General features: G+C 64.1%; 108 protein-coding genes, 2 tRNA genes, 2 pseudogenes and 2 riboswitches (1 of these 114 cut by a window edge). Of the genes and pseudogenes, 63 read left to right on the forward strand and 49 right to left on the reverse strand.

Going from position 1 to position 111,268, the window contains the following annotated elements; genetic code table 11:
- A partial coding sequence (locus tag ACLE20_RS08815) for a DUF982 domain-containing protein (RefSeq protein WP_410940212.1) occupies positions 1 to 153 on the forward strand: 153 nt, incomplete at its 5' end.
- Between the two features lie 61 nt (positions 154 to 214).
- On the opposite strand, the gene ACLE20_RS08820 is transcribed toward ACLE20_RS08815, so the two are convergent.
- A complete protein-coding gene (locus tag ACLE20_RS08820) occupies positions 215 to 493 on the reverse strand; it encodes a DUF6894 family protein (protein ID WP_410940213.1) in 279 nt (92 codons plus the stop codon).
- Between the two features lie 143 nt (positions 494 to 636).
- Between ACLE20_RS08820 and ACLE20_RS08825 the strand changes: the two genes are divergently transcribed.
- The 5 genes from ACLE20_RS08825 to ACLE20_RS08845 all read left to right on the forward strand — a co-directional run bounded on the left by ACLE20_RS08825 (position 637) and on the right by ACLE20_RS08845 (position 4,853).
- Complete coding sequence (locus ACLE20_RS08825; protein WP_410939915.1) at positions 637 to 897, forward strand: DUF6894 family protein; 261 nt, start codon at positions 637 to 639, stop codon at positions 895 to 897.
- A gap of 164 nt (positions 898 to 1,061) precedes the next feature.
- Complete coding sequence (locus ACLE20_RS08830; protein ID WP_410939916.1) at positions 1,062 to 2,045, forward strand: TIGR03885 family FMN-dependent LLM class oxidoreductase; 984 nt, start codon at positions 1,062 to 1,064, stop codon at positions 2,043 to 2,045.
- A gap of 116 nt (positions 2,046 to 2,161) precedes the next feature.
- Positions 2,162 to 3,079, forward strand: a complete 918-nt coding sequence (locus ACLE20_RS08835; protein WP_410939918.1) for a patatin-like phospholipase family protein — start codon at positions 2,162 to 2,164, stop codon at positions 3,077 to 3,079.
- Positions 3,080 to 3,242: 163 nt separating this feature from the next.
- A complete protein-coding gene (locus ACLE20_RS08840; RefSeq protein WP_410939919.1) occupies positions 3,243 to 4,235 on the forward strand; it encodes an NAD(P)/FAD-dependent oxidoreductase in 993 nt (330 codons plus the stop codon).
- A 120-nt stretch (positions 4,236 to 4,355) separates the two neighbouring features.
- Positions 4,356 to 4,853, forward strand: a complete 498-nt coding sequence (locus tag ACLE20_RS08845; protein WP_410939920.1) for a DUF1003 domain-containing protein — start codon at positions 4,356 to 4,358, stop codon at positions 4,851 to 4,853.
- Positions 4,854 to 5,359: 506 nt separating this feature from the next.
- On the opposite strand, the gene ACLE20_RS08850 is transcribed toward ACLE20_RS08845, so the two are convergent.
- Entirely contained in the window at positions 5,360 to 5,662 is a 303-nt protein-coding gene (locus ACLE20_RS08850) for a DUF6894 family protein (protein WP_410939921.1), read from the reverse strand.
- Positions 5,663 to 5,975: 313 nt separating this feature from the next.
- Here ACLE20_RS08850 and ACLE20_RS08855 point away from each other — a divergent pair, with 313 nt between their 5' ends.
- On the forward strand, positions 5,976 to 6,236 hold the full coding sequence (locus ACLE20_RS08855) for a hypothetical protein (RefSeq protein WP_410939922.1): 261 nt from the start codon (positions 5,976 to 5,978) through the stop codon (positions 6,234 to 6,236).
- 2,045 nt (positions 6,237 to 8,281) lie between these two features.
- On the opposite strand, the gene ACLE20_RS08860 is transcribed toward ACLE20_RS08855, so the two are convergent.
- Entirely contained in the window at positions 8,282 to 8,548 is a 267-nt protein-coding gene (locus ACLE20_RS08860) for a DUF6894 family protein (protein ID WP_410939923.1), read from the reverse strand.
- 308 nt (positions 8,549 to 8,856) lie between these two features.
- Here ACLE20_RS08860 and ACLE20_RS08865 point away from each other — a divergent pair, with 308 nt between their 5' ends.
- Positions 8,857 to 9,651 (forward strand): Crp/Fnr family transcriptional regulator, encoded by a 795-nt coding sequence (locus ACLE20_RS08865; protein WP_410939924.1) that lies wholly within the window; start codon positions 8,857 to 8,859, stop codon positions 9,649 to 9,651.
- A gap of 109 nt (positions 9,652 to 9,760) precedes the next feature.
- Here the strand turns inward: ACLE20_RS08865 and ACLE20_RS08870 are convergent, their stop codons facing one another.
- Both ACLE20_RS08870 and ACLE20_RS08875 read right to left on the reverse strand, forming a co-directional pair.
- Entirely contained in the window at positions 9,761 to 10,234 is a 474-nt protein-coding gene (locus tag ACLE20_RS08870; RefSeq protein ID WP_410940214.1) for a hypothetical protein, read from the reverse strand.
- A gap of 18 nt (positions 10,235 to 10,252) precedes the next feature.
- Positions 10,253 to 10,642 (reverse strand): LexA family protein, encoded by a 390-nt coding sequence (locus ACLE20_RS08875; RefSeq protein WP_410939925.1) that lies wholly within the window; start codon positions 10,640 to 10,642, stop codon positions 10,253 to 10,255.
- Between the two features lie 1,043 nt (positions 10,643 to 11,685).
- On the opposite strand from ACLE20_RS08875, the gene ACLE20_RS08880 reads away from it, so the two are divergent.
- The 6 genes from ACLE20_RS08880 to ACLE20_RS08905 all read left to right on the forward strand — a co-directional run bounded on the left by ACLE20_RS08880 (position 11,686) and on the right by ACLE20_RS08905 (position 18,138).
- On the forward strand, positions 11,686 to 12,828 hold the full coding sequence (locus ACLE20_RS08880; protein ID WP_410939926.1) for a hypothetical protein: 1,143 nt from the start codon (positions 11,686 to 11,688) through the stop codon (positions 12,826 to 12,828).
- Positions 12,829 to 13,326: 498 nt separating this feature from the next.
- Positions 13,327 to 14,220 (forward strand): hypothetical protein, encoded by an 894-nt coding sequence (locus tag ACLE20_RS08885; RefSeq protein WP_410939927.1) that lies wholly within the window; start codon positions 13,327 to 13,329, stop codon positions 14,218 to 14,220.
- 83 nt (positions 14,221 to 14,303) lie between these two features.
- The gene (locus tag ACLE20_RS08890; protein ID WP_410939928.1) at positions 14,304 to 14,636 is read left to right on the forward strand and encodes a hypothetical protein; all 333 of its coding nucleotides are present in this window, start codon (positions 14,304 to 14,306) and stop codon (positions 14,634 to 14,636) included.
- Positions 14,633 to 16,549: an AAA family ATPase gene (locus tag ACLE20_RS08895; RefSeq protein WP_410939929.1), complete on the forward strand. Its 1,917-nt coding sequence runs from the start codon at positions 14,633 to 14,635 to the stop codon at positions 16,547 to 16,549. The genes ACLE20_RS08890 and ACLE20_RS08895 overlap by 4 nt, the downstream gene beginning before the upstream one ends.
- Complete coding sequence (locus tag ACLE20_RS08900) at positions 16,546 to 17,313, forward strand: ATP-dependent Zn protease (protein ID WP_410939930.1); 768 nt, start codon at positions 16,546 to 16,548, stop codon at positions 17,311 to 17,313. Before ACLE20_RS08895 ends, ACLE20_RS08900 begins: the two co-directional genes overlap by 4 nt.
- A gap of 498 nt (positions 17,314 to 17,811) precedes the next feature.
- Positions 17,812 to 18,138, forward strand: coding sequence for a hypothetical protein (locus tag ACLE20_RS08905; RefSeq protein ID WP_410939931.1), 327 nt, complete (start codon positions 17,812 to 17,814; stop codon positions 18,136 to 18,138).
- Between the two features lie 576 nt (positions 18,139 to 18,714).
- Here the strand turns inward: ACLE20_RS08905 and ACLE20_RS08910 are convergent.
- From ACLE20_RS08910 to ACLE20_RS08920, 3 genes and pseudogenes are all read right to left on the reverse strand, one after another.
- Positions 18,715 to 20,175: a site-specific integrase gene (locus ACLE20_RS08910; RefSeq protein WP_410940236.1), complete on the reverse strand. Its 1,461-nt coding sequence runs from the start codon at positions 20,173 to 20,175 to the stop codon at positions 18,715 to 18,717.
- Positions 20,176 to 20,211: 36 nt separating this feature from the next.
- Positions 20,212 to 20,496, reverse strand: a pseudogene (locus ACLE20_RS08915) (DUF6538 domain-containing protein); the annotation flags it as partial.
- A tRNA-Ser gene (locus ACLE20_RS08920) sits at positions 20,452 to 20,541 on the reverse strand. The pseudogene ACLE20_RS08915 and the gene ACLE20_RS08920, both read right to left, overlap by 45 nt.
- Before the next feature lie 314 nt (positions 20,542 to 20,855).
- Here ACLE20_RS08920 and rplU point away from each other — a divergent pair.
- The 12 genes from rplU to ACLE20_RS08980 all read left to right on the forward strand — a co-directional run bounded on the left by rplU (position 20,856) and on the right by ACLE20_RS08980 (position 31,435).
- Complete coding sequence (gene rplU, locus ACLE20_RS08925) at positions 20,856 to 21,197, forward strand: 50S ribosomal protein L21 (protein ID WP_323106607.1); 342 nt, start codon at positions 20,856 to 20,858, stop codon at positions 21,195 to 21,197.
- A gap of 27 nt (positions 21,198 to 21,224) precedes the next feature.
- The gene (rpmA, locus tag ACLE20_RS08930; protein ID WP_323106606.1) at positions 21,225 to 21,494 is read left to right on the forward strand and encodes a 50S ribosomal protein L27; all 270 of its coding nucleotides are present in this window, start codon (positions 21,225 to 21,227) and stop codon (positions 21,492 to 21,494) included.
- A gap of 146 nt (positions 21,495 to 21,640) precedes the next feature.
- Entirely contained in the window at positions 21,641 to 22,348 is a 708-nt protein-coding gene (locus tag ACLE20_RS08935; protein WP_410939932.1) for a GNAT family N-acetyltransferase, read from the forward strand.
- On the forward strand, positions 22,345 to 22,953 hold the full coding sequence (locus ACLE20_RS08940; RefSeq protein ID WP_410939933.1) for a GNAT family N-acetyltransferase: 609 nt from the start codon (positions 22,345 to 22,347) through the stop codon (positions 22,951 to 22,953). The genes ACLE20_RS08935 and ACLE20_RS08940 overlap by 4 nt, the downstream gene beginning before the upstream one ends.
- Positions 22,954 to 23,106: 153 nt before the next feature.
- Complete coding sequence (gene obgE / locus ACLE20_RS08945; protein WP_410939934.1) at positions 23,107 to 24,120, forward strand: GTPase ObgE; 1,014 nt, start codon at positions 23,107 to 23,109, stop codon at positions 24,118 to 24,120.
- The gene (gene proB, locus ACLE20_RS08950) at positions 24,117 to 25,307 is read left to right on the forward strand and encodes a glutamate 5-kinase (protein ID WP_410939935.1); all 1,191 of its coding nucleotides are present in this window, start codon (positions 24,117 to 24,119) and stop codon (positions 25,305 to 25,307) included. The genes obgE and proB overlap by 4 nt, the downstream gene beginning before the upstream one ends.
- Positions 25,300 to 26,580: a glutamate-5-semialdehyde dehydrogenase gene (locus ACLE20_RS08955; protein WP_410939936.1), complete on the forward strand. Its 1,281-nt coding sequence runs from the start codon at positions 25,300 to 25,302 to the stop codon at positions 26,578 to 26,580. Before proB ends, ACLE20_RS08955 begins: the two co-directional genes overlap by 8 nt.
- Positions 26,581 to 26,621: 41 nt before the next feature.
- Complete coding sequence (locus tag ACLE20_RS08960) at positions 26,622 to 27,209, forward strand: nicotinate-nucleotide adenylyltransferase (protein ID WP_410940215.1); 588 nt, start codon at positions 26,622 to 26,624, stop codon at positions 27,207 to 27,209.
- Positions 27,210 to 27,322: 113 nt separating this feature from the next.
- Entirely contained in the window at positions 27,323 to 27,766 is a 444-nt protein-coding gene (gene rsfS, locus ACLE20_RS08965) for a ribosome silencing factor (RefSeq protein ID WP_410940216.1), read from the forward strand.
- Positions 27,767 to 28,032: 266 nt separating this feature from the next.
- Positions 28,033 to 28,515 (forward strand): 23S rRNA (pseudouridine(1915)-N(3))-methyltransferase RlmH, encoded by a 483-nt coding sequence (gene rlmH / locus ACLE20_RS08970; protein ID WP_410939937.1) that lies wholly within the window; start codon positions 28,033 to 28,035, stop codon positions 28,513 to 28,515.
- 273 nt (positions 28,516 to 28,788) lie between these two features.
- Positions 28,789 to 30,123, forward strand: a complete 1,335-nt coding sequence (locus ACLE20_RS08975) for a murein hydrolase activator EnvC family protein (protein WP_410939938.1) — start codon at positions 28,789 to 28,791, stop codon at positions 30,121 to 30,123.
- A complete protein-coding gene (locus ACLE20_RS08980; protein WP_410939939.1) occupies positions 30,113 to 31,435 on the forward strand; it encodes a S41 family peptidase in 1,323 nt (440 codons plus the stop codon). The genes ACLE20_RS08975 and ACLE20_RS08980 overlap by 11 nt, the downstream gene beginning before the upstream one ends.
- A 323-nt stretch (positions 31,436 to 31,758) precedes the next feature.
- Here ACLE20_RS08980 and ACLE20_RS08985 read toward each other — a convergent pair whose 3' ends face one another.
- Complete coding sequence (locus tag ACLE20_RS08985; protein WP_410939940.1) at positions 31,759 to 32,853, reverse strand: TraB/GumN family protein; 1,095 nt, start codon at positions 32,851 to 32,853, stop codon at positions 31,759 to 31,761.
- 93 nt (positions 32,854 to 32,946) lie between these two features.
- Positions 32,947 to 33,882, reverse strand: coding sequence for a tyrosine recombinase XerC (locus tag ACLE20_RS08990; RefSeq protein WP_410939941.1), 936 nt, complete (start codon positions 33,880 to 33,882; stop codon positions 32,947 to 32,949).
- Between the two features lie 134 nt (positions 33,883 to 34,016).
- Here ACLE20_RS08990 and ACLE20_RS08995 point away from each other — a divergent pair, with 134 nt between their 5' ends.
- Both ACLE20_RS08995 and ACLE20_RS09000 read left to right on the forward strand, forming a co-directional pair.
- Complete coding sequence (locus ACLE20_RS08995) at positions 34,017 to 34,985, forward strand: GNAT family N-acetyltransferase (protein ID WP_410939942.1); 969 nt, start codon at positions 34,017 to 34,019, stop codon at positions 34,983 to 34,985.
- 166 nt (positions 34,986 to 35,151) lie between these two features.
- Positions 35,152 to 35,898, forward strand: coding sequence for a sulfite exporter TauE/SafE family protein (locus ACLE20_RS09000; protein WP_410939943.1), 747 nt, complete (start codon positions 35,152 to 35,154; stop codon positions 35,896 to 35,898).
- On the opposite strand, the gene trmD is transcribed toward ACLE20_RS09000, so the two are convergent.
- The 5 genes from trmD to ffh all read right to left on the reverse strand — a co-directional run bounded on the left by trmD (position 35,880) and on the right by ffh (position 39,837).
- Complete coding sequence (trmD, locus tag ACLE20_RS09005) at positions 35,880 to 36,599, reverse strand: tRNA (guanosine(37)-N1)-methyltransferase TrmD (protein ID WP_410939944.1); 720 nt, start codon at positions 36,597 to 36,599, stop codon at positions 35,880 to 35,882. The two genes, ACLE20_RS09000 and trmD, sit on opposite strands and share 19 nt — an antisense overlap.
- 1 nt (position 36,600) lies before the next feature.
- Positions 36,601 to 37,215 carry a ribosome maturation factor RimM gene (gene rimM / locus ACLE20_RS09010; protein ID WP_410939945.1) on the reverse strand — a complete coding sequence of 205 codons (615 nt, stop codon included), beginning with the start codon at positions 37,213 to 37,215 and terminating at the stop codon, positions 36,601 to 36,603.
- A gap of 319 nt (positions 37,216 to 37,534) precedes the next feature.
- Positions 37,535 to 37,897 (reverse strand): 30S ribosomal protein S16, encoded by a 363-nt coding sequence (gene rpsP, locus ACLE20_RS09015; protein ID WP_410939946.1) that lies wholly within the window; start codon positions 37,895 to 37,897, stop codon positions 37,535 to 37,537.
- A gap of 66 nt (positions 37,898 to 37,963) precedes the next feature.
- Positions 37,964 to 38,266: a chorismate mutase gene (locus ACLE20_RS09020; protein WP_410939947.1), complete on the reverse strand. Its 303-nt coding sequence runs from the start codon at positions 38,264 to 38,266 to the stop codon at positions 37,964 to 37,966.
- An 11-nt stretch (positions 38,267 to 38,277) separates the two neighbouring features.
- Positions 38,278 to 39,837 carry a signal recognition particle protein gene (gene ffh, locus ACLE20_RS09025; protein WP_410939948.1) on the reverse strand — a complete coding sequence of 520 codons (1,560 nt, stop codon included), beginning with the start codon at positions 39,835 to 39,837 and terminating at the stop codon, positions 38,278 to 38,280.
- A 424-nt stretch (positions 39,838 to 40,261) separates the two neighbouring features.
- On the opposite strand from ffh, the gene ACLE20_RS09030 reads away from it, so the two are divergent.
- Positions 40,262 to 41,254, forward strand: a complete 993-nt coding sequence (locus ACLE20_RS09030; protein ID WP_410940217.1) for an MBL fold metallo-hydrolase — start codon at positions 40,262 to 40,264, stop codon at positions 41,252 to 41,254.
- Positions 41,255 to 41,257: 3 nt separating this feature from the next.
- Here the strand turns inward: ACLE20_RS09030 and ACLE20_RS09035 are convergent, their stop codons facing one another.
- Positions 41,258 to 42,106 carry an N-acyl homoserine lactonase family protein gene (locus tag ACLE20_RS09035; RefSeq protein WP_410939949.1) on the reverse strand — a complete coding sequence of 283 codons (849 nt, stop codon included), beginning with the start codon at positions 42,104 to 42,106 and terminating at the stop codon, positions 41,258 to 41,260.
- A gap of 135 nt (positions 42,107 to 42,241) precedes the next feature.
- Between ACLE20_RS09035 and ACLE20_RS09040 the strand changes: the two genes are divergently transcribed.
- The 6 genes from ACLE20_RS09040 (at position 42,242) to ACLE20_RS09065 (ending at position 48,181) form a co-directional block, all read left to right on the forward strand.
- Positions 42,242 to 43,135 (forward strand): helix-turn-helix domain-containing protein, encoded by an 894-nt coding sequence (locus ACLE20_RS09040; RefSeq protein ID WP_410939950.1) that lies wholly within the window; start codon positions 42,242 to 42,244, stop codon positions 43,133 to 43,135.
- A gap of 116 nt (positions 43,136 to 43,251) precedes the next feature.
- Positions 43,252 to 44,157, forward strand: a complete 906-nt coding sequence (gene dapF / locus ACLE20_RS09045; protein ID WP_410939951.1) for a diaminopimelate epimerase — start codon at positions 43,252 to 43,254, stop codon at positions 44,155 to 44,157.
- Between the two features lie 56 nt (positions 44,158 to 44,213).
- Positions 44,214 to 45,440, forward strand: a complete 1,227-nt coding sequence (gene mtaB / locus ACLE20_RS09050) for a tRNA (N(6)-L-threonylcarbamoyladenosine(37)-C(2))-methylthiotransferase MtaB (protein WP_410940218.1) — start codon at positions 44,214 to 44,216, stop codon at positions 45,438 to 45,440.
- A 33-nt stretch (positions 45,441 to 45,473) separates the two neighbouring features.
- Positions 45,474 to 46,922, forward strand: a complete 1,449-nt coding sequence (ftsY, locus tag ACLE20_RS09055; RefSeq protein WP_410939952.1) for a signal recognition particle-docking protein FtsY — start codon at positions 45,474 to 45,476, stop codon at positions 46,920 to 46,922.
- Positions 46,923 to 46,952: 30 nt separating this feature from the next.
- Complete coding sequence (locus tag ACLE20_RS09060) at positions 46,953 to 47,594, forward strand: septation protein A (RefSeq protein WP_410939953.1); 642 nt, start codon at positions 46,953 to 46,955, stop codon at positions 47,592 to 47,594.
- Positions 47,591 to 48,181, forward strand: a complete 591-nt coding sequence (locus ACLE20_RS09065; RefSeq protein ID WP_410939954.1) for a DUF2585 domain-containing protein — start codon at positions 47,591 to 47,593, stop codon at positions 48,179 to 48,181. Before ACLE20_RS09060 ends, ACLE20_RS09065 begins: the two co-directional genes overlap by 4 nt.
- Positions 48,182 to 48,193: 12 nt before the next feature.
- On the opposite strand, the gene ACLE20_RS09070 is transcribed toward ACLE20_RS09065, so the two are convergent.
- The 5 genes from ACLE20_RS09070 to ccmA all read right to left on the reverse strand — a co-directional run bounded on the left by ACLE20_RS09070 (position 48,194) and on the right by ccmA (position 51,467).
- On the reverse strand, positions 48,194 to 48,781 hold the full coding sequence (locus tag ACLE20_RS09070) for a DsbE family thiol:disulfide interchange protein (RefSeq protein ID WP_410939955.1): 588 nt from the start codon (positions 48,779 to 48,781) through the stop codon (positions 48,194 to 48,196).
- An 11-nt stretch (positions 48,782 to 48,792) separates the two neighbouring features.
- Positions 48,793 to 48,957, reverse strand: coding sequence for a heme exporter protein CcmD (ccmD, locus tag ACLE20_RS09075; RefSeq protein WP_410939956.1), 165 nt, complete (start codon positions 48,955 to 48,957; stop codon positions 48,793 to 48,795).
- The gene (locus ACLE20_RS09080) at positions 48,954 to 49,709 is read right to left on the reverse strand and encodes a heme ABC transporter permease (RefSeq protein WP_410939957.1); all 756 of its coding nucleotides are present in this window, start codon (positions 49,707 to 49,709) and stop codon (positions 48,954 to 48,956) included. Before ACLE20_RS09080 ends, ccmD begins: the two co-directional genes overlap by 4 nt.
- 86 nt (positions 49,710 to 49,795) lie before the next feature.
- Positions 49,796 to 50,455: a heme exporter protein CcmB gene (ccmB, locus tag ACLE20_RS09085; RefSeq protein ID WP_410940219.1), complete on the reverse strand. Its 660-nt coding sequence runs from the start codon at positions 50,453 to 50,455 to the stop codon at positions 49,796 to 49,798.
- 376 nt (positions 50,456 to 50,831) lie between these two features.
- Positions 50,832 to 51,467, reverse strand: coding sequence for a heme ABC exporter ATP-binding protein CcmA (gene ccmA / locus ACLE20_RS09090; RefSeq protein WP_410939958.1), 636 nt, complete (start codon positions 51,465 to 51,467; stop codon positions 50,832 to 50,834).
- A gap of 267 nt (positions 51,468 to 51,734) precedes the next feature.
- On the opposite strand from ccmA, the gene acnA reads away from it, so the two are divergent.
- The 3 genes from acnA to ACLE20_RS09105 all read left to right on the forward strand — a co-directional run bounded on the left by acnA (position 51,735) and on the right by ACLE20_RS09105 (position 56,473).
- Positions 51,735 to 54,425 carry an aconitate hydratase AcnA gene (gene acnA, locus ACLE20_RS09095; protein WP_410939959.1) on the forward strand — a complete coding sequence of 897 codons (2,691 nt, stop codon included), beginning with the start codon at positions 51,735 to 51,737 and terminating at the stop codon, positions 54,423 to 54,425.
- A 260-nt stretch (positions 54,426 to 54,685) separates the two neighbouring features.
- Positions 54,686 to 55,471, forward strand: a complete 786-nt coding sequence (locus tag ACLE20_RS09100) for a DUF1223 domain-containing protein (protein WP_410939960.1) — start codon at positions 54,686 to 54,688, stop codon at positions 55,469 to 55,471.
- 606 nt (positions 55,472 to 56,077) lie between these two features.
- Complete coding sequence (locus ACLE20_RS09105) at positions 56,078 to 56,473, forward strand: DUF2794 domain-containing protein (RefSeq protein ID WP_410939961.1); 396 nt, start codon at positions 56,078 to 56,080, stop codon at positions 56,471 to 56,473.
- A 189-nt stretch (positions 56,474 to 56,662) separates the two neighbouring features.
- On the opposite strand, the gene leuC is transcribed toward ACLE20_RS09105, so the two are convergent.
- The 4 genes from leuC to rplS form a co-directional block, all read right to left on the reverse strand.
- Complete coding sequence (leuC, locus tag ACLE20_RS09110; RefSeq protein WP_410939962.1) at positions 56,663 to 58,090, reverse strand: 3-isopropylmalate dehydratase large subunit; 1,428 nt, start codon at positions 58,088 to 58,090, stop codon at positions 56,663 to 56,665.
- A 317-nt stretch (positions 58,091 to 58,407) separates the two neighbouring features.
- Positions 58,408 to 59,217, reverse strand: a complete 810-nt coding sequence (locus ACLE20_RS09115) for an amino acid ABC transporter permease (RefSeq protein WP_410939963.1) — start codon at positions 59,215 to 59,217, stop codon at positions 58,408 to 58,410.
- A 12-nt stretch (positions 59,218 to 59,229) separates the two neighbouring features.
- Positions 59,230 to 60,039, reverse strand: a complete 810-nt coding sequence (locus ACLE20_RS09120) for a transporter substrate-binding domain-containing protein (protein WP_410939964.1) — start codon at positions 60,037 to 60,039, stop codon at positions 59,230 to 59,232.
- 156 nt (positions 60,040 to 60,195) lie between these two features.
- On the reverse strand, positions 60,196 to 60,702 hold the full coding sequence (gene rplS / locus ACLE20_RS09125) for a 50S ribosomal protein L19 (protein ID WP_410939965.1): 507 nt from the start codon (positions 60,700 to 60,702) through the stop codon (positions 60,196 to 60,198).
- Positions 60,703 to 61,072: 370 nt separating this feature from the next.
- Between rplS and ACLE20_RS09130 the strand changes: the two genes are divergently transcribed.
- From ACLE20_RS09130 to ACLE20_RS09165, 8 genes and pseudogenes are all read left to right on the forward strand, one after another.
- The gene (locus tag ACLE20_RS09130; protein ID WP_410940220.1) at positions 61,073 to 63,289 is read left to right on the forward strand and encodes a primosomal protein N'; all 2,217 of its coding nucleotides are present in this window, start codon (positions 61,073 to 61,075) and stop codon (positions 63,287 to 63,289) included.
- A gap of 104 nt (positions 63,290 to 63,393) precedes the next feature.
- Positions 63,394 to 63,780 (forward strand): DUF4345 domain-containing protein, encoded by a 387-nt coding sequence (locus ACLE20_RS09135; RefSeq protein ID WP_410939966.1) that lies wholly within the window; start codon positions 63,394 to 63,396, stop codon positions 63,778 to 63,780.
- A 254-nt stretch (positions 63,781 to 64,034) separates the two neighbouring features.
- Positions 64,035 to 64,595: a F0F1 ATP synthase subunit delta gene (locus tag ACLE20_RS09140; protein ID WP_410939967.1), complete on the forward strand. Its 561-nt coding sequence runs from the start codon at positions 64,035 to 64,037 to the stop codon at positions 64,593 to 64,595.
- Positions 64,595 to 66,124, forward strand: a complete 1,530-nt coding sequence (atpA, locus tag ACLE20_RS09145) for a F0F1 ATP synthase subunit alpha (protein ID WP_410939968.1) — start codon at positions 64,595 to 64,597, stop codon at positions 66,122 to 66,124. Before ACLE20_RS09140 ends, atpA begins: the two co-directional genes overlap by 1 nt.
- A 40-nt stretch (positions 66,125 to 66,164) precedes the next feature.
- Positions 66,165 to 67,046 (forward strand): F0F1 ATP synthase subunit gamma, encoded by an 882-nt coding sequence (locus ACLE20_RS09150; protein ID WP_410939969.1) that lies wholly within the window; start codon positions 66,165 to 66,167, stop codon positions 67,044 to 67,046.
- Between the two features lie 154 nt (positions 67,047 to 67,200).
- A pseudogene (gene atpD, locus ACLE20_RS09155) lies at positions 67,201 to 68,631 on the forward strand (F0F1 ATP synthase subunit beta); the annotation flags it as partial.
- Between the two features lie 118 nt (positions 68,632 to 68,749).
- Positions 68,750 to 69,157, forward strand: a complete 408-nt coding sequence (locus tag ACLE20_RS09160) for a F0F1 ATP synthase subunit epsilon (protein WP_410939970.1) — start codon at positions 68,750 to 68,752, stop codon at positions 69,155 to 69,157.
- Positions 69,158 to 69,317: 160 nt separating this feature from the next.
- The gene (locus ACLE20_RS09165) at positions 69,318 to 70,745 is read left to right on the forward strand and encodes a mannose-1-phosphate guanylyltransferase/mannose-6-phosphate isomerase (protein ID WP_410939971.1); all 1,428 of its coding nucleotides are present in this window, start codon (positions 69,318 to 69,320) and stop codon (positions 70,743 to 70,745) included.
- 64 nt (positions 70,746 to 70,809) lie between these two features.
- Here the strand turns inward: ACLE20_RS09165 and ACLE20_RS09170 are convergent, their stop codons facing one another.
- On the reverse strand, positions 70,810 to 71,928 hold the full coding sequence (locus ACLE20_RS09170) for a saccharopine dehydrogenase C-terminal domain-containing protein (RefSeq protein WP_410939972.1): 1,119 nt from the start codon (positions 71,926 to 71,928) through the stop codon (positions 70,810 to 70,812).
- Positions 71,929 to 72,049: 121 nt separating this feature from the next.
- On the opposite strand from ACLE20_RS09170, the gene ACLE20_RS09175 reads away from it, so the two are divergent.
- Positions 72,050 to 72,484, forward strand: coding sequence for an Lrp/AsnC family transcriptional regulator (locus tag ACLE20_RS09175; RefSeq protein WP_410939973.1), 435 nt, complete (start codon positions 72,050 to 72,052; stop codon positions 72,482 to 72,484).
- 112 nt (positions 72,485 to 72,596) lie between these two features.
- Here the strand turns inward: ACLE20_RS09175 and ppa are convergent, their stop codons facing one another.
- Positions 72,597 to 73,130: an inorganic diphosphatase gene (ppa, locus tag ACLE20_RS09180; protein ID WP_410939974.1), complete on the reverse strand. Its 534-nt coding sequence runs from the start codon at positions 73,128 to 73,130 to the stop codon at positions 72,597 to 72,599.
- A 134-nt stretch (positions 73,131 to 73,264) separates the two neighbouring features.
- Positions 73,265 to 73,771: a GNAT family N-acetyltransferase gene (locus tag ACLE20_RS09185; RefSeq protein ID WP_410939975.1), complete on the reverse strand. Its 507-nt coding sequence runs from the start codon at positions 73,769 to 73,771 to the stop codon at positions 73,265 to 73,267.
- A gap of 462 nt (positions 73,772 to 74,233) precedes the next feature.
- Between ACLE20_RS09185 and ACLE20_RS09190 the strand changes: the two genes are divergently transcribed.
- Positions 74,234 to 75,100: an RNA polymerase factor sigma-32 gene (locus tag ACLE20_RS09190; protein ID WP_410939976.1), complete on the forward strand. Its 867-nt coding sequence runs from the start codon at positions 74,234 to 74,236 to the stop codon at positions 75,098 to 75,100.
- Between the two features lie 72 nt (positions 75,101 to 75,172).
- Here ACLE20_RS09190 and ACLE20_RS09195 read toward each other — a convergent pair whose 3' ends face one another.
- From ACLE20_RS09195 to thiB, 4 genes are all read right to left on the reverse strand, one after another.
- Positions 75,173 to 76,714, reverse strand: coding sequence for a M48 family metalloprotease (locus ACLE20_RS09195; protein WP_410939977.1), 1,542 nt, complete (start codon positions 76,712 to 76,714; stop codon positions 75,173 to 75,175).
- A gap of 193 nt (positions 76,715 to 76,907) precedes the next feature.
- Positions 76,908 to 77,672 (reverse strand): ATP-binding cassette domain-containing protein, encoded by a 765-nt coding sequence (locus ACLE20_RS09200; protein ID WP_410939978.1) that lies wholly within the window; start codon positions 77,670 to 77,672, stop codon positions 76,908 to 76,910.
- Entirely contained in the window at positions 77,669 to 79,291 is a 1,623-nt protein-coding gene (locus tag ACLE20_RS09205) for a thiamine/thiamine pyrophosphate ABC transporter permease ThiP (protein ID WP_410940221.1), read from the reverse strand. The genes ACLE20_RS09200 and ACLE20_RS09205 overlap by 4 nt, the downstream gene beginning before the upstream one ends.
- 56 nt (positions 79,292 to 79,347) lie before the next feature.
- Positions 79,348 to 80,373, reverse strand: coding sequence for a thiamine ABC transporter substrate binding subunit (gene thiB, locus ACLE20_RS09210; protein WP_410939979.1), 1,026 nt, complete (start codon positions 80,371 to 80,373; stop codon positions 79,348 to 79,350).
- A 47-nt stretch (positions 80,374 to 80,420) separates the two neighbouring features.
- A riboswitch (TPP riboswitch) is annotated at positions 80,421 to 80,531 on the reverse strand.
- 90 nt (positions 80,532 to 80,621) lie between these two features.
- On the opposite strand from thiB, the gene ACLE20_RS09215 reads away from it, so the two are divergent.
- Together ACLE20_RS09215 and ACLE20_RS09220 are read left to right on the forward strand one after the other, a co-directional pair.
- Complete coding sequence (locus ACLE20_RS09215; protein ID WP_410939980.1) at positions 80,622 to 81,272, forward strand: thiamine diphosphokinase; 651 nt, start codon at positions 80,622 to 80,624, stop codon at positions 81,270 to 81,272.
- Between the two features lie 2 nt (positions 81,273 to 81,274).
- Entirely contained in the window at positions 81,275 to 83,101 is a 1,827-nt protein-coding gene (locus ACLE20_RS09220; protein WP_410939981.1) for an ABC-F family ATP-binding cassette domain-containing protein, read from the forward strand.
- 37 nt (positions 83,102 to 83,138) lie between these two features.
- Here ACLE20_RS09220 and ACLE20_RS09225 read toward each other — a convergent pair whose 3' ends face one another.
- Positions 83,139 to 84,353, reverse strand: coding sequence for a glycosyltransferase family 87 protein (locus ACLE20_RS09225; RefSeq protein WP_410939982.1), 1,215 nt, complete (start codon positions 84,351 to 84,353; stop codon positions 83,139 to 83,141).
- A 75-nt stretch (positions 84,354 to 84,428) separates the two neighbouring features.
- Positions 84,429 to 86,324 carry an ABC transporter ATP-binding protein/permease gene (locus tag ACLE20_RS09230; protein WP_410939983.1) on the reverse strand — a complete coding sequence of 632 codons (1,896 nt, stop codon included), beginning with the start codon at positions 86,322 to 86,324 and terminating at the stop codon, positions 84,429 to 84,431.
- A gap of 149 nt (positions 86,325 to 86,473) precedes the next feature.
- A riboswitch (SAM riboswitch) is annotated at positions 86,474 to 86,551 on the forward strand.
- 51 nt (positions 86,552 to 86,602) lie between these two features.
- Between ACLE20_RS09230 and metA the strand changes: the two genes are divergently transcribed.
- Together metA and ACLE20_RS09240 are read left to right on the forward strand one after the other, a co-directional pair.
- Positions 86,603 to 87,526 carry a homoserine O-succinyltransferase gene (gene metA / locus ACLE20_RS09235; RefSeq protein WP_410939984.1) on the forward strand — a complete coding sequence of 308 codons (924 nt, stop codon included), beginning with the start codon at positions 86,603 to 86,605 and terminating at the stop codon, positions 87,524 to 87,526.
- 101 nt (positions 87,527 to 87,627) lie between these two features.
- Positions 87,628 to 88,650 (forward strand): aldose epimerase family protein, encoded by a 1,023-nt coding sequence (locus tag ACLE20_RS09240; protein WP_410939985.1) that lies wholly within the window; start codon positions 87,628 to 87,630, stop codon positions 88,648 to 88,650.
- A gap of 56 nt (positions 88,651 to 88,706) precedes the next feature.
- Here ACLE20_RS09240 and ACLE20_RS09245 read toward each other — a convergent pair whose 3' ends face one another.
- The 3 genes from ACLE20_RS09245 to ACLE20_RS09255 form a co-directional block, all read right to left on the reverse strand.
- On the reverse strand, positions 88,707 to 89,027 hold the full coding sequence (locus ACLE20_RS09245) for a hypothetical protein (RefSeq protein WP_410939986.1): 321 nt from the start codon (positions 89,025 to 89,027) through the stop codon (positions 88,707 to 88,709).
- Between the two features lie 86 nt (positions 89,028 to 89,113).
- Positions 89,114 to 89,611, reverse strand: a complete 498-nt coding sequence (locus tag ACLE20_RS09250; RefSeq protein WP_410939987.1) for an ImmA/IrrE family metallo-endopeptidase — start codon at positions 89,609 to 89,611, stop codon at positions 89,114 to 89,116.
- Positions 89,612 to 89,783: 172 nt separating this feature from the next.
- A tRNA-Gly gene (locus ACLE20_RS09255) sits at positions 89,784 to 89,858 on the reverse strand.
- A 243-nt stretch (positions 89,859 to 90,101) separates the two neighbouring features.
- Here ACLE20_RS09255 and ACLE20_RS09260 point away from each other — a divergent pair.
- From ACLE20_RS09260 to ACLE20_RS09275, 4 genes are all read left to right on the forward strand, one after another.
- Positions 90,102 to 90,689, forward strand: a complete 588-nt coding sequence (locus tag ACLE20_RS09260; protein ID WP_410939988.1) for a prolyl-tRNA synthetase associated domain-containing protein — start codon at positions 90,102 to 90,104, stop codon at positions 90,687 to 90,689.
- Positions 90,690 to 90,758: 69 nt separating this feature from the next.
- The gene (trxA, locus tag ACLE20_RS09265) at positions 90,759 to 91,763 is read left to right on the forward strand and encodes a thioredoxin (protein WP_410939989.1); all 1,005 of its coding nucleotides are present in this window, start codon (positions 90,759 to 90,761) and stop codon (positions 91,761 to 91,763) included.
- Positions 91,764 to 91,900: 137 nt separating this feature from the next.
- Positions 91,901 to 92,581: an LON peptidase substrate-binding domain-containing protein gene (locus ACLE20_RS09270; RefSeq protein WP_410939990.1), complete on the forward strand. Its 681-nt coding sequence runs from the start codon at positions 91,901 to 91,903 to the stop codon at positions 92,579 to 92,581.
- 24 nt (positions 92,582 to 92,605) lie between these two features.
- Entirely contained in the window at positions 92,606 to 92,794 is a 189-nt protein-coding gene (locus ACLE20_RS09275; protein ID WP_323106546.1) for a Trm112 family protein, read from the forward strand.
- 23 nt (positions 92,795 to 92,817) lie between these two features.
- On the opposite strand, the gene ACLE20_RS09280 is transcribed toward ACLE20_RS09275, so the two are convergent.
- Positions 92,818 to 94,044 carry a ubiquinone biosynthesis hydroxylase gene (locus tag ACLE20_RS09280; RefSeq protein ID WP_410939991.1) on the reverse strand — a complete coding sequence of 409 codons (1,227 nt, stop codon included), beginning with the start codon at positions 94,042 to 94,044 and terminating at the stop codon, positions 92,818 to 92,820.
- Positions 94,045 to 94,157: 113 nt separating this feature from the next.
- On the opposite strand from ACLE20_RS09280, the gene tesB reads away from it, so the two are divergent.
- From tesB to ACLE20_RS09310, 6 genes are all read left to right on the forward strand, one after another.
- Entirely contained in the window at positions 94,158 to 95,045 is an 888-nt protein-coding gene (gene tesB / locus ACLE20_RS09285; RefSeq protein WP_410939992.1) for an acyl-CoA thioesterase II, read from the forward strand.
- Positions 95,046 to 95,264: 219 nt separating this feature from the next.
- On the forward strand, positions 95,265 to 95,603 hold the full coding sequence (locus ACLE20_RS09290) for a P-II family nitrogen regulator (protein ID WP_410939993.1): 339 nt from the start codon (positions 95,265 to 95,267) through the stop codon (positions 95,601 to 95,603).
- Between the two features lie 29 nt (positions 95,604 to 95,632).
- On the forward strand, positions 95,633 to 97,078 hold the full coding sequence (locus ACLE20_RS09295; RefSeq protein ID WP_410939994.1) for an ammonium transporter: 1,446 nt from the start codon (positions 95,633 to 95,635) through the stop codon (positions 97,076 to 97,078).
- 213 nt (positions 97,079 to 97,291) lie between these two features.
- Positions 97,292 to 99,874: a DNA translocase FtsK 4TM domain-containing protein gene (locus ACLE20_RS09300; protein WP_410939995.1), complete on the forward strand. Its 2,583-nt coding sequence runs from the start codon at positions 97,292 to 97,294 to the stop codon at positions 99,872 to 99,874.
- Positions 99,875 to 100,057: 183 nt separating this feature from the next.
- The gene (locus tag ACLE20_RS09305; protein ID WP_410939996.1) at positions 100,058 to 100,729 is read left to right on the forward strand and encodes an outer membrane lipoprotein carrier protein LolA; all 672 of its coding nucleotides are present in this window, start codon (positions 100,058 to 100,060) and stop codon (positions 100,727 to 100,729) included.
- A 105-nt stretch (positions 100,730 to 100,834) separates the two neighbouring features.
- A complete protein-coding gene (locus ACLE20_RS09310; RefSeq protein ID WP_410939997.1) occupies positions 100,835 to 101,641 on the forward strand; it encodes an exodeoxyribonuclease III in 807 nt (268 codons plus the stop codon).
- Between the two features lie 8 nt (positions 101,642 to 101,649).
- Here ACLE20_RS09310 and ACLE20_RS09315 read toward each other — a convergent pair whose 3' ends face one another.
- Positions 101,650 to 102,108, reverse strand: coding sequence for a cyclic nucleotide-binding domain-containing protein (locus tag ACLE20_RS09315; protein ID WP_410939998.1), 459 nt, complete (start codon positions 102,106 to 102,108; stop codon positions 101,650 to 101,652).
- A 59-nt stretch (positions 102,109 to 102,167) separates the two neighbouring features.
- Positions 102,168 to 102,851 carry a response regulator transcription factor gene (locus tag ACLE20_RS09320; RefSeq protein WP_410939999.1) on the reverse strand — a complete coding sequence of 228 codons (684 nt, stop codon included), beginning with the start codon at positions 102,849 to 102,851 and terminating at the stop codon, positions 102,168 to 102,170.
- A 214-nt stretch (positions 102,852 to 103,065) separates the two neighbouring features.
- Here ACLE20_RS09320 and ACLE20_RS09325 point away from each other — a divergent pair, with 214 nt between their 5' ends.
- Entirely contained in the window at positions 103,066 to 103,620 is a 555-nt protein-coding gene (locus ACLE20_RS09325; protein WP_410940000.1) for a L,D-transpeptidase family protein, read from the forward strand.
- 8 nt (positions 103,621 to 103,628) lie between these two features.
- Here ACLE20_RS09325 and ACLE20_RS09330 read toward each other — a convergent pair whose 3' ends face one another.
- The 9 genes from ACLE20_RS09330 to ACLE20_RS09370 all read right to left on the reverse strand — a co-directional run.
- A complete protein-coding gene (locus ACLE20_RS09330; RefSeq protein WP_410940001.1) occupies positions 103,629 to 104,105 on the reverse strand; it encodes a DUF2867 domain-containing protein in 477 nt (158 codons plus the stop codon).
- Positions 104,106 to 104,156: 51 nt separating this feature from the next.
- Entirely contained in the window at positions 104,157 to 104,657 is a 501-nt protein-coding gene (locus ACLE20_RS09335) for a cytochrome b (protein ID WP_410940002.1), read from the reverse strand.
- 104 nt (positions 104,658 to 104,761) lie between these two features.
- A complete protein-coding gene (lpdA, locus tag ACLE20_RS09340; protein WP_410940003.1) occupies positions 104,762 to 106,165 on the reverse strand; it encodes a dihydrolipoyl dehydrogenase in 1,404 nt (467 codons plus the stop codon).
- Between the two features lie 28 nt (positions 106,166 to 106,193).
- The gene (locus ACLE20_RS09345; RefSeq protein WP_410940004.1) at positions 106,194 to 106,946 is read right to left on the reverse strand and encodes a glucose 1-dehydrogenase; all 753 of its coding nucleotides are present in this window, start codon (positions 106,944 to 106,946) and stop codon (positions 106,194 to 106,196) included.
- Complete coding sequence (locus ACLE20_RS09350) at positions 106,943 to 107,437, reverse strand: hypothetical protein (RefSeq protein ID WP_410940005.1); 495 nt, start codon at positions 107,435 to 107,437, stop codon at positions 106,943 to 106,945. The genes ACLE20_RS09345 and ACLE20_RS09350 overlap by 4 nt, the downstream gene beginning before the upstream one ends.
- A 3-nt stretch (positions 107,438 to 107,440) precedes the next feature.
- Positions 107,441 to 108,088: a LysE family transporter gene (locus ACLE20_RS09355; RefSeq protein ID WP_410940222.1), complete on the reverse strand. Its 648-nt coding sequence runs from the start codon at positions 108,086 to 108,088 to the stop codon at positions 107,441 to 107,443.
- A gap of 21 nt (positions 108,089 to 108,109) precedes the next feature.
- Positions 108,110 to 108,523: an MAPEG family protein gene (locus tag ACLE20_RS09360; RefSeq protein ID WP_410940006.1), complete on the reverse strand. Its 414-nt coding sequence runs from the start codon at positions 108,521 to 108,523 to the stop codon at positions 108,110 to 108,112.
- A gap of 159 nt (positions 108,524 to 108,682) precedes the next feature.
- Positions 108,683 to 109,942 (reverse strand): 2-oxoglutarate dehydrogenase complex dihydrolipoyllysine-residue succinyltransferase, encoded by a 1,260-nt coding sequence (odhB, locus tag ACLE20_RS09365; protein ID WP_410940007.1) that lies wholly within the window; start codon positions 109,940 to 109,942, stop codon positions 108,683 to 108,685.
- A gap of 46 nt (positions 109,943 to 109,988) precedes the next feature.
- Positions 109,989 to 111,268, reverse strand: partial view of a 2-oxoglutarate dehydrogenase E1 component gene (locus tag ACLE20_RS09370; RefSeq protein WP_410940008.1) — the final stretch only. Its footprint extends 1,717 nt past the window's final position; 1,280 of the gene's 2,997 nt are visible here — the last part of the coding sequence; its start codon lies off the right edge, out of view — the gene reads right to left on this strand; it ends in the stop codon at positions 109,989 to 109,991.

Below are 111,268 nucleotides of genomic sequence, written 5' to 3' on the forward strand. Positions count from 1 at the left end.
AACGAATGGCCTCAAACGGGGAGCCGGTACAATCATCAAGCAGCTGTCGCGATGTGCACTGCTGCACTAAGTGGCGAAGCACAGCCAGAGGCCAGCCGGGAAATCTTCCTAATGGCTGCCAGCGAGGCGAACATTCCTATTGTTAGCCGGTGACCGTAGAGAGTAGTTGACCGCCGGGCTATTATGTACGCGAGGGATCGACACTGCAACGCGGTTAGGCCAGTAGAGCGGCTGCCTTGAAAGGCACGATATCGACAACCTCCCCATACTCACTCGTGATCTCGAAACGGGACTCGTCGATGATTTGGCCGATCAAAATCTTCTCCGCGAGAATCTCTCGAGCCACGCGAATGGCATCTTGATGAGCATGACAGAGTGTCTCGAAGTCAGCCCCTTCTGGGTCCGACCTGACAATCCCATGGTTTCGGACATGAAAAAAGTATCTCGGCATATCGTCCCCCGATGTAACAGTCACCAAACTGTTCGCGCCCATATCAGTTGCGTACGTCACCGCACCAATATCCACTTTTGAGCTTGAAGCGTTGGAGAAGGGTCGTGCACCGTACCGAACCTTTCTCTCTGGCGAGGGGTTGGGCGCCTCATCCAGCACCAAAGCTGGTACTTGGGGAGGTGCCAATGCCGCGTTACTACTTTCATCTGCACCTCAAGGATCGGGTGATTAAGGATCTCGAAGGGGATGAGCAGCTTGCTTCGATCGTCGCCGCACGGGACTGCGCGCAGTTGACGATGATGGCGATCCTGGATGAGTGCCATCGGAACGGCGAACCGGTGGAAATCGTCAAGATCGAGGTTTGTGACAGTTCTGGTCCTCTATTCGACGTGCGACTGCAGGAAGCCGTATCGTTGGCCCACGGTGATGATCATGCATCGCCGTGATGCCGGCGCTCCTCAGGAGGGCTTCGAGCGCCCTCCGGCTGTAACGCGCCAGAGCCATGGCTGAGACAGAGGCTGTAGATTAAGATCGGCGTATGAAGTGGAGGCAGCAAGCTGCAACAGCATCGTGTCTCGCGCGGATCTTGTGAACTTTTGAAAGGTGTACGGTGCTTATTGGTTACCACGCTTCGCATGAGCAGTTCCCCCCGAGCGAGTTGCTCGCCTTCGTCCAAGCCGCCGAACAGGGCGGCTTTCAGGCGGTGATGACGTCGGACCACATTGCGCCGTGGATCAGGCAGCAGGGAAACTCTGGCAACAACTGGGCCTGGCTGGGGGCGGCCTTGGCAACCACCACAATCCCGTTTGGCACTCTCTCCATTCCGGGAGGGTGGCGCTACCACCCGGTCACGCTCGCTCACCTGATTGCGACGCTGGCCGAGATGTTTCCGCGTCGTCTTCCCTGGATCGCGGTGGGGAGCGGCGAGGCCTTGAATGAAGCTGTGACGGGCGAGACCTGGCCGTCGAAGGCCGAGCGGAACGAGCGCCTGCAGGCGGGTGCCGGCATCATGCGGAAGCTGCTCGATGGGCAAACGGTGAGCGAGACCCATCCCTGGTTCAGGGCGCAGGAGGCAAAGCTCTGGTCGCGGCCGGCCGAACCGCCGGGCATTCTTGGCGCGGCACTCTCAGAAGACACCGCTGGCTGGCTGGGGCTGTGGGCAGACGGTCTGATCACAGTCCGGAAGCCTAAGCCAGAGCTGGATGCCATGGTTTCGCGCTTTCGGGAGAATGGTGGTGCTGGGAAGAGGCTGGCCCTTCAGCTGCAGGTGTCATGGGCGCCGACGCGGTATGAGGCGCGACAAATTGCCCTCGACCAGTGGCGCAATGCGGCCATTCCTCCAGCCCAGCTGGCAGAGCTTCGTCGTCCGGAGGACTTCGAGGACGCCACAAGGCAAGTGGCGTTGGATGACATGGAGGATCTTGTTCCCGCGGTGACGCATGCGCAGGACATTCTGCAGCTGATCGAGAGCGCTCGATCGAGTGACTTCGACGAGATCTATATTCACAGCGTGTCGCGGGACCAGAAAGGGTTTATCGACTTCATGGCGCGCGAAGTTTTTCCGGCTCTGCATGGCGATCGTATAGAAGGGTAGGCCGCATCCTGCGGTGTACTCCAACCATCCAAGCGTTCTGCGCCTGAACGGTCTACCAAGGGAACTATGGACGACATGCCCGGTTCGCAGAGGAACGAAAAGAGCGAGACTGCGCATTGATCAACCAGGGAAACGGCCGCACGCTTGAGGAAGCAGATCCTTCGCTTTGGCTCTGCCTTTCCGGCGGCAACGCGTTGGGGGCGTTTCACGCCGGCGCATGGGAAGAGCTCCAGGCGCGCGCCCTTGTTCCGAGCCGCATCGCCGGAGCCTCCATCGGCGCCATCGTGGCCACGCTGCTCGCTGGAAATACGCCAGACGTCCGGATGCAAAAGCTGCGGGCGTTCTGGGAGCGCGCGGAACAGCCGCTTGGGCTCCTGCAAGCCTTCGCCCCGATGGACACGAGGCGGCTGTCTGCGCTCGACACGCTGCTCACTGGTCGCCCGGGTCTGTTCCATGCGCGTCCCACGTCCATGCTTCAAGTTCTTTCAGGAAGCCACGCGCCGCCGATGCTCTTCGACACGGCACCTCTGCGCGAGACGCTCATGAGCTTGATCGACTTTGCCTATCTCAATGAAGGGCCGATCCGCGTCATTCTCGCTGCGGTCGATGTCGAGACTGGTGAAGACGCCATTTTCGACAGCGCAAGGGAGCCGCTGACCGTGGATCACGTCATGGCAAGCGCTGCGTTTCCCCTCGCTTTCCCGCCGGTCGAGATTGCGGGTCGTCTGTATGTGGATTCTGGGGTCTCTCAGAACTTGCCCGTCAGGGCTCTCTTTTCGGATGCGCCGTCAACGGATGTGACCTGCTTATGCTTCGATGTTGCACCGCCTCAAGGCAGACGCCCGACAACCATGGCCATGGCGGCGGCCCGCGCACAGGATCTCGTGTTCGCCAGCCAGAGCCGCCATGCGATCCGGGATGTCGCGTTCCGCTTTCGCGACACCGCACTGGCTCTCCGTCTTCTGCATCTAGTCTATGAGGGGGCGGACGGGAAAGCGCGCTCAAGATGCTCGACTACTCCTCTCGCTCCCTAGCCGAACGCTGGAGAGCCGGGCGAATGGCCGCAGCCCGAGCCCTTGATCGGCTCAACCAGACACCGCCCGAGCGGGGCTTCATCCTCCTTCAGCCTTCGCCTGAAGAGCGTCCGGTCACCCTTTGACCTGATGGAAATGATCGCGAGCCAGTCGGGAGTCAGTATTGTTCTCGCCGGGTTCGGTGTCTGACGTCAACCGCCACGATGGCGTAGTCATGAGGCTCTTTATGACGTCGAGGAAGGGAGAGAACGAAGCGGATTGCGTCGTGATCGGCGGTGGTCCAGCCGGCCTGACGGCCGCGCTCTATCTGGCCCGGTTTCATATCTCCGTCACGGTGTTGCACGATGGCAGCAGCCGTGCGCACAGCATTCCCCTCTCGCACAATCAGTCGCTTTTTCCAGGCGGTATCAGCGGCGCGGATCTCCTGCGGCGAATGCAGGAGCAGGCCTTGGCCTATGGCGCGGATCTTCGTCTCGGCAGCATCCTCGACCTGACCCAAGCCGATGGCGGTTTCACCGTGCACGCTGCCCATGGGTCCGTTAGGGCAAAGACGGTTCTGCTGGCGACCGGCGTCATCAACCATCGGCCGAAGATGGATGAACAGGAACATGACGACGCGATAAAGCGAGGCCTGCTTCGCTACTGTCCGATCTGTGATGCCTTCGAGGTGACGGACAAGGCTGTTGCGGTGCTTGGATCGGGTCAGAAGGGCCACGCTGAAGCCGTCTTCCTGCGCAGTTACAGCCGCGACATTACGCTGATCACGCCCGAGGCGGAGCACGGACTAACGAGCGAGCAGGTGGCTCGCCTGCAGGCGCTGGGCATCCGGATCGAGGCTGGGCCACTGGATGCGATCGAACTCGACGGAAACCGCATCGGCCTTAAGACCCGCAAGGGATTGCACTGGTTTGACACCCTTTATCCGGCGCTCGGTTCAAACATCCGGTCCGGGCTGGCGGGCGCCTTGGGCGCGCGTCTGTCTGAAGAAGGCTGCGTCATCGTTGACCGCCATCAGCGGACGAGCGTCGCGGGGCTCTATGCCGCTGGCGATGTGGTCGCCGGTCTCGATCAGATCAGCAATGCAATGGGTCAGGCAACACTTGCCGCAACTGCAATCCGTAACGACCTGAGCGAACGCGCGACACTTAGACGCTGACGCAGCCGCTTTCGCCGATGAGGCCGGTGCCCCGAGCCTGCAACTTCTTCAACGCCCGAGGTGAGCATGCAAAGCAAAACGAGCCAACAGCGAGGTGTCACGAACGAGGTCGCCGATGGAATGGCACCTGCACTTGCCCGCAACATTGACGCTGTCATGCAGCGGCGGCGCGAGACGGTGCGGTCGGCTTCGCTGGAGGAGCGCGCTGCAGCCGCCATCAGCCGCTTCGCGGGCTCCATGATGTTCGTTTATATTCATGTCGTGCTTTATGCTTCCTGGATCCTTGCCAATCTCGGCTATGTGCCCGGCGTGCTGGCCTGGGACCCGTCTCTCGTCATCCTCGCGATGGAAGCCTCAGTCGAGGCAATCTTTCTGTCGACGTTCGTCTTGATCAACCAGAACAGAATGGCTGCCGAGGACGACGTCCGCGCCGACCTCGATCTTCAAGTCAATCTTTTGAACGAGCACGAAACCACACGGTTGATCGAGATGGTGGAGGCAATTGCCCGCACGCTCGGTGTTCCGATTACGGCCGGCGAGGAGCTCGAGGAACTCAAGAAGGACATTGCACCAGAGGCGGTGCTCGACCGGATCGAGAAAGCGGGCGATAAGAGATGAGCTTTGTTATAACCTAACCGCGACAGCTCGTGCCAACCGGAAGCGCTTTTTGATCATCCGACGGGCACTGGACGCTAACGACGATAGCTGTTTGTCATTCCACCGCGGCTGTCCCACACCCGGACAGCTTGATCGTTAGGGAATGCTTCGTCATTTTCTTTGACGGGCACTTGCCAGCTTTGTCACAAGTGCCCGTTGTTGTGGCAATGTGGAGATGAGCGTTTGGAGAAAGTGGCTGACCTTGACGAGAACTGGGCGACACAAAGCGCTCTCGTGATGCAATGCCTCTCTCACAGATTAAGGCTTCTAGCTGCAAAGCTGCTTTGCGAAGGCGAAATCTCTGGCCAAGCAATGACCGAGGCTATGAGAACGTCACAGGTACGCATGTCCCAGCACCTCAAGATTTTTCACACGGCAAAGCTATCTGCACATAGGAGGGAGGGCACGACGATCTACTTCAGCATCAACCTTAGGTACCGTGCAGCAGTCCTGACACTCATCTCGCTCTAAGAGTCGGTGCTAAAGTGGCGATTTGGAAATCTCCATCCAACCTGAAAATACGTCATCACCGCTGCGGGCGCTGCCAGAACTTCTCGGCTTGAAAGAACAGTGAGGATTTCATTTTCCGTGTTGGTGATGCAGATAATCAGAAGATCCTCAGTTGTATCATGCCTTAAGGGGCTTACGGCGATGTCATAAATTGACACGTTCGCATCGACTTCTGCGTCATGAAGGCTTGCAAAATCTTCTTCCTCGTCGTCCTGGAAGAACGTGTCCGAGTAGTGGAAGTGAAGGTAATATCGGGACATAGTCCCTTTCCTAATAAGACCTACCGCGGTAGCTTGTCCAAGTCGGTCAAAAGTGGCCTGTCGCCGACTGAGACAACAGCCAATACGATGCGTGAACCAAAATACTAATGGTATCAGTTCCAACAATTTAGGAACCTCGAAAGTTCCCGGTCGATACCACGCCGATCGGTAGCCATGTCAACCTGGTCGAACAGGTGCTTCTACTGCCTATCCGAATCCGATGGGTCGGTGCGACGAAAACGTCTGCTTCGTATTGGCCTTCTTGCGTCCTGGGCACTGGCCGCCGGCGCGATTGATCTCTAGGTCAGCCGTCATGGACACATTCGAAAGCCAGTTCTACGCCATCGTCGGTTCCAATTACACACCAAGCCAAGAGCTTGATGCTGAGCAGTTCCGGGCATTGACCGCGCTTATCTTCGGCATGCCGACCGTCGAAGTGATCAGAAAGGGCGACTTGTTTGAATATGAGGGCTGGAGCCCGGATCAGAAGATCTACGTGGCGGTTACAGTGACCAGCGACCACACATTCGGAGCGCAAGCTTTGTGCGCACCTCTCGGCCAATTCGATCGGTAGCGCTTTTTGATCAAATCGCAGAGCAGATTCCAAAGACTGGATCAGGTGCTGGCACGCGGTATTTTGTCACTTGAGTGGAGAAATTCATGCTGGAGAACCATCAACACAATTGCAAGCTAATCAGCGGGGGTGGCATTCCTGGCTGGTGCAATTGTCGCGGTGTCGAAAGATCCCCTGGCTCAGTCAAGAAGCTGTTCGACTGGCTTAGATTAGCCATGAAGCGGGTGAGCGAGCGGTAGCAGAGGCAAGGGCGTCTCCAAAGAACCCGTTCCGTGCATAACACCCTCGTCCCCAGTCCCGGCAGGGACAAACTTGAGGTAGGCTCTGCCAGAAAACGAAAAGATCAAGAGCGAACTTGTCGCGGCTCTAAGCTCTTCATGCGCATCTGGTGGGCCGATTCACCTTACTGCGTAATGTTAATTTTTGCTTTCTGAGCAGCGCGCGGTCGCCAGTGCTAGACACTGATCTGCCGGCATGAGCTGGCGTTTTCAGCACCTAGAAATTTAGGCCCTCGCTGGCAAGCCCGGCGGGGGCTGTGCTGTGCATGGCGACCGTCCCGGCGTCATCCAGTCATATAGGATCAAACATGCGAGCTGATATCCAGCTCGTCGAGTGCCTGCATGTGCAGGAGCACGGTCAAACGCCTAAAAACGTTAGCACCGTCTAAAAGTGCCGGATTCGTCATCGCTATCCAAATTACCCTTCGTACGATGCGATTAGCTACCGCCTCATATGGGGTGTATCGCACGGCACGACGCTGGAGGATCTGCGACAGGTCCGCAAGATCGGTTCTACTGGAGGAAGAAAAGTCTAGAGCCGTCATGGACGTGCCCTTCCTTTGCTTTGCAGGCAAGGACACAATCTAGACCTCAGTCGTCACCGCCTACGAGCGGGAGTGGTGACAATGGCCTCAACCTACATCAAAACGGGCAGAACTCGAATACATGTCCGTGTCCGATACCGTGCACACGAGCACAAGCCGCTGACGCCCGATGGCCCCGAGCTTGACGGCCAGGGTCGCGCTGGAACATCTCTAGAGCAGCTGTTTTCATGCAGTAAGAACTCCTGCCGGATCAAAGGGATTCTGCGAGCTGATAGCCGTCAACCGCCGCCTGTGTTGACGGCTATCTTTTTGTCCTGCTGACTGTGGTCGTTCTTATTCCGAGGATGAGCGCTAAGAGCGATATCTGATCCTGACCCACTTTGTTGGCCTCCAATATCCAGACGCCTTGATCATCAGCAAATGCTTCGTCATTCTCCGCAACGGGCACGTGCCAGACTGTCAAGACGCATGCCCGCGGCTGTAGGCATCGTGGAGTTGGGCGCTTGGACCATCTGGCCAACGTTGACGAGGATTGGGCGGCTCACGGCGCTTTAGTGATGCACTGCCCTTCGCATAGGGTGAGGTTTCTTGCTGCGAAACTGATTTGCGAAGGCGAACTCTCTGGGCAGGCCTTGGGCCGAGGCCACGGGAACTTCACAGGCGCGCATCTCCCAGCACCTCAAGCTCTTTCACGAAGCAAACCTATCTGTGCGTAGGAGAGAGGGAACGACGATCTACATCAGCGTCAACCCGAGTATTTCGTTGTGCCAAACTTGGAAACATGAGCCGCCATTTCCACAAGAGCTGCGTCGATCCTTCTTTCGGCCGAGACGGTAGGACGGGGGAGCACTTTGCGAAGGTTGACCTTCGCGGCCTCCAGGCGATGAAAAATTCCCTATGCTCTTCCATAGTGGTGATCAACTGAGCACCCAGTGCGAGCTGCTGGAAGGCCTCGCTGTGCTCAGCTTTAACGACCGCCAGATCCTCTAACGACTTTGCTGGTTGAGCGACCGGAAGCATTCCAAGGGCAGCCTTGTCATGGACTGTCGCAATCCCGAACGCGATTGCTCGCACTGCCCGGATGAGCTCTTCCGACATTTATAAATCCCTCGCTCGGTGGCTGCAGATTCTGTTGAGGCGCGCAAAACCTAACTCACCCTGTCAGAAAGCGAGGCGCTATCGCGCGTCGATCCCCAAATACGACAACGGGTTGGCGCTGTTCTCAGTTTCCGCGGAATTTGGCTAGTGCCGTGAAGCGAAGCAGCAGCACGCTCTCTGTGGTGACCCTTGCAAGCTCGTGGCCAGTGTCGTCTGCGATGATGATTGCCTCGAGCTGCACCTCGCCGCCACCCTTCAGCGTGTTGCCGGCGATTTCGCAAATGGAGAGATCCGCGTTCTCGATGGCCTCGTCGAGGGAGTCCAGCTCGAACCCGACGGGATCTTCGACCTGCCGGCCTTCGCTGATGAGGTGAAAGTAGTAGGTCGGCATGGCAAGTTCCTGCGCACTCGAAGCTAGCTCAACTCCGTCTCATCAGGGAGGTTTTGTGCGATAGCGGACGCAGTCGGTAGTTTCATTCTCGATCAGGCGCCCTTCAAGGAAATCCCGGTTGAAATGCCCGGGCGCACGTCATTCGAGCCGAAATCTCAGCTTGTGTGCAGTATCGTACCCTTTGCTCAGAATCTTGCTTAAAAGGTCGATGTAACTTGATCTATGGTAGTCTGTGCAATCGACCGCTAACAATTCGGGCGCGATCGGCTGGGAGACAATCGGCTTCCGCCCCAAGAGGGGGAAGTGCCATGTTGCGCTCCACTACATTTACATCCAGCAATTCACTTTTAGGACTGCTCTCGCAGATCACACGCGACAGGCTCGAAAGCTCTCTCGAAGCTGTTGACCTAGCCGCCGGCGACAGGTTGGCCGCTTTGGGGACGCCTCCAGAATTCCTCTACTTCCTGGAATCGGGTATCGCTTCATCTAGCATCATGTCAGAAAGCCGATACGAATCGTCCGTGGCCATGGTCGGTCGAGAGGGCGTTGTCTGTGGTCCGGCGCTATTCAGCGGTGCGATCAGTGCTTTCGACGTGACGATGCAGGTTGCGGGGAAAGGTCTGCGCATCAAGTCAAAAAGACTGCGTGCTCTCGCCGACGAGAATCCTTCACTCGCCCTACTGTTCATCAAGTTCAGCGATGCCAACGCGTCTCAGATGGCAAGCACCGCTGTCTCCGGAGCGGCGCAGCGAATGGACGGACGCATTGCCAGACTTCTTCTGATGTTTCAAGACCGGACGAAACGTGATGAGATTGAAATCACTCACGGTCGGCTTGCCTCAATGCTGGCGGTGAGACGGTCAGGGATCACCGACATGCTCAATCTGTTCGAGGGCGAGCACCTCATCCGCTCACGGCGCGGAATGGTCACGATCCGAGATCGGCGCGGACTAAGGGAACTGGCTGGTGCGATGTACGGTGGAGCGGAGGCTTACTACGCCGCAGTGCTGGGCACCGATGAAGATCGAGCAGCTAGTCGGAATGATCTGGATCTGCTGACTGTTATGCCTCGCGATGACAGCGGCAACGGCGAGCATCTATAATTCGCCATTCTATCACCTAATGGGTTGGTGCGACTTGGCGGTTGAGGACCGTGACAGTTCCCTCTGGCGGACCAGGCTGCGCTGTGACTCCCATTTGAACTTAGGACGGTCAGTGAACCGTTGGAAACAGCGCACGCGTCTGCGAACAATCAGCGCCGTGTTCGAGAATCGCGACCCTATACTCCGCCGAGAGCGCAACAGTGCGTAGAAGCTCTTCCTGAGTGCGCCGGCCGTTCTCAACTTCGGCAAAGGTTCGTAACTCAGAGCCGGCCAGGCTCAGGAACGCCTCGTCGATCGAGTAGATTTTCATCTCCGGCACAACCCTGCTAAGGGTGCGCATCACCCGGGCCCTCATATCGCCATAGAGGGTGTAGTTGCTCGAGCGCACGACCACGCCCTCACGCTCGAACTTCTCGCGGTTGAGGTGCCACGGCGCACCCATGTCGATGCCAAGCGCCTTGGCCTCGTTCGAGCGGGCAATGACGCAGCCGTCGTTGTTGGACAGGACCATTACCGGGCGGCCGCGCAGCTGCGGCTGGAACGCCCTCTCGCACGAGGCATAGAAGTTGTTGCAGTCGACCAGGGCAAGGGGAGGGGCATGTCAGAACATGCGGATCAAGCGTGTCACCACGCCCCAGACCTCGAACTCCCGTCCTTCCTCAATGACGATGTCCCGGTAAGCCGGGCTTTCGGCATGCAGGCTCACGACCCCAGCCCGTACCAGGTAACGCTTGATAGTGAACTCCCCGTCAACCAGCGCCAGGATGATGTTCTCGTGCGCGACGTTGCAGGCGCGATTCACCACGACAATGTCGCCCGGGTAGATGCCGGCACCCGTCATGCTGAGGCCAGCGGCGCGTACCGCGAAGGTGGCGGCCGGGTTCTCGATGATCAGCTCGTTGAAGTCGAGCGGGTGGTCCAGGTGGTTGTCAGCAGGCGAGGGGAAGCCACAGGAGGCGGTGGCACCAACCAGCGGCACGGTCTGCGCCAAGCATGGCTCGACGTCGAGGAAGCCTTTGCTGTCGCCGACGCGGATCCCGCGCTACGCCAGCCGGCGCGCTAGGTCGGCGACCGGGACCGGAAGCCGGACGACCCGGGTTTCCATCGCTCGCGGCCGGCCCGCGCCGACACGTGGTCCGCCATGGGATCGCACGATCTTCATTGTCCCATCTCCTCATTTTGATTGTTGTAACAACAATCCCACGAGCGGCAGTTCCGTCCAGCGCTTCGTTATGGTGCCCACGGCTGGTTGGAGCCAAGTTTGATCGTTGTCACTTGGGCGGATCAGCTAAAATGTCAGTGCTATGCCCCAAGCGGAGCGCTCTCAACTAATGCCCGACAACCGACTGTAGCAGAAGATGTTCCGGCACGATGCCACCCGCCAGCTGAAGTTCGCGACGCAAGTGACTGCGGCTTAGTCGCTCCAGACAGCGAGGGGCGCACTTTCACATCCTGGAAACCCGAAAAGGCAACTCCCGCTTCAGCGCGGATCCCAAGTCATGTCTCAGTGCAAATTAATGACTGCCCTGGTTGGGGGCCCATGAACAGGACACGAGTCTTCCTGATCGAGGCTGATGCAGGCCTCTGCCTGCGAGAACCAAAACCATGCGGAAATTATTTCCGCATGGCAGTTCCTGGCACGGACCCATTTCACACCGTCGCTCCGCACGAGTGGTGCTTCGCCATCGAGTACATAAGGTGGTCATGGCTGAAAACCCGGCGCGCAAACCCGCCTGTGACACAGCCAAGCTTGAGTATCGGTCAAACAACCCTTATGCAGCGCCTCCATCTCGCTTGAACCGAGCGGATACTATCTGTAATTGTATTAGTGAATGTAGAAGTCAAAAAAAAGTTTCGAGAATATTGGCCTATTGAATTCATTGGCAGAATTAGGGCGGGAACCGTCAGAATTGACGTTTTATTGGTATTTTACAGCATGTTAACGGAAGTGGTTGTAACGCCTCTCCTCATTCCATGTCATCATTATCTCACGGTCGCAGCTGACGACCGGGTCAAACAGAAAGAGAAGACGACATGACAGAGAACACCCGTAAGACGAGCAAGCTCCGTTCCTCGGTGAAGATGCCGGAGGTCTCGCCGGAGGACACGATCAAGCTGAAGACGATCGGCGACGGTATCCAGTCGCTTGGCCGTCGAACAACCGAGCAGAGCTTCGAGCTCGGCAGCTACCTTGCGGAGGCAAAGGCAATCCTGCCGGAACGGGCGCTCGGAACGTGGGTCAAGGCGATCTGCAAGTTCACGCCGAAGTCGGCGCGCAACTACATCGCGATCCATGAGCACCTCGCGCATCAAAAGGAACGCCTGATCGCCACCCGCGTCGCGCCGACGACGCTGTTCGTTCTCGCCTATGCGGATAAGGAGAAGGTCGACGAGGTCGTCGCAGCGTTCGAGGCGGGCCAGGATCTGTCGGTCGCCGAGGTCAAGACGATGGTGGGGACACCGCCAACAAAGAAGGCAACCAGGGGGGTTCTCGATCAGGGCGGCATCTTGGGACTGCGCGGGATCGCTCAGTTGAAGCTCGAGCAGGATGCAACGAGGTTCCTGACCCTGATGAAGGACATCCTTGCGCAGGTCGAGAAGGTGGTGAAGCCGGCAGCCGGAAAGGGTGCACATCCCAAGGGCTCCGTCCGCAGGGGGAACATCGGTAAGGGTGCTCTGCAAGAAGCGATTGTCACCAATTGCAGGCATGCGCACGATCTCATCAATAGCATCGCAGCCCCGCTGCAGCCGTCCATGGCTGTCAATGTTGGTCTGCGGCCGGCTAAACTTCCGGAGGGCTCGAACTGGCAACGGGTCCAGTCTCTCCTTTTGACGATGGGTGAGAGCGCGAGCTGGCCGGGCAAGAGCGACATCGTGTTCTGGCTGGAGAATGAGGTGATCCCTCTGCTGCGCTTCGTCGTTCATGGCGAGCCAGTTGCGAACGGGCAGATGAGTGAGCACGCTGGCGGTTTGGGGATCGAGTTGCCTGAGCCCATTGACCAGGCTGTCGATGAGGAACTGCTCGCCTACGATGACATGCCGCCGAGGGTGCAGGCGACGATCGACGCGGCTCTGGAGATCGTAGAGCCGGACGCGAGGGAAGAGATCAAGGCGCTCGTCATGTTCGATCCAAAGCCGAAGCCGACGTTGACACCGCTCGAGCGCCTGACGTTCTGAGCACATCCTCCATCACGACCAAGAGCCCCGCCACGAGCGGGGCTTTTTAGTGCTCGCCAGCCTCGTCGCGGCGTCCGCCGTTAACCATCCCGGAGCTCGTTGTTCCGGATGCGTTCTTGTCGGCTTGTCGGACGGTGTTCTCCGGGCTATGTCTTGCCTGTCTGCAGACACATCTCGTTCTGCAGACATCAAGCGGCTCCCGCCGGTGGTGGAACACCGAACGGAAGCCTGACCCGCAACCTTCCTCAAAAAGGCCACCGGCTATGTCGACCCTTACCTGCTTCGCTTCCCGACCGGAAGCGTTCCTGCCCCTTCTTCCTGTTGAAGCGCCCCGCTGCCCGTCGCGCGCCGCGGCTTGACCGCGCACTGAGCACACGCCTCAGGATCATCCTTCCCACGCCCTCGGTATCGATGCGGAAACGACGTCCGCATCCGTGACCCCGTGTTCGCCGTTCCGGGCGAAGGAGCGATCCTGTTCATTCAACAGGAGACTGACCCATGACCATCCTCAAGGACGCGGCCACACAAGCTGCACCCTATGTCCGTCGCATCGATCCCAACGGGATGAGCGCGCCGATCCAGCGCCTGATCACCGAGGTGATCGCGACCGCTCTGTCCGTCGACGTGCTGAAGCGCGCATTGGGGAGCGGCCTGACCCAGGTCGCCTCGATCCTGCGGGCCATCCCGGTTGCAGAAGGCCGTCTACTTGAGCGTGGCATCCGCCTCGTTGCCGGCAGCAATCCGGATCTGATCGTTCTTACCGACAATCTGCGTTTGCCGGTAACGAAGGCCGCAACCGAGATCGTGGCGATGAACGAGCCAACGCTTGTCAGGTCGCTCAGCCTCGATGCCGACCAGGGTGGGCGCAAAAGCTACACTCCCGATCTCCTGATCCTTCATCGGCGGACGGGCATCGCGCACTTGGTAGACGTCAAGCGCAGCCTCGGTTCCTACGAGGTCTCCCGCATCGCCGAGCTGAAGCAGAGGATGCTCGCCGCATCCCTCGTCGTCCCGGATCTCCTTTACAAGGAACACCGGCGTCTTCATGTCGCGGAGGTGCGTGTGGTGATCCTGAATGCCGAGAACCAGCGGAGCGATATCGATAACGGCGTGTGGCCGCTCACCGATCTGGATCACCTCGTGGAGATCGCAGGCGCAGGGCACGTGATCGAAGAGCTCCGGGGCCTGTTCCGGGATCAGGTGGAGGCCAACTGGGGGCAGGCGATAAGGGCCCATTGCGCGAAGATCAGCAGCATCTGTCCCTCCGTACCGACCCCCTCATCGGTTACTTCCGCAACGACGTCATTGTCGAACGACCGGCCCGCTGATCATGACGCTCGAGCGACGCTGACGATCGGTTTTGCGCGGTCGCCGCGGCTCGCGAGCGGCTGAGCGCTCCAGCGCCACCATCCTCATAACACGAAGACCTTCAAGCCCTGCGCTGTGCGCAGAATGGCTCACGGGAGACGTTTGTCATGACGCCATCGAACTCCAACGTCATTGCCTTCCCTGGCCCTGTTGCGGGTCAGGGTCTGATCGAGCCGCAGCCCACGCCGGGGGGTGCAGCCCTGCCGTCTTTCGACGCCTTGAGCGAGGAGGAACGGGCGGCCTACGTCGCACCGATCGTTCGCGCGGCGATCGGCTTTGCCAAACGCAAAGGCCGTCGGCTCGACAGTTTGCCGCCCCAGCTGCGGGTCTGGTTGCTGGCGCTCTGCGACCTCGGCGATCCGACAGCCTTAAGTGTGCGCGCCTGGCTCGACGGCAATCCGACGATCATCGACGAACGCACCGAGGAGGACCGGGTATGACGACAACAGAAGCCCGGATCCGTCAATACCTGCTGGCAAGACTTCGCCGCCACGCCGTGCTCCATCTTTACGAGGGGGCGGCCGCAGTCGGTCTCCTGGAAAGCCACGAAGCCGAGAGCAGGGAAGGGGGTGCGAAGCGCTGGATCGTTGCCCCGAAGGCGCGGCGATGCCTGACCGGCGTGATCGAGCGCGATCGGCAAGCCGTTCAACGCATGATGGCCGGTGGTCGAGGCCGTTCAGTTTTTGCCGACCACGATGACGCTGGATGGGACCGCCCGTCGAAGGTGGTCGGCGAGACCCTGCCGCGCGCAGCGGATGCAGCGGAAAGCGACGCGACAAACCCGACGATCGCGTTCAGCGAACTTGCCGACCTTCTTAAAGAACAACTGCCTGCACCGAACCCCATGCATGTTGCCGTGGCACTTCTCGTTGCACGCGCCGTCGGCACCTCTCTTCCCGACCTTTCTCTTCTCATGGGTGCGCTTGGTCGGAACGACGCCTTTATCCTGATCAAGGCACCGGTGAAGCGCTTCGAGATGAGCCTTGGCCTGATGCTCGAAGACAGCCTTCTCCTTCCCTACGCCACCCGATGCACGGACGTGATGCGGGAAGAACCCTTGTCCGGGCGCTATAAGACGAGCCACAGGACACCACTGCCGCGCCGGGTCTTTCAAACCATCGCGGGAACCGCAGTTCGAGACTTCGACGAGCGCAGGCTCCGCAGCCGGTTGCGTCATGCAATCGTGGAAGAAACAGGCCCGGTTGTCGTTGTCGACGAGACGCCGGATGCCTTGACCCCTGTCTTATCCGCCACGGCCGATCTCGTGCTCGCGTGTGGCGGCTTCGACCGGGCAATGCTTGCCGACCTGCTTCACCTTTGCCTGCGGTTCCCGGTCGAGCGCTCGCTTGCGCAGATGGAGGCGGTCTCCTTGATGCCCGAGCGCCTGTCGATCGACGACATCGTGCTGGCGGTTCGTCGCGGACGCTCGCTTGAAGATGTGGTCCGCGTCATGGTCATGCTGATCGAGCGGTTCTCGAACGACGAGCATGCCGACGGTCGCACAGGCAGTCGCGGACACCGTGATCGCCGCGGGTCATCGAACCAAGGCAGGAACGCCCCGGCCGGGTCCGAGGATAACCAGACGCCGTCCCCAGCAGAGGTCGGCGTCGAGATCCTCGAGCCTGACGCGACGCAGGCTGCGACGCTTACGTCGTTGACGGGGTATGGGCTGGCTGGCGATTGGGCAAACGACCTGGCAGTGGATCTTGCGCTGTGGCGCGCGGGAACGCTTGCCTGGAGCGAGATGAGCACCCGGCTTTTGTTGTCCGGTCCGCCTGGCACCGGCAAAACGACCTTTGCCCGGGCGCTCAGCACCACGCTGCAGGTGCCGCTTATGAGCACTTCTGTCGCGCACTGGTTAGAACCTGCCCATCTGGGCGACGTCCTGAAGCGCATGACAGCCGCCTTTGCGCTCGCCTCAGCCCGCGCGCCTGCCATCCTGTTTATCGACGAGATCGACAACATCGGATCGCGACAGTCGGCCAGCAACAGAAGTCATGACGACTACTGGGCAACGCTGATCAACCGGCTTCTGCAGCTGCTCGACGGTGCGACACGGACCGAGGGGGTTGTTGTCGTTGCGGCAACGAACCTGCCCGACAAGATCGATCCGGCGCTGTTGCGCTCGGGAAGACTGGAAACGCATGTGCGGATCCCGCTGCCCGATCTCGAAGCGCTCGGTGGCATTCTCGCCCATCATCTCGGGAAAGACCTCGAAGCCGTACTGTCTTCGGCACCGGGCAAGCCCGCCTACCGGCTGAAGCCGCGACCGGGGATCGACGATGTTCCCGGGCGACTGCGTCGGGTGTCCGAGAACCGCAAGGCAAAAGGCGAGGAAGACAGAAAGCCATGACGATGAACAACGAAGGTCGCGCCACGCTGGACCGTCTCCGACCCCTGGCCCTGCTTGCGCTCGGCAAAACCGGCGCGGATATCGAGCGTCTGGTTCGCGAGGTCCGGCGGGCGTCGCGTCGATCGGGTCGTGCAATCGGCTGGCGCGATCTCGAAGCGGCCCTGCGCGCCGGCGAGGCGGCAATGTCAGTCGAGCTTCGCAGGCGTGCAGCCGTGCACGAGGCCGGGCATGCGCTGGTCTATACGCTGACGGGCATCGCGCAGGTGCAGTCGGTCAGCATCGGTCTCGGCGACATCGGCATGGTGACAACGACGATGAACAACAGCCTGGCGCAGACAGAAGCCTGGCTGATGCGTTCGATCACCTGTCTTCTTGCGGGTCGGGTGGCCGAGCGCATGATGATCGGGGATGTCGTTGCCGGCGGTGGTGGCGCGGACGACAGCGATCTCGCGCAAGCGACATCGCTCGCTCTCGCCGCGGAAACAAGCCTCGGCTTCTCCGCCCATCAGCCACTGTTGTATCGATCTCCAGGCGTTGCGCTGGCCGCGCTCGGCCATGATCCGCAACTGGCAGCCCGCGTCCATCGCCGTCTCGAACGAGGCGAAGGGATTGCCCGGGAACTCGTCGAGGCTCACAGGGATGCCCTCGGCGAGATCGTCGCCGTGCTCGAGGGAAACGGCATCCTGTCGGGCGAGGACGTCAGGCTGATCGTGCAACGCGCAACGGCGACTGCACACATGTTCGCAGAAGACCCCGAGGCTTGAACCCGCGACGAGGAACCGTTGTCGTCCGATCCCCGGATCCGGAGGATCGCTTCCCACCGCTGGAAGATCGATTCCAACATCCACGAAATCGATTCTGATCGACGAGACTGCGATTCCGGGATCGGGATCAGCGTTGCCAGGCCGGACGACACTCTAGATCCTCATCCAATGGTTACCGACGCTAAAGGTCACGACGCCCTGAACCACCGCACCGGCACGTCGATGCGATGCAAACCAACGCATCTGACCGTGCACCAAGGTACGGGCACCTCATCTCAATTTACGCGTCCGCGATTCCAACATCGGGATCGCCGTTGCAAAAGTCCCGAGCGGCGATTCCAGTACAAACGGCGTCCGCGCCTCGATCCATAAAGGGCAGGGGCTTGCGATGCAGTCGTCCTGGACGTGAGGCCGCTCGAAAAGGGGGCGCAAACATCGTTTGTTGTTTCTTGCATGCCTGCCAGTCACGCTGAAGCTCCACGCAACAAGGAGCACATCATGGCCAGGAAGCCAAAGAAACAACGCAATGCCGAACAGGTCGTCCGCCAGCAGCGGGTGCGGGACCAGGCGAGGGCCCGCCGGCGGCCGACGCGCGACGATCTGGCGCGTGTCCTTTTGTGGCAGATGATCAATGCCGCCCTCGAGCAGAAGGACCCCCACCGCGCCCTTGGCAAGGTCCGGGACTCGATTGTCGAGGATCTGGAACGCCAGGGCTTCGATGTCCGCGAAAGCGAGGAGTTCTTCCACCAGCTTGCAGACCGGTACCACACGAGTGGCTACCCGTTCCGCATCAAGCGCCACATCCTGTCCGAGAGTGCAGGATGATGCGCTCTTCGGATGGCCCGTCGATCGTCTGGTGGTCGGGCCATTCCCGCTGTGATCTGAGCGTCCCGTGCAAACCTCGTTGTGGATCGATCCTCGTATTCCCCCCATTACTTCCTATAACGACGTTTGCAGAGGAATCGAAAATCGGGAGCTTCTCCAAGCTTTGCGATCGATGTGCCGGTCGAACGGCAACACGTCGCCGTTCTCGAGACGGTCCCGAACAGCGAGGTGCAGTTCGATCGCCTGCTGGGGAAACGCAAGTCACCGGAATCATTCTCATCGACCTTGCGGTGCCTGCCACTCGTTTTGCCCTCCGCCTTCTCCTCGGCGGCCCTCCGCTGAGCTTCGGCCTAGCGTGTTTCAAACCGAGCAACGTTATCCTTCAAAGTCTGGGTTCGGACGCGTCGCTTCCCCCTGCCTACCACCGTGAGTTTGAAGTGGTTTACAGTTACGGCGCTATCGTTCACCGTTACCGAACAGTCTCCCGAGAGGCTGCGGTAGGGTTCCAGCCCGGTGACCCGCGGCTTTTCAATGCTCGGAGGGGACGACGCAACACGACAGCGCCGATTGCCCTAATCAGGGCATGTAAGGAGAAAGGTCCAAACCTTCCGGAAGAGGCAAAGCCGTCAAAACTTCTAGCTCCTCGCGCTTAAGTTTCTTGGCGCCATAATTATCCGAAACACTCTTGAGCGCGTGGCCGGTTTGAAGGTCATGCGTTCTCTGGTCGATCTTAGCGACCCGCATGATGTCTTTCGCGGTGTGCCGGCTGGAATGGAACGTCGACTCGATCTCCTTGTGTATCCCGACAGTCTTCAACTGCCCATTCAGGCGCTTCGAGGCGGCATCTGCAGGCCGCTTCACCGCTTCCTTGCCGTGATGAAACGCCCACGGGAATATCCAGCCGTCTATGGGAAAGGTTTTCACGTAATCGATGAAGCCGGCGTCGACGATTGCCTGGTGGATCGCAATGATCCGTCGGCTGGATTTGTTCTTGATGCGACGCGCTACGGGCAGACCCTCGCCCCCTGCCAGGTCGGTCGTTAGGTCTAGAACCCAATACCCGCCTTCGACCTGATAGACGTCCTTGCGTTGGAGCCGAATGAGTTCACCGATGCGAGCCCCGGTTACCGTGCCGAGCAATGGAAGCCATTTGTTGTCCCCACGGTCCTCGTTCGCCGCATGAGCAAACCACTTATTCAACTCCGAAACCGCGAACGGGAGGCGATCGGTGGACCCACGCGCGTCCGCGGATATGCGCACGGCAACATTAGCAAGTGGCGACGGAAAACCATTATTAGCGCACATGTCATGGAAGATCATGTTTAACGGTGACATGTAGTTGGTCTCGATGGTTTTGCCCGTCAGTGTCTTATGGCGCTTCGCGGGCGGCAGACTGCCATTGTGCTTGACCGCCTCAACTTGCGTCATGCCCCGAAACTCGGGCTTGACGCTATAGCTAGCGGGGACGTGCGCCAGCATGTTGGCGAATAGCTGGAAATCCAAGTATCGGTACTTGTTGATGGGATGATCGCCTGCGAAGGCGATGAAATCCTTGATCCGATTATAGTCGGTGTCGACCTTCTTTGGATCGATACCGAGACCACCGCGAACGTTGATCCACTCTTCCAGTGCTACAGACAGTAGCGGACCAGGATGACCGCCGTCGAGCACGAGTTCGACCGATTTGCTAAGGTGTGCGATCTTGTTAGAAATCGCCTCAAGTTGCGGCAGCAGGGCATTCGCGGCAGGACCGTTCACACCACTCCCCCGCTGTAGCGTCTCGATAACCGCGGCCTGGGTGTCAATGTAAGATGCGTAGACGGCGTTGACCTCGCGCTTGAATGCGATATCGCGTTCAATGGCTTCAAACTTCGACCGGTTCTGTTGTTCCTCCATCTGTGCCTTGTGGAGTTGTTCCTGCTTTTCGATCACCTGATCGGTGACCTCGGCGATCTCTCGGGCGTCCTCCATCAAGTTTTGGATGTGGGCTTTCAGTTCCGCGATGATGGCATCCCGCGGGTCATGATTTTCTTCCATACATTTGCCCCTCGTCCTGAGAGCATCGAGAAATAGTCGGTCCAAATGACCGACAAGTAAACGAGCGGTAGACGCTGCCTGGCGCGCGGGAAGCCTGCCGAGATGAACACGAATGGGTGATGCACCGAGTATCGGAACGAGGTCCTTTGGAACTCGTCGCTGGAAACGATAACCGTTGCTTCTGCGTGTGAGGTACATTGAGAGCCCGGGTACAAGTGTGGGTACAAACCCAAACGAGAGCTTCGGATTTCTCAACAGATTCAAATTGGTTACAAGTGGCGGAGAGGGGGGGATTCGAACCCCCGATGGGCTTGCACCCATGCCGCATTTCGAGTGCGGTGCATTCAACCACTCTGCCACCTCTCCGCGGGGCTGGTCGGCGCGTGTTCGGCGCGAGGCGGTTCATAGCGGCAGAGGGCGGGGATGGCAAGGGCGATTTTGGGTGAATTCCTCCCATCTTCGCGCCAAAACAGGGCTTTGACCTTGACAGGCGGGGAGGGCTCGCGTATCGGGCGCGACTGGAAAAGTGCGGCGCTCTCTGTGTCGCTCTGGCGCGTCATGCGCTCCTTCGCCGGCGGGCTTGCCCGCCATCCCGACTGACAAAAAGACGGCCGGACTTCGCTGCCTGGATTTTACCAGTCGGCAGGGCCAGAGCCGGACCGAACAGACAAGGACAAGACATGTTCGCAGTCATCAAGACCGGCGGTAAGCAGTACCGCGTCGCCGCCAACGACGTCATCACCATCGAAAAGCTCGATGGCGTTGAGGGCGACAAGATCGAATTCACCGAAATCCTCATGGTCGGCGTCGGCGCCGATGCATCGATCGGCGCCCCCTTCGTGGCCGGCGCTTCGGTCAGCGCAGAGGTTGTCGGCCAGGGCCGCGCCAAGAAGGTCATCTCCTTCAAGAAGCGCCGCCGCCAGAACTCCAAGCGCTCGCGCGGCCATCGCCAGCATCAGACGACCGTCCGTATCCTGGACATCGTCGGCGCCGGCAAGTCCGCCGCATCCGAAGCCAAGTAAGACCGATCGAGTTAAAGGAGAACACTCATGGCACATAAGAAAGCCGGCGGTTCGTCGCGCAACGGTCGCGATTCCGAATCCAAGCGCCTCGGCGTGAAGAAGTTTGGCGGCGAAGCCGTCATTCCAGGCAACATCATCCTGCGCCAGCGCGGGACGAAGTGGCATCCGGGCGCCAATGTCGGCCTCGGCCGCGACCATACGATCTTCGCCCTCACGGCAGGCAATGTGGACTTCCGCACGAAGGCCAATGGCCGCGTGTTCGTGTCCGTTCTGCCGAAAGCCGAAGCAGCGGAATAAGCCGGTAGCGCTCTAAAACAGCCGGCGTCTCATCGACCCGGCTGGCGCACACCGCTTTGCCAGGATCAGGCCCAAGGGCCAGGATCGACAAGGGGAGATGGGGCAAGACCCACCTCCCCTTTTTCGCATCTTGAAAGGATCCGACAATGCAAAGCGAATTGATGAGGGAAGACCAGTCCCGGTCTTTCCACGAGCGGCAGAGGCCGCAGCGGCAAGAGCCGTTGCCCTTGATGCCCCGGTCAGGCCGGGCAGAGGCACAAGACGTGGTCGGGCGCGGCGCCCTCGACAGGCGGAGCGATTGCCCGATCCTGCTCTCCTCGCGCCTCGTTCTGCGCGCGCCGCATATCGACGACGTCGACGCCCTTGCCCATCTTGCCAACAATGCGAATGTGGCGACCATGGTGTCGCGCATGCCGCATCCCTACACGGCGGCCGATGCCGCCGCCTTCGTGCGACGCACGGCCGAAGGCACGATTGGCAAGTGCGTCTACGCGATTACGAAAGCGGAGACGGGTGCCTTTCTGGGATGCTGCGGCGTGGAGGCGGAGCAGGATGCCGGCGCCGTCGAGCTCGGCTTCTGGCTCGGTGAGCCGCATTGGAATAAGGGCTATGCCACGGAAGCGGCGCAGACGCTGATCGACATGGCCTTCCGCACGCGCGAGATCGAGCGCATCGATGCCCGCTGCCGCGTGGTCAATGCCGCCTCGCGCCGGGTGCTGCAGAAGTGCGGCTTCCAGCTGCGGGGCTCGGGGCTGGTCGATTGCCTGGCGCTGGGCGGCATGGTGCCGGTCGAGCATTTCCATCTGGACCGCAAGACCTGGATCTCGCTGCGCAGCTGGGGAGGACGGCGATGAGCCTCGATCTTCTCGACCGGTGCGAAGCGGGGCAGGCGGCTTCGTCGCACCCCGGCGCTGCGGGCATCACCCCGCAGCCCATTGGGCTCGGGGCCTGCCCCACGCTGCAGACGGCGCGGCTGGTCCTCCGGCCGCATCAGGCCGGCGATGCCGAGGCGATCGCTGCTTCGCTCAGCGACTATGCGGTCGCCCGCATGCTCGCGCGCGTGCCCTTGCCATTCCATGTCGCGGATGCGCGCGACTGGCTGGCGACGCTTCCCAGGCAGCGTGGCTGGGCGCTCGCGGTGACGCGGGAGGCGACGCATGTGGGCTGCGTGCATCTGGAGCTGCGTCATGGCCGCTATCACCTCGGCTATTGGCTCAACCGGGCAGTGTGGGGACAGGGCATAGGCGGGGAGGCGGTGGCGGCGGCGCTTGCGGCCTTCCGCATCGCCCTGCCGGAGGCGGTGGTTCACTCCGGCGTCTTTGCCGACAATCCTGCCTCGCTGGCGCTGCAGGCGCGGCTCGGCTTCGCGGTGACCGGCTGCGCGGATGTCTATTCCCGGGCGCGGGGACGGATGGTGACCCATCTCGAAACGCGGCTCGACCCGGCGGCTTGCGCCTGACACGAGATCGACCCGGCTGCGCCTGCGGCCGGGTCGGCGAAACCCGCCTGCGCGCGAAGCGCCGGCGGCCGATCAATTGCTTTGACCTGACCCGGCAGCGCCTATATCGAGGACGCATATCCGGCAAAGGCGACAACGACAGACGGCAGGACGATGAAATTTCTCGATGAGGCCAAGGTCTATATCCGCTCCGGCGACGGGGGCGCCGGCGCGGTGTCCTTCCGGCGCGAGAAGTTCATCGAGTTCGGCGGGCCCGATGGCGGCGATGGCGGCCGCGGCGGCGATGTCTGGGTCGAGGCCGTCAACGGGCTGAACACGCTGATCGACTTCCGCTTCCAGCAGCATTTCAAGGCCGGCACCGGCATTCACGGCATGGGCCGCAACCGCACCGGCGCGGGCGGCGGCGATGTGACCCTGAAGGTGCCGGTCGGCACGCAGATCTTCGAAGAAGACCAGGAAACCCTGATCGTCGACATGATCGCCGAGGGCCAGAGGTTCCGGCTCGCCGCCGGCGGCAATGGCGGCTTCGGCAATGCCCATTTCAAGTCCTCGACCAATCAGGCGCCGAGCTGGGCCAATCCGGGCCTCGAAGGCGAGGAAAAGACCATCTGGCTGCGGCTGAAGCTGATCGCCGATGCCGGTCTCGTCGGCCTTCCCAATGCCGGCAAGTCCACCTTCCTCGCCACCTGCACCCGCGCCCGGCCGAAGATCGCCAACTATCCCTTCACGACGCTGCATCCCAATCTCGGCGTCGCCACCATCGACGGGCGTGAATTTATCCTGGCGGATATTCCCGGGCTGATCGAAGGCGCGCATGAGGGCACCGGGCTCGGCGACCGGTTCCTCGGCCATGTCGAGCGCACGCGCGTGCTGCTGCATCTCGTCTCCGCCCAGGAGGAGGATGTCGCCAAGGCCTACCGCACGGTCAAGACCGAGCTCGAGGCCTATGGCGGCGAGCTCATCGACAAGACCGAGATCGTCGCGCTCTCGCAGATCGATACGCTCGATCCCGACACGCTGAAGGCCAAGCTCAAGGCGCTCAAAAAGGCGAGCGGCAGCACGCCGCTCGCCATCTCCGCCGTTGTCGGCACGGGCATGACCGAGGTTCTGAGGGCCCTGCGCGATATCATCGTCACCGCCCGAGCGGAGGGAGACGACGCCCGATGAGCACCGGCCGTGGCCTGAAGGCGCTGGACAAGCACAAGCGCGTCGTCGTCAAGATCGGCTCGGCGCTCCTGGTCGATCGCGCCTCCGGGCTGAAGGCCGACTGGCTCGATGCGGTCTGCGCCGATATTGCGGCGCTCAAAGCCGCGGGCGTCGAGGTGCTCGTCGTTTCCTCCGGCGCCATCGCGCTCGGTCGGACGGTGCTGAAACTGCCGGCGGGAGTGCTGAAGCTCGAGGAAAGCCAGGCGGCCGCGGCTGTCGGACAGATATCCCTTGCCCGCGCCTGGTCGGAAAGCCTGTCGCGCGACGGGATCGTCGCCGGCCAGATCCTCCTGACGCTGGGCGATACGGAGGAGCGGCGCCGCTATCTCAATGCGCGCGCCACCATCAGCCAGTTGATGAAGATGGGCGCCATCCCGATCATCAACGAAAACGATACGGTGGCGACCAGCGAAATCCGTTATGGCGATAATGACCGGCTGGCGGCCCGCGTCGCCACCATGACCGGCGCCGACCTGCTCGTTCTGCTCTCCGATATCGACGGTCTCTACACAGCACCGCCCCATCTCGACCCTGAGGCGCAGTTCCTGCCGACCATCCCAGCTATCACGCCGGAGATCGAGGCCATGGCGGGGGGTGCTGCCTCAGAGCTTTCGCGCGGCGGCATGCGCACCAAGATCGATGCCGGAAAGATCGCCACCGGCGCCGGCTGCGCCATGATCATCGCATCGGGCAAGCGCCTGCATCCGCTGAAAGCGATCGGCGAGGGGGCGCGCTTCTCCTGGTTTGCGCCCTCGGCCATGCCGGTGACGGCCCGCAAGACCTGGATCGCGGGACAGCTCCTGCCGGCGGGCAGCGTGCGGATCGATCCCGGCGCTGAGACCGCGCTGCGCTCGGGCAAGAGCCTGCTGCCGGCCGGCGTGCGGGAGGTGACCGGTTCGTTCAGCCGGGGGGATACGATCGCGATCATCGGCGCCGCGGGCCGCGAGATCGCCCGGGGCCTCGCCTGTTATGATGCGGACGAGGCACGCCAGATCGCGGGGCGGAAATCGGCGGAGATCGCCGCCATTCTCGGCTATGCAGGCCGCTCCGCCATGGTGCATCGGGGCGATATGGTTCTGACCGGGGGTGCGGCAAGCGCCGGCCCCGCGTCGGCAGGGGAGACGGAGAGGAGCGACGCCCATGCTTGAGGATGCGCGCAAGAAAGAAATCCAGGAGCTGATGACCACGATCGGCCGCCAGGCGCGCGAGGCGGCCCGTCCGCTCGCCGTGGCCGCGCCGGCACAGAAGGAACAGGCCCTGCGCGCCATGGCCGCGGCCATTCTCGCCCGCAAGGCCGAGATCCTCGCCGCCAATGCGCTCGATCTCGAGGCGGCGCGGGAAACCGGTGTGGCCAGTTCCTTTCTCGACCGGCTGACGCTGACGGAGGCGCGGGTCGCCGACATGGCGAGAGCGATCGAGGAAATTGCAGGCCTGCCGGATCCGGTCGGCACCGTCATTGCCGCCTGGGAGCGGCCGAACGGGCTGAAGATCGAGCGCGTGCGCACGCCGCTCGGCGTCATCGGCGTGATCTATGAGAGCCGGCCGAATGTCACCGCCGATGCCGGCGCGCTCTGCCTCAAGGCCGGCAATGCCGTAATTCTGCGCGGCGGGTCCGACAGTCTGAATTCGTCCCGCGCGATCCATGCCTGCCTGGTCGAGGGCCTGCGCGCCGCCGGCTTGCCGGACCATGCGATTCAGATGGTGCCGGTTGCCGATCGCGGTGCCGTCGGTGCCATGCTGAGCGGCCTCAATGGCGCGATCGACGTCATCGTGCCGCGCGGCGGCAAGAGCCTTGTTGCCCGCGTGCAGGCGGAAGCACGCGTACCGGTCTTCGCGCATCTGGAAGGTCTCTGCCATGTCTATGTCGACGCCTCCGCCGATCTCGACATGGCGATCAAGGTCGTCGTCAACGCCAAGATGCGGCGCACCGGCGTCTGCGGCTCGGCCGAGACCCTGTTGATCGACCGCAACGATGCCGGCCGTCTGGTCACCCCGCTGATCGCGGCGCTGATCGGTGCAGGCTGCGAGGTGCGGGCGTCCGAGGATGTGCGGGCCATCGTACCCGGTCTGATCGCCGCGACCGAAGAGGACTGGGCGACCGAATATCTGGACGCCATTATCGCCGTCACCCTGGTCGATGGCATTTCCGGCGCCATCGCCCATATCTCCCGCTGGTCCTCGGCCCATACCGAGGCGATCATTGCCGAGGACGAGGCGGCGGTCGCGCGCTTCTTCACCGAGATCGACTCGGCCATCCTTCTGCACAATGCCTCGACGCAGTTCGCCGATGGCGGCGAGTTCGGCATGGGCGGGGAGATCGGGATTGCCACAGGCAAGATGCATGCGCGGGGACCGGTCGGCGTCGAGCAGCTGACCTCCTTCAACTACCGCGTCCGCGGCACCGGCCAGGTCCGGCCGTAACGGTGGATCTCACAGAGGGCGTCGCGGCACAGTACCTGAGAATGCCGCATGTGGAGCCCGGCATGCGGGTGGGGCTGTTCGGCGGCTCTTTCAACCCGCCCCATCTCGGTCATGCGCTGGTGGCGGACCTCGCACTCCAGCGCCTCGGCCTCGACCAGCTCTGGTGGATAGTCACTCCCGGCAATCCCTTGAAGAGCCGTCGCGAGCTGGCGCCGCTCGCCGAACGGATCGCGCTCAGCGAGGCGATCGCGCCGGGCCCCCGCATCCGCGTGACCGCCTTCGAGGCATCGCTCGGCCAGAGCTATACGGCGCAGACGCTCGACCGAATCAAGGCCCGCAATCCGGCGATCCGGTTCGTCTGGATCATGGGCGCTGACAATCTGCGCGACTTCCATCGCTGGCAGCGCTGGCAGCATATCGCCTGCACCTTCCCGATCGCGGTCATCGACCGGCCGGGCGCAACGCTTGCCTATCTCTCCTCCAAGATGGCGAAGACCTTCGACTATGCGCGCGTCGACGAGGACCATGCCCGGGCGCTTGCCAGCCGCAAGGCGCCCGCCTGGACCTTCATCCACGGTCCGCGTTCCGCCTTGAGCTCGACGGCCCTGCGGACAGCCCGCCGACGTTAGAGGCCGCCTGCAGCCAAGGCTTGTGCATGGCTTGCGAAGATTTCGATCAACGTCTTGAAACCTTAACGCCCTGATGCCTACATTGTCTTTGGGTCCATGCTCTTCCATGGCCCCTGGTTGTCCGATCTTGGAAAGGGAAAACTCTGACAACACTCCACGCCAAGGGAAATGTTACACGCATCTTCCCGAAAGGCACGGACCGTAGCGACGACGCTGCGTCCCGCGTCCTTCAATTGGTCCTCGACAGCCTCGAGGACTCGAAGGCAGAAGATATCGTCACGATCGACATTGCCGGAAAATCGGCGCTGGGCGACTACATGGTGGTCGTGTCCGGGCGCTCGAACCGTCATGTCGCGGCGATCACCGATCATCTCGTTTCCGACCTCAAGGACGAAGGCTATGGCAATGCCCGCGTCGAGGGGCTGGAAGCGGCCGATTGGGTGCTGATCGACAGCGGCGATATCATCATCCACGTCTTCCGGCCGGAAATTCGCGAGTTCTACAACATCGAAAAGATGTGGGCCGCGCCGGATATGGAAGACGGAACGCGCCACTAATCTGGCGCATGTCCCCTTGAGGACGCTCTGCGCGGCTCTGACGGGCGTCAGGAGTCGATAACATCTCCTTGCGCCATCAGACCCTTCACATCCAGCGCGCGCCACGTGCGAGTCGATAGTGAAGCGGGTGAAACAACGCCGACGCGGGAGCGCGACCGTCAACTTCGCTTCACAGGTGCCGCCCTCTGGCGGATCTGCAGCGCAAGAGTGGGTGCGGACAGGCTCTTGGCATGACGCGCCGGTGCGTCCTCAACCGAGGTGCAGCCATGAAACTTTCCCTCTTTGCCGTCGGGCGGCTGAAGGCTGGCCCGGAAAAGGAGCTTGCGGCGCGCTATCTCGACCGCTTCGCCAAGGCTGGGCCGGCGATCGGGCTGGAATTTGGCCGCCTGATCGAGGTGAACGAGAGCCGCGCTTCATCCAGCGACAGCCGCAAGCGGGAAGAGGCGGCGCTGCTCGACAAGGCAATGGGCGAGGCGACCGCGCTCCTGCTTCTCGACGAGCGGGGCAAGCATCTGGATTCGCCCGCCTTCGCCGATCTCCTCGGCGGCTGGCGCGATGGCGGCAAGCGCGAGGTGATGGTGGCGATCGGCGGGGCGGATGGGCTCGATCCCGCCTTGCACGCCCGGGCAGACGCCGTGCTCTGCCTCGGCCGGCTGACCTGGCCGCATCAGCTGGTACGGATCCTGATCGCCGAACAGCTCTACCGTGCCGTGACCATCCTCTCCGGCCATCCCTACCACCGCGTCTGAACGAAACCCGAAGTCACGCTTTCGTCATTCTCGCCACGCCGGCCACGCCGCCGCCGCAATTGTGGCGACATCGATGGAAACCGGCCGCCGCCGGAAATAGACTTAAGCCTTGGACAAGGGGTGCGGCGGTAGAAGAGCGGGATGAGGATGTTGGTTGCGCGCGCAGGTGAGCGGGGGATGGCGAAGGACCGCCAACCCTTGAGCTTGCGCTCGCTGCGGCGAAGCCTGGTTCTCGCGAGCAGCCTGGCTTTAATCTCCATCGGCTGGTCCGCCATGTCCCTCGGAAAGCCGGCGCTGGCGCAGGACTCTGCCGGCCCGACGCCTGCCGCCCCGGCGGCCACCCCCTCCGATCCAGCCGCCCGCCTGCAGCAGCAGCGGGACAATACGCGCATCGAGCTCGATGCGCTGTCGCGCACCATCACCTTGTCGCAGGATCGCGCTCAGGCGCTGGAAACCGAGATCGCCGAGATCGACAAGACCAATAGCGAGCTGCGCGCCGCGCTGATCGACTCGGCGGACAAGCGCAAGGCGCTGGAACAGAAGATTTCCGATGGCGAGCAGCGGTTGACGGCGCTGCGCGCGCAGCAGGATGCCGTCCATGCCTCGCTGCGCACCCGACGTGGGGTGCTGGCCGAGGTTCTGGCTGCATTGCAGCGCATGGGACGCAACCCGCCGCCGGCGCTTCTCGTGACGCCCGACGATGCGCTGGCCTCGGTGCGCAGCGCCATCCTGCTCGGTGCCGTCGTGCCCGGCATTCGCCAGGAAACCCACAAGCTCGCCGTTGACCTTCAGGCACTGGCCGATCTCAGCCGCGACATCACCGACGAGAAACAGGCGCTCGGCACCGCCATGGCCGGTCGGCTGGAAGAAGAGCAGCGCATGCGGCTCCTGATGGCCGAGAAGGACAAGCTGAAGGGCGAGAATGCCGAGGCGCTGCTCGCCGAGCGCCGCAAGGCCGAACAACTTGCCGGACAGGCGACCAGCCTCCAGGGCCTGATCGGCAGCCTGGAGCTGCAGATCGGTTCGGTGCGAGCTGCGGCGGAGGCAGCCCGCGCGGAAGAGGCCGAACGGCAGCGCATGTCGGAGGCCGAGCGAGAGGCGGCGCGGCAACTGGCCGAACAGGCGGTGCCCGACAAAAACCGCATTGCCCCGGCATATGCCTTTTCAGACCTGCAGAAGAAGCTATCGCTTCCCGCCGCCGGGTCGGTGCTCGCCCGATTCGGCGATGAGGACGGCACGGGGCATTCTCTTCAGGGCATGATGCTCGGCACAGATGCCGGTGCCCTGGTCACCGCGCCGGCGGATGGATGGATCGTCTTCGCAGGGGCATTCCGCAGCTATGGACAAATGGTCATTCTCAACCCTGGCAACGGCTATCATGTTGTTTTGTCTGGCATGAGCGAGGTCAGCGTCCAGCAGGGACAATTCGTCGTGGCCGGCGAACCGTTGGGCGCCATGGGGGCGAAGAGAGTGGCGAGTGCGGCTGCATTGGCGCTGGAAACCGATCGGCCGACGCTTTACATTGAATTTAGAAAAGACGGTAAACCGGTCGATTCCCGACCCTGGTGGACCGCATCAGACACCGGAAAGGTACGAAATGATTCGTAGGGCTTCACTTGTTCTGGTCGGGGCATTGCTGGGGGCGACCGCTATGTCCGTCGTCTACACCGCTGCCGTGCCGGCCGTCGCCGCCAATCCGTCGACCTATCGTGAGTTGTCGATCTTTGGCGACGTCTTCGAGCGCGTCCGCGCCCAATATGTGACGCCCCCGCAGGACGACAAGCTGATCGAGAATGCGATCAACGGCATGCTCTCCTCGCTCGACCCGCATTCGAGCTACATGAATGCGACCGATGCCGAGGATATGCGCACCCAGACCAAGGGTGAATTCGGCGGCCTCGGCATCGAGGTGACGATGGAGAACGACCTCGTCAAGGTGACGAGCCCGATCGACGATACGCCTGCTGCCCGCGCTGGCGTGCTGGCCGGCGATTACATTTCCAAGATCGACGGCCAGGACGTGCGCGGCCTGAAACTCGAAGAAGCGGTCGACAAGATGCGCGGCGCGGTCGGCAAGCCCATCAAGCTGACGCTGTTGCGCAAGGGCGCCGAGAAGCCGATCGAGCTGACGATCGTGCGCGACATCATTGCTGTCCGTGCCGTCAAGTTCCGCACCGAGGGGGATGTCGGCTATCTGCGTGTCATCTCCTTCACCGAGAAAACCTTCGACGACCTGAAGAACGGCATCGAGAAGATCAAGGCTGAGGTGCCGGCCGACAAGCTGAAGGGCTATGTTCTCGACCTGCGCCTTAATCCGGGCGGCCTGCTCGACCAGGCGATCAATGTCTCCGACGCCTTCCTGCAGCAGGGCGAGGTGGTCTCCACCCGCGGCCGCAATGCCGACGAGACCCGCCGCTTCAACGCCACCCCCGGCGATCTGACCGATGGCAAGCCTGTCATCGTGCTTGTCAATGGCGGCTCCGCCTCGGCCTCGGAAATCGTCGCCGGCGCCCTGCAGGATCTCAAGCGCGCCACGGTGCTCGGCACCCGGTCCTTCGGCAAGGGCTCCGTCCAGACGATCATCCCGCTCGGCGAAGCCGGCGCGCTGCGTCTGACGACGGCGCTCTATTACACGCCGTCCGGCAAGTCGATCCAAGGCACCGGCATCACGCCGGACATCAAGGTCGAACAGCCGCTGCCGCCGGAACTGCTCGGCAAGGTGGAATCGACCAGCGAATCCAGCCTGCGCGGCCATATCCAGGGCCAGAACGAGACCGAAGAAGGCTCGGGTTCCGTCGCCTATGTCCCGCCGGAAGCCAAGGACGACATCCAGCTCAACTACGCGCTCGACCTCTTGCGCGGCAAGAAGAGCGACCCGGCCTTCCCCGCCACCCAGAAGAAGGCAGAGCTGACGCCGTAAGGCTTACGCGACGGGAGAAATTTCGAAGGGCTGCTCCAGTGGGGCGGCCCTTCTGTCATTCGGGGTACAGGTCTACCGCAAGAAGACCCCCTCTGGCCTGCCGGCCATCTCCCCCACAAGGGGGAGACCGCGAGGCTGGCCGCTTGTCTATTCCGGCCCGTTCTAGCGATCAGCCAAAACTATGAATTTCGGTTGTCAGGCGTGGCAAAGGGGGCTCGATCGCGTGCCCCACCTTTTCTCCCGCCTCATGGGTGAGATGGCCGGGAGGCTAGAGGGGATTTGCTGTCGCGCGGGTCTTTTGAGGCAAGCGGAGCGGCAGCTCGTTAACGCACCCTTGTCACCGAAAACCCTTCCTTCCGCAAAAGCTCCACCACGCCCTCCTCGCCCGGCAGATGCAGGGCGCCGATGGCCATGAAGGCGTTGCCTTCGTTGAGGATCGGTGCCGCGCGGCTGGCCATGACATGGTTGCGATCGGTGACGATGCGCTGTTCGAAGGCAACCGAATCGGCGGTATCGTCCTGGCCCTGATCCAGCGCGACCTGGTTCATCAGCGGCATGACTGCACCGGTGCGCCCCTGAAGATAGAGATCGGTGGTCGTGGTCATCACGTCATCCGCCAGGCTGCCGAGCTTGATCGTCTCGACCAGCGAGGCGACATGGAAGGAGATCGGCAGGGCGTTGATTGCCTCCAGCTGCTCGACCAGCGTTTCCAGCCCCTTCAGCCGTTTGCCCTCGGCAAGCGCCCGCTTGGCGAGCGTCTGGTCGAGGAAGGTGGCGCCCTCCTGCTTGCGGCGCATCTCGCAAGCCGGAAGCGCAACGAAGCCGGCGATCATCCATGGCTTCATCCGCGCGACCAGGCCAAGCGGCACGCCGCGCGCCTTGAGCCCCGCTTCCAGAGTTGCCTTGTCGTCAGCGCTAAGGAAATCGTCGAGGCTCTTGCCATCCGTGAACATGGAGAGATCCGGTCGCGAGAGCATGGCGGCGGAAGCCTTGGTTTCGTCGGCGATCTCATCCGACTCGACGATGATCGTTCCCGCCTTGTCATAGGCTTCGGCCGCCCCTTTCGGCATGGCGAGCACGCGCGGATCGGTGACATGCATGGTGCCGAGCAGATAGGATGGCGCGACGCCCGGCTTGTCGATTCGCCACAACAGCCCCTCGCCGTTGACGATCTTCGCGGCCTCGCGATCAAGCGCGGCACGCTTTTCCGGCGCGCTGGTCTGCCAGCGTGTCAGCAGGTTTTCCCCGGCGCAGGCGCCGGCCTCTTCGGCACGTGCCAGGCTGGCGGAGAGGAGGGCGGCCGATAGCAGGCCGAGAAGGACCAGGGGCAGGAGTGCCGCGAGGCCGAGGACAAGCCTTGCCAGCCGGTCGATCAATGAGGGCGGGGCGGGCAGGCGAAGCTGAGCAATTTCGGACATCGGTCCTCCGGCATGGGCGCGGAGTACCCTAGAGGCGCGACTTCACCGGGACATTAAGGTGGATGGTTAACAGATCGCGAGCAGGCGAAAGCCTCATGCGCGTGGGTGGGCGCGGTCGTAGATGTCCAGGAGGCGGGCAGCGTCGACGCCGGTATAGACCTGGGTGGTCGAAAGGCTGGCATGGCCGAGCAGTTCCTGGATGGTTCTGAGGTCGCCGCCGCCTGCCAGCAGATGAGTGGCAAAGGAGTGGCGCAGGGCATGCGGCGTCGCCGAATCGGGCAGGCCAAGCGCACCGCGCAGCCGCTGCATCTCGCGCTGGATGATGGCCGGCTGCAGGACCCCGCCCTTGGCACCGCGAAAGAGCGGCGCGCTCGCCTCGATAACATAGGGGCAGAGCGCCTGATAGGTGCGGACCGCGGCCCGCGCCGGCTCGATCAGCGGCACGATCCGGGTCTTGTTTCCCTTGCCGGTGACGCGCAGCGCCGTCGGATCACCGGCCATATCCTCCGGAGTCACGGCGAGCGCCTCCGAGATGCGCAGGCCGCAACCGTAGAGCAGGGTCAGCACCGCGGCATTGCGGGCGGCGACCCAGGGCTCCTCGGCCAGCTGCGCATCGCCATCGACCACGGCCAGCGCGTCGCGGTCGGTCAAGGGTTTCGGTAGGCTCTTCGGCTGCTTGGGCGAGCGGACGGCAGCGGCCCCGGCCGCATTGACCAGGCCGTGCCGCTCCAGATGGCGCAAGAAGGAGCGCAAACCGGCAAGGCCGCGACCGAGCGTACGGGCGCCGGCACCGTCCCGCCGGCGTGCTGCCAGAAAGCCGCGGAAATCGGCGGGCCGCAAGGTGCGGATGTCGCTGAGCCGGGCCGGGCCGGCCAAATGCTGGGTGAGAAAGGTCAGGAACTGGCGCGAATCACGCTCGTAGGCTTCGATGGTCTTGTCCGAAAGACGCCGTTCCGTCGCGAGCGCTGTCAGCCAATGTTGGCGCTCCGCCAAAAGGGCCGGGTCGGCAATCACCAGAAGTTCGTTCACCGCTCTCGTCCTTCCGCTGCAGAGTGCACAAATTGCCGGGGATGCCTTGTCATTTCGCTAACGCCCTTGGAAATCGTCATCCTTCGATCATATTGAACTGCAATAGCTTATGATGTCTGGACGGTGGGACGAAGATGGCAAGACGCGGCTCGGCAGGCGGTTTGACACAATTCGCAGAGGCGGTCTCCCTTCTTTCCCATGGCCAGCCGGGCCATATCGTCGACACGCTAATCGCCGAGCGCGGCCAGCGCATTGTCGGCCATCCGCTTTGGCCGATCATGCGCCCCGTGCTTTACTCGATCCTGAACTACCGCAAGGCGATCGAATTCGCCGATACGGTGGCGCAGCTTCCCTGCTTCCAGGCCTTCCAATATCTCAGCGAGACGCTTTCGCTCGATATCCGCGTTCGCCATGAAGAGCGGATTCCAAAAAGCGGCGGCTTTCTGCTCGTCTCCAACCATCCGACAGGCATTGCCGATGGCGTGGCGATGTTCGACCTTCTGAAGACGCGCCGGCCGGATATGATGGTTTTTGCCAATCGTGATGCGATCCGCGTCAATCCCCGCTTCGTCGACATGATCATCCCCGTCGAATGGCGCGAGGAACACAAGAGCAAGCTGAAGGCGCGCGAGACGCTGAAATTGACCAATCATGCGATCTCGGAGGGCAAGGCGACCATTCTCTTTCCCTCCGGCCGCATCGCCTACTGGGCGGATGGCCGCCTGAACGAGCGGCCCTGGAAGACCTCGGCCGTCGGCTTTGCCCGAAAATACAATCTGCCGGTCCTGCCGGTGCATATGACGGCCCGCAATTCCGGCCTCTTCTACTGGCTCGCCCAGTGGTCGACGGAATTGCGTGACATGACCGTCTTCCACGAACTCCTGAACAAGAAGGGCAACGCCTTCGAGTTCACCATCGGCAACCTCATTCCGCCGGAGGCGCTCGACGGCGACCCGGTCGAGGTGACCCGGGCGCTCGAGCATCACACGGTGACCGAGCTTGCCGCGGATGGCGATGCGGCGTTCGGGTCCTCCGCCTCGCGGGAGCCGGCACACGGCGCCGTGCGGAAGACTTCGGCCCATCCGCTTCAGGCTGGTCTCTAAGCCACGGACGCTGTTGTGCTCCTGCGGTGCACGACGTCCTGACGGTAAGCCGGACACGACGCCTGGAAATGCGTGTCCGCTCGATGGTGCGTGACGTCTTTCCTCTTGCCTTTCCGCGCTCCGCCGGTACCACGGGAACGAGGCGGGCTTTGGGATCTTCTCGGCAATGAGCATCACGACGGCGGTACTTCTTTTCCTCGCAGGCTTCCTGTCGAGCGCGGTCAATGCCGTGGCCGGTGGCGGCACCTTCCTGACCTTCGGGGCCATGACGCTTGCCGGCCTGCCGCCGATCGTTGCCAATGCCACCTCGTCCATCGTGCAATTTCCGGGCTATGTCACCTCGGCGCTTGCCTATCGGCGTGAACTCGCGGCGGAGACGCGGATCGCCACCCTGCTCGGCCTCCTCTCGCTGGCGGGCGGCCTCCTCGGCGCGTTGACGCTGCTCTCGCTCTCCAACCCGTCCTTCCGCGCCATGGTGCCCTGGCTGCTGCTCGGCGCCACCGTGCTCTTCGCCGCCGGACCGCTGCTGAAGCCCAAGGCGCAGGCCCACGACGCACCGCTCACCCTTGCCGGCATGGCGGCGCAGTTCGTGGTGGCCATCTATGGTGGCTTCTTCGGCGCGGGCATGGGCATCATGATGCTTGCGGTGCTCGGCCTTACTGTCGGCGGCGGCTATCACCGCATGAATGCGATCAAGAACCTGTTGGCCGTGGTCATCGCCTTCATCGCCATCCTGGTCTTCTCGCTCGGCGGCGTGGTGGGCTGGGCGGAGGCGGCGGTGATGATCCCGGGTGGCGCACTTGGCGGCTATAGCGGCGTCTGGCTGGCGCGCCGCGTCCCCTCCGCCATCATCCGCGCCTTCGTTGTCTCGGTCGGGCTGCTGCTCGCCTTCTATTACTTCGTGACCGGCTGAGACGAGAGCAGGTCCGGGCGCCTTTCCGCCGTCAGCCGCTCGGCCTCGCTCCGCCGCCAGGCCTCGATCGCCCCATGATGGCCAGAGGTGAGCACGGTGGGGATCTCGCGGCCCTCGAAGCTCTGCGGCCGCGTGTAATGCGGATGTTCGAGCAGGCCGCCCTCGAAGCTCTCATGCACGCCCGAGAGTGCATTGCCCATCACCCCCGGCAGGATGCGCACGACTGCATCGAGCAGCGTCAGCGCCGCCGGCTCCCCGCCGGAGAGGATGTAATCGCCGATCGAGACTTCCTCGAGATCACGCGCGTCGATGACCCGCTGGTCCACGCCTTCGAACCGGCCGCAGACAATGACGACGCCCGGCCCGGCGCTGAGTGCGCGCACGCGCGCCTGGGTCAAGGGCCGGCCGCGCGGGCTCATGAGCAGGCGGGGACGGGTGTCGTCGGTCGCCACATGGTCGATCGCCCGGGCCAGCACATCCGGACGGAGCACCATACCGGCCCCGCCGCCCGCCGGCGTGTCGTCGACCGTGCGATGGCGATCCTCGGCAAAGTCACGGATCTGCAAGGCATCGAGCGACCAATCGCCCCGCGCGAGTGCCTTGCCGGCCAGCGAATGGCCGAGATGGCCGGGGAACATTTCCGGATAGAGGGTCAGAACCGTGGCGCGAAAGCCCGGGATACCGACGGAATCGGCAGCCATCTCAGTTCTGGTCCGGCTTCGGCCGCTTGCCCGGCTTGCCGCCCTTGGCACTCGGGCCGTTTGCGCCAAAGGGGCTTTCCTCCTTGTCATCCACCAGGCCTGCGGCCAGGGGATCGACGAGCAAGGTGCCGGCTTCGAGATCGATCTCCAGCACCGACCATTCGGTGAAGGGGATCAGCACGGGCCTGCGGCCCGGGCCTTTCAGCTCCAGAAGATCACCGGCACCGAAGTCGAACACGCCGGTGACCGTGCCATAGCTCTTGCCAGCGCCGTCCAGCGCCTCGAGCCCTTCGAGATCGGCATAGAAGAATTCGTCCTCGTCGAGATCGTCGTCCGGCAGATTCTCCCGCTCGATGAACAGGTCGAGCCCATTCAGCGCCTCAGCCGCCGTCCGGTCGTTGATGCCGCGGAAGCGCACGATGATCACCGACTTGGCGCTGCGCACCTCCAGCACCTCGAAGACCCGGCCGTCTTCGGCATGCAGATGGCCGTAATCCCCGATAGCCTCCGGCTCGGCAGCAAAACTCTTCACGCGCACCTCGCCGCGCAAACCCTGCGCTGCGCCGATGGTGCCCATGAGGACGGGGTTCTTGAGCTTAAGAGGGCCAGCCGACATGGCGCTTGATATCCGTATGCCAGAGAAGTTCGGGCGCGAGGCGCTTCATGGCGGACTCGATCAGAAAGTTCTTGAGCCCAGCGATCCGTGCATGGTCCCGCGGGTATGCAGTCTCTCTTGCCTGATATCAAGATAAAGGGTCAACGGAATTCCGGTTCGCAGACTGAGCGGGTATTGCACCGTCGACGAGCATCACGGACCTTGGCCGGCCCGATAAAGAAACAGCCCCCGCACGAATGCGAGGGCTGCATGATACCCGCCTACGAGTCTGCCAGATAGGTTCTCAATTAGGACGACCTATCTTTCGACCAAGCGCAGCTTATTCGGCAGCAGCGGCAGCGGCGTCTTCGGCCTTCTGGCGGGCCTCGGCGGCGCGTTCCTGGGCCTTCTTGCCCGGCTTGGCCTTGATCGGGTTGCTGCGGGCTTCGCGCTGAGCGATGCCGGCTTCGTTCAGGAAGCGCAGGACGCGGTCGGTCGGCATGGCGCCGTTGGCGAGCCAATGCTGGATGCGCTCATTGTTGAGCTCGACGCGCTTGGCGTCTTCCTTCGGCAGCATCGGGTTCCAGGAACCAACCTTTTCCAGGAAACGGCCGTCGCGCGGCGAGCGGGCGTCGGCGATGACGATCTGGTAGAAGGGGCGCTTCTTGGAACCGCCGCGGGCGAGACGAATTTTCAGTGCCATGTCATAACTCCTTTGAATGCTTGGCGTGCCGCGCGAGTGCGGCCTGAGTTTCAGGTGTCGATGCCGTCAATCTTTCAGATCGGCGGCGATGTCTTCGTGGTGCCGGATCACTTCCTTGATGATGAAGTTCAGGAACTTCTCGGCAAAATCCGGATCCAGATTGGCGTCCTTCGCCAGCCGGCGCAGGCGGTCGATCTGGAATTCTTCCCGCGCCGGATCGGCCGGGGGCAGGTCATGCTTGGCCTTCAGCACGCCGACGGCCTTGGTGCAGCGGAAGCGCTCGGCCAGCATATGGACGAGCGCCGCATCGATATTGTCGATCGATTGGCGATAGCCGGACAGCTCGGCCTTGACGGCGGGTTCGATCATGGCGTGAACGCTCACTTCTTCTTCGGCAAGCCCGGGAGACCGGGCAGGCCCCCAAGCCCGGGCAGCTTCGGACCGCCTAGGCCCGGCAGCCCGCCCATTCCGCCAGGAAGCCCCTTGCCGAGCCCGGAGGCTTCCGCCTGGCGGGCCAGCGCTTCAAGCTCCTTCGGGTCCATCTTGGAGAGATCGGGCATGCCGCCCATTCCACCCATGCCGCCGAGCCCCATCTTGCCAGCAAGGCCGCCCATCATCTGCTTCATCATGCCGCCGCCCTTCTTGCCGCCCATGGCCTTCATCATGTCGGCCATCTGGCGGTGCATCTTGAGCAGCTTGTTGATATCGGCGGCATCCGTGCCGGAGCCGGCGGCGATGCGCTTCTTGCGGGAATGCTTGAGAAGGTCGGGATTGGTGCGCTCCGCCTTCGTCATCGAGGAGATGATGGCGAGCTGGCGCTTGAACATCCGGTCGTCCATGCCGGCGGCCGCCAGCTTGTCCTTCATGCCCGACATGCCGGGCATCAAGCCCATGATGCCGCCCATGCCGCCCATTTTCTGCATCTGCTTCAGCTGGTCGGCGAGGTCGTTCAGGTCGAACTTGCCCGACTTCATCTTGGCGGCCATGGCCGCCGCCTTCTCCGCGTCGATGTTCTCGGCGGCCTTCTCGACGAGGCTGACGATATCGCCCATGCCGAGAATGCGATCGGCAACGCGGCGCGGATGGAACTCGTCGAGCTCCGACATCTTCTCGCCGACGCCGATCAGCTTGATCGGCTTGCCGGTGACGGCGCGCATCGAAAGCGCCGCGCCGCCGCGGCCGTCGCCATCCATGCGGGTGAGGACAAGACCGGTAATGCCGACGCGCTCGTCGAAATTGCGGGCGAGATTGACGGCGTCCTGGCCGGTCAGCGCATCGGCGACCAGCAGGATCTCATGCGGATTGGACTTCCGCTTGATCTCCGCCATCTCGAGCATCAGCGGCTCGTCGATATGGGTGCGGCCGGCAGTGTCGAGGATGACGACGTCGTGGCCGCCGAGGCGGGCGGCCTGGACGGCGCGCGCGGCGATATCGGTCGGCGACTGGCCGGCGATGATCGGCAGCGTGTCGACGCCGGTCTGGGCGCCGAGCTGGCGCAGCTGCTCCTGCGCGGCCGGGCGGCGCGTGTCGAGCGAGGCCATCAGGACCTTCTTCTTCTCGCGCGTCGTCAGCCGGTTGGCGATCTTGCCAGTGGTGGTGGTCTTGCCCGAGCCCTGCAGGCCGACCATCATGATGACGACCGGCGCGGGAGCGTTGAGGTCGATGGAGACCCCGGTAGCGCCCAGCATCTCGACCAGCTCGTCATGGACGATCTTGACGACCATCTGCCCGGGCTTGATCGATTTCAGCACTTCCGCGCCGACCGCCTTCTCTCGCACCCGGTCGGTAAATCCGCGCACCACTTCCAACGCCACGTCGGCTTCCAGCAGCGCACGGCGCACTTCGCGCAGCGCCGCCGAGACATCGGCTTCCGACAGCGCGCCGCGGCCGGTCAATCCGTTGAGGATCGACCCAAGGCGGTCCTGGAGACTTTCAAACATCGGCTCTTCCTTCTCGTTTCAAGCGGCGTGCCCGAAACGTGGGTGCGATGGGGACGAATGCAAGGCGCAACGCATGAGCACACCCGAGGGCGCATCGCGCTGTCGGATGTTGACCTCCGGGCTCTCTTTATACCTTGCGGGTCCCGGTCGGCGGCTCGAGCATGTCGTTCTCGTCGCAGATGGGCGGGCTTAAACAGGATGAAGGCCGGAAAGTCAAGCTTCCGCGGGCGCCGCGCGGCTGATCGTCCCGTTTCGCCCGTGACGCGGATGTGTCTTGAACAGGCGGACGCCGGCGTGCTTAGTCAGTCGGCTGCAACCCAGCAGCCGGATCCAGTGTTTGACGATGAAGCGCAGACGTTTTCTCAAATGGTCGCTGGTCGGCGCGCTCGCCGCGCTCGGCGGCGGCGTGGCGGCGAGGAGCAGCATGGCGGCCAACCGATATTATCATGGGCCGGTTTCCGACCATTTCGACGGAACGCGCTTCTTCAACCCCAACGGCATCGAGCCGCGCGGCTTCCTCGACCTTTTGCGCTGGCAGTTCGGCGGCGGCAAGGCGCGCTGGCCGGACACCGTCGCGCCGCGCGTTCCCCCAGCCAAACCGGAGCCCGCCTTGGCCGGCAAGGAAATGCGAGTCACCATGGTCGGGCATGCGACCCTCTTGATCCAGGTCGCCGGCCTCAACATCCTCACCGATCCCGTCTGGTCGCAGCGCGCGAGCCCCGTTTCCTTCGCGGGACCGAAGCGCGTGGCCGCCCCCGGCATCGCCTTTCAGGACCTGCCGCCGATCCACATCGTGATCGTCACCCACAATCATTACGACCATCTCGACACCGATACGCTCACCCGCTTGCAGGCCGCTCATCGGCCGCATTTCGTGACGCCGCTCGGCAATGATGGGTTCATCCGCGGCGCCGCGCCGGAGGCGAGGATCACCGTGATGGACTGGGGTGACAAGGCCGAGGTGGCGGGCGCCGTCCTTCATTGCGAACCGGCGCATCACTGGTCGGCGCGCGGCACGGGCGATCGGCGCATGGCGCTCTGGGCGGCCTTCGTCATCGAAACCGAGGCCGGGCGCATCTACCATATCGGCGACACCGGCTTTCACCAGGGCATCAACTACCGGGCGGCGGCCGAGAAGCATGGCGGGTTCCGTCTCGCCATTCTGCCGATCGGCGCCTATGAGCCGCGCTGGTTCATGGAGGCCCAGCACCAGAATCCGGCGGATGCGGTGGAAGGCATGGGCCTTTGCCGCGCCGATTATGCCGTCGCGCACCACTTTGCGACCTTCCAGCTGACCAATGAGGCGATCGATGCGCCGGAACAGGCGCTGGCCCTGGCGCTGGCGGCAAAGGCGATCCCGCCCGAACGCTTTCCAGCGCTTCGGGCGGGTGAGGTCTTCGACGTGCCAATGGCCTAGGGCTTACTTCGCGCTGGCCGGGAAGGCCGGCAGGCGCGCAATCGAATCCGGATCATGCTGGATCACCAGCGTGGCCTTCAGGCTCTTGGCGATGCCGTCCAGGCGCTCCATCGAGGCGAGCGACTGCGCCCGATCGAAATTGAAGGCCGGCACGCCGCGGTTTTCCCGCTGCGCCTCGAAATGCACGACATCGCCGGAAAGCAGCACCGGTCCCGTCTCCTTCAACTTGACCAGCAGGCTGGTCTCGCCCGGCGTATGGCCGGGGGTGGACAGGATCGTCACGCTGCCATCGCCGAAGACGTCGCGGTCGCCCGTGACGGCATCGACCTTTGAGTCCCCCTCCAGCCAGGGCTTCAGGAATGCGGGATCGACGGCGAAGGGAAGCGGCGTCTGCTTGAACTGGGCAAGGTCGGCCGCCCCGATCATCAGGGTCGCCGCCGGAAAGCTCGCTGCCTGACCGACATGGTCGAAATGGTTGTGGCTGATGCCAAGCCGACCGATCTGATCCGGTTTGACGCCGATCTGGGCGAGCTGGTCGACCAGGCTGACTTTGAGCGTCGGCGAGAGCGGTGCCGCAGGATCGATCTTGGCACCGAGCAGGGCCGTCGGCAGGCCCGTATCCCAAAGCAGGTAATCGCTGCCATGGCGAATAAGATAGCAGCTGTCGGTCAGGACGCGGCTCTCGCCGGCATAGGCGAAGGTGTCGGAAAAGAAGGAAAGATCGCGAAAGGCGATCTCGCCGCAGTCGAGCCGCCAAAGTTCGAGATCGGCGGCCGGCGTCTGCGCGGACGCGCTGCCGGCAAGTCCGGTGACGAGCGAGAGGGCGAAGAGGGAGCGGACGATGGGGTTCATGAAAGGCCTCCTTGGATTGACCGACAGCCTTATGACGCGAACTCGGCCCTCGGCCGCGCCCGCCGCGATCGAGAATGAGCCCGAAACGCTCGCATCCTGTTTTTCCGGCAACGCAGCTTGCGCTATGGTCAGGTCATGACCACGAAAACTCTCTCCGAAATGACAGTTGATACGCCGCAGGCCGACCTGCGCCCGGTGCTGGTCGAGCGGCTGCGGACGATCCGGGCACCCGAGGGCACGAGGGGGCGCCACTCCCATGGCGGCAGCCTGTTTTCCCACTGCGCGCTGGATCGCGAGCGATTGGCATCCATCCGCCTCGAGGCGCCGCTGATCGGCATTCTCCTGCGCGGCCGCAAGGAGGTGTGGATCGGCGATCGGATGTCGCTCTTCCTCCCCGGGACGGTCTTCGTGCTGCCGGCCGGCGTGGAAATGGATGTCGTCAACATCCCGGCGGAAAACGCCGCCTACGAGTCGCTGATCCTGGAAGTGGCACGGCTCCCCGACGGCATCGCACCGCTCATCCCCTTTGACCAGAAGCCGGTGGCGCAGGTCGCGCAGGATCCCTTCATCATCCCGCTGACCCCGGACCTTGTCGACACGCTCGCCCATGCCGCCCGCGCGATCGCAAGCGCCGCGATCGAGGAGACCGTCGCGCGGGTGCGGCTGATCGAGGTGCTGACGGTGCTTCGTTCCGTTCCGGCCGCGGCACCGCTCTTCTCCATGTCGCTCGCCGATCAGGTGGCCTGGCTGATCCGCAGCGCGCCGGATGAGGACTGGAGCGTAGAGCGGCTCGCACGCAAGCTCGGAATTGGCGCCTCGACGCTCCGTCGGCGGCTAAGCGGCGCGGGACGACCCTTCCGCAGCATCCTGCGCACCGAACGCCTGACGGCGGCAGCGCAGGCGCTCTCGGCGGGAGCCTCGAGCATTGCGGCTGCGGAAGCGGCCGGCTATGCCTCGCGCTCTCACTTCGCCCGCCACTTCCGCGAGGATTACGGCGTGTCGCCCAAGGCACTGCGGACGGTGCGCTGACGCTGCGGCCGCCGCTTTGGCCCCAGCCGGCGCTACTGGTAATTCGACCATATTTCCGCCATATAGCCCGCACGCGCCCTCGATGGGGCGTCAGCAATTGGGGACACTGGGTCGGCATGGACGCGACGGTCGAATTTGCGAAGATGAACGGGCTTGGCAACAAGATCCTGGTCGTCGACATGCGCGGCCGACGCGACAGCGTGACACCGGCCGCGGCGATTGCACTTGCTGCCGATTCCAATACGGCCTTCGACCAGATCATGGCGATCCACGATCCCAAGCTCGACGGCACCGATGCCTATATCGACATCCTGAACTGCGACGGGTCGAAGGCTCAGGCCTGCGGCAATGGCACGCGCTGCGTGGTGCAGGCGCTTGCCGCCGAGACCGGGCGCCGAAGCTTTACCTTCCAGACGATCGCCGGCATCTTGAACGCCGAGGAACATGGCGACGGGACGATCTCGGTCGACATGGGCAAGCCGATCTTCGCCTGGGACCGGATTCCGCTCGCGGAAGAATTTCACGATACCAGCCGGATCGAACTGCAGATCGGTCCGATCGACGCGCCGGTGCTGCATTCGCCCTCGGTCGTGTCGATGGGCAATCCGCATGCGGTCTTCTGGGTGAAGCAGGATGTCATGTCCTATGACCTCGCCCGCTTCGGTCCGCTGCTCGAAAACCACCCGATCTTTCCCGAGCGCGCCAATATCACGCTCGCCCAGGTGACCTCGCCAAATTCGCTGACCACCCGCACCTGGGAGCGTGGCGCAGGGCTGACGCTTGCCTGCGGCTCGGCCGCCTGCGCGGCCGCCGTCTCCGCCGCCCGAACCGGCCGCAGCGGCCGCAAGGTCGAGATCCACGTCGCCAGCGCCACGCCGCCCGGCATCCTGTCGATCGACTGGCGCGAGCGCGACGACCATGTGGTGATGACCGGCCCGGCCGAATGGGAATGGTCCGGCCGTCTCGATCCGACGACCGGCGTTTTCACGCGGGACGCCCTTGCAGAGGCGCAGAGTCTGTGAGCACGCCCGAGATCGTGACCTTCGGTTGCCGGCTCAATACCTACGAGTCCGAAATCATGCGCCGCGCGGCTGGCGAGGCGGGCCTTCAGGACGCCGTGCTCGTCAACACCTGCGCGGTCACCGGCGAGGCGGTGCGCCAGGCGCGCCAGACGATCCGACGCTTGAAGCGCGAGCGGCCGGAGGCGCGGATCATCGTGACCGGTTGTGCGGCGCAAACGGAGGGCGAGCGCTTTGCCGCCATGCCGGAGGTCGATGCCGTTCTCGGCAATGAGGAAAAGCTGACGCCCGCCGCCTATCGCGCGCTTCCGGATTTCGGCGTGTCGCGCGAGGAGAAGCTCAAGGTCAACGATATCATGAGCGTGCGGCTGACGGCGCCGCAGATGGTCGACATGATCGAGGGCCATGTGCGCGCCTTCATCCAGGTGCAGAATGGCTGCGATCACCGCTGCACCTTCTGCATCATCCCCTATGGCCGCGGCAATTCCCGCTCGGTGCCGATGGGCGCCGTGGTGGACCAGGCGCGCCGGCTGGTCGAAGGCGGCTATTGCGAGATCGTGCTGACCGGGGTGGACGCAACCAGCTATGGCGCGGACCTGCCGGGCACCCCCAGCCTCGGCCTGCTGGCGAAGACGCTTTTGAAGCAGGTGCCCGAGGTGGCGCGGCTGCGGCTCTCCTCGATCGACGGCATCGAGGCCGACAAGCACCTCCTCGATCTCATCGCCGAGGAGCCGCGCTTCATGCCGCATCTGCATCTCTCGCTGCAGCATGGCGACGACCTGATCCTCAAGCGGATGAAGCGCCGCCACAGCCGCGCCGAGGCGCTCGCCTTCGTGGCGCAGGCCCGTGCCTTACGCCCCGGCATCGCCTTCGGCGCCGATCTCATCGCCGGCTTCCCAACCGAGACGGACGAGATGTTCGCCCGCTCGATGACGCTTGCCGAGGAAGCCGGCATCGAGAGCCTGCACGTTTTCCCCTATAGTCCGCGCCCCGGCACGCCGGCCGCGCGCATGCCGCAGCTCGATCGCGGCCTGGTCAAGGAACGGGCCCGGCGGCTGCGCGCGGTGGGCAGCGCCCTGTCGCAGGCGCATTTGGCCCGCATGGTCGGCACGCGCCAGCGCCTGCTCGTCGAACAGAACGGCTTTGCCCATACCGAAAACTTCACCCGCGTGGCGGTGCCGGGGTTCGAGCCCCGCAGCCTCGTGACCGCCACGATCACCGGCCAGGACGGCCGCAGCCTGACCCTCGACGCCGCGGGCGCCGAAGCGGGCGCGAAAGCCGCCTGACATGACCGGTCTGCACAGTATCAGGATTTGAGAATGGCCTTCGACTTCCTCAAACGGGTCTTCACCTTCGACAAGGTGCCCGACGCCGACCAGCCGCAGGACGCGGCGCCGGAGGCCCTCGCACCGGCCGCGCCCGATCCTGTCGTACCCGTGACCCACGAGGGCGACGCCCCGCTGGCCGATGCTCCGCCGGCCGAAACAGGCGTGGCCGGCGCCCTGCCGTTCGCGCCCGATCCGGTCCTGCCCGAAGAGATGGACACGGCCGGCGGCCCTTCGCCGGACGAGGCGGAGACGCTCGCCGACGTCGAGGAGGAGAGCCCGTTGCCGCTCCCTGCCGCCGAGGCGATCGGCGATCTCGGCATCGTGCCGCTCTCGCTGCTTGAGGCCGAGGCAGACGCCGAACCGGCTTCCGACCTTGCGCCCCTCACCAGCCAAGATGCAACCGCACCCGCGCCATCGGCCCTGGAGCCCCCAAGCCCCGCCAGCCTGCCGCGCGGCTTCGTGCTTGGCCAGACGGAAGTAGTGGCCGCACCCGTGGCGACGGCCGAACCAAAGCGCAGCTGGTTCCAGCGTCTGCGCGAGGGCCTCTCCCGCACTTCCTCGCAACTGACCGGCCAGATCGCCGCGCTTTTCACCAAGCGCAAGCTCGATGACCAGACGCTGGAGGAGCTGGAGGATCTGCTGATCCAGGCCGATCTCGGCGTGGAGACCGCGCTTCGCGTCACCGACACACTTGCCTCGGAGCGCTATGGCAAGGATGTCAGCGGCGAGGATGTGGCCCGCATCATGGCCGGCGAGATCGCCAAGGTCCTGACCCCGGTCGCCAAGCCGCTCCAGCTCGACCTCAATCACAAGCCGCATGTGATCCTCGTCGTCGGCGTCAACGGCACCGGCAAGACGACGACGATTGGCAAGCTTGCGGCCAAGCTCTCGGGCGCCGGGCTGAAGGTGATGCTCGCCGCCGGAGACACGTTTCGCGCCGCGGCGATCGAGCAGCTGAAGATCTGGGCCGAGCGCACCGGCTCGGACATCGTCTCCTCCAAGCTCGGCGCCGATGCGGCGGGGCTGGCCTATGAGGCCTTCGAGCAGGCGCGCCTCAAGGGCAGCGACGTGCTGATCATCGACACCGCCGGCCGGCTGCAGAACCGCACGGAACTGATGGCCGAGCTCGAAAAGATCGTGCGCGTGCTCGGCAAGCTGGACCCGGATGCACCGCACACCGTGCTGCAGACGCTCGACGCCACCACCGGCCAGAACGCGCTCAACCAGGTGGAGATTTTCCGCAATGTCGCCGGCGTCAACGGGCTGGTCATGACCAAGCTCGACGGCACGGCGCGCGGCGGCATTCTGGTGGCGATCTCCGCCAAGCACAAGCTGCCGGTCTATTTCATCGGCGTCGGCGAAGGGGTGGACGATCTCGAACCTTTCGACGCGCGCGATTTTGCCAGCGCCATTGCCGGCGTCGCGCTCGATGAGCGCTGAGCCAGCCCCTTGACGAAGATGAAGAAGCCCATGTCCTCCACCACGCCCAGCCCCGCAGATCGCCACCACCCCGCGCTGAAGATGGCGCTGGAGCTTGGGCCGCTGCTCGTCTTCTTTTTCGCCAATCTGCGTGGCGCCTGGCTGATCGAGACCTTTCCCGCGCTCGGCGCCCTCGGCGGGCCGATCCTGGTCGCCACCGGCCTCTTCATGGTGGCGACTGTCCTCTCGCTCCTCTTTTCCAAGCTCGTGCTCGGCCATCTGCCGGTCATGCCCTTCGTCTCGGGCATCGTCGTGCTGATCTTCGGCGGCCTGTCGATCTGGCTGCAGAACGAGACCTTCATCAAGATGAAGCCGACCATCGTCAACACGCTGTTCGGCGTCACGCTGCTCGTCGGGCTGATGTTCGGCAAGGCGTTGCTCGGCACCGTCTTCAACGCCGCCTTCCGGCTGGACGAGGAGGGATGGCGCAAGCTCACCTTCCGCTGGGGCCTGTTCTTCCTGTTCCTTGCTGTCATGAACGAGGTGGTCTGGCGCAATTTCTCCGATGATTTCTGGGTGGCCTTCAAGGTCTGGGGGACGATGCCGATCACGCTGATCTTCACCCTGGCGCAGATGCCGCTGATCATGCGCCACGCGGTGGAGGACAAGGCGCCCGAGGATGAGAAAGCATGACCATTCCGGTCAGCGAACCCGGCGTCTCGCGCCGCACGCTCTGGTTTGCCGCCGCCTGCCTCGGTGTGCTGATCGCCCAGGCGGCGATCGAGCTGATGATGGGCCGCGTGCCGATCTGCACCTGCGGCACGGTCAAGCTCTTCGAGCCGATGGTCAACAGCCCCGGCAACTCCCAGCATCTCGCCGACTGGTATACGCCCTCCCACATCATCCACGGCTTTCTCTTCTATGGCCTCGCCCGGCTGGTGCTGCCCGGCCGGCCGATCGGCCCGCGGCTGCTGCTCGCCACCCTGATCGAGGCGGCCTGGGAGCTTCTGGAAAACTCGCCGCTGATCATCGAGCGCTACCGCGCCGCCACGATCTCGCTCAATTATGTCGGCGACAGCGTGCTGAACTCGACCATGGACACGATCTTCATGGCGCTCGGCTTCCTGGCCGCCGCCCGACTGCCCGTCTGGCTGACCATCGTCATCGCACTCGTCTTCGAGATCTTCACCGGCTGGCTGATCCGCGACAATCTCACGCTCAACGTGCTGATGCTGGTCTGGCCGAGCGAGGCGATCAAGACCTGGCAGGGCGCGTTGTAGGCACCGGTCGGCTCAGCGCGACGCCTTCTCGATCGCCGGCATCAGTCCCTCGCGCAGGCTCTTCTCGTCGAAGGGGCCGACACGCTTGTAAAGGATCGTGCCGTCGGGGGCGACGAGATAGGATTCGGGGATGCCGTAGACCCCCCAGTCGATCGCGGCGCGGCCCTGCGGATCGACGCCGACAGCCTGGAAGGGGTTGCCGAGATCGCGCAGGAAGGTCAGCGCATTCTCGGTCTTGTCCTTGTAATTGATGCCGACGACGGTCAGCCGCGGATCCTTGGCCAAAGCGAGGATCATCGGATTTTCCTCGCGGCAGGGAATGCACCAGGACGCCCAGACATTGACGAGCGTCAGCCGGCCCTTGATCGCCGCATCGCTCAGCGCCGGCAGGGGCGCGCCGTTCAGGCTCGCGCCCTCGAGCGGCGGCATGGCGAGCGACGGCGCCCGTGTGCCGATCAGCGCCGAGGGAATTTCGCTCGCATCATGGCCGGCATTGAGCTGGCTCCAGAAGAGGGCAGCAAGCCCGGCAAAGACGGCCAGCGGCAGCAGCGCCAGCAGGATGCGGAGCGGACCGGAGCGGCCCTGCTCTTCGTCGGGCATCGGCGCGCTGCTCACGGTTTCGCCCCGGCCGAGCGGCGCCGGATGCCGGCTGCCTCCAGCGCCTGCAGCTCGCGCCGCCGAGCCCGGCCATCGAGCGTCACCCAAGCGATCAGGCCCGCGACGATGGCCAGCGCCGCGCCATAGCTGAGCGCGACATAAACGAGATGCGCACTCATGCGGCCACCCCGCGCGCCGCCTGACGGCGCAGGCTCGCCACACGGCGGCGCAGGATCTCGTTGCGCATGGCGACGAGATGCAGAGTGAAGAACAGGCAGGTAAAGGCGGCTGCCATCAGAAGCAGGGGACGAAGGAACTCCGCATCGATCGCCGTGCCGCCGAGACGCAGAACGCTTGCCGGCTGATGCAGCGTGTTCCACCAGTCGACCGAGAACTTGATGATCGGAATGTTGACGAAACCGACCAGGATGAGCACTGCCGAGACACGCGCGGCGCGGCTCGGATCGTCCAGCGCCCGGTTGAGCGCGATCAGGCCGAGATACATCAGGAACAGGATGAAGACGGAGGTGAGCCGCGCATCCCAGACCCACCAGGTGCCCCACATCGGCTTGCCCCAGAGAGAGCCGGTGACGAGCGCCAGCGCGGTGAAGGCGGCACCGATGGGTGCTGCGGCGCGGGCGGCGACATCGGCCAGCGGGTGGCGCCACACCAGCGTCCCCAGTGCCGAGACGGCCATGACCGTGTAGCCCATCATCGACAGCCAGGCGGCGGGGACATGCACATACATGATGCGCACGGTCTCGCCCTGCTGATAGTCGCCCTCGCTCAGGAAACAGAAGGGCAGTGCGACGGCGAAGAGCAGGGCGGTGAGGCCCGCGAGCCAGGGCACGACGCGGCTCGACAGCGCCAGGAACCGGGTCGGGTTGGCGAGGTCGCTGAAGCTGCGGATCGTGAGGCTATCGTCACTCATGCGCATCTTCTAGCACACTCCGCCGCCGCTTCAATTCCGGGAAAGCCTCACCTTCCCGTCATTGTCCCGCGCGCTGAACCTGAGGGTCAGTCGGCTTGAGCCCTTAGCGCGGCCGCTGCCGAAAGCGGGCCGACGACCGCGAAGAACAGGGTGAGCGCCATCAGGATGAGGAAGGGTGGCAGGAAGGGCGCCGGCTCCTCCACCGCCGCCAGCGCCGCCCCGACGCCGAAGATCAGCACGGGGATGACGAGCGGCAGGACGAGGATCGAGACGAGGAGCCCACCGCGCGGCAGCGCCACCGCCACCGCCGCGCCCATGGCGCCGATCAGCGTGATGGCCGGCGTGCCGGCAAGCAGGGTGAGGAAGGTGGCGCCGATCGCCGCCGGCTCCATGTTGAGAAACAGTCCGAGCAGCGGCGAAAGAAGTGCCAGGGGCAGACCCGTTGCCGCCCAATGCGCCGCACACTTGACGAGCACCACCAGCACGAGCGGCGTCTCCTGCATGGCCATCACATCCAGCGCGCCATCCTCGCGCTCGGCCTGGAACAGCCGGTCGAGTCCGAGCAGGCTGGCGAGCAGGGCCCCGATCCAGAGCATGGCCGGGCCGATGCGGCCAAGCAGCTTCAAGTCCGGCCCGAGGCCGAAGGGGATGACGGCGATGACGGCGGTGAAGAACAACAGCCCCGTCAGAGCGCCGCCGCCCGCCCGCGTCGCGAGCTTCAGGTCGCGCAGGAAGAGGGCGAGCATCAAGGCGTTCTCCCGAGCGGTCGCCAGGGCCGGCCCCCTGGCGCGCTGCGTTCTGCTCTGCCGAGACCTCGCATGTGCCGCGTCGAGACTGCCTCTGGCCTGCCGACGGAGGCGGCAGAGACCCCCTCTGGCCTGCCGGCCATCTCCCCCACAAGGGGGGAGAGACCGCGGGGCTGACCGCTCGATCTCTTCACTCGGTGATGTGGATGAGACGGGGTGCGGGGATGCGGAGGATGCGCAGGCGGTACTAGGCACTTGGCAGGTTGAGAGGGAGCAAGGCCTCGCGGCTGGGTTTCTCCCCCCTTGTAGGGGAGATGGCCGGCAGGCCAGAGGGGGTCGTGGGTGATCCGGGCGCCCGGTCTGACGGAGGTCCCGATCACGCCTCCTCCTCCACAACGAAACCCTGCATCTCGAGCGTCTCGGCTCCGGGAACGTCCAGGGGCTGATGGGTGGCGGCGATCACGAGGCCGCCGGTGGCGCGGTGACTGGCGATCAGCGCCTCCACCATCCGCTCGGAGGCCCGGTCAAGGGCGGCCGTCGGTTCGTCGAGCAGCCAGATCGGTCGCGGCGCAACAAGCAGCCGCGCGATGGCGATGCGGCGCTGCTGGCCGGCCGAGAGATAGCCGAACGGCAGATGGGCGATCGCGTCGAGACCCACTGCCTCAAGCGCGGTGCCGACGGTGCTGGATGGGTCGCGGCTGCCGGTGAAGGCTGCCCAGAAGATCAGGTTCTCCACGACCGTCAGGTCGCGCTTCATGGCGTTGCGGTGGCCGAGATAGTGGCACGATTCGCCGATGCGCGCGTCGGGGTCCCGCACGCCTTCGAGCCGGATCTGGCCCGCTTCGGCGGGCAGCAGGCCGGCCAGCACGCGCAGGAGGGTCGACTTGCCGGTTCCGTTCCGCCCCGTGACCAGCAGCGCCTCGCCGGAGGCAACGGAAAGGTCGAGATCGCGGAAGATCAGCGCCTCGCCCCGCCTTGCGCTGAGACCCTCGACGAGGAGGCGGACGGTCATTCATGATCCCTTTACGACGTTGGTCTCGTTCGAAAAAAATGTCCCGAATTGAGGGAGAACGATCTGGCACGTTTTAAGGAAATTATCTATAACCCCGCCAACACGCCAGCGGTCGGCGTGATTGTTATCCTTGCGCCGAACCTGGAAGGTTTCTTCCGCGTGCGGACAGCGGAAATGGCCGTACCCGCATCCCATAATGCGCTTTCTTACGAAGTGCTCGGGCGTTCGTACGTCAGTCTTTGGCGCTCAGACGGAACGGGGTCTCCAGTGTCCAAATCCCTAGACAGTTTCAATTGTCGCTCGACGCTCAATGTCGGCGGCAAAGACTATGTCTATTACAGCCTGCCGAAGGCCGAGGCGAACGGTCTTACCGGCGTGTCGAAGCTGCCCTATTCGATGAAGGTGCTGCTCGAGAACCTGCTGCGCAACGAAGACGGCCGCTCGGTCACAAAGACGGACATCGAGAATGTCGCGGCCTGGCTGAACGACAAGGGCACTGCCGAAAACGAGATCGCCTATCGCCCGGCCCGCGTGCTGATGCAGGACTTCACCGGCGTTCCCGCCGTGGTGGATCTGGCCGCCATGCGTGATGGCATCAAGGCGCTTGGTGGCGATCCGGAAAAGATCAACCCGCTCGTCCCTGTCGACCTTGTCATCGACCACTCGGTCATCGTTGACGAATTCGGCACGCCCAACGCATTTGCCCGCAATGTCGAGCTCGAATATGAGCGCAATGGCGAGCGCTACCGATTCCTGAAATGGGGCCAGCAGGCCTTCAAGAACTTCCGCGTCGTGCCGCCGGGCACCGGCATCTGTCACCAGGTCAACCTCGAATACCTGGGCCAGACGGTCTGGACGCGCGAGGAAGACGGCGAAGTCACTGCCTATCCCGACACCTGCGTCGGCACCGATAGCCACACGACCATGATCAACGGTCTCGGCGTGCTCGGCTGGGGCGTGGGCGGCATCGAGGCGGAAGCCGCCATGCTCGGACAGCCGGTCTCCATGCTGCTGCCGGAAGTGATCGGCTTCAAGCTGACCGGCAAGCTCAAGGAAGGCGTCACCGCCACCGACCTCGTGCTGACCGTCGTGCAGATGCTGCGCAAGAAGGGCGTGGTCTCGAAGTTCGTCGAATTCTTCGGCCCCGGCCTCGACAATATGACGCTCGCCGACCGCGCGACGATCGGCAATATGGGCCCGGAATATGGCGCGACCTGCGGCTTCTTCCCGGTCGATGCCGAGACGATCAACTACCTCACCATGTCCGGCCGCGACGAAGATCGCATCGCGCTGGTCGAAGCCTATTCCAAGGCGCAGGGCATGTGGCGGGACGGCGACGGCTCCGAGCTCGTCTTCACCGACACGCTGGAGCTTGATCTCGGCTCGGTCGTGCCCTCCATGGCCGGCCCGAAGCGTCCCGAAGGCCGCATCGCGCTCGAAAACATTGCCTCTGGCTTCGCCACCGCGCTCGAGGGCGACTATAAGAAGCCCGGCCAGCTGGAAAACCGCTACCCGGTCGAAGGCACGGATTACGATCTCGGTCATGGCGATGTCGCCATTGCCGCCATCACCTCCTGCACCAACACCTCGAACCCGAGCGTGCTGATCGCCGCGGGCCTGCTTGCCCGCAATGCGGTGGCCAAGGGCCTGAAGACCAAGCCCTGGGTCAAGACTTCGCTGGCGCCTGGATCGCAGGTCGTCGGCGAATATCTGTCGAAGTCCGGCCTGCAGACCGATCTCGATCAGCTCGGCTTCAACCTGGTCGGCTTCGGCTGCACCACCTGCATCGGCAATTCCGGCCCGCTGCCGGCCCCGGTCTCCAAGACCATCAACGACAAGGGGCTGATCGCCGCCGGCGTGCTCTCGGGCAACCGCAACTTCGAAGGCCGCATCTCGCCGGACGTTCAGGCCAACTACCTCGCCTCGCCGCCGCTGGTCGTCGCCTATGCGCTGGCCGGCACGGTGCAGAAGGACCTGACGAAGGAGCCGATCGGCGAAGGCTCGGACGGCCAGCCGGTCTATCTCAAGGACATCTGGCCGAGCTCGCACGAGATCCAGGACTTCATCATGAAGTATGTGACGCGTGAGCTTTATGCGTCCAAATATGCCGACGTCTTCAAGGGCGACGAGAACTGGCAGGCCGTGCAGGTACCGGAAGGCCAGACCTATGCCTGGGACGATGCCTCGACCTATGTGCAGAACCCGCCTTACTTCGTGGGCATGGGCAAGACGGGCTCGGGCATTTCCGACATCAAGGGCGCCCGGATCCTCGGTCTCTTCGGCGACAAGATCACCACCGACCACATCTCCCCGGCCGGTTCGATCAAGGCCGCATCGCCGGCTGGCGCCTATCTGACCGGGCATGGCGTTTCGGTGGCCGACTTCAACCAGTACGGCACGCGGCGCGGCAATCATGAGGTGATGATGCGCGGCACCTTCGCCAATATCCGCATCCGCAACCATATGCTCGGCCCGAACGGCAAGGAAGGTGGCTACACGATCCACTATCCGTCCAAGGAAGAGATGTCGATCTACGACGCCGCCATGAAGTACAAGGAAGAAGGCGTGCCGCTCGTCATCTTCGCCGGCGTCGAATATGGCAACGGCTCGTCGCGTGACTGGGCGGCCAAGGGCACCAACCTGCTCGGCGTCAAAGCGGTGATCGCCGAATCCTTCGAGCGCATCCATCGCTCCAACCTCGTGGGCATGGGCATCGCGCCCTTCGTCTTCGAAGACGGAACGACCTGGGAATCGCTCAACCTCAAGGGCGACGAGACGGTAACGATCGAAGGGCTGGCGAATGTGCAGCCGCGTGAAAAGCGCATCGCCATCATCACCTATGCCGATGGCACGGTGAAGGAATTGCCGCTGATCTGCCGGATCGATACGCTGGACGAGGTCACCTACATGAACAATGGCGGCATCCTGCAGACGGTTCTGCGCGATCTCGCCGCCTGATACAGAGAGAAACGAAAGGGGCCGGGGCGGCTGTCGTCCCGGCCCCTTTTTTCGTGCCACGAAGACGTGAGGAAACCGTCATCGCGGCCAAAGCGTCTTCGCTTTCAAGCGGTTGGAAAATATTGCCCCGGGTATGGCGAGAGGCAAAAAACGTCTCACTCCAACGTGACTTTGTGTTGAAAGCGGGGCAGCGTATGCAAGGATCATCTCATCCCGATCGCCAGAACGTTTCGATCTCCCGAAAAGAAAGTCGATCCCGCATGCCCGCACCACACCTTGCTTCCCTGCTCCTGTCCGTCGGCCTTGCCGCATCGCTGGCAGCCGGCGCCGCGGCGCAGGAAACTGAGCGAAAGGTCGCGGCAGGCGAGGACCCCGGTCAGCTGAAGGGCGTCGTCGAGCTCTTCACCAGCCAGGGCTGTGCATCCTGTCCACCGGCCGATGCGGCGCTCAAGAACCTGATCGAAGACGGCTCCGTCGTCGCCCTGTCCTACCACGTCGACTACTGGAACTATCTGGGCTGGGCCGACACGCTCGCGACCAAGCAGAATACGGCGCGGCAATATGCCTATGCGCGCATGTTCGGCCGCAATGGCGTTTACACTCCGCAGGCCGTGTTGAACGGTCGCGACCATGTCAATGGCGGCAATCTTTCGGGCATTCGCGGCAAGCTGGACGAGATGAAGCAGACCGGCAAGGGCATGCGCGTGCCGGTCGGCGCGGCGCGCAAGGGCGACGAGATCGACATTTCGATCGGCGCCGGCGATGGCAAGGCCAATATCGTCGTCGTCTATTTCACCCGCCAACAGGTGGTCGAGGTGGAAAAGGGCGAGAATAGCGGCAAGAAGATCAGCTATTTCCACGCCGTGCGCGACATCCAGACGATCGGCATGTGGGACGGCACCCCAACCCGCTATGTGCTGCCGGCGAGCGTGCTGGACGAGCAGGAGGACAGCGGCTGCGCCGTGCTGGTCCAGAAGATGAAGTCGACCGAAACTCCAGGCGCCATCATCGGCGCGACGACGCTGCTTTCGGCCGAGGCGCGCTGAGGATCGATGCCGCCGTCCATCGTGACGAGAGCTTCGTTCGGTCCGGCGTCATCGAGGGCTGGGGCTGAGGGTTTCGAAGTCACCGGACCGAACCGGCCATCAGTATTCGGCGGGGAGCCGGACCGATGGCCGCTTGCGCCCGTGCTTGCCGGCCGAAGCCGGAAAAGCCGGGAGACCGGGCCGACGACGAAGAACCTTCGATCGGCACGGACCAGACGACGCCACCGACGGACGGACCCGCAAGGCGTCTTCTGCGCACTCCGCCGCGCCGAAGACCACGGTGCGGCGGAGAGGCGGGACATTCTCCGCTAAATCGGGCAGGGATTTGTTCGGATTGCGGCCGTCAGAAAAAAGCAGTGGAGGAATCAGTCAAGGCCAGGGAACGCAAGGGCGCGGCACGAGTTCGGCTCTGATGACCAAGGCTTCGACCCAGTTTTCGCTTGATCCCTCGTACGCGCCCTTTGGCGCAACCCCGGGCTTGGCCGCAACCATTGCACGGCGACGGCTGCACGGCGCGAGGGCAAGGTTGGGATCGGCGACCTTGCATTTCGCCGCGCCTCAGGCACACTGTCATCCAGCCGTCACGAAGAGAAGGCCGCATTGCGCATGACCGATCAGCCGGATTTGCCGCGAGGCGACGGACCGTCCGGGTCCGACGCCGTGGTCGTCGACCTCAGAGCCTATAAGAGTGCTAAGGACCCTCTCCCGATCACCTTCCATCGCCGCGAGCTCGACCAGATCCTCTGGGTCTATGGCCGGATGGTGGGCGAAGGTGAATGGCGCGACTATGCGCTCGACCACTTGCGCGACAAGGCCGTGTTCTCGGTCTTCAAGCGGGCGGGCGAACTGCCGCTCTACCGCATCGAGAAATGCCCCCGCCTTGCCGCCAAACAGGGCGCCTTCAGCGTCGTCAACACCCACGGTATGATCCTGAAGCGCGGCCACGAGCTGGCGCCGGTGCTGAAGGTGTTCGACAAGCTGTTCAAGGTGGTGAAGGGGTGAGGTAAAGAGGGGATAGGAATCGGATCCTTGCTCCCTCCATTGCCCCGCTGGCGTCTCGGAAGCTTTGCAGAGACGGCAGAATGTCAGGGGCGCCAAACAGGCGAACCAGATCCGCAGCCAGCCATCGAACAAGACATAGAAAAGCCCGCCGCATGGAGATGCGGCGGGCTTTTGTGGGTGTCGATCGGATTAAGCCGCGACGACGTCCTTCTGCCATTCGCGGATATCGACGAAATGGCCGGCAATGGCGGCGGCGGCGGCCATGGCGGGGGAGACGAGGTGGGTACGGCCCTTGAAGCCCTGACGGCCCTCGAAATTGCGGTTCGAGGTGGAAGCGCAGCGCTCGCCCGGCTTCAGCCGGTCGTCATTCATCGCCAGGCACATGGAGCAGCCCGGCTCGCGCCAGTCGAAGCCGGCTGCCTTGAAGATCCGGTCGAGGCCCTCAGCTTCCGCCTGTTCCTTGACGAGGCCGGAGCCGGGCACGATCATCGCGTCGACATGGGCGGCGACCTTGCGGCCTTCGACGACCTTGGCGACGGCGCGCAGGTCCTCGATGCGCCCATTGGTGCAGGAGCCGATGAAGACGCGGTCGAGCGTAATGTCGGTGATCTTCGTGCCCGGCTTCAGGCCCATATAGTCGAGCGCCCGCCACTTCGAGGCGCGCTTGGTCTCGTCTTCGATATCGTCCGGATTCGGTACGATGCCCTGAACGGAGATGACGTCTTCCGGCGAAGAACCCCAGGAGACGATCGGCGGCAGTTCGGCGGCGTTCAACACGACGACGCGGTCGAAATGGGCGCCCTCATCGGTCTGCAGCGTCTTCCAATAGCTGATTGCCTGCTCCAGCGCCTCGCCTTTTGGCGCGCGTGGCTTGCCCTTGATGTAGTCGAAGGTCTTCTCGTCGGGGGCGATCAGGCCGGCGCGGGCGCCACCTTCGATCGTCATGTTGCAGATGGTCATCCGCCCTTCCATCGACAGCGACCGGATCGCTTCGCCGGCGAACTCGATGACATGGCCGGTGCCGCCGGCCGTGCCGATCTCGCCGATGATGGCGAGAATGATATCCTTGGCGGTCACGCCTTCGGGCAATTGCCCGTCGACGCGCACCAGCATGTTCTTGGCCTTCTTTTGGATCAACGTCTGGGTCGCCAGAACATGCTCGACCTCCGACGTGCCGATGCCGTGCGCCAGCGCGCCGAAGGCGCCATGCGTCGAGGTGTGGCTGTCGCCGCAGACGATGGTCATGCCGGGCAGGGTGAAGCCCTGCTCCGGGCCGACGATATGGACGATGCCCTGCCGCTTGTCCGATGCGGAGTAATATTCGACACCGAAATCGGCAGCGTTTCGCGCCAGCGCTTCCACCTGGATGCGGCTTTCCTCGTTCTTGATGCCGAGATGGCGATCGGGCGAGGTCGGCACATTATGGTCGACGACGGCCAGCGTCTTCTGCGGCGCGCGCACCGGGCGGCCGGCCATGCGCAGCCCTTCGAAGGCCTGCGGGCTCGTCACCTCATGCACGAGGTGACGGTCGATATAGAGGAGACAGGTTCCGTCATCCTGCTGGCTGACGACGTGGTCGTCCCAGATCTTGTCGTAGAGAGTCCGCGGTGCGCTCATGGCGTTCATCCATCATGATCAAATCGAAATCGGAAAAAGGCTGGCCGGGAGGCCGGGTGCGGCGCATGCCGAGCGGCAGCGGCGCGCCGGGGCAAGCCCGGGAAAGGGTCAGCGAAGCCGGCTGGTCAGCGCCCCGCAGACACGCGCGAAGAAACGGGCCGGCAGACGCTTATGGTCCTGCAGCACGATAATATTCTGCGCGCGACATCCGAACTTGGATTCCATGGGCTGGGAAATAACAGTTTTTCCCACGCCGGGCAAGATTTGCAGCCTGGCACGAACGAAGGACAGTGAAAGTTGTTCGGACGTCCGCCGGGTCAGCGCCGCTCGCTCCCTCGCAACCGCTGCTCCAGCGCGCGCAGCGCCAGCGAGAGGCCGATGGTCAGGATCAGGTAGATGTAGGCGACGATGGAGTAGGTTTCGAAGAAGCGGAAGGAGCCGGAGGCGTAGACCTTGCCCATTTGGGTCATGTCCTGGACGCCGAGCACGGAGACGAGCGAGGAATCCTTGACCATGGCGACGAAATCATTGCCGAGCGGCGGCAGGATGGTGCGGATCGCCTGGGGAAAGACGACAAGGCGGAAGCGCTGCCAGCGCGAAAGCCCGAGCGCCTCGGCCGCCTCCACCTGGCCACGATCGACCGACTGGATACCGGCGCGAAAAACTTCGGCGATGAAGGCGGAATAGCCGATGGTGAGCGCCAGGATCGCCCGCCACATCAGCGAGATGTCGCGCACCATCAGCGGCTCGGCCAACTCCGCCCTGATGAGCGGTGCCAGGAGGACATTCAGCAGGGTCACGAGACCGGGCGCGCCGACGAAGGCGATGTAGAAGAGCAGCACGAGAATGGGGATGCCGCGGATGACCTCGGTATAGAACCGCGCCGTCTGGCGCATCCAGGCCCGTTCGGAAAGCGCCATCAGCGCGATTCCGAGGCCGACGAGGGTGGCGAGCGCGAAACCCACCAGCGTGACGAACAGGGTGATGCCGAGCCCGGCGACAACGACGGAAAAGACCTGGGCATAGAGATCATCAAGGGCGATGACGACGGCGAGCGCCAGGGCGATGAGGCCCAGCACGACAAGCCACCAGGGCCTGTCGCGGCCAGGCGAGGGAGAAGGGGCCATGCGGGCGGGTCTTTACTGGCCCATCTTGTAGTCGACGAACCATTTCTTGTTGAGCGCATCGAGCGTGCCGTCGGCCTTCAGCGCCGCGATTGCCGCATTGACCGGGGCGACGAGGTCGGAGCCCTTCTTGAAGATGAAGCCGAAATCCTCGCTGCCGAGCGGACCGCCGATGATCTTCAGGCTGCCGCCCGAGGCCTCGACATAGCCCTTGCCGGCCGTGCCGTCGGTCAGGACCACATCGACATCGCCGGCCTTCAAGGCCTGGACCGTGGCGCCAAAGGTCTCGAAGAGCTTGATGCGGGAGTTCTGCTCGTTGCCGTCCAGCACTTCATAGACCGCGGTATAGAACGGTGTCGTGCCGGCCTGGGCGCCGATCAGACCTTCGGTGAAGGCGCTGAAGCTCTTGGCGTCGGTGAAGCGGTTTTCATCGCCGCGCACCAGCATGAACTGCTCGGAGCGCATATAGGGATCGGAGAAATCCACCTTCTCCTTGCGCTCTTCCTTGATGGTGATCCCGGTCGTGCCGATGTCGTACTGGCCGTCGGACACGGCCTGGATCATCGCGTCCCAGCTGGTGTTCTGGTAGGTGATCACCATGTTCAGCCGCTTGGCGATCTCGTTCAGCGCATCATACTCCCAGCCGATCTGCTGCCCGGTCTTGGGATCGACGAACTGCAGCGGCGGATAGGCGTTCTCGGTGACGACGGTCACGGCACGACCCTTGAGATCGGGTAGGTCGGCGGCGGCAGCCGGAAGAGAGAGGAAGGCAGGCGCGGCGGACAGAACGGCCAGCGCGGCAAGGAGGGTGCGACGGGTCGGCATGGGGGTCTCCTGCAAAGGGGGCTGCCGAACCTGTCATGACTTGCGCGTGCGATGCAAGGAAAAGGGCACTCGGACCAAGCGCCGCCAACGAAAAAGGCGACCCGAAGGCCGCCTTTCGCGCAATCATTCTTCCACGGCGCCAGAGGCGCGAGCGGCTTATTCGGCTGCGTTCTCGGCAGCGGCCTTCTCGGCAGCAGCCTTTTCGGCGGCGAGCGCCTGGGCGGCTGCGACCTTCTCGGCCTCCAGACGGGCCTTCTCGTCGGCCACCGACTGACGCTCGGCTTCGTTCAGCTTGCGGGCGCGCGTGCCGGTATTCTCAACGATACGGGCCGACTTGCCGCGGCGATCGCGCAGGTAATAGAGCTTGGCGCGGCGGACCTTACCGCGGCGGACCACTTCGACGCTCTCGACGAGCGGGGAGTAGATCGGGAAGACGCGCTCGACGCCTTCGCCATACGAGATCTTGCGGACGGTGAAGCTTTCGTTGATGCCGCCACCCGAACGGGCGATGCAGACGCCTTCATAGGCCTGCACGCGGGTACGCGTGCCTTCCGTGACGCGGACGTTGACGCGCAGCGTGTCGCCCGGGGAAAATTCCGGAAGCGTGCGCTTGGCTTCGATCTTGGCGGCCTGTTCGGCTTCCAGCTGCTGGATGATGTTCATCGGAGGTACCTCTGTTTTTCTGAAACGACCAGAGCGCCCGGGTGAACCGCGCAGGCGTGCCGTGCGGTCATGCGGCTGAAGCCGCAGGGGCGGATGCGTCATTCTTTCTTATGGTCGACGACGAATGCCGAGCCGGCCGCGCGAATACACCAAGTCTCGGGGCTTGTCACCCCTCGCGCCCGCTTTTGACAGACATGCATCCCGAATTTCGAGGAATGTTCGAACATAAAGCGAACATAATCCGCTGGCAGCGCCAGGAGCCATGATGAGGCACAACACCGATATCCAGGACCTTCTTAACGCCGACGAGAGGGACGAGCAGGCCGGCGCGGCTTTTCATCCCGCATCGGCGGAGGCATGGTCGCTGCCGATGATGGACGATTCGCTAGACCTCTTCGGAGCGGACAAGACCGAACAGGCGACGGTCGTGCCGGTGCTGATCCCGATGCCGGCCGAGCGGGCCTATTCCTACCGCGTGCCGCCGGGCATGGCGGTGCAGCCGGGCTCGGTGGTGCAGGTGCCGCTCGGGCCGCGCCAGGTCATGGGTGTTGTCTGGGACGGAGGCGGTGAGGGCAGCGACCGCGTCGATCCCGCCAAGCTGCGCGACATTACCCATGTGTTCGATTGCCCGCCGCTGGCAAAGGACATGCGCGCCTTTCTCGACTGGGTCTCCGCCTATACGCTTTCCCCGCCGGGCCTCGTGGCACGCATGGCGCTGCGCGCACCGGCGGCGCTCGATCCGGAGCCGATGGTCGAGGGGCTGCGGCTGACTGACACGCGGCCGGAGCGACTGACGCCGGCGCGTCGCCGGGTGATCGAGGTGGCCGCGAACGGCATGTTCTGGACCCGCTCAGGCCTTGCCCATGCTGCCGGCGTCTCTGTGAGCGTGGTCGAGGGGCTTGCCACCCAGGGCGTGTTCGAAACGAGCTTCATGCCGCCGCCGCCGCTGGTGGCGGCACCCGATCCCGATCATGCGCCGCCGGTGCTCGATGCCGGCCAACGTGAGGTGGCGGATGCGCTGATTGACACCGTCGCCGCCGGCGGCTTCTCGGTTTCGCTGATCGATGGCGTCACCGGCTCCGGCAAGACAGAGGTCTATTTCGAGGCGATCGCCGCGGCTGTGAAGGCGGGCAAGCAGGTGCTGATCCTGTTGCCCGAGATCGCACTGACGGCCACCTTCCTCGCCCGGTTCGAGGCGCGGTTCGGCGCAAAGCCTGCCGCCTGGCATTCCGATCTCGCGCCGAAGACGCGGGAGAAGGTCTGGCGGCAGGTGGCGGAAGGCAGCGTGCGCGTCGTGGCCGGCGCGCGCTCCGCCCTCTTTCTTCCGTTCGAAAAGCTGGGCCTCATCATCGTCGACGAGGAGCACGACCCCGCCTACAAGCAGGAAGACCGTGTCTTCTATCACGCGCGTGATATGGCGGTCGTCAGGGCGCGGCTCGGCGGGTTCCCGACCGTGCTGGTTTCCGCCACCCCTTCGGTGGAAAGTCGGGTGAACGGCGAGGCCGGGCGCTATCGCGCACTGCATTTGCGCACCCGCTTCGGCGCGGCCGCCATGCCCGATCTTTCGCTGATCGACATGCGCCGCCACCCGCCGGCCCGCGGCGGCTTCATCTCGCCGGTGCTGATCGAGAAGATCGGCCAGGCGGTCGAACGCGGCGAGCAGGCGCTGCTCTTCCTCAATCGGCGCGGCTATGCGCCGCTCACTCTCTGCCGGGTGTGCGGCCATCGCTTCCAGTGCCCCAATTGCTCCAGCTGGCTGGTGGAGCATCGCTTCCGCAGCCAGATCCAGTGCCACCATTGCGGCTATCACGAGCGCACGCCCGAGGCCTGCCCGGAATGCGGCACGCTCGACCATCTCGTTGCCTGCGGCCCGGGGGTGGAGCGGATCGCCGAGGAGATCGACAGCCATTTTCCGAAGGCGCGCACCATCGTCCTTTCGTCCGACCTGATGGGCGTCAAGCGGCTGCGGCTGGAGTTGGAGGCGATCGCCAAGGGCGAAGTCGATATCGTGGTCGGCACGCAGCTGGTCGCCAAGGGGCACCATTTCCCGAACATGACCTGCGTCGGGATCGTCGATGCCGATATCGGGCTGTCGAACGGCGATCCCCGTGCGGCCGAGCGCACCTTCCAGCTCCTGAATCAGGTGACGGGCCGCGCGGGCCGCACGGGACTGAAGAGCCACGGCCTCATCCAGACCTACCAGCCGCAGCATCCGGTGATGCAGGCCATCGTCTCCGGCGATGCCGAAGCTTTCTATGAGCGCGAGATCGGCGAGCGGGAGCGGGCGATCCTACCGCCCTTCGGCCGGCTGGCCTCCATCATCGTCTCGGCCGAGACGCGGGTCGAAGCCGAGACCCATGCCCGCGGCCTGCGCCAGGCCGCACCCGCCACCTCCGGCATCTCGGTGCTCGGTCCAGCGGAAGCCCCACTCGCTCTGGTGCGCGGTCGCCATCGCTTCCGCCTTCTCGTTCATGGCCGGCGGGCCAGCGACATGCAGGGCTTCGTCCGCGCCATGATCAAGGCCGGGCCGAAGCCGCGCGGCTCGGTCCATGTCCAACTCGATATCGATCCGCAGAGCTTTCTGTAAGTGTTCGCGCACTCATCATGCTTGCCATGGATTTTTTCCCGGCAAGCGATTCCTGCGCAGTGGAATTTCGAGTAGATCAGCGGACAAGCAGTCAGGGGGCCGGCATGGACGTCTATATACCGAGCGAAACCGGCGAGTTTCTGGCCTTCTGCGCCGCGATCGTCACGGTGTTGATCGGCCTCTTCTTCCTGTTCGCGCCCGGGATCGCCTTTCGTGCGATGGGGATTACGCTGCGCGAGGGACGCCGCGGCGGCTATGCCGAGGCACGCTCGACCCTCGGTGGTTTTCCGCTCGGCCTGGGGCTCTCAGCCATCGTGCTCGCCCAGCCCTTCGTCTATCTGGCGCTCGGCGCCGCCTTTGCGCTCGCCGCCTTCGGCCGCATTCTTTCCATGATGTCGGACGGCGCCAATACGGCGCTCAATTGGGCCTTGCTGGCCGTGCAGCTCGCGCTCGCCGTCCTGCCGCTCGCCTATGTCTTCGGCTTCACCTGAGCGAAAGAAAGAGCTTAGATCACGAGCGCGTCATCTCATTCCCCATTTTGGGCGAAATTTGGCCGAAGCGGGCGCACTTCGCGATCCAATCGTGTTGCGAGTCCAATTTTCCTATGCTAGACGACCTTCGACTTCCTGGGGGAACCGTGCTTAAGCAGGCCGGATGTCCTTGAAGATACAGCAACAAATTCAAAGTGTTCGGCTTTCGGCTCCGGAAGCCGCTCTTGGATGAAAAGCAAGAGAAGCGCGCGTCCGTGGCAAAACCCTCCGACCTCATTTCCGGTGTTGCAGAAAGGTATGCGTCCTCGCTCTTCGATCTGGCACTGGAGTCCGGATCGGTGGAGAGCGTGCAGGCGGACCTCGACCGGTTCCAGGGCCTCATCAACGAGAGCGCCGACCTGAAGCGGCTGATCGTCAGTCCCGTCTTTTCCTCCGACGATCAGTTCAAGGCGATCTCCGCGATCGTCGCGAAGGCCGGCCTGTCCGGTCTCGTCGCCAATTTCCTCAAAGTGGTCGCCCGCAATCGGCGCCTCTTCGCCGTTCCCGGCATCGTGCGCGCCTTCCGCGAAATCGCGGCGCGCAACCGGGGCGAAGTCGCAGCCGAGGTGACCTCCGCCCATGCGCTGAACGACCAGCAGCAGGCTGAATTGAAGGCGGCGCTCAAGGGCGTCGCCGGCAAAGACGTGACGATCAACGTCACCGTCGATCCGTCCATTCTCGGTGGTTTGATCGTCAAGGTCGGGTCCCGCCAGATTGACACTTCCCTTCGCACAAAGCTCTCGAGCCTTAAGCTTGCACTGAAAGAGGTCGGCTGATGGATATCCGCGCCGCGGAAATTTCCGCAATTCTCAAAGATCAGATCAAAAACTTCGGCCAGGAGGCTGAGGTCTCCGAAGTCGGCCAGGTTCTCTCCGTCGGCGACGGTATCGCCCGCGTCTACGGTCTCGACAATGTCCAGGCCGGCGAAATGGTGGAATTCCCCGGTGGCGTGCGCGGCATGGCGCTGAACCTCGAAGCCGACAATGTCGGCGTCGTCATCTTCGGTTCGGACCGGGCCATCAAGGAAGGCGACACCGTCAAGCGCACCGGCGCGATCGTCGACGTTCCCGTCGGTCCGGAACTGCTTGGCCGCGTCGTCGACGCGCTCGGCAACCCGATCGACGGCAAGGGTCCGATCAATGCCACGCGTCGCGCCCGTGTCGACGTCAAGGCTCCGGGCATCATCCCGCGCAAGTCGGTTCATGAGCCGATGTCGACCGGCCTCAAGGCCATCGACGCCCTGATCCCGGTTGGCCGCGGCCAGCGCGAGCTGGTCATCGGCGACCGCCAGACCGGCAAGACCGCCATCATCCTCGATACGATCCTGAACCAGAAGGCGATCCACGACGCCGGTCCGGATTCGGAAAAGCTCTACTGCGTCTACGTGGCCATCGGCCAGAAGCGCTCGACCGTTGCCCAGTTCGTCAAGGTGCTCGAAGAGCGCGGCGCACTGCAGTATTCGATCATCGTTGCCGCAACCGCCTCCGACGCCGCGCCGATGCAGTATCTGGCGCCCTTCGCCGGCTGCGCCATGGGCGAATATTTCCGCGACAACGGCCAGCATGCGCTGATCGGTTATGACGACCTGTCCAAGCAGGCCGTTTCCTACCGTCAGATGTCGCTGCTGCTCCGCCGTCCGCCGGGCCGCGAAGCCTATCCGGGCGACGTCTTCTACCTGCATTCCCGCCTGCTCGAGCGCGCTGCCAAGCTTTCGGACGAAAAGGGTGCCGGTTCGCTCACCGCTCTGCCGGTCATCGAGACCCAGGGCAACGACGTGTCCGCCTTCATCCCGACCAATGTGATCTCGATCACCGACGGGCAGATCTTCCTCGAAACCGACCTGTTCTACCAGGGCATCCGCCCGGCCGTGAACGTCGGCCTTTCGGTCAGCCGCGTCGGCTCGGCCGCGCAGATCAAGGCGATGAAGCAGGTGGCCGGCTCGATCAAGGGCGAGCTCGCTCAGTACCGCGAAATGGCGGCCTTTGCGCAGTTCGGCTCGGACCTCGACGCCTCCACCCAGCGCCTGCTTAACCGCGGTGCCCGCCTGACCGAACTCCTGAAGCAGCCGCAGTTCTCGCCGCTGAAGACGGAAGAGCAGGTTGCGGTGATCTTCGCCGGCGTCAACGGCTATCTCGACAAGATCCCGGTTGCCCAGGTCGGCGCCTTCGAGCAGGGGCTGCTGTCCTACATGCGCTCGGAAGGCAAGGGGATCCTCGATACCATCCGCTCGGAGAAGCAGGTATCCGACGACACCAAGTCGAAGCTGAAGGCGGCGCTGGACAGCTTCGCCAAGAGCTTCGCCTGAACGCTGACCCGGCTTGAACGCCCATTAGGACGGACACTGGATGCCTTCTCTTAAGGATCTGAAAAACCGGATCGCCTCCGTCAAGGCGACGCAGAAGATCACCAAGGCCATGAAAATGGTGGCCGCGGCGAAGCTTCGGCGTGCGCAGGAGGCGGCCGAAGCGGCGCGTCCCTATTCGCAGCGCATGAGCGCTGTTCTGTCCAACATCGCCCAGGCGGTGGGAACGGACGACAGCGCACCGCTGCTGATGACCGGTACCGGACAGAACAAGACCCACCTCCTGGTGGTCTGCACGGCCGAACGCGGGCTGTGCGGCGGGTTCAACTCGCAGATCGCCCGCTTTGCCCGCGATCACATCCGCCGGCTCCAGGCGGAAGGCAAGACGGTCAAGATCATCTGCGTCGGCAAGAAGGGCTATGACATCCTTCGCCGCGAATTCGCCTCGCTCATCATCGACCGCGTCGATCTGCGCGAAGTGAAGAAGGTCGGCTTTACCAATGCCGACCAGATCGCGAAGAAGGTGATCGGCCTCTTCGAAAAGGGCGAGTTCGACGTCTGCACGCTGTTCTATTCCGAGTTCAAGTCGGTGATCAGCCAGGTTCCGACCGCGCTGCAGCTGATCCCGGCGGCTGCGCCCGAGGTGACGCCGGTCGATGCAGGCGCTGGTGCGATTTACGAATATGAGCCGGACGCCGGCGAAATTCTGAGCGACCTTATTCCGCGCAATATTTCGGTGCAGATCTTCCGGGCGCTGCTCGAGAATGTCGCGGGCGAAATGGGCGCCAAGATGAGCGCCATGGACAATGCGACGCGCAATGCCGGTGAAATGATCAACAAGCTGACGCTGAACTACAACCGTCAGCGTCAGGCTCAGATCACCAAGGAACTGATCGAGATCATTTCGGGCGCCGAGGCGCTCTAAGCCATCGCCGGCCGGAGCTTCTCGCTTCGGCACCGCGCGATGCGGGCAGGAAACAGAGTGACTGGCTGCGCCATCTCCGCTTGTGCCGGAGCCAGTCGAAGGAACGAAAGAACAAGAGGGTAAAACCATGGCTGATACAGCGACCCTGGATCGCACCGCAACGGGTACCGCGGCTGGCCGCGTCACGCAGGTCATCGGCGCTGTCGTCGACGTGGCCTTCGAGGAGGGTCAGCTTCCGGCAATCCTCAATGCGCTCGAAACAGACAATAACGGCTCGCGCCTTGTTCTCGAGGTTGCCCAGCACCTCGGCGAGAACGCCGTGCGCACCATCGCGATGGACTCGACCGAAGGTCTCGTGCGCGGCCAGGCCGTTCGCGACACCGGCGCGCCGATCACCGTTCCGGTCGGTCTCGAAACGCTCGGCCGCATCATGAACGTCATCGGCGAGCCTGTGGACGAAGCAGGCCCGCTCGTCACTTCCGGCAAGCGCGCCATCCACCAGGACGCGCCGTCCTATGTCGAGCAGTCGACCGAAGCGCAGATCCTCGTTACCGGCATCAAGGTCGTCGACCTGCTCGCCCCTTACGCCAAGGGCGGCAAGATCGGCCTGTTCGGCGGCGCCGGCGTCGGCAAGACGGTTCTGATCATGGAATTGATCAACAACGTCGCCAAGGCGCATGGCGGCTACTCGGTGTTCGCTGGCGTCGGTGAGCGCACCCGCGAAGGCAACGACCTCTATCATGAAATGATCGAGTCGGGCGTCAACAAGCATGGCGGCGGCGAAGGCTCGAAGGCCGCGCTCGTCTATGGCCAGATGAACGAGCCGCCGGGTGCCCGCGCTCGCGTCGCTCTGACCGGCCTGACGATCGCCGAAGATTTCCGCGACGCAGGCCAGGACGTCCTGTTCTTCGTCGACAACATCTTCCGCTTCACCCAGGCCGGCTCGGAAGTGTCGGCACTGCTCGGCCGTATTCCTTCGGCCGTCGGCTATCAGCCGACGCTTGCGACCGACATGGGCCAGATGCAGGAGCGCATCACCACGACCACCAAGGGCTCGATCACCTCGGTTCAGGCCATCTATGTTCCGGCCGACGACTTGACCGACCCGGCGCCGGCCACCTCCTTCGCCCATCTGGATGCGACCACCGTTCTGTCTCGCTCGATCGCCGAAAAGGGCATCTATCCGGCCGTCGACCCGCTCGACTCCACCTCGCGCATGCTCGACCCGATGGTCGTCGGCGAGGAACACTACGAGGTCGCCCGCAAGGTGCAGACGACGCTGCAGCGCTACAAGGCCCTGCAGGACATCATCGCGATCCTGGGCATGGACGAACTGTCCGAAGAGGACAAGCTCGCCGTCGCCCGCGCCCGCAAGATCGAGCGCTTCCTGTCGCAGCCCTTCTTCGTCGCCGAAGTCTTCACCGGTTCGCCGGGCAAGCTCGTCGCGCTCGAAGACACGATCAAGGGCTTCAAGGGTCTGGTCAACGGCGAGTACGACCACCTGCCGGAAGCTGCCTTCTACATGGTCGGCTCGATCGACGAAGCGATCGAAAAGGCCAAGCGTCTGGCTGGCGAAGCCGCCTGAGCCTGATATGAAGAGCCGGCGGCGCCCATCGCGCCGCCTGTTCCGCCTCGGCGGAACGCTGCAGAAACGGTTTCGCCGGGCGCCTGCCGCCTGCGCCAGAAGAAGCGAATGACGAACCATGGCTGATTTCAATTTCGAACTGGTCTCCCCGGAACGGCTGCTGCTTTCGGAGCGCGCAACCGAGGTGGTCATCCCCGCCACCGATGGCGAGATGACGGTCATGGCCAACCATGCGCCGACGATGACCACCATCAAGCCCGGCGTGGTCACGGTGAAGACGGCGAGCGGCCAGACGCAGCGCTACGTGGTCTTCGGCGGCTTTGCCGATATCCTGCCGTCCGGCTGCACGCTGCTTGCCGAATCCGCCGTTCCCGCGGACGAGTTCGACAAGACGCAGCTCGAGCGCCGCATCGCGGCGGCTCGCGAGGAGCTGGAGGCGGGCGAGCACGCCGACGAACACAAGACCAAGCTGGAGCAGTTCCTCTCCCAGCTGGTCCACCTCAACGAGAATACGCTTCCGGGTTGACCGGCTGACGAAAGACCCGGCTGCTGCCGGGTTTTTTGTTTGCTCTGTCAAAGCCCGTCGTGCCCTCGCGACTGCGCCAAGCGAGGCGGCGCCTGCCGCGAAGTCCGCCGGATCGCTCCGGTCATCCGCGTTTGTACGCCTCCGCTCAAGGAAACAGCCCATGACCGTCAAGATTGTTCCCGTCATCATGGCCGGCGGCAAGGGAACGCGACTCTGGCCACTGTCCCGTTCCTCCGCGCCGAAGCAGTTTCTCCAGTTCCTCGGCGAGCATTCCCTGTTTCAGAAGACGCTGCAGCGTGTCTCCGATCCGGCGATCTATGCGCCGGCCGTCATCGTCACCAATGCCGATTTCCGCTTTATCGTCGCCGAGCAGGCCCAATCCGTCGGCGCCCCGCTGGCCGCCATTCTCCTGGAGCCGATCGCGCGCAACACCGCGCCGGCCCTTGCGGCTGCCGCCGAGGTGGTGATCCGCGAGAGCGGCGAAGAGTCGCTGCTGCAGGTGCTCGCGTCCGATCATGAGATCGATGCCGGCGAACATTATTTCGAGTGCATCCGCATTGCCCGCGACACGGCACGGGCGGGAAAGCTGGTGACCTTCGGGATCCGCCCGACGGAGCCAGCCACCGGGTACGGCTATATCGAGACCGGGGCAGCGCTGCCGAGTGGCGCGCGCGAAGTTGCCCGCTTCGTGGAGAAGCCCAACCGCGAAAAGGCTGAAGCACTGCTGGCAAGCGGCAACTACCTCTGGAATTCCGGCATGTTCATGCTGCCGGCGCGCCAGTTCCTGGACGAAATGACGGAGTTCGTCCCAGACGTGGTCACGGCGGTCCGCGAGGCGCTCTCCGCCGGCACGCGCGACCTCGATTTCGAGCGCCTGGATGCCGCTGCTTTCGCGCGGGCGCCGGACATCTCCGTCGACTATGCGGTGTTCGAGAAGACCGGCAATGCCGCAGTCGTTCCCTCGGAATTCAAATGGTCGGACCTTGGCAGCTGGGATTCCGTCTGGGCGATCGGCAATAAGGATGCCGATGGCAATGTGGTCGGCGAGTGCGCCAGCGTGTCGAAGACCCGCAATTCACTCGTCCTGTCGCGCGATATTCATCTCGCCGTCCACGGGCTGGAGGATATCGCCGTCATCGCCAGCGAGGACGCCGTCTATGTCGGGCCGCTCGCGGCGAGCCAGGACGTCGGCACGATCGTCAAGGCGCTCGCCAAGGTCGAGCGCACACGGCCGCTCACCGAGGTCCACCCGACCTCCTACAAGCCCTGGGGCGCGGTCGCCTCCGTGCTCTCGGGCGATCGCTTCGAGGTCAAGCGCCTGCATATTGCACCCGGCCGCAAGATTTCGCTGCAGAAGCATTTCCACCGTTCCGAACATTGGGTGGTGGTACGCGGCACGGCGGAGGTGACGCTCGGCGACGAGACGCGGCTCCTGCATGAAAATGAGTCGATCTATGTCCCCCAGGGCATGACCCACCGTCTCGCCAATCCCGGCAAGATCCCGCTCGAGCTGATCGAAGTACAGACGGGTTCCTATCTCAAGGACGACGACACGATCCGGATCGACGACGAGTTCGGCCGGATCTGAGGGCTGGCAGACATGGAAACGCCCGGCCGCAAGACCGGGCGTTTCGCTTTGCATGTCGCCGGGATCAGCCGGCGCGGCGCTCGCCGAGACGCTCCTGCGCATAGTGAGCGCCGAACCTGTTGGCGAGGAAGGCATCGAGCGGGATATCTTCCTGGCGCACGAAGCCGGTCGCCGGCAGAGTGCCTTCAGCGAGCATGTCGAGCACCGCGGCGATGCTGGCGGCAGTGGTGATCTGGATCGCGCTCATCATGCGCCCGGCCACGACGCCGCTATAGATTTTGTTTGCATAGGTCTCCTGCACCAGCCGCCCGTCGCGCCATCCCGAGACGGTGACGAAGACGATCACCACATCCTGGGTGGTGGAGGGCAGGGCATGTTCGAGAATGTCCTTCAACACCTCACGCCGGTGGCGAAGACCGAGATCGTTGAGCAGCGCCTTCATGATGGCGGCGTGGCCGGGGTAGCGGATTGTGCGATAGTTCAGCGTCCGCACGCGGCCCTCCAGCGTTTCGCACAGCGTGCCGAGACCGCCGGAGGTGTTGAAGGCTTCATAGGTCACGCCGTCGAGCGAAAACTCCTCGCGCTCTTCCAAGGCCGGCACATGGGCGAGCCGCCCCTCGACGATCGCCTCGCAGGGCTCGATATATTCGTTGATGACGCCGTCCGTGCTCCAGGTCAGGTTATAGTTCAGCGCGTTGGAGGGATATTGCGGCAGGGCGCCGACGCGCATGCGTACGCTGTCCAGCGTCTCGAAACGCGCGGCGAGATCGCTGGCGACGATCGAGATGAAACCTGGGGCAAGGCCGCATTGCGGGATGAAGGCGGTCGATGCGCCTCTGGCCGCCGCCTCGGCCGCCAACGCCTTCACCCGACGGGTGGATTCCACGTCTTCGGTCAGGTCGAGATAATGCACGCCGGTCCGCGCCGCGCTCTCGGCAATGGCCGTGGTGAGATGGAAGGGCGCGGCCGAGAGGACGGCGAAGGAGCCGGCAAAAAGCCTATCCAGTGCCTCGCCATCGGTGATGTCGATCGGATGCAGGCTGAGGGCCGGATGCGGTTCGACGGCGGCGAGCTGGGTCGCGCTGCGGTCGGCGAGCTTGACGCGATAATCGCCGCAATGGGTCAGCAGCCTGGCAATGGTGGCTCCGATCTTCCCGGCTCCGACAACGACGATGTCCTTCATAGATTCCCCCTTTATGGAAAGCCTGTCGATGAGGGAGAATTGCCCAAGACAACGTTGATTTGCAGCGTGATTCTGCGCATTCTGCCGTAGAAATCTGGGCAATCCGACGAGGCGACTTTGCATGACGACGATCTCGCCGGGAGACCGGCAACTTCTTGATCTTCTGGCCGAGAATGCCCGCATGCCGGTGGCAACGCTGGCGCGCCGGCTGGGCCTGTCACGCACGACCGTTCAGGCGCGGCTGGAGCGGCTGGAGGCGAGCGGCGTGATCGCCGGCTATGGCGTTCGTCTGTCGGAAGAGGCCGAGCATGGCATCGTCAAAGCCCATGTGCTGATCACGCTTGCCGCCAAGGCGCTGCCCCGTGTGACGCGCGATCTCGATGCGCTGCGCGAAGTGCGTGTGCTTCATTCGGTCAGCGGCAGCTTCGACCTGATCGCCATCCTCGCCGCCCCGTCGATCCGCGCGCTCGACAGTGTCATCGACCGCATCGGCAGCCTCGACGGCGTTGAAAAGACCCTCTCCTCGATCATCCTCTCAACGCGGATCGACCGGTAGACGCGCAGCGCCGTCACGACCGGAAGCCAGGACAAGGTTGGGAACGAGAGCATGGAAAAAGCCGCAGCGCGGGCGCGCTACGGCTTCGATCTGAGCGTGGAAATCGCTTGAATTACTTGGCGGACTTGGCGCGCTCGATCGCCTCGACGATCAGCTGGCGGGCAACGCCGGAATCCTTCCAGCCGAAGATCTTGACCCACTTGCCGGGTTCGAGATCCTTGTAGTGCTCGAAGAAATGCTCGATCTGCTGAAGGGTGATCTCCGGCAGGTCGGTATATTCCTTCACCTTGTCGTAGCGCTTGGTCAGGTGATAGTTCGGCACGGCGATCACCTTCTCGTCCTTGCCGGAATTGTCTTCCATCATCATCACGCCGATCGGGCGGACATTGATGACGCAGCCGGGGACCAGCGGGCGAGTGCTGGCGATCAGCACGTCGATCGGGTCGCCATCGTCGGACAGCGTATGGGGAACGAAGCCGTAATTGCCCGGATAGGTCATGGGCGTATAGAGGAAGCGGTCGACCACCAGGGTCCCGGCGTCCTTATCCATTTCATACTTGATCGGATGGCCACCGACGGGAACTTCGACGATGACGTTGATATCTTCCGGCGGGTTCTTTCCAATCGAAATTGCATCAATACGCATGAGGGCCCCATAGATGGCGGATTTGGACTGCAGGTGCGATAAAGGGAAAAAAGGTGCGGCGCAATATGCGGGTGCCGCGGCAATCAAGGAATCTCACGAATTGGTCAACGCGCGGCGACTGAGCGGCTTGCCGCTCAATCCCAGACATAGCCGATCTTCTTGAGCTGCGTATTGCCGAAATCCTCCATGCCCTCGCAAATGTCGCAGCCCCCGGCCATGCGGAAGAAGCGGTCTGCGATGTGGCAATCCTCCAGGCACCAGACCACCAGGCCGCGGCAGCCGAGCGAGCGTAGCAGGCCATGCGCTTCGCCGAACAGCAGCCGCCCAAGCCCAATGCCCTGATATTCCGGCCTCAGATAGAGCTCGTAGATCTCGCCTTCCTGGGGAAGGGCGCGGGCACGGCTGAGGCCGACGGTCGCATAGCCGGCGATGACGCCGGCGACCTCGGCGACCAGCAGAGTTGCCGGGCCACGCGTCGCCTTGCGCCACCAGCGCGCATCGCGCCGGTCGACCATCTCGTTCAGCGGTTTGTGAGGAATAAGACCGGCATAGGCCTGTAGCCAGGATTGGCGGTGGACCTCCGATACTTCGGCGGCGTCTTTCGGCTCGGCATAGCGAACCTCGATCGACAGGGTCTTCATCGCCCAAACCTTCCATTCCGTGGTGCCACGGCTCTGAACCTCTTTGGCATCAAGAGGCGAATTGAAGGAATGTTAACGCAGTCTTAACGGCTCCGACAAGCGTCAAAAGGAGACCGGGCGCCGACGCGCACAGAAACACACCGACTGGGAAAAGGCGGTGGCGGACGGAACTTTCCACAAGGTTAAGACGTTTGAGAGCGTTGGATCTCGAAACACGTGTCTGCGCGCCGCTCTCCGGCGCCCACGTCCGGATCCGATCGGAGCAGCCGCGAGGGTCGTTTCCGTCGATTGAATGTCAGATAGGGCGTCGCGCGTGCAGGTCAAGCCAAAGACGGTTCAGCTGCAAATCCCCGGGTTCATCGGGCGGGCGCCTGTCGCCGACTTTGTTCTTCCTTCCCGTTTCGTCCATTCCCGTTTTGCAATGCCCGGATGCGCATCCGGCGCCCGCCATGGAGCTCTCTCATGAAAAATCTTTCGGCAGATCGTCGCATGATCAAGATCGCCATGGCGGCCCCCTATCTGGAGCGCGGCGAGGAGCAGGAACTCGCGCAGGCCTGGAAGGACAACCACGACCAGGAGGCGCGCAACAAGATTGCCATGGCCCATATGCGGCTTGTCATTTCGATGGCTGCCAAGTTCCGCCACTTCGGCCTGCCGATGAGCGACCTTGTCCAGGAGGGTCATATCGGCCTCTTGGAGGCCGCGGCACGGTTCGAGCCGAGCCGCGACGTACGGTTCTCCACCTATGCCACCTGGTGGATTCGGGCGTCGATGCAGGATTACGTGCTGCGCAATTGGTCGATCGTGCGCGGCGGGACGTCGTCGGCGCAGAAGGCGCTGTTCTTCAATCTGCGTCGGCTCCGCGCCAAGCTTGCGCAGGGCAACCGCCAGCTGACCGCCCGCGCCGTGCATGAAGAGATCGCCACCGCGCTCGGCGTCAGCCTTGCCGATGTCCAGACCATGGATGCCCGGCTGTCCGGCAGCGATACCTCACTGCAGGCGCCGATTTCCTCCGGCGATTCCGACAGCGGCGAGCGGCTCGACCTTCTGGCCTGCGCGGCGCCGCTGCCTGACGAGCAGGTCACCGACATGATCGATCAGGAGCGCCGTCGCACCTGGCTCGGCCATGCCTTGGAAAGCCTCAACGATCGCGAAATGAAGATCATCCGCGCCCGCCGTTTGTCCGAAGACAGCGCGACGCTGGAGGAGCTCGGCGCCGATCTCGGCATTTCCAAGGAGCGCGTGCGCCAGATCGAAACCCGCGCTCTCGAAAAGCTGAAAGTGGCCCTGGTCGCCCAGGCGCCGGAGCTGGCGCTGACGGCGCACTGACTCCGACGAACGGAATGCCCCACCTCATCAGGCCCGCCGCAATGGCGGGCCTTTTCGCATATGTCGTCGCTGTTATTCCGCGATGATCTTGACGCGGTCGCCGGTGCGCAGCGGCGTTGCGATCTGCAGGTCATTGATCAGGCGGAAGAGGTCGAGCTTGCGGTCGGTCCCCATCATGCGGGCAGACAGCGTCGCCGCCGTATCGTTGGCCCCAACGGTGACCACCCGGATACGCAAGGGTTTCAGCGAGGCAACTTCCTGCGGCGTCATGCGGCGGAAAGAGGCGCGAAGAATGTCCGCCGTCGGCTCCAGCACCGGCATGTCCTTGGGTACCGCGGTCAGGAAGCGATAGATCTGGCTGTCGATGCGGATGACGGTGACATCGAAGTCCCAGCGCTCGGCCGAGGCCCGCGCCGTTGCCGCCTCGAGCCCATTGATATCGATCGCATGGATCGTGTCCGGCTGCAGCCCCGTCACCCAGCCGCTGCCGATGTAGTCGGTCAGGCTGCGTCGTTCGGTATCGGCAACGCCGTCGAAGCGAATGGCGATGTCGCCGGGCCCGGTCGCCAGAACCGCCTCGGCCTTGTTGTCGATGCGGAAGCCCTCGGGCACATCGAAGCGGATGCCGAGCTTGCCATGCAAGAAGGTGCGGCCGCGCACATAGCCCTCCTGGGGGCTGTCGCCGAACAGCAGGCCGTCGATACCGTCGAGATAATAGTCGCGTCCGCGATCGCCGACCGCGCCCTCGACGCCGAAAGCGCGGGCATGGCGGCGGGCGAGATCGACGCGTTGGGGCGCGCTCGGATGGCTCGACAGGAAGTCGAGGCTCTGGTCGGCATCGGGATCGACCGAGGAGAAGCGCGCATAGGCGGCCATCGCATCGAGGAAGCGCGCCGCGGCATAAGGGTCATAGCCCGCTTCGCCCAGCATGCGCACGCCGATCACATCGGCCTGGAGCTCCTGGTTACGCGAGAAGGCGGCGAGCCGCAGCTTGCCGCGCGCCAAGGCCTGCTTGCCGGCGAGATCGCTGGACAGGACCTCGGAAACGACGCGGCTGGCGATCACCTCGGCCTCTTCACGCTGCTGGCGCTGGATGCCATGGTTGGCGGTGACATGCGCCATTTCGTGCGAGAGCACGGCGGCGACTTCCGAGGCGTCATTGGCAAGCGCCAGCAAGCCGCGGGTGACATAGAGATAGCCGCCGGGCAGCGCGAAGGCATTGATCGCCGGGGAATTGAGGATGGTGATCCGATAGGACTGGTTGGGGTTTTCCGAGACCGCCGTCAGGGCGCCGGTGATGCGGGCGACGAGGCGTTCGGTCTTCGCGTCCTTATATTCCCCGCCATAGCTCGCCACGATTCGCGGATGCTCGCGCGCGCCCATCTGCGCCCGGGGATCGTTCTTCTGTACTTCGTCGACGATCTGCGGCGTGGAGGAGGGGGCGACGCTCGGCTCGTAGCTCTGGTCGAGCGCCGTCGTGCAGCCCGCAAGCGTCAGCAGCGAGAGACCGGCGAGCAGCCGGGCGGACCGGCGCAGGGCCGGAGTCGGCGCCGGGGGGACGTTCCCCGCCTCTCCAATCCTCTGCTTGCGGACGCTCCGCCTGGTCTCGATCATGCCTTCAGCCCATGTCCCGCTCAGCGCGCCCGGATCGCCTCTGCGCCGTCTGTCTGTCGCCCGTTTTGCAAGGCTCTCCGCTTAACGGATTCGCGGGACCGATGAACAGCGTCCTGTGTTGAAATTCTTGCCGCGTTGTGGAACGGCAACGCGGTTCCCGTCGCCGGCCTTCGCGGGTGCCACAGGCCGGCGGTCAAATTGTGGCGGAAGGAGCTTCGCGAAGGGGATCGACTGGAGCCTTGCCCAAAAAGCGCGCCACCTCCGGCGGATCGCGCCGGGCGAGGAAGGCGGTGGCGGGCTCATGCAGCAAGATCTTACCGTCTGCGATAAAGACCACCTCGTCGGCGAGCGACGCCACATCGTCGGGCTGATGGGTGACGAGCAGGGTCGTCAGCCCTTCGCGGCGGTGGAGCGCCTGAATCAGGCCGGCCATGTCCCGACGCAGGCCGGGATCGAGGGCCGCGAAGGGCTCGTCAAGCAGAAGGATCGGCCGGCGCCGCACCAGGGCGCGAGCGAGCGCCACCCTTTGCCGCTCCCCGCCCGAGAGGGTCGGCGGCCGGCGTTTTTCGAAGCCTTCGAGCCCGACGGCTGAGAGCGCTGCCGCGATCCGCACCCGGTCATCCGCCGTCAGCCGCAAGGCGGGATGAATGCCGAGGCCGACATTGGTGGCGACATCGAGATGGGCGAAGAGATTGTGGTCCTGGAAGACGATCGAGACAGGCCGGTCCGCGGGTCCCGCGGCGGTCAGGTCCTGGCCGGAGAAGAGCACGCGGCCGCTCTCCGGCGCCTCGAAGCCGGCGAGAAGGTTGAGCAGGGTCGATTTGCCGGAGCCGGACTGCCCGACCACCGCCACCAGCCGGCCGGGCGACACCGCCATGTCGAAGTCGAGAGTGGTCGGGCCGAAACGGATGCGGGTCTGGTCGAGGGCGAGGGCCGGGCCAAGGACAGGTCGGGTCATCGAAGAGCGATCTCGCGGCGCGGCGTGCCGGCCATGGTGAGCAGGAGGCAGACGAGGCCGAGCAGCAGCGCGAGCCCCGCCGCATCGAGCGTCCGGTAGGAGCCCATGCGGCTGAAGAGCAGATAGGGCAGGGTCACGACCTCGTTGGATCCGAAGATCGCCACCGCGCCGAGATCGCCGAGCGAGAGGGCCGCGGCGAAGGAGAGCGCCATGGCGAGCGGACGGGCGAGCACCGGCGCATCGATCCACCGCAGGCGGCTCCAGCCGGCCATGCCGAGACTGTCGGCCAGGCGCGCGGTTCGTGCCGCATGGGTCGCAAGGGCCGGAGCGAGGATGCGGGCGACGAAGGGCAGGGCCATCAGCGCATTGATGGCGACGATGATCACGGGCGCGTAGCGCGCGACGTCGCCGGTAGGCCGGAGCGCCAGGAACCAGCCGGCGCCGAGCACCACCGGCGGCACCAGAAGCACGAGCGAGGTGGCACCCGACACGGCGGCGCTGAAAAGCTTTGCGGCATCGAGCCTGGAAGGCTGGCGGCTGCGCCGCGCGATCAGCGCGAGCCGGGCCTGCAGCATGAAAAAGGTGAGGAGGACCGACAGAATCGAGGAGGCGGTGGCGATGGCGAGGCTGGTGAGCAATGCGCGATGGACCGCCGGATCGAGCGCGAGGCGGACGAGATCGGCGCGCAGCCCGGCGATGAGAACCGCCAGCATCGGGCTGGCAACGAAGAGCGCAGCGAGCGCAATGACGCCGGCATCGCCGAGGCGGGAGGGAAGGCCGGCGCCATCGAACCGGCGCGGCACGCGGCCGCTTGTCTCGGACTCGGCCGGCTGCGATCCCAGGAGGGTGAAAGCCAGGAGCAGGAGTGCGGTTATGGCCAGCTGCAGTCCTGCCAGGGCGATGGCGCGCGGCAGGTCGAAATCGAAACGCAGGGCCTGATAGATCGCGACCTCGATCGTGCTGGCCGCCGGTCCACCGCCGAGCGTCAGCACCAGGGTGAAGCTGGTGACGCAGAGCATCAGGATCAGCCCGGCAATCCCCGGCATCAGCGCCCGTAACACCGGCCCTTCGACGAAGCGCAGCAGCGACAGGCGCGACAGGCCGAGATTGGCGCCGAGCAGGAAATATTCGCTGGGGATCCGGTCGAGCCCGGCCACCATCAGCCGCACGGCAAGCGGCAGGTTGAAGAAGACGTGGGCGAGCAGGATGCCTTGCAGCCCATAGACGGTCAGCGGACGCCCGAAGCCGAGGATATCGAGAAGCGTGTTCGCCGCGCCCTGCCGGCCCCAGATGCTCAACAGGCCGAGCGCACCGACCAGCGCTGGCAGGCCGAGCGGCAGCGCCAGCAGCCGCAACAGCCAGATGCGGCCGGGGAACTGCCGGCGCCGGGCAATCGCCAGGGCGACCGGAATCGCCAGGAGCACCGAAAGAGCCGTGGAAAGAACGGCCTGCAGCAGAGTGAAGCGGGCGGCGTTCAGCACATAGGCATCGATAAGCGGTCGGCTGTCCTCTCTTAGGCCGCCTTGGCTGATGCCGGAGGCAAGGCCGAGCGCAAGCGGAGCGGCAATGACGAACACGCCGATCGCCGCCAGCGCCGCCAGACCCGACAGGATGGTCAGCCGGCGGCGCGGACCGGCGCGGGCCGCCGGGGCTGTCGGCGCTCGATCCAAGGACCTCAGCTCCGGCTCATGGCCGCCAGCCACTCGTCCACCCAGGCCTTGCGGTTCTTCGCCACGTCATCAGAGGGGATCAGCAGGGTCTTTTGCGGAGCGACGAGCTTGGAGAAGGCATCAGGCAGCGGCGCCGCGGGGGTCGCCACCGGCATCATCCAGTTGGTCACCGGCAGGATGGTCTGAGCCTCGGCGCCGGTCAGATAGGCGAGGAAGGCCTTGGCGAGCACCGGGTCATGGCTGGACTTGGTCAGGCCCGCCACCTCGATCTGGATGTAATGGCCCTCGGAGAAGGCGGCGGCCTGGTAGCGCTCGGTCTTTTCCTCGACCATGTGATAGGCGGGCGAGGTGGTGTAGGAGAGCACCATCGGCGCCTCGCCCTTGGTGAACAGGCCATAGGCCTCCGACCAGCCGGGGGTGACCGTCAGCACGCGGTCCTTCAGCTTCGCCCAGGCGGCGGGTGCGGCATCGCCGTAGACCGCCTTGACCCAGAGCAGCAGGCCGAGACCCGGCGTCGATGTGCGCGGATCCTCGATCACGATCTTCTGCGAAGCGTCACCCTCGACCAGCTCCTTGAGGCTTTTCGGCGGCGTCTTGAGTGTCTCGGTGTCGTAGACGAAGGCGAAATGACCGTAGTCATAGGGCAGGAAGGTGTCGTCGGAGAAATTGCCCGGTACCTTCAGTTCAGCCGCCTCGACGCCATGCGGCGCGAAGAAGCCGGTCTCCTTGGCCTCCGCCACCAGATTGGTATCGAGCCCGACCACGACATCGGCCTTGGAGGCAGTGCCCTCGAGCTTCAGCCGCGTCAGAAGCTCCACGCCATCGGCAACCGAGACGTAATCGACCTTGCAGTCGCACGTCTTCTCGAAGCCGGCGGCGATCTTCGGACCGGGGCCCCATTCGCTGGTGAAGCTCTCATAGGTGTAGACGGTCAGCCGCTTCTCCTGCGCCGCGGCCGAGCCCGTCGCGAGAGTGATGGCCAGGACGGGGGTGAGAGAGTGGGTTAGAAAGGTCAGCCATCTACTGCGCATCGCACATCTCCTTCTCGGTTCGATTTCACAAGGGGAAAGAGCGGCGGTGTGCCGTGCCGTCTAATCCCTCCGCCGGTGTTAGCCGGATCAGGTTCCGCGGGTTGGCCAGCTGGCCTCTCAGCCTTTCCATCATCCGAAAGGCACCCCGTTAGAGCAGAGCGAGATGTAGCTGCGGCGCGGGCGCTTGACAAGATCGCGCTTTGCCTTTGCCCTTTGCTCTGGGCAGCGCTTCGCGCTATGGCGATGCCATGACCGACAGCCCCTTCGTCATTCTCCTGGGCGGCACGCTCAGCGTGACCGACCGGCTCCGCGCAGAGATCGCCGGCGCACGCGTGATCGCCGCCGATGGCGGCATGCGCCATGCGGCGGCACTCGGCCTGACGCCGGAGGTGTGGATCGGCGATTTCGATTCGAGCTCCGAGGCGCTGAGCGCCGCCTATGCCGGCGTGCCGCGCGAGCCCTATCCGCCGGCCAAGAACGAGACGGATGGCGAGATCGCCGTCGCCGAAGCGATCGCCCGCGGCGCCCGCCGGCTGATTCTCGCCGGAGCTCTGGGGGGCGAGCGCAGCGATCATGCGTTGATGCATCTGCTGCACGCGGTAGAGCTTTCCGAGCGCGGCTACGAGGTGATGCTCACCAGCGGCGAGGAAGAGGCCTATCCATTGCAAGATGGCAGGCTGTCGGTCGATCTGCCGCCGGGCAGCCTGTTCTCCGTTTTGGGGCTCGATCCGCTGAAAGGCCTGTCGATCGATGGTGCCCGTTATCCGCTGTCCGCCTTCGATCTGCCCTTCGGCGCATCGCGGACCATTTCCAATGTGGCGGAGGGGCGCGTGACCCTGACGCTTGAGGCCGGCCGCGCGCTGCTGCTCGCCCGGCCCTTTGATATGACGGGAGCCTGACCATGGCACCACCCATTCTGAAACTCGACGACATCGTGCTCACCTTCGGCGGTACGCCGCTGCTTGACGGCGCCGGCCTGCAGCTGGAGCCGGGCGAGCGCCTCTGCCTGGTCGGCCGAAACGGGTCGGGCAAGTCGACCCTGCTCAAGGTGGCGGCCGGCATGGTGGAGCCGCAATCGGGCGAGGTCTTCCGTCATCCCTCGGCAACGGTGCGCTATCTCGAACAGGCGCCGGATTTCGGCGCGCATCGCACCGTGCAGGCCTATGCCGAATCGGGCCTCGGCCCGGGGGATGATCCCTATCGCGTCGCCTATCTCCTCTCGCATCTTGGGCTGACCGGCGAAGAGGATCCGGCCTCGCTTTCCGGCGGCGAGGCGCGCCGGGCGGCGCTCGCCCGCGTCATGGCCCCGGAGCCGGATATTCTCTTGCTCGACGAGCCGACGAACCATCTCGATCTGCCGACCATCGAATGGCTAGAAGGCGAGCTCCTGAAGACGCGCTCGGCGCTGATCCTGATCTCGCATGACCGGCGCTTCCTCGAGAAGGTCTCGACCGCCACCGTCTGGCTCGATCGCGGCCGCTCGCGCCGGCTCGACCGCAGCTTCGCCTTTTTCGAGGCCTGGCGCGACGAGGTGCTGGAGGCCGAAGAGCTGGAGCAGCACAAGCTCGGCAAGCAGATCGAGCGGGAGGAGCACTGGCTGCGCTATGGCGTGACGGCACGGCGCAAGCGCAACATGCGCCGGCTCGGCGCGCTGCAGGATCTGCGCGGCCAGTATCGCGGCCACAAGGGTCCGCAAGGCACCGTGCAGGCGAGCCTCTCCGATGCGCAGGAATCCGGCAAGCTGGTGATCGAGGCGGAGAAGATCACCAAGCAGTACGGGCCGCGCACCATCGTCGCGCCCTTCTCCATCCGCGTCCACCGCGGCGATTGCATCGGTCTGGTCGGGCCGAACGGGGCGGGCAAGACGACGCTGTTGAAAATGCTCACAGGCCAACTGACGCCGGACGAGGGCAGCGTCAAGCTGGGCACCAATCTGGAGATCGCGACGCTCGACCAGCGCCGCGAGGACCTCGACCTCGAGTCCTCGCTCGCCAACTACCTGACCGATGGACGCGGCGAGACGCTGCTTGTCAATGGCGAGCAGCGTCATGTCACCGGCTATATGAAGGAGTTCCTGTTCCAGCCCGAACAGGCGCGCACGCCGATCAAGAATCTCTCCGGCGGCGAGCGGGCGCGGCTGATGCTGGCCCGTATCCTGTCGCGGCCAACCAATCTTCTGATCCTCGACGAGCCGACCAACGACCTCGACATCGAGACGCTGGATCTGCTGCAGGAAATCGTCGCCGGCTTCGCGGGTACGGTCATCCTCGTCAGCCACGACCGCGACTTCCTCGACCGGACAGTGACCTCCACCATCGCCCCCGCCGACCCGACCACGCCGGACGGGCGCTGGATCGAATATGCGGGCGGCTATTCCGACATGATGGCCCAGCGCAAGGGCGCGGCGGAGGAACGCAGGCGGGCGGAGAAGAGCGAGAAGGCGAGGGTGGCCGAGGCCTCCCCCGCGGCCAAACCTTCCGCGGGCGGAAAGGGCAAGCTTTCCTTCAAGCAGAAGTTCGCGCTCGAGACCATTCCGAAGGAGATGGAGAGGGCCGAAGCCGAGATCGCCAGGCGCGAGACCGAAATGGCCGACCCGGCGCTTTTCGCCAAGAACCCGACCCGCTTCGCCACGCTTGCCAAGGAGCTGGAGACGCTGCGGGCCCGCATCGAGGCGATGGAGCAGGAATGGCTGGAACTGGAAATGCTCCGGGAAGAGCTTGAGGGGTAGCTGGGGCCGGCTTTGCGGCGCGCGGCGCTGAGAGCCGTCAGGCCTCCGCTCCGCTCGGGATCGCGCCACGTCCTTCGACCACTACCGACTGCGGAACTGGCGCCGTGCGTCGCGACCAAAGCACCATTCCCACAAACAGGATCGGCACCAGCACCGCGATCATGAGCCCCTGGCGGTTGGGAATGTGCAGGATCAACGGCCAGAGATAGGTAAGCGCCAGCAGCGGGCGTGGCAGGCGTGGGTCGGTCAGGAAGAAGCAGGCCGCGGCGACCGAAAGCGGCACCGCATCATAGGAATAGCCGTAGGGCGTGGCGATCAACGTCAGAACGGCGGTCAGGCAGGCGCGCTGCCGGTGGTCCATGGCAAAGCACGGGCGCCAGATCCAAATGCATGCGAGCGCGGCCGCTGTGAAGGCCATGGCCTGGCAAAGATAGGCCCAGCCGAGGCTGAGCCCGAGTGCGCGGGCGAGGATGAAGACCGTCATGGCATTGACCTGATAGCCCTGTGGAAACTCCGCCTCCAGGATCGCCGTCATCAGCGGGCCGGTTTTCGTGAAGAAGGCGGACCAGACCTCGAAACCCCAGAAGAGTCCCGTCAAAAGCGCCATCGCCGCGCCGGTCACGGCCGCCGCGGCGATGGCGCGGTACTGGCCGGAAACGAGAAAGCAGAGGGGAAGGAGCAGGCCAAGATGCGGCTTGATCGTCAGCAGCCCGGCCAGCACGCCGGCAAGGATCGGCCGGGTCGGCAGGAGGATCAGGGCGCCGAGCAGCAGGGCGGCGGTCAGGCTGCCGTTCTGGCCGAACAGGCTGGTCGCGAGCGCGCCGGGGCTGACGAGAAGCGCGACTGTCACGAGCGGTGGCAGGGCGAAGAGGCGCAGCATCGCGTAGAGGCAGGCGAGCGTGCCGAAGGTCCAGATCCCATAGGCGAGTGGCAGCGGCAGGAGCGAGAGCGGCACGCCGATGAGCAGGATCGAGGGCGGATAGCTCCATTCCTGGTCCGGTAAGCCGCTGCCGAACCAGGCCCGCAGCGCGGCGCGATAGATCTCGGGATCGAAGATCGCATCGACCCGCCCTTCGACCGCCAGTCGCCCGCCGGCCCAGAGGTTGGAAAAGTCCCAATAGGGCAGGCGGCCGGACAGGAGGGAATAGCCGTCCGGCCCGATGGTCCAGAGCCGGATCTGATAGAGGGCCGCGAGCATCAGGCCGACGAGCGCGGTGGCGGCGGCGATCCGCATATCGGTTCTGTTGCGCATGCCGGCCTGTCCTCCGTTGTCTCAGCGCAGCCTAGAAGTGCGCGCTTAACAACCGATTGAGGACCGGATGGCGGCCTATCGGGCGCCGATGCGAAAGGCAGTGGTCGGTCGGGCGGGCGGTGCCTCGTCGCGCCCTGCCGGCCCGCCTTCCGGATCGAGCGCCTGAAGATGGAGCACCCGCGGCGACAGTGCCTTTCTGTAGGTGTCCGACCGGCCGATATAGATCATCGCCGTCTCGGGCAGTGCCGTCAGAAGGCCGGTCACCTTCACCTTCCAGTCCGGCTCCATGCCCTCGAACACTTCCTCGAAGATCGCGAAGCGCGGCCGCTTGAGCAGCAGCCGCGCGATCGGGATCGTCTTCTGCTCCTCCGCGCTCAAGACCTTTTCCCAGCGCGCCCGGGTGTCGAGCTTGGGGACGAGGTGGCCCAGGCCGGCCTTGTCCAGGACTGCTGCGATGTCGTCGGCAGCATAGCTGTCGGCAGGGTCGGGGAAGGCCAGCGCATCGCGCAGCGTGCCATCCGGAATATAGGCTGTCTGCGGCAGAAACATCATGTCGTCCTGCCGCGGCAGGCCGATCCGGCCGCTGCCGCAGGGCCAGAGCCCGGCCAGCGCCTGGAACAGCAGCTTGCGGTTCACATGATGGTCGCCATTGACCATGATCCGCTCGCCGGGCCGGATCTCCACTGCCGTTTCCACGAAGCGGAAGCCGCCCGCCAATTGCGGATCGGCATCGACGGCATTGGCGATCTCCACCTCGTCGAGCGTCAGCGTGTCCTCAGTCTGGCGGTAGAGGATGGCGCGCTCCGGCTGGAACTCCTCCTCCATGTCGGTCAGTGTCTGGCGGAAATCGGTGACGCGCATCAGCGTCGCCCGCCATTCGGCGATGGCCGCGAAATTGGCGACATACCAGCGCAGCGCGGTGTTCACCTGGTTGAAGGCGCCGATCGACATCATCAGCTGGCCGAAGCTCAGGCCGCCCGAGAAATAGGCGGGCGCCGCGACGATGATCGGCACCACGACCACTGCCCAGCCATAGCCGGCGGACACCCAGGTGAGGTTGGTATTGGCAAGCGCCAGCCGCTTCATCACCTGCAGCACGGCGGTGATGCTTTCGCCGATCCGATGGCGCTCGCTTTCTTCGCCGCCGACGACGGTGATGGCCGGCATGCTTTCGCTGGCATGCATGAGCGAGAAGCGGAGCTCCGCCTCGCGGGAGGAACGGTCGGCATTGATCCGGACCAGCTTGCGCCCGACGATGCGGCTCAGTATCGAGGCCGAAGCCGCATAGAGCACCGCTGCCCAAACCATGTAGCCGGGAATGGAGAAGCTGTGGCCGGAGAGGTGAAAGACGAAGCCGCTCGACAGGTCCCAGAGCACGCCGATGAAGCTGACGAGCAGGATGGTCGCCTGGATGAGACCGAGCGTCAGCCCGGTCGTGCTTTCGGCAAGCGTACGGGCATCCTCATGCAGGCGCTGGTCGGGATTGATGCCGATCAGCCCGCGGGAGGAAAGCCGGAGCGCGCGCTTGCGCGTCAGCCATTGATCGACGAGGTCGCGCGTCAGGCCTTCGCGCATGTAGAGCGCGGTCATCTGGTTCAGCCAGGCCTGAACGACATTGAGCAACAGCAGGATGCCGGCGATGAGCGCGAAGATTTCGAGCTGATGGAAGAATTCCGGCAGGTCGCGCCGCTGGATCGCGTCGAAGAAAGGGGCGTTCCACTCGTTGAGGATCACCGTCATATAGGCGGTGGCGAGGATGATCAGGATCAGCAGCGAGCCGAGCCCCAACACCTTCAGGCGGACCTTGGATGCCCAGAAGGCCTGCATCATCACGCCCAGCCGATAGGTGAGGCTGAGATCGAGCGCCCCGCCGTCGCGGGCGGCGCGGCGCGTTTCGCGCTTCAGCCTGTCTTCCGCCAGAACGGCATCGGATGCACCTGTGGCGCCGCTGCCTGCCCCTTCATCTGCCATCGATCATTCCCACGCGTCATACTCCTCCCATACATGGGTACGCCCAGTGTCCCTGGATAGTTTCAACCGACCATTAATTCAGCGACAGCTTGCGCCAACATGCCCTCCTGAAAGGCATGTTGATTAAATTTCGGTAGAGGATTAGAAAAAGCGGGTTCCGTGGTGATTTGGCCGGCCGGCTTGCAGCCACGTTAAATAAGTCGCTAAAGGGCCGTGGGCGGCCGCCGAGCCGTTCCGCAGCGCTTTCGGCCGGCTCTCTATGGAACCGGTGAGAGACGATGCCCATCAAGATCCCCGATACGCTCCCCGCCTTTGAGACCCTTGTCCAGGAAGGCGTGCGGGTCATGACCGAAACGGTCGCGATTCGGCAGGATATCCGTCCCCTGCAGATCGGGCTTCTCAACCTCATGCCGAACAAGATCAAGACCGAGGTGCAGATGGCCCGTCTCGTCGGGGCCTCGCCGCTGCAGGTGGAGTTCACCCTGATCCGCCTCGGCAGTCACCGCGCCAAGAATACGTCGGAAGATCATCTGCTTGCCTTCTACGAAACCTTCGAGGAGGTGCGCGGCCGCAAGTTCGATGGGCTGATCATCACCGGCGCGCCGGTGGAGACGATCGCCTATGAAGAGGTGACCTATTGGGACGAGATGAAGGAGATTTTCGACTGGTCGCACAAACATGTCCATTCGACGCTCAACATCTGCTGGGGAGCGATGGCGGCGATCTACCATTTCCACGGCGTGCCGAAACATGCGCTGAAGGAGAAGGCCTTCGGCGTCTATCGCCACCAGAACCTCAACCCGTCCTCGGTCTATCTCAACGGCTTCTCGGACGACTTCCATGTGCCGGTGTCCCGGTGGACCGAGGTGAGGCGCGCCGATATCGAGCGGGTGCCGGGCTTGGAGATCCTGATGGAATCCGAGCAAATGGGCGTGTGTCTTGTGGCAGAACGGGCCGGCAATCGGCTCTATATGTTCAACCATGTCGAATATGATTCGACATCGCTGGCGGACGAGTATTTCCGCGATGTCGAGGCCGGCGTGCCGATCAAGATGCCGCACGACTATTTCCCGCATAATGATCCGCAGCTGCCGCCGCAGAATCGCTGGCGCAGCCATGCGCATCTCTTCTTCGGCAATTGGATCAACGACATCTACCAGACGACGCCCTACGATCTCTCCGAGATCGGCAGCGGGCGCTGAAACCTTCGCTCCCGCGAACTCCTGTTGCGGCGGCGGGCGAAATGCAGCAGTTTGCCGCTGCCCGCGGTTGCGGGCCGTGAAGGCAGTGAAGGAGACGGGGAATGAGTGACGGCAGCGCAAACGAGGTGTTCGGGCATCTGCCTTCCGGCGAGGCGGTGCACCGCATCCGCATCAGCGGCGGGGGCCTTACGGCTTACATCCTCACCTGGGGCGCAGTCATTCAGGATCTTCGGCTCGACGGCCACCAGCCGCCGCTGGTGCTGGGCTTCGAGACCTTCGAGAACTATCGCCTGCATTCCCCCTACTTCGGCGCCGTACCCGGTCGCTGCGCCAACCGCACGGGCGGCGGGCGCTTCTCGATCGACGGAACGACGTACCAGCTGGAGCTCAACGAGAAGGGCGTCACCCATCTGCATGGCGGGAGCGACGGCACGGCCAAGCGGCTCTGGACGCTCGCCGTTCAGAGCGAGGATAGCCTGACGCTGACGATCACCGATCCGGATGGCCGGGCCGGCTATCCCGGCAATTGCGAGATCAGCTGCACCTATCGCCTCTCCGGCGAAGGCGTGCTGACGGTGAGCTACACAGCCGAGACCGACCTGCCGACCATCGCCAATCTCTGCCAGCACAGCTATTTCAACCTGGATGGCGGTGCGAGCGCGCTCAACCACGACATCATGATCGCGGCCGACCACTATCTGCCGACCGACGAGCGGCAGGTGCCGACCGGCGAGGTGGCCTCGGTCGAGGGCACGGTCTTCGATTTGCGCGAGATGACCTCGATGAAGCGCCAGACCGAGGGCGACAAGGTCCTCTACGACCACAATTTCTGCCTGTCGCGCGAGCGCCAGGTCAAGCGCTCGGTTGCCTTCGTGCGCAGCGTGGATTCCGGCGTGTCGCTGGAGGTGCGCACCACCGAGCCCGGCATCCAGTTCTATTCCGGCTGGAAGCTCAACGTGCCTGTTCCCGGCCTCGAAGACCGCCCCTACGCCGCCTTTGCCGGCTTCTGCCTGGAAACCCAGACCTGGCCCGACTCCATCAACCACGAAGGCTTCCCAAAGGCGATCCTGCGCCCCGGCGAGGTCCTGCGGCAGGAGACGGATTATGTGTTTATGCGGAGTTGAGGGCGCGAACTGTTTGATATGCGTTTGCGCCGGTCATGCAGCCGGAGGCCAGAAGCCTACTCCTTGTGCTTATCAAACAGCGCTTTGACGATGATTGCCGCCAAAGTAATAATTTGCGCCAAGTTTTGGATGAGCAGGCTTGGTAACAGCCACTGATAGGGCTTGAAGTCCCAAATTCCCGTTCCGACCAACGCGAGGAGGCCCGACTGGAAAAGGATCATCCAGGCCATGGCAATCATTACGAAGATCGACCATCGGCCCTTATGGTGATGATGCGCTTGGAATGCCTTCAAGCGAGCATACGCCATCTGGCGATCGAGAGCAGCAAGCTCATCTTGCCGTTGAATCTTTTCTTGCTGCCGCTCGGCTTCGGCCAATGCCGCATTGTCGGCGGACGGCTCATGACCGCTCTGGACGCGAATTTCCTCTAGCAGCTAAATGACGGAAGGCGCTTGTTTTTCGCTCATCGCTTCAAGCGATATTCCATCATTGTGCGGGATACGCCGAAGACATCGGCAAGCGCCGAGACAGGGGCGCCTTTCACTGGTTCAAGAAGATGATCCGGAACCAGCAGGTTTGCTGCGAAGGCATTGGCCTCCCGTTCGAAGGCGTTGTTCTCGTCTGGCTTTTGAAATCGAGGTAGGACTGGATATCGTTCGGGATCGGCGAGAAATGCATCGCGGTGGAGCAGCCAATGGCCCAACTCATGCGCGATCGTGAACATCTGACGCGTAGTGGAGTCGTCGCGATTCACGTAGAGACGCGCTGCTTGAAAGTCGCAGAAGCCAGCGATGTTCTCTCGAAAGCGTCCCAAATCCGAAAAGAGCACATTCACGCCGTTCTGCTCGGCAATTTCAATGACGGGTATCGAGGGAGCCGAGTAGATCTTTGTCAGGCGGTCAGCCTCAGCTTTCGCAGCTTTATAGTTCGGAAGATCGGATTCCGTCATCGCCATGCGCATTTCAGGCTCTCCTTCACCGTTGACGATTCGGATGATCTACCTTGAGGAGTTTGGCTGGGGCAGGAATGGCATCATAATCGCTGAGAATGCCATCGGTAAAGTGATGGCAGACGGGACCACTGTCGCAACCAAATGAGCTGCGCTGAGGACCGACGTTCCGAAGAGGAGAAACTGGAGCGGGTGAAGCGATTCGAACGCTCGACCCCAACCTTGGCAAGGTTGTGCTCTACCCCTGAGCTACACCCGCTCGTAAACCGCGGCCTGGGGTAAGTGGTGGCCGGGGGCGGCGCCGTTGTTGCGGCGACGGGCGCTATATGGACCAGCGGATTTTCAAATGCAACAGGGAAAATTCCGACCCGGCAGAATTTTTGACAGCTGCATGAAGGTGGGCACGCAGAGGCGCAAGCAGGCGCGGTCTGCGCCGCAGCTGCGATTGTCTGCGATTGGCAGAGCGCCTAAGCAGAATGACAGGACCGGCATGGAGGATGTGATGAGCGGCGAGATGGACGATGATCGGCTGGAGACGGCGGGAGACGGGGCGGGGGGTGAAGTGCAGGCCGGCGCGACAGGCGGCGCAAAGCCGCCGCTGACGGAGGCCGAACTCTTCGCCTTCCTCGACCGACTCGGCATCGCCCACACCACCAAGCGCCATGCGCCGGTCTTCACCGTCGCCGAATCGGTGGCGCTGCGCGACGAGATCCCCGGCGGGCACACGAAGAACCTGTTCGTGAAGGACCGCAAGGATCGCTATTTCCTGCTGACCGTCGAAGAACATGCGGTCGTGGACCTCAAGACTGTGCACACGCTGATCGGCGCCTCGGGCAAGGTCTCCTTCGGCAAGCCGGAGGCGCTGATGGACCTGCTCGGCGTGGTGCCGGGCTCCGTCACCGCCTTCGGCGTCATCAACGATCGGGCAAACAAGGTGACCCTGGTGCTCGATGCCGATCTCATGGCCGAGGAGATCGTCAACTGCCATCCGCTGCGCAACGACGCGACGACGTCGATCGCCAGCAAGGATCTCATCCGCTTTGCCGAAGCGACGGGCCACGCGCCGCTTGTCTTGAAAGTCACTGCCTGACATACGATCTTCATCGCGAAAAGAGCCGGGTGGACGGACGTCCTTCAAGACCCGCGACAGGAGGACCTGATGAGCGGCAGCAATCCCTATGGTGGCAGCTTCGGCGGCCAGATGCGCGGCACGGCAAACTATGGCGCGGCGCCGGCAAAGCCCGCGTCCCAGGCGGCCCCTTCTGCGAAGACGACAGGCAAACCTGGCGACCTGATCAAGGACACGACGACGGCCGGCTTCACCGCCGATGTGCTTGAAGCCTCGCGCCAGCAGCCGGTTCTGGTCGATTTCTGGGCCCCCTGGTGCGGGCCCTGCAAGCAGCTGACCCCCGTGCTCGAAAAGGTCGTGCAGGAGGAAGGCGGGCGCGTGCTGCTCGTCAAGATGAACATCGACGATCATCCCTCGGTCGCCGGCCAGCTCGGCATCCAGTCCATCCCCGCCGTCATCGCCTTTTCGAACGGACGGCCGGTCGATGGATTCATGGGCGCCGTGCCGGAAAGCCAGATCCGCGCCTTCATCGAGCGCATCGCCGGCCCGGCGGTCGACGACCAGGCGGCCGAGATCGAGGCGGCGCTCGCCGAAGCCAAGGCGCTGAAGGAGGCGGGCGACCTGCAGAATGCCGCCGGTCTCTTCGCCTCGATCCTCCAGGTCGATCCGGACAACATTGGCGCACGCGTCGGTTTGGCCGAGGTGATGATCGAGACCGACGGTCTTGCCCAGGCGCGCGAGCTTGTCTCCGACCTTCCCGAGGAGCAGGCTGCCGACCCTGCCATCCAGGCCGTGCTGAAGCGGCTCGACCAGATCGACGAGGCGCGCAAGCTCGGCGATCCGCGCGCGCTGGAAGCAACGCTCGCCGCCGATCCCGACGACCACGCTGCCCGCATGAAGCTTGCCAAGATCCGCAATGTCGAAGGCGATCGCCACGCCGCGGCCGACCATCTCCTGACCATTATGCGCCGCGACCGCAGTTTCGAGGATGACGGCGCGCGACGGGCGCTGCTCGAGTTCTTCGATGTCTGGGGCGCGGCCGATCCGGCAACGCTCGCCGCCCGCCGCAAGCTCTCCGCCATCCTCTTCTCCTGAGGGCGCGCACGGGCGGCCAGACCGGCCGCCCGTGCGAGACTCTCTTGAGATTCATGACGAATGCTCCATGTCTTGAAGACCAGTCGCCGGGGCCTGTCATGCGCCCCTGGCCGCCCGGATGGGGAGGATCACGCGAAATGCAGGTCGGGAATGCGCGGTATTTGAGGCCGCAGGATCTGCCGGATGTGGTTCCGGTGTTCCCGCTCACCGGGGTGCTCCTGCTCCCCGGCGCACAGCTGCCGCTCAATATCTTCGAGCCTCGCTATCTCGCCATGTTCGACGATGCGCTGCGTGGCAACCGGCTGATCGGCATGATCCAGCCCTCGCTGACCGAGCCGCGCGACGAAAGCCCGCATGCGCCCCCGCCGGCGCTGTGCCAGGTCGGCTGCGTCGGCCGCATCACCTCCTTCGCGGAAATGGAGGATGGCCGCTACATCACCTCGCTCACGGGCGTCTGCCGCTTCCGCCTGTTCAACGAGGCGCCGACCGTCAAGGGCTACCGCAATTTCCATATCGCGCCCTTTGCCGGCGATCTGACGGCGAGCGAGGACGAGACGCAGGTCGACCGCGCCGCGCTGCTCGGCGCCTTCAAGGCCTATCTCGACACCAATTCGCTGGAGGCGGACTGGGAGAGCGTCGAGCGGGCCGGCAATGTGACGCTGGTCAATTCGATGGCGATGATGCTGCCCTATGGTCCGGCGGAAAAGCAGGCGCTGCTGGAAGCGCCGGATCTGAAGACCCGTGCCGACACGCTGATCGCCATCACCGAAATCGTGCTTGCGCGCGACTTCGGAACAGGCGAAACCACGCTTCAATAGGGCTCGCCGGTACGGGGGATGACGATGGAAGAACGGATGCGGCGGGTCGATCCCAAGCTTCTGGAGCTTCTCGTCTGCCCGCTGACCAAGGGCCGGCTCAGCTATCATCCGGAAGACCAGGAGCTCGTCTCCGAGCGCGCGCGGCTCGCCTATCCGATCCGCGACGGAATCCCGATCATGCTGATCTCGGAAGCCCGCAAGATCGAAGACTGACCGTCCCGCCGCTCAAGCGCCCGTCAGATCGGCTTGCCGGCAAGGAGCCGCGGGTCGCGGTCCGAGGCAAGACCGGCGGCCTGGCGGATGAAGAAGGATTTGAGTGCCGGCATGCGATCGACCAGCCCGAGCCCGAAATCGCGCAGCGCCCTCACCGGCGCGACATCGTTGGAGAAGAGCCGGTTCAGCACATCCGTGGTGATGCCCATGCGCACCGTGTCGAAGCGCCGCCAGATCTGATAGCGCTCCAGCACGTCGATCGCGCCGATATCGAGACCGAGCCGGTCGGCCTCGACAATCGTTTCGGCCAGCGCCGCCACGTCCTTGAAGCCGAGATTGAGCCCCTGACCGGAGATCGGGTGGATTCCATGGGCGGCATCGCCGCAGAGCGCGAAGCGCGGCTTGACGAAGTCGCGGGCAATCGTCAGGCCCAGCGGGAAGGCGCGCCGTCCACCGACCACCTTCAGCGCGCCGAGCTTGTAGCCGAAGCGACGCTCGAGCTCGGCTTCGAAGATCAGGTCATCGCTCTCCACCAGCCGCGTGGCATCCTCGGTTCGCTCGGTCCAGACGAGCGAAGAGCGGTTGCCGGGCAGCGGCAGGGTGGCGAAGGGGCCGGCCGGCAGGAAATGCTCCTCTGCCGTGCCGTCATGCGGCCTCTCATGCTCGACCGTCGTCACGATGCCGGACTGGCCATAGTCGAGCGTGACGGTTCGGATGCCGGCCACCTCGCGCAGACGCGAGCGAACACCGTCGCAGGCGACCAGCAGCCGCGTTTCGAGGCTCGAGCCATCGGCAAGCTTCAAGGCAACCGCGTGATCGCCGGTCGAAAATCCGGTGGCGGTCGTGGATGCGGTGATCGTCACGCCGAGTGCCTCGGCCTGTTCCCTCAGCGCGCCGACCAGCACGACATTGGGCACCATATGGGCGAATGGCTCTGCCGGGGCCTCTAGCGTCCCTGCGGCGCCTTCGAAAGTCAGGAAGACCGGGCGCACGGGATCGGCGGTGCGCGAATCGGTGATGACCATGCGCCGGATCGGTTCGGCCTGGGGCTCAATCTTATCCCAGACGCCAAGCACGGCGAGCATGCGGCTGGCGGCCGCGGCAATGGCGGAGGCCCGCTGGTCTCCCCGCCAAGCTCCATCCGGGGCGCCGTCGATCAGGCGAACATCGAGATGCGGCGCCGCCTTTTTCACGGCAACGGCAAGGGAGAGCCCGACATAGCCACCGCCTGCCACCAGAAGATCGATCATCGGTTCCGTCCTTCGCCTGCCGCTCGGCCCTGACATCCTGCAAGGCCCTTGAGCATTTCTGGCTTCCATATAGATCATGAGCGGCCCGCTTCCTACCGCCGGAGACCGCGAGAATGCCCGAGGGGACCCCGACTGCTCAGCCGATGGACGTGCTTCTCAAGACGCTCGACCTTGAAAAGCTGGAAGAGAATCTGTTCCGCGGCCGTTCGCCGCAGGTCGGCTGGCAGCGGGTCTTCGGCGGTCAGGTGATCGGCCAGGCCCTGGTGGCCGCCCAGCGCACCGTCGCGGCCGATCGCTTCGTGCATTCGCTGCACGCATACTTCATGCGGCCGGGCGACCCCTCCGTGCCGATCGTCTATGATGTCGACCGGATCCGCGATGGCGGCAGCTTCACCACCCGTCGCGTCGTCGCCATCCAGCATGGAAAGGCGATCTTCGCGCTCTCCGCCTCCTTCCAGGTGGAGGAAGACGGATTCGAGCACCAGATGCCGATGACGGAGGTGGTGCCGCCGGAGCAGCTCTTGGACGAGAAGGGGCTGAAGGAGGCCTTCCTCGCCAAGGCACCGGAGGCGATTCGCCTCTATTGGGAGCGCCCGCGGCCGATCGAAATCCGCCCGGTCTCGCTCACCCATTATTTCTCGCGCGACAAGCTCGAGCCCGCCCAGCAGGTCTGGGTGAAGGCGGTGGGGGCCGTGCCGGAAGATCGGGCCCTGCAGGCCGCCGTGCTTGCCTATCTCTCCGACATGACGCTGCTCGACACGGCACTTTATGCGCACGGCACTTCGATCTTCGACCGCAGCCTTCAGGTGGCGAGTCTCGATCATTCCATGTGGTTTCATCGCCCCTGCCGGCTCGACGACTGGCTGCTGTACAGCCAGGACAGCCCAAGTGCAGGCGGCGCCCGCGGCCTGACGCGCGGCAGCCTGTTCGATCGCGCGGGCCGCCTCATCGCCTCCGTCGCCCAAGAGGGCCTGATTCGGAAAAAGGCAACTGCCGAATAACCGGGCAATTTTCTAATTTTGCCGAAATCTTAGTCATAACTTCTGGCCAATTTTTAACGTTTTCCAAGCCGCGACCCCGGGATTGCGGCCTTTTTGCGTTCTTTCGCAGCCCTCATCGACTTGGCACGCCCCTTGAATAGAGAGGATCGGTCGTTGGGGGATTTGGCGCATCGGCCAGAGACGGCGGCCGCGCCGCAGATGAACAAGGATGGGAAACCAATGAAAATTGTGATGGCTATTATCAAGCCGTTCAAGCTCGATGAGGTTCGCGAAGCGCTCACCGCCGTCGGCATCCAGGGCCTGACCGTGACGGAAGTGAAGGGCTACGGCCGGCAGAAGGGGCACACCGAAATCTATCGCGGCACCGAATATGCCGTCAGCTTCCTGCCGAAGCTCAAGATCGAGATCGCTGTCGCCTCCGAACTGGTCGACAAGGCCGTCGAAGCCATCGCCTCGTCCGCCAAGACCGGCCAGATCGGCGACGGCAAGATCTTCGTCTACTCGATTGACCATGCCGTGCGCATCCGTACCGGCGAAACCGATTCAGAAGCGCTGTAAATCGCGGCCGCCAGAGGGAGCTTTACTCGATGACATCACTGAAATTTTCGACCTCGCTTGCCCGGATGGGCGCTGCCGCGGCAGCCGTCCTCGCTCCGGTCGTCGCCTTCGCCCAGGATACGGCCGCTCCGGCCGCCGCTGATGCAGCTTCAGCTGCAGCCGCTGCCGCGCCGGCCATGACGGTCGACAAGGGCGACACGACCTGGATGCTTCTGTCCTCCGTCCTCGTCCTCCTGATGATCGTGCCCGGCCTCGCGCTCTTCTACGGCGGTCTCGTGCGCGCCAAGAACATGCTGTCCGTCATGATGCAGGTCATGACGATCGCTGCCGTCGCCATGGTTGTCTGGGTGGTCTACGGCTATTCGCTCGCCTTCACCGATGGCGGCAGCCTCAACTCCTTCGTCGGCGGCTTCTCCAAGGTGTTCCTGGCCGGCGTCGACGTGACCACCATGTCGGAAAGCTTCACCAAGGGTGTGGCCATTCCGGAACTGGTCTTCGTCTGCTTCCAGATGACCTTTGCCGCCATCACCCCCGGCCTGATCATCGGCGCCTTCGCCGAGCGCATCAAGTTCTCGGCCGTGATCCTCTTCACCATCCTGTGGCTGACCTTCATCTACTTCCCGATCGCCCATATGGTCTGGTTCTGGGGTGGCCCGAGCGCCTACACCGCGCCGGCCGGCCTGATCTACGGCTTCGGCGCCATCGACTTCGCCGGCGGCACCGTGGTGCACATCAATGCCGGCATCGCCGGTCTCGTCGGCTGCATCATGGTCGGCAAGCGCACCGGCTTCGGCCGTGACATGATGGCCCCGCATTCGATGACGCTGACCATGGTCGGCACCTCGCTGCTGTGGGTCGGCTGGTTCGGCTTCAACGCCGGCTCCAACCTCGAAGCCAATGCCTATGCAGCGCTCGCCATGATCAACACCTTCGTGGCCACCGCGGCCGCGATCCTCTCCTGGTCGATCGCCGAGACCTTCACCCGCGGCAAGGCTTCCATGCTGGGTGCCGCTTCGGGTGCCGTCGCCGGCCTCGTCGTCATCACCCCGGCCGCCGGCTTCGTCGGCCCGATGGGCGCCGTCGTCATGGGCCTGATCGTTTCGCCGGTCTGCTACTTCTTCGTCTCCACGGTGAAGAACAAGTTCGGCTATGACGACACGGCCGACGTCTTCGGCGTTCACGGTATCGGCGGCATCATCGGCGCCCTGCTGACCGGCGTCTTCGTCAACCCTGCGCTCGGCGGCGCCGGCATCGTCGATTACTCGACCGCCGACTTCGCGGCTTCCTATGCCGGCACGGCCACCCAGGTCCTGGCCCAGGCCAAGGGCGTCCTCGTCACCCTCGTCTGGTCGGGCGTCGGCTCGGCGATCCTCTACAAGGTCGTCGACATCATCGTCGGCCTGCGCGTCCCGGTCGAAGCCGAGCGCGAGGGCCTCGACCTCGCCAGCCACGGCGAAGCGGCCTACCACTCGTAAGTCGCATCCATCTTGTTCAACCTCGAAAGGCCCGGCCCGCGCCGGGCCTTTCTTCGTCTGGTGGCCGGCGCAAGACAGTTCTGTTCGCCGCCATCGACACCGATTGCCTACCGGCATGCGCCTGCAGGGGTTGCATGGTTAATGGAGCTTTAACCCTCCCTGCATAGACTTCGGCCACGGGGGCAGTGTGTCCACGAGCAAGGCAGCAGGCAGATGGCAAGAAGCAATCAGGCGGCATTCGGAACCGGGTCGGACCGGTTCGTCCTTTCGGTCTTCGTCCGGCGACAGGCGGTGGCTGGCCTCGGCTATGCGCTGTTTGCAGCCCTGATGCTGGCCGTGGTGGCGCTGTCCACCTGGAACGTGGCCGATCCCAGCCTCTCCTATGCCACCGCCGATGCGCCGACCAATTTCCTCGGCAGGAGCGGGGCGATCTTTGCCGACCTCATGATGCAGTTCTTCGGCATCGGCAGCGTCGTGGCACTCCTGCCGGTCGTTGCCTGGGCCCTGGTGCTGATCGGCGCAAAGCCTTTCGACAAGATCGTCAAGCGCGGGCTCGCTTGGTTCGGTGGATCCGTCCTCGCCTCCGCCTCGCTCGCCTGCGTGCCCGCACCTGTCACCTGGCCGCTGCCGAACGGTCTCGGCGGCGTCTTCGGCGATATGATCCTGCGCCTCCCGGCGCTTCTGACCGGCGCCTATCCGGCCGGCAATTTCGCCACCATCCTCGGCGTCATCCTCGCTATTCCGGCGATCGTCTTCCTGGTCTTCGCTGCCGGCCTGTTCGGGGTCGAGGAGCCGGACCTCTTCGAAGCACCGGCAGCACCAACGCCGGGCAAGGCCAAGACCGTGCGCGAGGAGATGGACGAGGACGAGAGCGAAGGCGGGCTGATGCTCTTCCTCGCCGGCACGCTGACGCACCTCACCTATACGAACAAGGCGCGGCTGCGCCGGCTCTTCGGCATCTCTGCCAAGCGGTCTCCCCGTCGGGAGATCGAGGAGCCCTATGATTTCAATGACGACGAATTTGGCACGCTGAACATGCCGACGCGGCGCAAGGCCGGCCCGCGCGTCGAGCCCTCGCTCGATGGCGCCCCTGAACGCCGCCGCGCCGAGCCCTCCCTCGGCTTCGATGACGATGCGGACGAGGACGATGCGGAGGACGACGTTCTGCCGCGCGATCTCCTCTCCAGCGACACGCCGGCCCGCAGCCGCGCCGCGCCCGCGCAGCCGCGGGTAAACATGGCCGCCACCCGACCCGCGCCGGCGCGCGAGCGTTTCCCGGACGGCGATGGCACCTTCGAGCTCCCGCCGCTCGACTTCCTGGCCGAGCCGAAGAACGTCGTGCGCGATGCGACACTCTCGGCCGATGCGCTCGAACAGAATGCCCGCATGCTCGAGGGCGTACTCGAGGATTTCGGCGTCAAGGGCGAGATCATCCAAGTGCGCCCCGGTCCGGTCGTTACCCTGTACGAGCTTGAGCCGGCGCCCGGCATCAAGTCCTCCCGCGTCATCGGTCTTGCCGACGACATCGCCCGCTCGATGAGCGCGATTGCCGCCCGCGTCGCGGTCGTCCCCGGCCGCAATGCGATCGGCATCGAGCTGCCGAACCAGCGGCGCGAGACGGTCTATCTGCGCGAGCTGATCGGCAGCCGCGATTTCGAAAGCAGCAAGGCGAAGCTGGCCATGGCGCTCGGCAAGACGATCGGCGGCGAGCCGGTCATCACCGACATCGCCAAGATGCCGCATCTGCTGGTCGCCGGCACCACCGGCTCGGGCAAGTCGGTCGCCATCAACACCATGATCCTGTCGCTGCTCTACCGGATGACGCCGGAACAGTGCCGGCTGATCATGATCGATCCGAAGATGCTCGAACTCTCCGTCTATGACGGCATTCCGCATCTTCTCTCCCCCGTCGTCACCGATCCCAAGAAGGCCGTCGTCGCGCTGAAATGGACGGTGCGCGAGATGGAGGAGCGCTACAAGAAGATGTCGAAGATCGGCGTGCGCAACATCGACGGTTTCAATTCCCGCGTGGAACAGGCGCTCGCCAAGGGAGAGACGATCAGCCGCACCGTTCAGACCGGCTTCGACCGCCAGACCGGCGAGGCGACCTACGAAACGGAGGAATTCGATCTCGCGCCGATGCCCTATATCGTCGTCATCATCGACGAAATGGCCGACCTGATGATGGTGGCCGGCAAGGATATCGAAGGCGCCGTCCAGCGGCTTGCCCAGATGGCGCGCGCCGCTGGCATCCATGTGATCATGGCCACGCAGCGCCCCTCGGTCGACGTCATCACCGGTACGATCAAGGCCAATTTCCCGACGCGCATCTCCTTCCAGGTCACCTCCAAGATCGACAGCCGCACCATCCTCGGCGAGCAGGGTGCCGAACAGCTGCTCGGCCAGGGCGACATGCTCTATATGGCCGGCGGCGGCCGCATCCAGCGCGTCCACGGCCCCTTCGTCTCCGACAACGAGGTCGAGCAGATCGTTACCTATCTGAAGAGCCAGGGCGCACCGGATTATCTCGACGCGATCACCGAGGACGAGGATGAGGACGGCGAGGGCGGCGGCCCGGCCGGCACCGGCAATCTCGGCGATTCCGACGATCCTTATGACCAGGCGGTGGCGATCGTGCTGCGCGACGGCAAGGCGTCGACCTCCTATGTGCAGCGCCGTCTCGGCATCGGCTATAATCGCGCGGCCTCGCTGATCGAGCGGATGGAGAAGGAAGGCATCATCGGCGCCGCCAACCATGCCGGCAAGCGCGAGATCCTGGTGCCGACGGAAGACTGAGTCCAAGCACCAAGGCCAAGCACAAACGCCAATCACCAGGGCCCCACCGTCAGGTAGGGCTCAGGCACGCGCGGCTGTTCAGCACGGGCCGGCCTGTTTTGCGCGGAGGCTGCGCCGAACCGGGCCTTGAAGGTGCCGCAGTTGCGCGCCACATCCTCCGCACCAGACCTTAAGGAGACCTCCATGAGCCTTTTGCCGACGCGCCTGCAGCCGGATGCCGCCGAGGACCGTGCCGGGCCCGCCCGCATGACGCGCCGGACGCTGCTCGCTGGCATCGCGGTGCTCGGCGCTGTTGCCGCACTTGGCCTGCCCATGCCCGAGGCGCGCGCCCAGGCCTCGGTGGCCCAGAAGATCGCCGATCATTTCGCCTCGGTGAAGACGATGAGTGGCGAGTTTGTCCAGTTCGGTCCGCGTGGCGAGCAGACCGGTGGCAAGTTCTACATCAGCCGCCCGGGCAAGATCCGCTTTAACTATGAGGCTCCGTCGCCGATGCGGGTGATCGCCGACGGCAAGGCGGTGGTCATCGGCAATCAGAAGCTCAAGACCTGGGATCTCTACCCGCTCTCCAAGACGCCACTCAATCTGCTTCTCTCGGACACGATCGACCTGTCGGGCAAGCAGGTGCGCGACGTGAAGGAGGAGCCGGACCTGATCACGATCGTGCTCGGCGACCGCTCCATATTCGGCGATTCGACCATCACCATGATGTTCGACCCGAAAACCTACGACCTGCGCCAGTGGACGATCACCGATGCGCAGAAGAAGGACACGTCGGTGATGATCTTCAATGTGCGCACCGGCATCCCGATGGACGATCGTGTCTTCGAGATCCCCTATGACGAGGTCCGCAAGTAGCGGCTTGCGTGACGCTCCTGTCTTGTTCGGAAGCCGCTCCTGCGTTTAAAGAGCCCGTCCGCCTCTTCATCAGGCCGGCGGGCTTTTGCATGGGGTGCTTCTGAAATGGCTTTGTCGATCGCGACCTGGAACATCAATTCCGTGCGGCTGCGTCTGCCGCTGGTGGAAAGCTTTCTCGCCCGATTCCAGCCGGACATTCTCTGCCTGCAGGAAACCAAGTGCCCGAACGACCTCTTCCCCGTTTCCGCCTTCGAGGCCATGGGCTATCCGCATCTCGCTTTCCATGGGCAGAAGGGCTACCACGGCGTCGCGACCGTCTCGCGCCTGCCCTTGAGCGAACTCATCGACCGGCGGGACTATTGCGGGGTCGGCGATGCGCGCCACCTCTCGGTCGTCTTCGATCATGGGTCTAAACGAATCCGGTTACATAATTTCTATGTGCCGGCTGGCGGCGACGAGCCGGACCGGACGATCAACAGGAAGTTCGGCCACAAGCTCGATTTCATCGAGGAGATGAAGCTGCTGCATGCCGAAAGCGAGGCCGGCATCTCCTCGATCCTGGTGGGTGATCTCAACATCGCGCCGCTCGAAGATGACGTCTGGTCCCACAAGCAGCTTCTGAAGATCGTCAGCCACACGCCGATCGAAACCGAGGGGCTGACCGCCGTCATGACCGGTGGCGCCTGGGTGGATCTGATGCGCCAGCACGCCCCGCCGCCGGAAAAGCTCTACACCTGGTGGAGCTATCGTGCACGGGACTGGGAAGCCGCCGATCGCGGCCGCCGCCTCGACCATATCTGGTCCTCTGCCGATCTCGCGCCGCATCTCAAGCGCGTCGATATCCTCAAGGAAGCCCGCGGCTGGGAGCGGCCGTCCGACCATGTGCCGGTGATCGCGCATTTCGATCTGTGAGGCGCTGCTCAGTCGGCGAAGCGCGGCGCCATGCGCTGGACCTCGCGGATCATCGCCTGCAGGTTCTCGCGGATGCGGGATTCGACCAGCCGCGCCACCTCCGGATATTCCTCGAGCATGCGGTGGAAGAGGCTGCGGGGAATGCGCAGCACGTCGCTCTCTTCCTCGGCCACCGCCGTGAACTTGCGCTCAACGAAGGAGATCATCGCGAGTTCGGAAAGCAGCACGCCGGGCCCTGCCACGGCCACCTCTTCCGAGGCGCCGTTGCTGGCAATGCGGCTCAAGGAAAAGCGGCCGGCGGCCACCACATAGGCGCAATCGGCGGGCGCGCCCTCGCGAAACAGTTGTTGCCCGCGCGCCAGTCGCTTGTGCTCCGCGCCGAAGGCGATCAGGCGCAGCTTGTCGCCATCGAGCTCCGCAAAAAGCGGCACGGCGGAGAGAAGGGCGATATCGTCGTTCAGCGCCAAGCGGGCGGTCCTGCCTTCGCCCGCCGCCGGCGGGAGCAGGGAAGGCTGCCCGTGCCGCTTTACGGGACGATCTTGTAACCCCCGTTTTCTGTCACCAAAATCTCGGCATTGGAAGGGTCGCGCTCGATTTTCTGGCGCAGCCGGTAGACATGGGTTTCGAGCGTATGGGTGGTCACACCGGAATTATAGCCCCAGACCTCCTCGAGCAGCACATCGCGCGTCACCACCTTCTGGTCGGCCCGGTAGAGATAGCGGATGATGGCGGCTTCCTTTTCCGTCAAACGGATCTTCTGGCCGTTCTCGAGCGTCAGGAGCTTCTGCCCCGGCTTGAAGGTGTAGGGGCCGACGGAGAAGGTCGCGTCCTCGCTCTGCTCATGCTGGCGCAACTGCGCGCGGATGCGGGCAAGCAGGACGGCGAAGCGAAAAGGCTTGGTGACATAGTCGTTCGCCCCGGCTTCCAGGCCGAGGATCGTGTCGGAGTCGGTGTCATGGCCGGTGAGCATGATGATCGGCGGCTTGAACCCACCCTTGCGCAACAGCTTCACCGCCTCGCGCCCGTCCATGTCCGGCAGGCCGACATCCATGATGAGCAGCGAGACGAGCTGGTTGCGCGCCGCCTGCACGCCGCGGCTGGCGGTCGCCTCTTCGAGGATGGTGAACTCTTCATACATCGACAGCTGCTCGACGAGGGTGCGGCGCAGATCGTCGTCGTCGTCAACGATGAGAATGGTGCGGGATGACATGGGCTTTTCTCCTTGGGAGACAAATTAGCTCAGCCGCAGACTTTGACAAGCAAGGACAGGCAAGCGCGAACGACCGGGCGGGCGACACGCCGGGAAGGCGCATGCGCGGCAGAGGAACGCGCGCGGCGATGCGCTGCGGGCCTCCACCACCCGCCGGGTCCGTGCTAGGACCAAAGCCCCATCACGAACAACTGAATTTGCCGTGAGTCTCCCCATGCTGAAGAAACGGCCGCCCGAAAGGCCGCGCAGACCGTCCCCGATCATCGTCCGTCCCGCCCCTGGCAATTCCTGCCGTGCTCTCGTCAGCGTCGGCGGCCGGGTGGAGCAAGCGGCGATTGGGCGCGGCGGGCGGACGGCGCTGAAGCGAGAGGGCGACGGCGCAACGCCGATCGCCGCCATGTCGCTCCTCTCCGGCTATGTCCGGCGGGACCGCCTGGTGCCGCCAGTAACGCGCCTGCCGCTCGCGACACTCCGCCCCGGTTTCCTCTGGTGCGATGCGCCTGGCCATGCCGCCTATAACCGACCGGCCCATCGCCCGCTTTCGGTAAGCCATGAAACCATGACGCGCACCGATGGGCTCTACGATATATGCCTGGTCATGGACTGGAACATCCGCGCGCGCCGACGCAATGCCGGCTCCGCCATCTTCTTCCACCTCATCCGCCCCGGCTACCTGCCAACCGAAGGCTGCATCGCCGTCAGCCTGCCCGCCATGCGCCGCATCCTGAAGGTCGCACGGCGGGGCACGGTGGTGCGTGTGGTGGGGTAGGGGCGGCGTCAGGCGAGCCTGTTCAAGCTGGACCGGACAATCAGCCGGTGAAATGGGGCGATGGCTGCCATATAGACGCGCCCGAACGTCACCTTGCGGTGCACCAGCGTCGTGACGCTGATGAGCTGACTCGCGTCGGCCTGATTCTCCACCGTCACGACCAAACGGAAGTCGAGATGATGGTCGTCGAGCCCGAGCGTGATCTCGGAGTTCGTTTCGTCGATCACCGGAAAGAAGCCAATCCTCGCGCGAGCAGGAACGGTAGCTTCAACCGTCTCTCTGCCCATCAGGCCGAAGGGGCGGACAGCGCCATCGCGCAGCCGCATCAAGAGACGCACCCAGAGCGGAAAGCTCGTCAGCATTAATTCCGCAGCGCGTCGCGCCGTCACCGGATTTCCTTGACGGAGTGTCTGAAAGCAGTCCGCCCAATCCGCAGCAGGCAGCTTGGGATGTGGAAGCGGAACGAAGACGGCATGACGTTTCATCCAGGAACCTCTCCTAATTGGACTGCTGGCTAGAACACGGTTGCAGTTTGCTCAGCCGCCGACCGTCATCCGCCGCAGCACATTGGTCTTCCAGTAGAACTGATGGACAAGGGCGCCGGCGACGTGCAGGCCGATGAGGATCCAGAGCGCTGTTTTCATCAGCTCGCCATGCAGCTCTCCGGCCTGGGCGATGCCGCCGTAATAGGCGGCCATGCCGGCAATTGGCATGCCGATCAGCAGCGCATAAAGCCCGAAATGGGTGATGCGGGCGAGGAGGCGGAACGGCGCTGGCTCGACGGCCGGGTCTGCGGGAACGCCCTGGATATGGCGCAGCGCCAGGCGCAGCACCGCGACGGCCAGAATGGCGATGCCGACATAGGCATGGAGATTGGCACCAGCCAGTAGATCCGGTGCCGGCTCGGTGCCGTGGCGCACCGCCCGCCACCAGTGCTCCATATCGTCGGAGGCCAACAGATTGAAGAGAACGAGCAGCACGGTCGTCCAGTGGAGCACGCGCTGCGGCAGGCTGAAGGATTGCGGGATCGGCGTCACGGACTTGGTCTCCTTCGAGGAAGAAGATCAAGCTAGTCGTGCCTGCCGGAGGCCGGCAAGCACGATTTCAGACCCTGTCCAAAGTTTAAGCAAGCCGCTTGGGCTTACATATGGATCGGCTTGAAGAAGGTGGCGAGGGCTGCTTCCTTCACCGCTTCCGACATGGTCGGATGGGCGTGGCAGGTGCGGCCAAGATCTTCCGACGAGCCGCCGAATTCCATGAGCACGGTGATCTCGTGGATCATCTCGCCGGCGCCGAAGCCGATGATATGGCCGCCGAGCACGCGGTCGGTTTCCTTGTCGGCAAGGATCTTCACGAAGCCGTCGGTTGCCTGCATGGCGCGGGCGCGGCCATTGGCCGAGAAGGGGAACTTGCCGACCTTGTAGGCAATGCCTGCGGCCTTCAGCTCCTCTTCCGTCTTGCCGACGGAGGCGACTTCCGGCTGGGTATAGACGACGCCGGGGATGACGTCGTAATTCACATGGCCCGCCTGGCCTGCGAGAATTTCGGCCAGCGCCACGCCCTCGTCCTCGGCCTTGTGGGCAAGCATCGGGCCCTTCACCACATCGCCGATCGCATAGATGCCCTCGACATTGGTGCGGAAGTGGCCGTCGATCTCCACCCGGCCGCGATTGTCCAACGCGACGCCCGCTTCCTCGAGACCGAGGCCGGCGGTGAAGGGCTTGCGGCCGGTCGCGACCAGCACGACATCGGCGGCCAGTGTCTGCGCCTCGCCGCCCTTGACCGGCTCGAAGGTGACGCTGGCGCCGTCGCCGTCGCGGGTCACGCCGGTCACCTTGGCTCCGAGGTGGAACTCGATGCCCTGCTTGGCGAGAATACGCTGGAACTGCTTGGAAACCTCGCCATCCATGCCGCCGAGGATGGTGTCGAGATATTCGACGACGGTCACCTTGGCGCCGAGGCGCGACCAGACCGAGCCGAGTTCCAGGCCGATGACGCCGCCGCCGACCACGACCATGTGGCCGGGCACCTTGGAAAGCGCGATGCCGCCGGTGGAGGAGACGATGACGGTCTCGTCGATCTCGACCGGGACGCCCGGAATGCCGGCGACATCCGAGCCGGTGGCGATGACGATCGCCTTGGTTTCGAGCGTCTGGCTCTCGCCGCCCTCGGCAGTCACGACGACGCGGCCGGTGCCGGACACCTTGCCGGTGCCCTGGAAGGTGTCGATCTTATTCTTCTTGAAGAGGAAGGCGACGCCGTCGACATTCGACTTCACGGTCGCGTCCTTGTGCTCCATCATCTTCGGCAGGTTGAGGCGCGGCGCCTCGACCTCGATGCCGAGGCTGTCCAGATGGCCGGCTGCGTGGAACATCTCAGACGCATGCAGCAGCGCCTTGGAGGGGATGCAGCCGATATTGAGGCAGGTGCCGCCGAAGGTGGCGCGCTTTTCGACCACGGCGACCTTGAGCCCCAGCTGGGCCGCCTTGACCGCACAGACATAGCCGCCCGGGCCGGTGCCGATCACGATGACATCATAGGACATTTAGTTTTCCTTCCTTGGTCCCGCGGGCCTATCTGCCGCCGGAAACATTGAGAATGGCTCCCGTCACATAGGACGCTTCGGGAGACAGGAGGTAGAGAACGGCGTCGGCCACGTCGTCCGGAGCGCCCGCCCTCTTCATCGGAATACTGCTTGCAAGATCCCGCACCCGGTCGGGCAGACCGCCCGAGGCGTGAATGTCGGTATCGATGATGCCGGGGCGGACCGCATTGACGCGGATGCCCTCCTCGGCCACTTCGCGCGCCAAGCCGATCGTCAGCGTGTCGATCGCGCCCTTCGAGGCGGCGTAATCGACATACTGGCCGGCCGAGCCGAGCACGGCGGCCATGGAGGAGATGTTGACGATGGCCCCGCCGCGGCCACCATTTCGGGTCGACATGCGCCGCACCGCTTCGGCCGCCACGCGGATCGCGCCGATCGTGTTGATGGCGAACATGCGATCGAGCCGCGTGCGGCTCATCTCGTCGACCCGCGCCGGCTGGTCCACGATGCCGGCATTGTTGACCAGCCCATCGAGCCGGCCGAAGGCGCGATCGACCAGAGAAAAGACCGCTTCGAGATCCTCCTCGCGCGAGATATCGCCGGGAACCGTCAGGGCGGAGCCGCCCGTTTCGTTGATGGCCGCGGCGACGGCTTCGGCCGCCTCGCGATCCCGCGCATAATTGATCACAACGGCCCAGCCTTGCGCCGCCGCCTTCAGCGCAACACTGGCGCCGATGCCGCGGCTTCCGCCGGTGACCAGCAGGACCTTGCGCTCAGTCATGACGCGCATCCCGAAAAGGTCAGGACATCCCACGGCGCCAGCTGCGCCTTGCCTTCGCCGAACAGGGTGGACTGGCGGATCGCGGGGCCGAGTGCAGGGAGAAGGAGGGCCCCGGCGGCGGGTTGGCCTGCGGCCGGGAGCAGGCTCAGCGTGCCGCCGCTCTCGCCATAGATCACGCCCTGCCAGATGGTGCAGGCCTGGAGATCCGCGCCGGTCACGTCGCCTTCGGGGCAGTTGAAGAAGAGCATGCTCGACGGCCGCTCGTCGGGTGACGCACCCATGACATAGCCATCGAGTTTCAGTGATGTGCCGAGCACGCTTAACGTAAACCGGTGCTCAGCGGTCTGCGCATCGGAGGCTTCGGGCAGAAAGGCAAGCTCATAGGCCTTGTCGCGATCCTGGTAGCGGGCCTGCTCCTGCGGGCAAGAGGCTGCCTCAGCAGAGAAGGACAGCAGGCTTGCCGCCACGCCATATGCCAGCGCCCGCCTCATGACTCAGCCCGCCTTTTCGGTGGCGAGTTTCAGGCCGAGGGTGATGAAGACCAGGCCGCCTGCCCGGTCGATCCAATGGCTGATGCGGGTAAAGCGCGCGCGCATGGCCGGCCGGGTCATGAACAGGCTGACGCCGACGAACCAGAGGATGAGGCAGCTTGCCATCACCAGGCCATAGCCGAACTTGACCGGGATCGGCGTCGCCGCGCTGACGACGGTGGAGAAGATCGACAGGAAGAAGAAGACCGGCTTCGGGTTCAGCGCGTTGGCGGCAAAGCCGAGGCCGAAGGCGCGCAGCGCCGACTGCGCCTGCTGCGGCCGCGGGGCGGCGTCATCCACCTCCGGCGCCTCCGCCTTCTTCGCGCCGAGCGCCTTGAGGCCGATATAGACGAGATAGGCGACGCCGCACCATTTGACGATGTTGAAGAGCGCGATCGACTGGGAGATGACGAGACCGAGGCCGAGGATCGTGTAGGTGACATGCATCATCAGCGAGGCGCCGATGCCGAAAGAGGTGAGGATCGCGGCGCGCCGCCCGGCGACGATCGACTGGCGCATGACCATGGCAAGGTCGGCCCCGGGCGAGACGATGGCGAAGCTGAAGATCGCCATCAGCGAGGCCAGTTCCAAGAGATAGGGGTGGAGCGCCATGTCCATGCTCAGGGTCCGCCTTCAGACGATCACGATCGTGGCCATGGCGACAAGCGCGGCGAGCGCGATCGTCCAGACGAGCGAGCGGACATAGGGGATGCCGGCCAGATAGAGCGGCACATAGAGAATGCGGGCTGCAAGCCAGATCCAGGCCGCCGTCAGCGCTGTTCCGCTGTTTTCGCCCAGCAGAGCCAAGGCCAGCGCAAGGCCGACGAAGATGGGGAAGGTTTCCTGCAGGTTTTTCGAAGCGCGGGCGGCGCGTCCCGCCAGCTTGCCTTTCGGCTGCAGGGATTCATCGCGCGGTCCGGCGTTCCAGCTGCTGCCGAGCTCGCGCGTCGCCAGCATTCCCTGCAGGCTGATCTGGACAAGAAGCAGCAGCGCACTCCAGGCGACGAGGGTCGTGAAGGGCGAGCTGGCGAGGGTAGCGGCATCCATGGATCATATCCTGCAGGCAAGAAGGCGGCAGCCCGGAAAGCGCCGGGCCGCCAGATAGCTTGGAGCATGTTCTAACGAAGCGCACGCTTCGCCGGTGGACATTGCGGTCGAACGAAAGTCTCGCGAGCGTCCGGAAAACCGCGGTGTGCCGGAAACGCCTTAGAGGTCGAGAACCAGGCGTTCCGGATCCTCGAGGCTTTCCTTGACGCGGACCAGGAAGGTGACGGCTTCCTTGCCGTCGACGATCCGGTGGTCATAGGAGAGCGCCAGATACATCATCGGGCGGATGACGATCTGGCCGCCGACGACGACCGGGCGCTCCTGGATCTTGTGCATGCCGAGAATGCCGGACTGCGGCGCGTTGAGGATCGGCGAAGACATCAGCGAGCCGTAGACGCCGCCATTGGTGATGGTGAAGGTGCCACCCTGCATGTCGGCCATCGACAGCGAACCATCGCGTGCGGCCTTGGCGAGGCGTCCCAGCTCCTTCTCGATACCGGCGATCGACAGCTGGTCGGCATCGCGGATGACCGGAACGACCAGGCCCTTGTCGGTGCCGACGGCCATGCCGACATGGCAGAAGTTCTTGTAGATGATGTCGGTGCCGTCGATCTCGGCATTGACCGCCGGCAGCTCCTTCAGCGCATGGGTCACCGCCTTGGTGAAGAAGCCCATGAAGCCGAGCTTCACGCCATGCTTCTTCTCGAAGACGTCCTTGTACTTGGTGCGCAGGTCCATCACCGCCTTCATGTCCACCTCGTTATAGGTGGTCAGCATGGCGGCGGTGTTCTGCGCGTCCTTGAGGCGGCGGGCGATGGTCTGGCGCAGGCGCGTCATCTTCACGCGCTCTTCGCGCGGCGCGTCCTCGGCATTGGAGGGCCCGCGCGACGGTGCCTTCGGGGCTTCGGCGGCGGGGGCAGCGGTAAAGCCGCGGCTGACGGCGGCAATGACGTCGCCCTTCAGCACCTGGCCGCGCTTGCCGGAGCCTTCGACATCGCCGGCCTGGAGATTGTTCTCGGTGAGCAGCTTGGCGGCGGCCGGGGCGGGCGGCATGCTGCTGGCCGGCGCAGCGGGTGCAGCAGCAGCAGGGGCGGGCGCGGCGGGGGCTGCAGGCGCCGGCGCGGCCGGGGCAGCGCTTTCGGCCGGCTTGGCGGCCGGGGCGGCCGAGGCGGCAGCGCCCGCGCCTTCGGCGATCTGGCCGAGGAGGGCGCCAAGACCGACGGTCTCGCCGGCATTGGCGACGATTTCGGTCAGCGTGCCGGCGGAGGGTGCCGGCACTTCGATCGTCACCTTGTCGGTTTCGAGCTCAAGCAGCGGCTCGTCGGCATTGACGGCTTCGCCGACCTTCTTGAACCAGGTGCCGACAGTGGCTTCGCTGACGGATTCGCCGAGGGTGGGTACGCGGATTTCGGTGGCCATGATGTTCGTCCGTTATGAATCGTTCGGGGGCGGGCAAAGGGGCTGATCAGCCCCCGAGCGCATCTTCCAGGAAGGCGGCGAGCTGGGCGAGGTGCTTCGACATCAGGCCGGTGGCCGGCGAGGCGGCAGCCGGACGGCCGGTATAGCGCACGCGCTGATACTTGGCGTCGATATGGGCCAGCACCCACTCCAGATAGGGGTCGATGAAGGCCCATGCGCCCATGTTCTTCGGCTCTTCCTGGCACCAGACCATTTCCGCATGGCGGAAGCGCGATAGCTCGTTGATGAGCGCCTTGGCCGGGAAGGGGTAGAGCTGCTCGATGCGCAGCAGGTAGATGTCGTCGATGCCCCGCTTCTCGCGCTCCTCCAGGAGGTCGTAATAGACCTTGCCGGTACACAGCACGACGCGGCGGATCTTGGCATCCTTCTGCAGCTTGATCGGGCCGTCCTTGATCACCTCGGCATCGTCCCAGAGCAGGCGATGGAACGAGGTTTCGCCGGCCATTTCCGACAGGCTGGAAACCGCCCGCTTGTGGCGCAGCAGGGACTTCGGCGTCATCATAATCAGCGGCTTGCGGAAGTCGCGCTTTACCTGGCGGCGCAGGATGTGGAAGTAGTTCGCCGGTGTCGTGACGTTGGCGACCTGCATATTGTCCTCGGCGCACATCTGCAGCCAGCGCTCCAGACGGGCGGAGGAATGTTCCGGACCCTGTCCCTCATAGCCATGCGGCAGCAGGCAGACGAGGCCGGACATGCGCAGCCACTTGCGTTCGCCCGACGAGATAAACTGGTCGAACACCACCTGGGCGCCGTTCGCGAAATCGCCGAACTGGGCTTCCCACAGCGTCAGCGCGTTCGGGCGGGCGAGCGAATAGCCATATTCGAAGCCGAGCACCGCCTCTTCCGAGAGCATCGAATTGATGACTTCGTAGCGGGCCTGGGTCGGCGAGAGATTGGCGAGCGGGATGTAGCGCTCTTCGGTTTCCTGATCATAGAGAACCGAATGGCGCTGCGAGAAGGTGCCGCGTTCGCAATCCTGGCCGGAGAGGCGGATCTTGGTGCCTTCGACGGCGAGCGAGCCGAAGGCCAGCGCCTCGGCCATGGCCCAGTCGATACCTTCGCCGCTTTCCACCATCTGGGCGCGGTTGTCCATGAAGCGCTGGATCGTGCGGTGGACGTTGAAGCCCTCCGGCACGGTGGCCAGCTTCCGACCGATCTCCTTCAGGCTCTTCATCGGCACCGAGGTCTTGCCGCGGCGCTGTTCGTCCTGGTTGTCGGCGGCGCGCAGGCCGGACCAGGCGCCGTCCAGCCAGTCGGCCTTGTTCG

The sequence above is a fragment of the Rhizobium sp. YIM 134829 genome, assembly GCF_046546455.1.

Excerpts from the sequence above, each read along its gene's own strand:
- trmD (WP_410939944.1), bottom strand. The coding sequence starts at position 36,599 with ATGGCTGCCGATTCCGTCGGTATCCCGGGCTTTCGCGCCACGGTTCTG.
- ACLE20_RS09035 (WP_410939949.1), bottom strand. The coding sequence starts at position 42,106 with ATGAACCCCATCGTCCGCTCCCTCTTCGCCCTCTCGCTCGTCACCGGA.
- ACLE20_RS09220 (WP_410939981.1), top strand. The coding sequence starts at position 81,275 with ATGGCACCACCCATTCTGAAACTCGACGACATCGTGCTCACCTTCGGC.
- ACLE20_RS09200 (WP_410939978.1), bottom strand. The coding sequence starts at position 77,672 with ATGACCCGACCTGTCCTTGGCCCGGCCCTCGCCCTCGACCAGACCCGC.
- ACLE20_RS09135 (WP_410939966.1), top strand. The coding sequence starts at position 63,394 with ATGGACGTCTATATACCGAGCGAAACCGGCGAGTTTCTGGCCTTCTGC.
- odhB (WP_410940007.1), bottom strand. The coding sequence starts at position 109,942 with ATGGCCACCGAAATCCGCGTACCCACCCTCGGCGAATCCGTCAGCGAA.
- ACLE20_RS08985 (WP_410939940.1), bottom strand. The coding sequence starts at position 32,853 with ATGTCCGAAATTGCTCAGCTTCGCCTGCCCGCCCCGCCCTCATTGATC.
- ACLE20_RS09215 (WP_410939980.1), top strand. The coding sequence starts at position 80,622 with ATGACCGACAGCCCCTTCGTCATTCTCCTGGGCGGCACGCTCAGCGTG.
- ACLE20_RS09320 (WP_410939999.1), bottom strand. The coding sequence starts at position 102,851 with ATGTCATCCCGCACCATTCTCATCGTTGACGACGACGACGATCTGCGC.
- ACLE20_RS08935 (WP_410939932.1), top strand. The coding sequence starts at position 21,641 with ATGCAAAGCGAATTGATGAGGGAAGACCAGTCCCGGTCTTTCCACGAG.
- rlmH (WP_410939937.1), top strand. The coding sequence starts at position 28,033 with ATGAAACTTTCCCTCTTTGCCGTCGGGCGGCTGAAGGCTGGCCCGGAA.
- ACLE20_RS09165 (WP_410939971.1), top strand. The coding sequence starts at position 69,318 with ATGACCGTCAAGATTGTTCCCGTCATCATGGCCGGCGGCAAGGGAACG.
- ACLE20_RS09105 (WP_410939961.1), top strand. The coding sequence starts at position 56,078 with ATGACCGATCAGCCGGATTTGCCGCGAGGCGACGGACCGTCCGGGTCC.
- ACLE20_RS09240 (WP_410939985.1), top strand. The coding sequence starts at position 87,628 with ATGAGTGACGGCAGCGCAAACGAGGTGTTCGGGCATCTGCCTTCCGGC.
- ACLE20_RS08960 (WP_410940215.1), top strand. The coding sequence starts at position 26,622 with ATGCCGCATGTGGAGCCCGGCATGCGGGTGGGGCTGTTCGGCGGCTCT.
- ftsY (WP_410939952.1), top strand. The coding sequence starts at position 45,474 with ATGGCCTTCGACTTCCTCAAACGGGTCTTCACCTTCGACAAGGTGCCC.
- ACLE20_RS09060 (WP_410939953.1), top strand. The coding sequence starts at position 46,953 with ATGTCCTCCACCACGCCCAGCCCCGCAGATCGCCACCACCCCGCGCTG.
- ACLE20_RS09330 (WP_410940001.1), bottom strand. The coding sequence starts at position 104,105 with ATGAAACGTCATGCCGTCTTCGTTCCGCTTCCACATCCCAAGCTGCCT.
- ACLE20_RS08825 (WP_410939915.1), top strand. The coding sequence starts at position 637 with ATGCCGCGTTACTACTTTCATCTGCACCTCAAGGATCGGGTGATTAAG.
- rplU (WP_323106607.1), top strand. The coding sequence starts at position 20,856 with ATGTTCGCAGTCATCAAGACCGGCGGTAAGCAGTACCGCGTCGCCGCC.
- trxA (WP_410939989.1), top strand. The coding sequence starts at position 90,759 with ATGAGCGGCAGCAATCCCTATGGTGGCAGCTTCGGCGGCCAGATGCGC.
- ACLE20_RS08855 (WP_410939922.1), top strand. The coding sequence starts at position 5,976 with ATGGACACATTCGAAAGCCAGTTCTACGCCATCGTCGGTTCCAATTAC.
- ACLE20_RS09040 (WP_410939950.1), top strand. The coding sequence starts at position 42,242 with ATGACCACGAAAACTCTCTCCGAAATGACAGTTGATACGCCGCAGGCC.
- ACLE20_RS09225 (WP_410939982.1), bottom strand. The coding sequence starts at position 84,353 with ATGCGCAACAGAACCGATATGCGGATCGCCGCCGCCACCGCGCTCGTC.
- ACLE20_RS08880 (WP_410939926.1), top strand. The coding sequence starts at position 11,686 with ATGACAGAGAACACCCGTAAGACGAGCAAGCTCCGTTCCTCGGTGAAG.
- ACLE20_RS09030 (WP_410940217.1), top strand. The coding sequence starts at position 40,262 with ATGGCGGCCAACCGATATTATCATGGGCCGGTTTCCGACCATTTCGAC.
- ACLE20_RS09295 (WP_410939994.1), top strand. The coding sequence starts at position 95,633 with ATGACATCACTGAAATTTTCGACCTCGCTTGCCCGGATGGGCGCTGCC.
- ACLE20_RS08890 (WP_410939928.1), top strand. The coding sequence starts at position 14,304 with ATGACGCCATCGAACTCCAACGTCATTGCCTTCCCTGGCCCTGTTGCG.
- ACLE20_RS09230 (WP_410939983.1), bottom strand. The coding sequence starts at position 86,324 with ATGGCAGATGAAGGGGCAGGCAGCGGCGCCACAGGTGCATCCGATGCC.
- ACLE20_RS08865 (WP_410939924.1), top strand. The coding sequence starts at position 8,857 with ATGTTGCGCTCCACTACATTTACATCCAGCAATTCACTTTTAGGACTG.
- ACLE20_RS08910 (WP_410940236.1), bottom strand. The coding sequence starts at position 20,175 with ATGGAAGAAAATCATGACCCGCGGGATGCCATCATCGCGGAACTGAAA.
- ACLE20_RS09305 (WP_410939996.1), top strand. The coding sequence starts at position 100,058 with ATGAGCCTTTTGCCGACGCGCCTGCAGCCGGATGCCGCCGAGGACCGT.
- ACLE20_RS09185 (WP_410939975.1), bottom strand. The coding sequence starts at position 73,771 with ATGAAGACCCTGTCGATCGAGGTTCGCTATGCCGAGCCGAAAGACGCC.
- dapF (WP_410939951.1), top strand. The coding sequence starts at position 43,252 with ATGGACGCGACGGTCGAATTTGCGAAGATGAACGGGCTTGGCAACAAG.
- ccmB (WP_410940219.1), bottom strand. The coding sequence starts at position 50,455 with ATGCTCGCCCTCTTCCTGCGCGACCTGAAGCTCGCGACGCGGGCGGGC.
- ACLE20_RS09260 (WP_410939988.1), top strand. The coding sequence starts at position 90,102 with ATGAGCGGCGAGATGGACGATGATCGGCTGGAGACGGCGGGAGACGGG.
- ACLE20_RS09170 (WP_410939972.1), bottom strand. The coding sequence starts at position 71,928 with ATGAAGGACATCGTCGTTGTCGGAGCCGGGAAGATCGGAGCCACCATT.
- ACLE20_RS09120 (WP_410939964.1), bottom strand. The coding sequence starts at position 60,039 with ATGCCGACCCGTCGCACCCTCCTTGCCGCGCTGGCCGTTCTGTCCGCC.
- atpA (WP_410939968.1), top strand. The coding sequence starts at position 64,595 with ATGGATATCCGCGCCGCGGAAATTTCCGCAATTCTCAAAGATCAGATC.
- ACLE20_RS09065 (WP_410939954.1), top strand. The coding sequence starts at position 47,591 with ATGACCATTCCGGTCAGCGAACCCGGCGTCTCGCGCCGCACGCTCTGG.
- ACLE20_RS09360 (WP_410940006.1), bottom strand. The coding sequence starts at position 108,523 with ATGGATGCCGCTACCCTCGCCAGCTCGCCCTTCACGACCCTCGTCGCC.
- ACLE20_RS09325 (WP_410940000.1), top strand. The coding sequence starts at position 103,066 with ATGCTGAAGAAACGGCCGCCCGAAAGGCCGCGCAGACCGTCCCCGATC.
- ACLE20_RS08885 (WP_410939927.1), top strand. The coding sequence starts at position 13,327 with ATGACCATCCTCAAGGACGCGGCCACACAAGCTGCACCCTATGTCCGT.
- ACLE20_RS09270 (WP_410939990.1), top strand. The coding sequence starts at position 91,901 with ATGCAGGTCGGGAATGCGCGGTATTTGAGGCCGCAGGATCTGCCGGAT.
- ACLE20_RS08820 (WP_410940213.1), bottom strand. The coding sequence starts at position 493 with ATGGGCGCGAACAGTTTGGTGACTGTTACATCGGGGGACGATATGCCG.
- ACLE20_RS09080 (WP_410939957.1), bottom strand. The coding sequence starts at position 49,709 with ATGAGTGACGATAGCCTCACGATCCGCAGCTTCAGCGACCTCGCCAAC.
- ACLE20_RS09115 (WP_410939963.1), bottom strand. The coding sequence starts at position 59,217 with ATGGCCCCTTCTCCCTCGCCTGGCCGCGACAGGCCCTGGTGGCTTGTC.
- ACLE20_RS08900 (WP_410939930.1), top strand. The coding sequence starts at position 16,546 with ATGACGATGAACAACGAAGGTCGCGCCACGCTGGACCGTCTCCGACCC.
- rpmA (WP_323106606.1), top strand. The coding sequence starts at position 21,225 with ATGGCACATAAGAAAGCCGGCGGTTCGTCGCGCAACGGTCGCGATTCC.
- ACLE20_RS09355 (WP_410940222.1), bottom strand. The coding sequence starts at position 108,088 with ATGGCGCTCCACCCCTATCTCTTGGAACTGGCCTCGCTGATGGCGATC.
- ACLE20_RS08940 (WP_410939933.1), top strand. The coding sequence starts at position 22,345 with ATGAGCCTCGATCTTCTCGACCGGTGCGAAGCGGGGCAGGCGGCTTCG.
- ACLE20_RS08975 (WP_410939938.1), top strand. The coding sequence starts at position 28,789 with ATGTCCCTCGGAAAGCCGGCGCTGGCGCAGGACTCTGCCGGCCCGACG.
- ACLE20_RS09175 (WP_410939973.1), top strand. The coding sequence starts at position 72,050 with ATGACGACGATCTCGCCGGGAGACCGGCAACTTCTTGATCTTCTGGCC.
- ACLE20_RS08905 (WP_410939931.1), top strand. The coding sequence starts at position 17,812 with ATGGCCAGGAAGCCAAAGAAACAACGCAATGCCGAACAGGTCGTCCGC.
- ACLE20_RS08895 (WP_410939929.1), top strand. The coding sequence starts at position 14,633 with ATGACGACAACAGAAGCCCGGATCCGTCAATACCTGCTGGCAAGACTT.
- ACLE20_RS09150 (WP_410939969.1), top strand. The coding sequence starts at position 66,165 with ATGCCTTCTCTTAAGGATCTGAAAAACCGGATCGCCTCCGTCAAGGCG.
- mtaB (WP_410940218.1), top strand. The coding sequence starts at position 44,214 with ATGCGCCGCGCGGCTGGCGAGGCGGGCCTTCAGGACGCCGTGCTCGTC.
- tesB (WP_410939992.1), top strand. The coding sequence starts at position 94,158 with ATGCCCGAGGGGACCCCGACTGCTCAGCCGATGGACGTGCTTCTCAAG.
- ACLE20_RS09345 (WP_410940004.1), bottom strand. The coding sequence starts at position 106,946 with ATGACTGAGCGCAAGGTCCTGCTGGTCACCGGCGGAAGCCGCGGCATC.
- obgE (WP_410939934.1), top strand. The coding sequence starts at position 23,107 with ATGAAATTTCTCGATGAGGCCAAGGTCTATATCCGCTCCGGCGACGGG.
- ACLE20_RS09160 (WP_410939970.1), top strand. The coding sequence starts at position 68,750 with ATGGCTGATTTCAATTTCGAACTGGTCTCCCCGGAACGGCTGCTGCTT.
- ACLE20_RS09310 (WP_410939997.1), top strand. The coding sequence starts at position 100,835 with ATGGCTTTGTCGATCGCGACCTGGAACATCAATTCCGTGCGGCTGCGT.
- lpdA (WP_410940003.1), bottom strand. The coding sequence starts at position 106,165 with ATGTCCTATGATGTCATCGTGATCGGCACCGGCCCGGGCGGCTATGTC.
- ACLE20_RS09130 (WP_410940220.1), top strand. The coding sequence starts at position 61,073 with ATGATGGACGATTCGCTAGACCTCTTCGGAGCGGACAAGACCGAACAG.
- ACLE20_RS09350 (WP_410940005.1), bottom strand. The coding sequence starts at position 107,437 with ATGAGGCGGGCGCTGGCATATGGCGTGGCGGCAAGCCTGCTGTCCTTC.
- ACLE20_RS08850 (WP_410939921.1), bottom strand. The coding sequence starts at position 5,662 with ATGTCCCGATATTACCTTCACTTCCACTACTCGGACACGTTCTTCCAG.
- ffh (WP_410939948.1), bottom strand. The coding sequence starts at position 39,837 with ATGTTTGAAAGTCTCCAGGACCGCCTTGGGTCGATCCTCAACGGATTG.
- ccmA (WP_410939958.1), bottom strand. The coding sequence starts at position 51,467 with ATGACCGTCCGCCTCCTCGTCGAGGGTCTCAGCGCAAGGCGGGGCGAG.
- ACLE20_RS08845 (WP_410939920.1), top strand. The coding sequence starts at position 4,356 with ATGGCACCTGCACTTGCCCGCAACATTGACGCTGTCATGCAGCGGCGG.
- ACLE20_RS08980 (WP_410939939.1), top strand. The coding sequence starts at position 30,113 with ATGATTCGTAGGGCTTCACTTGTTCTGGTCGGGGCATTGCTGGGGGCG.
- ACLE20_RS08955 (WP_410939936.1), top strand. The coding sequence starts at position 25,300 with ATGCTTGAGGATGCGCGCAAGAAAGAAATCCAGGAGCTGATGACCACG.
- ACLE20_RS08995 (WP_410939942.1), top strand. The coding sequence starts at position 34,017 with ATGGCAAGACGCGGCTCGGCAGGCGGTTTGACACAATTCGCAGAGGCG.
- ACLE20_RS09190 (WP_410939976.1), top strand. The coding sequence starts at position 74,234 with ATGAAAAATCTTTCGGCAGATCGTCGCATGATCAAGATCGCCATGGCG.
- thiB (WP_410939979.1), bottom strand. The coding sequence starts at position 80,373 with ATGCGCAGTAGATGGCTGACCTTTCTAACCCACTCTCTCACCCCCGTC.
- ACLE20_RS09020 (WP_410939947.1), bottom strand. The coding sequence starts at position 38,266 with ATGATCGAACCCGCCGTCAAGGCCGAGCTGTCCGGCTATCGCCAATCG.
- proB (WP_410939935.1), top strand. The coding sequence starts at position 24,117 with ATGAGCACCGGCCGTGGCCTGAAGGCGCTGGACAAGCACAAGCGCGTC.
- ACLE20_RS09195 (WP_410939977.1), bottom strand. The coding sequence starts at position 76,714 with ATGATCGAGACCAGGCGGAGCGTCCGCAAGCAGAGGATTGGAGAGGCG.
- ACLE20_RS08860 (WP_410939923.1), bottom strand. The coding sequence starts at position 8,548 with ATGCCGACCTACTACTTTCACCTCATCAGCGAAGGCCGGCAGGTCGAA.
- metA (WP_410939984.1), top strand. The coding sequence starts at position 86,603 with ATGCCCATCAAGATCCCCGATACGCTCCCCGCCTTTGAGACCCTTGTC.
- leuC (WP_410939962.1), bottom strand. The coding sequence starts at position 58,090 with ATGAGCGCACCGCGGACTCTCTACGACAAGATCTGGGACGACCACGTC.
- rpsP (WP_410939946.1), bottom strand. The coding sequence starts at position 37,897 with ATGGCACTGAAAATTCGTCTCGCCCGCGGCGGTTCCAAGAAGCGCCCC.
- ACLE20_RS09275 (WP_323106546.1), top strand. The coding sequence starts at position 92,606 with ATGGAAGAACGGATGCGGCGGGTCGATCCCAAGCTTCTGGAGCTTCTC.
- ACLE20_RS09290 (WP_410939993.1), top strand. The coding sequence starts at position 95,265 with ATGAAAATTGTGATGGCTATTATCAAGCCGTTCAAGCTCGATGAGGTT.
- ACLE20_RS09300 (WP_410939995.1), top strand. The coding sequence starts at position 97,292 with ATGGCAAGAAGCAATCAGGCGGCATTCGGAACCGGGTCGGACCGGTTC.
- ACLE20_RS09100 (WP_410939960.1), top strand. The coding sequence starts at position 54,686 with ATGCCCGCACCACACCTTGCTTCCCTGCTCCTGTCCGTCGGCCTTGCC.
- ccmD (WP_410939956.1), bottom strand. The coding sequence starts at position 48,957 with ATGAGTGCGCATCTCGTTTATGTCGCGCTCAGCTATGGCGCGGCGCTG.
- rimM (WP_410939945.1), bottom strand. The coding sequence starts at position 37,215 with ATGTCGGCTGGCCCTCTTAAGCTCAAGAACCCCGTCCTCATGGGCACC.
- ACLE20_RS09280 (WP_410939991.1), bottom strand. The coding sequence starts at position 94,044 with ATGATCGATCTTCTGGTGGCAGGCGGTGGCTATGTCGGGCTCTCCCTT.
- ppa (WP_410939974.1), bottom strand. The coding sequence starts at position 73,130 with ATGCGTATTGATGCAATTTCGATTGGAAAGAACCCGCCGGAAGATATC.
- ACLE20_RS09000 (WP_410939943.1), top strand. The coding sequence starts at position 35,152 with ATGAGCATCACGACGGCGGTACTTCTTTTCCTCGCAGGCTTCCTGTCG.
- ACLE20_RS09070 (WP_410939955.1), bottom strand. The coding sequence starts at position 48,781 with ATGCCCGACGAAGAGCAGGGCCGCTCCGGTCCGCTCCGCATCCTGCTG.
- rplS (WP_410939965.1), bottom strand. The coding sequence starts at position 60,702 with ATGAACATCATCCAGCAGCTGGAAGCCGAACAGGCCGCCAAGATCGAA.
- ACLE20_RS09250 (WP_410939987.1), bottom strand. The coding sequence starts at position 89,611 with ATGCGCATGGCGATGACGGAATCCGATCTTCCGAACTATAAAGCTGCG.